Source organism: Halomonas sp. N3-2A (assembly GCF_002216165.1).
In the GTDB taxonomy this organism is placed as follows: domain Bacteria; phylum Pseudomonadota; class Gammaproteobacteria; order Pseudomonadales; family Halomonadaceae; genus Vreelandella.
Window position 1 is genome coordinate 4,531,479 of sequence record NZ_CP022286.1, and the last position, 115,343, is coordinate 4,646,821.

Consider the following 115,343-nt stretch of genomic DNA (forward strand, 5'->3'; position numbering starts at 1 on the left):
GAGCTCTTGGCAGGAAGGTCATCTCTTCGCTCATGCAGTAAACGCAGCGAAAGTCGCAGCGATCCGTCACGGAAATGCGTACATAACTAACACGGCGGCCGAAATCATCAATGAGTTTTTCGGCAATTGGTTGTTTGGTCATTGCCACCTCGTCAGTGGTTGGATGCAGACTGCGTCGCCTGGCTGGGCGCCTGCTTGATCATCACCCAGTTCAATCAGGCAGTTAGCAGCTACCATCGAGGTTAAAATCCCAGACCCCTGCGCTCCGGTACTACGTACCTGCAGCACACCGTGAGCATCGCTTGAATAAATGCCACGTATAAAATCGGTGCGCTTTAGGCGACTTTTTAGCGGAGTTTGGGTAATGGCTGTTAAACGCCTCGGTGGAACGGGGGGTTGTTTTTGTAAACGTTCCAATAATGGCACTACGAATTGACTAAAGGTTACCATGACCGCAACGGGGTTGCCGGGTAAGCCGACAAATGGTTTGCGCGATTCACCCAGCCAGCCGCAGGCCATGGGGCGTCCGGGGCGCAGCGCCACGCGCCAAAAAGCTAATTGGCCTAATGTTTCCAACGCTTGCCTGGTGTAATCGGCATGGCCGACAGAAACGCCCCCACTGGTAATGACTAAATCACACTGCTTGGCTGCGCTAGCCAGGGCATTTTGAATGGTGGTGGGGTCATCAGGCAAAATGCCCAGATCCATCACTTCAGCACCCTGTTCGTTGAGCAAGCCCATCAATGTAAAACGATTGGTGTCGTAAATGCCTGCGCTGGGCAGCGCTTCGCCAGGGGGAGTGACCTCATTTCCAGTAGAGAAAATCGCCACCTTTGGGCGCCTGAAAATGCAAACCTCACCATAGCCCAGTGAGGCTATTAACCCCAAACAGGCGGCATCTAGCCTCGTACCAGCTACCAGTGCTACCTCGCCTAGGGCAATATCTTCCCCCGCTTGGCGCACGTGCTGACCATGGCTAACCCGGTCAGGGGAATCAATAGTGACACTACCGTCATGCTCACTAAGCTGCTCGCGCATGATAATGGTGTCGGTGCCTGACGGTAAGGGAGCGCCGGTGGTAATGCGTACGCACTGGCCGAGAGGTACGCTGCCTTCAAACGCCTGTCCGGCAAAGGCATCGCCTGCAATCGGCCATTTGGTTTGCTGAGGTTGCTCATCTGGCCACGCCAGGGCGATACCATCCATGGCTGCATTGGTATTCTGTGGCACGTTAATTGGCGCGGTGATGTCGGTGGCTAAGCGCCTGCCATAAGCTTGGCTAAGCGCTACCGACTCTACCGCAACGGGCTGTTCAGCCAAGGACAGCAGTGCCTCTCGCGCTGCGTCAACGCTGAGCATTTGCTCACCGAGTTCGAAGCACGACAGGCTCATGGTATTTCCTTCGAGGCCGGATCTTTAAAGACAGTGCTTAGTGTTAGCTCCAGCCGAGCTTTTTCTTCTTCAGTATTGAGGTTGGCAAACGTTTCCGGGCAATCTGACATATCGACCTTGCACCATGAGTGGCGAGCGTACCAGCGGTCGATTTTACGTTCGCCCTCAGCCAGTGCATTCGCTAAGTCATCGGCAAGCGAGGTGCGCAGCAGCGCGACGACTGGGTGCAGGCGCTCGCCGTCATACGCAACGGCGATATCGTGTTCACCACTTGCTGAGGTGATGCCCGCCACCATGCGCGCCACTAAGTCATTGGGTAGGGCAGGTGAGTCGCAAGGGGCAACCAGTAGCCAGGGTGTTTTAGCAGCGCGTAGGCCACTATAAATGCCCATCAAGGGGCCTTTAAAGCCGCCTTCCGCGTCCTCAATAACCCGTGTTGCAAACAGTGCATAGGCATCAGTGTTGCGATTGGCGTTGATCAGTAGTTCAGATACATGGCCATCAAAGCGCTTAGCTACATGGGCCACGAGCGGTAGCCCCGCGAAGGGTTCAAGGCCTTTGTCACGCCCACCCATACGGCGGCCTTCGCCGCCCGCGAGAATCATGCCAGTGAGGGTTTGCGGGGTGATCATATACCGGCCTCCTTAGAGGTGCGCGCGCTGGGTGGTTTGGCTGGAATGGCATCTAACGTTAGGCGGTTAGCGGTATTAATCGCCTGGAAGTTTTTGCCTTTAGCCCGAGCAATCAGCATCACGCCGAAGCGTTCCGCCAGCTCCACACCTTTTTGGGTCACTCCAGAGCGTGAAACCAACACGCTGATCCCCATTTGCGCCACTTTCAACACCATTTCGGAAGTTAGGCGGCCAGTGGTATAGAAAATATCAGCACTACTGCTTTCGGCCTGGTTGAGCCACTGGTGGCCTGCTAGGGTGTCCACCGCATTGTGACGCCCGACATCTTCAACGAAGTCGAGCACGCGGCTTTGCTGGCACAGCGCGCAACCGTGTACTGCTCCCGCGCTGCGATAGGTCTCGTTGTAGGTATTCAAATTGGCTAGCAACTGATAAAGCGTTGATTGCGCCAGCGGTGTCTCAGGTAACGCAGAGAGCGATGTTTGTTCCAGTAATTTGCCGAACACGGTCCCCTGACCGCAACCCGTGGTGACGGTACGGGTACTCAGCCGGTTGTCTAGATCATCAGGTAAATAATCGGTGACGACGGCGGCGGATTCCACCTCCCAATCCACCTGTACCGCCGATAAATCTTCCGCGCGGCGCAGTAATCCCTGGTTGCGTAGGTAGCCCACCACCAAGGCTTCTGGGTCATCGCCCAGCGTCATTAGCGTGACAATTTCACGCTTATTGAGATAAACCGTCAGCGCGCGCTCTGCGGCGATGGCTTGTTGGCGGGAGTCGCCGTAAGCATCCAGCACATCGATTGTCGTCGTGGCCGGTAAGCGGGCTCGGCTTAACTGAAGGGCGGGCATCCGCAATCCTCGTTGGAACCTAGTGAAGAATCATGTAACGCATACATGTAAATTATAATAGTTGAGTAAAACACTCTGAGTTGACGATGATGGCGCTCAAAAGGCTTACTTGTCTACCCATTCAAGGTCTAAGGTGGTCTATCCGTATGAGTGATAATCTGCGCTCTTTGAGCATTACCTTGGTGGCAGAGCCCAAGCAGGTGAGGGGCTTTACCTTAACGCAATGGCGTATCGCTGAGCTCACGCCAGGTGAGCAAGGTGACTATGTGCTTCGCCTTCAGCTGTCGATGACCGAGCGTGCGGCCTATCGCTTTAACCTTACGTCAGCAACCCCGCGTCTTTTTGTTCGCGCCGGTTTTACCGGGCAAGCGCCCAAGCCTGATGCTATTACCGCAAGCCAAGATGTCGCAGCAGGTTGGCTTGATGGTGAACAACAGGTACTCGAAGCATCGATGCCGATGGCGATTCAGGTATGGCTGGAAAGCTATTTAGCGCGTCATGGTGAAGCACCACCAGAAAAGCGCAAAAAGAAGCATAAGGGAGCCGGTCGGGCTAAAGAAACCCCGACCAAGGAGCAGCCCCGGTGAGCAGACTTGAACGTTGGTCACGTAAAAAGCGTGGCGTTGAAAGCGACGAAGCCGACGCAGCATTAGATAACCCTCCCAACGACAGCACAGAGCCAACGTCAGAGCTAGGGCTGGAGGCCGATACGCTAAGTGCTACTTCCAGCGATACTGAATCGTTGGATGCAGAGGCTAGCGTCGATGACGCGCCCCCCCTTCCTGGCAGCTTGGATCACACCTTACCCGACCCTGATCACTTACCGGCAGGCAGTGATTTCAGCGCGTTCATGGTGCCGGGTGTTAGCGCTGCACTGCGCCGCCGTGCCCTAAAAAGGCTATGGGCCACCGGTAACTACAACGTGCGCGATGGTTTGGATGACTACGATGCTGATTATCGTCAGCAGCTTAAGCCTATGGCCACTGAACTGGCAGGCAAGCTTCGCCGCTGGGCAAACAAAGCGGAAGAGGCAGTCGATAGGCCCGCAGAAGCAGACAATGAGAACATCGCGGATGGCGACATTCCTACCCCACCTGAAGACGTTAATGCCTGTACAAGTGATAGTGGTTTTGTACAAAAACAGCCGCTAGACGACCAGTCTGATTTGTCTGGCGATGAAGTAGACGAATGTATAAATAGGCAGTGATTGTTTTATAAACAATGGGTTGCTGTTGTTATGACGATGAAGCGTTGAGACGCCAATGCGCTTTAAAGTGGCAAAAAACGCCTAGGCACCTACGCTCAAGTTAGAGAAAGCATTAAGATATGCCATTAAAGTAAAAAAACATGACTTTTAATTATAAAAAAAATGACTTTCTGACCGTGAGAATGCATGAACCAACGAATCCAACTGGCATCGGTAGATGACCAGATTAACGTCACCGCCCGCGAAGCGGTACGCCAGCGTATCTCGTGGCCGGTTAACTTAACGCCTGCTAACGTGACTTATCACAGCCGTGGCCATGCGCTGTTGTTGGGTAATTCACACGAGGTTAGCCAAGCTGCCCGAGTGTTACAGGGTCGTGGCTTGGCATCGTTGACGCTGCTAACAACGGATTCTGCAGTTGATTTAGCGGCTGCCAGCGAGCCTCTCACCTGCCAAACGCTAACCGATACCCAGCAATCCCAACTGCGAATCACGGGGTATCTTGGTGCCTTTCGCGTTGAAATAGCGCCCGCGGATAGCGACACGCTCAATCTGGCTCAAGCGCTTATTGAGCGCGACGTGTTTGATGTGGTGCTCGACTTAACGGCAGCAGGCATGTCGAAGGCTACTCATGTATGGGAAATCCCACCGCCGGGCTATGTGTGTCTGGATTGGCTAGCCCAAGAAGCGCGGCGCGGTGAAATTCTGGAAAGCGTTATTGAACTCGTTGGTGAATTCGATAAACCGCGTTACTTCCAGGTTAATAGTGATCTCTGCGCACATTCCGCGAGTGGCAACGTTGGCTGTACGCGCTGTTTGGATGTTTGTCCTGCAGATGCTATTTCCAGCATTCAGGGACGCATTGAATCGCGCATTGAGATTGACCCGTTCCTGTGCCAAGGGGTGGGCAGTTGTACCAGTGCTTGCCCAACCGGTGCGATTGAATTTCGCCTACCGGAAACCCGTCGTCAGCAAGACACCTTAGCGACGTGGCTGGCCGCCTACCGCGAGGCGGGTGGTCAAGCGCCTGTGATGCGCTTTGTCACCCATGACTTTCTGGATGCTGAACGCCAAGCAGGTGCTGTTACGCCAGGCCATCTGCTTGATGTCCCGCTTGAAGAGCTGGGTGCTGCTGGCCACGATCAGTGGCTTACTGCGTTGGCGAACGGGGCAGCTGAAGTGCGTATTCAGTTGCACGATGAGATGCCGCCTCGTTTAACCACGTTTATCACTCATCAAGTCGCCCAAGCCCACGGCCTGCTAGAAGCGCTGGGGCATGACACTACGCGGATTAAGCTGCTGCAGCCGGAGCCGACAGAAGAGCGCGATGCACTTCCCACGCTTACGCCCTTAACCGCCGCTGCGCTGACCTTTACCGAACCCCATAAGCGCGCCCGCTTTAATCAAGTGCTAGCAACACTGGCGGCACTTGGAGCGCCTAGCAATGACCGGCATAGCATGCCTGAAGGGGCCGCTTATGGCGGCATTCAAGTAGATCGTGAAGCCTGCACGCTTTGTCATGCCTGCGTTAGTAATTGTCCGACGCCTGCATTGAAAGCAGGGGGCGATACACCCGCGCTAAGTTTCTTGGAGTCCGACTGTGTGCAGTGCGGGCTATGTGAACAGGCGTGCCCTGAAAGCGCGATTACGCTGCTTCCTGGTTTTTTGGCTGCACCGGAACGCGACACACGGCAAATTTGCCACGAAGAGGCGGCCTTTGAGTGCATTGGTTGCGGCAAGCCGTTTGCCACTGCCAGTACGATAGCAACGATCAAAGCGAAGCTGGCTAACCACCCCTATTTCGCGGGCGATGCACTAGCGCGGCTAGAAATGTGCGAGGACTGCCGGGTCAAAGATGTGTGGAAAACTATGATCCGTGACCCTGATGCGCAACTAAAGGTGTAAAGCAATGAGTGATGCAATGCCCACACTTAGCGAGACCGACGCACTGCGGGCCGATATTTATCAGCTTTTAGCCAGCCTGCTACGGCAAGCTCCTGACAGTGAGTTATTAACGTGGCTAGCCAGCCTAGACATTGAACAAGACGGCAGCCGACTGGCGGAGTGTTGGGCAGCGCTCTCAAGCGCTGCTGGCCAAAGTAGTGTAGATAGCCTTCAGCGTGCCCATTTTCGCCTTCTTGTTGGCGTCATTCAGGGCGAGGTAGTGCCTTACGCGTCTTGGTACCGCAACGGGGAATTAATGGAGGCAGCATTAGTTGCATTACGCCAGGATCTTCGGGCGCTGGGGTTTGAGCGTAGCGAGCACACCCGCGAGCCAGAAGATCATTTGGCTGCTATATGTGAGGTGATGGCAATGCTGATTACGTCCCAAAGCAGCGAGCAGAGCTACTTCTTCCAGCAACACATTGCTCCCTGGTCAACACGCTGCTTTGACGACCTCACTAACGTAGACACTGTTTTTTACGCATCGCTTGGCCAGTTAGGCGGCGCGTTCATGGAAAGCGAGCAGGCAACGTTGAGCGAAAGAGCGGCCTATCAAGCGGTGCGGATTGTGGAGCCAACGACAACCGCAACTGACGCGGCGCGCGACGTCACACCGTGAGTGGCAGTGCGCAGCGGTAAGCGAATAATAGGGCCAGCAGGCCATGCAGAAGAATAAGGGCATGATAGAGGAGAAACCCATGCACTCGTCACACAACCCTGAGCGCCGCCGGTTTATGAAAACCGTTGGGCTAGGTACCGCCGCTGCCGGTGCGGCCGCTGCTGTAGGTCACGTCACGCTAGCTCAAGCCGATAGCACCACGTCGATTGAGCCTAAAAAACAAACAACGAACTACCACGAAACTGACCATATTCGCGCGTATTATGCGTCGCTGCGTGATTGACGGCGAAATGCCAGGAGAACTGCCATGCGTCTAACTCGCAAAACTAATACTCCCAACGCTTCAGGGCTTGGAATCTCCCGTCGTCAATTTTTAAAGCGTAGTGGCGTCGCCACCGGTGGCGTCGCAGCTGCGGGCTTTATGGGCGCGCCGATGATGCAGCGCGCCGAGTCGGCGAATAAAACTCCCGTATTAGACTCACCCGTTGAGACCAAGCGCACCATTTGCTCCCACTGTTCGGTGGGATGTGGTGTCTATGCAGAAGTTCAAGAAGGCATTTGGACAAAACAAGAGCCCGCTTTTGACCACCCGATTAACCGCGGTGCGCATTGTGCCAAAGGGGCCTCGCTACGCCAGCACGGTCACTCTACCCGTCGTCTAAAATACCCCATGAAGCTAGTGGCGGGTGAATGGCAGCGACTGAGCTGGGACGACGCGGTTAATGAAATTGGCGACAAACTGCTTGAACTGCGTGACGCCTATGGCCCCGACAGTGTTTACTGGCTTGGTTCGGCCAAGTTTAATAACGAGCAGGCGTACTTGATGCGCAAGCTGGCCTCCATGTGGGGCACCAACAACACAGATCACCAAGCACGAATTTGTCACTCCACCACCGTGGCAGGTGTTGCTAACACCTGGGGTTATGGGGCGATGACCAACTCGCTCAATGATATGCAGAACAGCAAGGCGATTCTGTTCATCGGCTCCAACCCGAGTGAAGCTCACCCGGTCGCGATGCAGCATATTCTCATTGCTAAAGAGCGTAATAACTGCGACATCATCGTCGCGGATCCGCGCTTTACGCGTACCGCAGCAAAAGCCAATAAATACGTACGCCTGCGCCCTGGCTCGGACGTTGCTTATATTTGGGGCTTGTTGTGGCACATTTTTGAGAATGGCTGGGAAGACAGCGAATATATCAGCCAGCGTGTTTACGGTATGGATGAGGTGCGCGCAGAGGTGGCTCAGTTCACCCCGAGTGTCGTGGAAGACATTACTGGCGTACCGGAAGCGGATATGTTCGATGTGGCTAAACGGCTTGCTGACAATCGTCCGGGCTGCGTGGTCTGGTGTATGGGCGGTACCCAACACACCACCGGTAACAACAATACTCGCGCGTACTGCATCTTAGAGCTGGCGCTGGGCAATATTGGTAAGTCCGGTGGTGGAGCCAACATTTTGCGGGGCCACGATAACGTACAGGGTGCTACCGATCTCGGCCTTGGCTGTGACTCGCTTCCCGGTTATTACGGGTTATCTGAAGGCGCATGGCAGCACTGGTCCCAGGTGTGGGATGTCGATTATGAGTGGCTAAAAGGCCGCTTTGATGATACCGAATACGCTGATGGAAAGCCGATGTACTCCAGCGGTATTACCGTATCTCGCTGGGTAGATGGTGTGCTGGAAGAGGATGAAAATATCTCCCAGCGCACCGCGCTAAAAGCAATGTTCTACTGGGGGCACGCGGTCAACTCGCAAACCCGCGGCGTGGAAATGCAAAAAGCCATGCAGAAGCTTGAGATGATGGTCATTGTTGACCCTTATCCCACGGTTGCCTCGGTGATGCATGACCGCTCTGATGGTGTTTATCTGCTGCCTGCAGCGACTCAGTTTGAAACCACCGGCAGTGTGACGGCAACCAACCGCTCTATTCAGTGGCGCGACAAAGTCATTGAGCCGCTATTTGAATCAAAGCCTGATCACGAAATTATGTACCTATTTGCCAACAAGCTTGGCTTTGGTAATGAGTTCGTGAAGAACTTTGAGATGAACGGCAACGAGCCGCTGATTGATGACGTGTTGCGTGAAATCAACCGTGGCATGTGGACTGTTGGCTACACCGGCCAAAGCCCCGAGCGCCTCAAAGAGCACCAGAAAAACTGGCATACCTTCAGCTTTCAGAGCTTGCGTGCCCAAGGTGGCCCTGCCGACGGTGATTACTACGGGCTGCCGTGGCCGTGCTGGGGCACACCAGAGTTTAATCACCCTGGCTCACCCAACCTCTATGACACCAGCGTTCCGGTAATGGAAGGCGGTATGGGTTTCCGTGCCCGTTTTGGTATTGAGCGCGACGGCGTTAATTTGCTGGCTGAGGGCTCTGCGCCAGTAGGTGGCGAGATTGATGACGGTTACCCCGAGTTTACCGACCAACTGCTTAAAGACCTCGGTTGGTGGGATGATCTGACTGACGTTGAGAAAACGGCCGCGGAAGGTAAAAACTGGAAAACCGACCTCTCAGGCGGTATCCAGCGGGTGGCGATTGGTCGTGGTTGCGCGCCTTATGGCAACGCGAAAGCGCGTGCCGTGGTATGGACCTTCCCAGATGCAGTGCCGAAACACCGCGAGCCGCTATACACCACCCGTCGCGATCTGGTCGAACGCTATCCCACCTGGGACGACTTTGACTCAATTATGCGTCTGCCCACGATGTACAAAACCATCCAGGATCGTGATAACAGCGCTGATTATCCGATTATTCTCACGTCGGGTCGCTTGGTCGAATACGAGGGAGGCGGTGAAGAAACACGTTCTATGTCGTGGCTGGCCGAGCTACAGCAAGAGATGTTTGTCGAGATGAACCCCGCGGATGCTAATGACATTGGCGTACGTGATGGCGACGACGTATGGGTTGAGGGTGCAGAAGGCGGCAGAGTGAAGGTGAAAGCCTTGGTCACGCCTCGGGTTGATCGCAAGGTTGCCTTTATGCCGTTCCACTTTGGCGGCATGTTCCAAGGCGAGAGCTTGCGGGATCGTTATCCGGAAGGGTCTGCCCCGTACGTCATTGGTGAAGCGGCTAACACTGCCACCACCTATGGCTATGATCCGGTGACACTGATGCAGGAAACGAAGTGCACCATCTGCCGAATTGAGCGGGCTTAAGCCAATAACGTCTCGACCGACCTGACAGAGCCCAGCGTGGGTAAGTGCCCGCGCTGGTGAGAGGAGAACACCATGGCTCAAATGAAATTTATGTGTGACGCCGAGCGCTGCATCGAGTGCAACGGCTGTGTCACCGCCTGTAAAAATGCCAATGATGTGGAGTGGGGTATTCAGCGTCGCCGGGTGGTCACACTTAACGACGGCGAAGCGGATGAGATGTCGATTTCAGTGGCTTGTATGCACTGTGACGATGCGCCATGCATGGCGGTATGTCCGACTGACTGCTTCTATAAAACTGATGATGGCATCGTGCTGCACGATAAAGACCTGTGCATTGGTTGTGGCTACTGCCTGTATGCGTGCCCCTTTGGCGCACCGCAGTTTCCACAACAAAATGCATTTGGCGAGCGCGGAAAAATGGACAAGTGTACATTCTGTGCAGGCGGCCCCGCCGAGAGCAAAGAGGAGGAGTACGAGAAGTACGGCTCCAATCGCATCGCGGAAGGCAAGCTGCCGCTATGTGCGGAAATGTGCTCTACCAAAGCCCTTTTAGCGGGTGATGCGCAAGATGTTGCCGATATTTTCCGCCAGCGTGTCGTCCATCGTGGCCATAAAGATGGTGCTTGGTCGAATAACCCCCAGGCCAGTACTGACAACCTTGCCTACGATGCTGCCCGTAAAGGGTAAGGAGGCGTGTCATGACAACGATGACCACGACCACAATGACACCAGAGGCGCCCGCGCTAGCACTCTGGGTAAGGGCGTTTTTCCAGCGCTGTTGGCGTATCGGCATCCTGTTTCTGCTGCTGGCTGCCAGCCTTGGCATGTCCCAACTAGCGGTTGCCCAGGCTGACACAGACCGCGAGATGGTGACCGCTGCTCCAGGTATCAGTGCAGATCAGTGGCGTCAGGTGCGCAGTGGTGAAACAGGGCCTAACTACCGCGACTCGCGCTTTGACAGTAACTACAGTCTGATCAATTCGAGTGGCGAAACCTGGCGCGAGATCCGTAACCGTTGGGTGTCACCGTTTGGTTTGATTGCGATTGGCGGGATGATCGTGGTGATTGCGCTGTTCTACTTTATGGTTGGGCGCAAACATCTCGATGAGCCGCGCACAGGGCGTAAGCTTTTGCGCTGGTCGTTGCTAATGCGTTCGCTGCACTGGACTGTTGCCACCCTGTTTATCACCTTGGCATTAACAGGGTTGAACCTGCTGTTTGGTAAGTTTGTGTTCCGCACGCTGTTTGGCGACGCCGTCTGGGCATGGATGATTTCAGCTTCCAAAGTGCTGCATAACTATCTTGGCCCGATATTCGGTGTGCTACTCGTTGTACTGTTAATCAGCTTGCTGAAAGACAATATTCCTAAGAAGCATGACTGGGTATGGTTTAAAAAGGCAGGTGGGTTAACAGGCAAGCACCACCCTGACGCGGGTTTTGCCAACGGTGGCGAAAAAGCGTGGTACTGGCTATTAGCCACTGCTGGCTTGATGGTGATCGCGAGTGGTTTTGTGCTCGACTTCCCCAACTATGGCCAAGGCCGCGATACCATGCAGTGGGCCAACATTATCCATGCGGTGGGTGCGCTTGGGTTGACGGCTGTCGCGCTAGGCCATATCTATATTGGTACTGTCGGTACGGAAGGCTCACTGGAAGGTATGACCACTGGCTATGTCGATGAAACCTGGGCCAAAGAGCACCACAATTTGTGGTACGAGGAGGTCAAAGATACAGCCATGAGCGAAGAGGAAATCGCGGCACAAAAAACGAGCAGCAGTAGTGGCGATGTTTCCGCTACCAAACCTAGCTAGCCGGTTCGCTTAATTGCCACTCGACACCGCCTTCGGGCGGTGTCTTTTGTTATGCTGCTCTAAAGTTACTTGATAAGAGGATCGCCAATGTCAGCGTTTAATGAATTTGACCAAACGACGCGTACAGAGCTAGAAGCCGCCGCGTTTCGGCGTTTGTTGCAACATTTAGACGACAATAAAGATGTGCAGAACATCGATCTGATGATTCTGGCGGATTTTTGCCGCAACTGTTTATCGAAATGGTTGGTGTCTGCCGCTGAATCGCGCAATGAAACTCTCAGCTACGAAGAAGCCCGAGAGTATGTATATGGCATGCCCTATAGTGAATGGAAGGAGCTCTATCAGCCGCCTGCGACTGCCGAGCAGAAAGCTGCCTGGGAAGCGCACCATGCTAAAAAGAAAGCAGCCAAACAGGGATGACGTTGATGAGTGAGCCAATGGTACCTCTTAAAGTCGCCGTGCTGACGGTCTCTGATACACGCACGGATGAGACTGACCGCTCCGGCCAGGCGCTGGTGCAGCGTTTAACCGAAGCTGGGCACACCCTGGCAGAGAAACGCATCGTGCCGGATGACGTCTACCAAATTCGTGCGGTAGTCGCCCAGTGGATTGCCGACACAAATGTACAGGTGGTGATTACCACGGGCGGTACAGGTTTTACCGGGCGAGACTCGACACCTGAAGCTATTTCGGTGCTGCTGGATAAGCGCATCGAAGGCTTTGGCGAGCGCTTTCGCCAACTAAGCGGCGATGAGATTGGTAGCTCGACCATTCAGAGCCGTTGCCTCGGCGGCTTAGCCAACGCTACGGTTGTCTTCTGCCTGCCGGGTTCAACCGGCGCCTGCCGTACTGGCTGGGACGGCATTTTGGCCGAGCAGTTGGATAGCCGTCATAAGCCTTGTAATTTCGCCAACCTAGTTATCCCAGGCCGGGGGCAGCATGGCTGAGCTACAGCCGATAAGTGCCGCGCTTGAAGCGCTGTTGGCAGATGTCACGCCGCTCGGTGCAGAGTGTATACCGCTTGAGGCCGCTGCTGGGCGCGTGCTGGCCGAAGCCATTACCGCGCAGTTGGACGTGCCGCCGTTTGATAATAGCGCAATGGATGGCTATGCCCTGCGTGCCAGTGATGCGGGCAAGTGGCTGCCTATCAGCCAGCGTATTGCGGCAGGCAGCCCGGCAGTGCCGCTGGCGGAAGGCAGTTGCGCACGGATTTTTACCGGCGGTGAAATCCCCCCAGGGGCCGACTGTGTGGTGATGCAGGAGCGAGTGACTCAGGAGGGTGACCAGGCACTGATGCCGGATGCGCTGCCGGTAGGTGATAACGTGCGCCGCCAGGGTCGTGATGTGCGCCGCGGTGAGTTACTGCTGCCCGCTGGTGAATGCTTGGAAGCTGCCGCGCTAGGGCATTTGGCCGGTCAAGGGGTTACCCACGTTAGCGTGCGCTGCCGCCCTCGGATAGCGCTACTGTCGACTGGCGATGAGATCATTGATCCAGGCACGCCGTTAAAACCAGGTCAGCTGTATAACTCCAATCGGCCGATGCTGAAGAGACTGTTAGAGACGTTTGGCGCGGAGGTGGTCCAGCTAGTGAGTGTGCCGGACGATTTCGACCAGACCGTTGCGCTGCTCACAAACGCAGCGGCGGACGCCGATGTGGTGGTAAGTACGGGTGGTGTCAGCGTAGGTGAGGAAGACCATGTCAAAGCCGCGCTGGAATCGCTAGGTCATTTGGATATGTGGAAGCTGGCGATTCGCCCAGGAAAGCCGCTGGCGCTGGGCCGTTTGCCACGCCAAGACGGCAGTGAGGCGCGCTTTGTAGGACTGCCAGGTAACCCTGTTTCTGGGTTTGTGGGCGCGTGGTTATTTTTACGACCGTTGATGGGCGCGTTATTGGGGTGTTCGGCGTTGAATGCCTTACCTACGCTGACGGCCTCCGCTAACTTCACTACTCAGACCGGCCCGCGCCAGCACTATATGCGTGTTGCGCTACGTTTTAGCGAAGCGGGCATCATTGCCGATGCGTTTGAAGACCAAAACTCTGGCGTGCTGTCATCCTGTATTAGTGTAGATGCGTTAGCGGTGATTGATCCGCACCAGCAGGTAGAAAAAGGTACATTGGTTCGCTGTTTATGGTTGCAGCGTTAGCGCTGCGCCATCAAATAACAAACGTACCGTTTGGTTGGCCATCGTTAAGCCTCGTAGGGCGGGGCTAACGTGGCGTGCGGCAATTAAAGAAGGTAATGGAAACAGCTCCGTTATCGGTGTGTGCGCTAAGGCGACGTCGCCAGTCACGCCTAACTGCCAAGCGCCGTTGGTATCCTCAAGGGTCAGCCAGTGGGTGGGGGCTACGCTCATCAATGGCGCGTTAAGCAACAGGCACTCGGCATTCGCGCAACGCGGTAGGTGGGCCGATTTCGCTAACCCCGCGACGTGGCGTGCTTCGATGGCGGCGAGCGTATGGCCAGCACTAAATAATACTAAAGCAACGTGGGACGCTGCGTCTAAGGAGTGATTCGGCGCGCCAATGGCCATGGGCTTACCCTAGGCCTTGTTGATAGGCGTTGAATAAAGCATCTGGATCCAGCAGGGCAATGGCCGCACTGCCTTCGACAGAATCGCCGTTAGTCTCTTTTTCGCCGCCCTCTGCTGGCGTTACATCAGGTTGCCAGAGGGCGCTCACATAAGGCATCAACTGACCGGAGAGGGTGTCTGGTGCCGGTTTCAGTGCGCTGATCGGGATGTCGCAAACATCCTCTAAATAATCGATACGAACGGCGCTGCGAATGCCCGCGGCGGTCACGACTAACAGCATGCCCGTTTGTTCTGTCGGGGGGAGACCGAGAAGTGCCTGTAGGGTCACCACCGATTCAATGTTGCCGCGCAAGTGAATCACACCTTCCGTAGAAGCAGGCAAGCCAGGCACGAAATAAACCGGTTGATCACCATTCAAAATTTCATTGACCGCACTGCCGGGCAAAGCGAACCGTTGCTCCGCTAGGCGAAATAACACCAACTGCTGGCAAGGTTCGTCCACGTCAATAATCGTGTCATCGTTACTCTGACGTGCTAGTGCCTCTTCGAGCGAAAGAGACTGGTTGTCATGCTGTTGATGGGTGTTGGTCATTGTTTTTTCACACCGGGTTGCTTCGGTTGCGCTTTTCCTTTTGCGTCGTTCTCGTTATTAATGACTACTTGATTACGCCCCTGCCGTTTCGCTAGGTAAAGTGCTTGGTCCGCGCTTAGGCGTAACGCTTCAGTGGAAGGCTGGTTGGGGAAACTGCTAATGCCTGCACTGAAGGTACAGCGAAAGCGCTCTCCGCCAGCATGAAAATCTACCTGTTCGAAATCGTGGCGCAGTTCGTCAATAAGTTCGGCTGCGCGCTTTGCGGTGACCCCTTTTAGCAATACGACAAACTCTTCACCGCCATAGCGCCCGATGATATCGGATATGCGCAAGCGGGTTTTTAGCAGCCGCGCCAGCGTGATGATGACCTGGTCACCCGCTAGGTGGCCGTAGGTATCATTGACCGTTTTAAAATGGTCAATGTCGAGCATGGCCATCGCATGTTGGCTACCTTCACGATATGCCTGAGCAAGTGTTTTACCGATAAGATCCGTCGTGGTGCTGTGGTTATAAAGCCCTGTCATGCTGTCCTGGGTCATCAGCGAGCGCAGTAGATGCAGGCGTTCGGCACGAAGCCGTACCGCAGACACGAGCTCGTCAGGGGTAACCGGCTTGGTAATAAAGGCTTCTACGCCTGCCGTCATGGCCAATAGCTGCTTTTGGCTGTCTGTTTCACTAGATAGGTAAATAATGGGCAGGCCAATATGCGCGGATTGCTGGCGGATAATCGTCGCTAGCTCTTCACCAGAACATACCGGCATATACATATCAATTAACAGTAAGTCAGGGCTAAAGCGGTCTAAAGCGCTTAGCGCGTCAGCAGGGTGATGCACCTGCTGAACAATCATGCCGGCTTCTTCAAGCATCAATGAGTGGTAGCTGGCAGCGTCGGGTTCATCATCGACGACCAACACGCGCAACGGTTCTTCATCCAAGGGGCTAGTGAGCTCGTCGATAGCTAACATTAAATCCAGTGGCTTAATGGGCTTGGTAAAGTACCCATTGCAGCCAGCTCGAACAGCACTCAGTCGTGAATAAAAGTCACCATAGGACGACAGTACAATGGAGGGCAGCCGCTCCCCGATTAATTTATTCAGGCTGGTCAGCGTTTCAGTACCCGCGGTGTTACCTTGCGGAAACTGTACATCCATAATGACTGCGTCGGGGCGGCGGGTAATGACCGCATTAAAAAATGACTCTGTGTCTTCAAAATGGACCACTTCATGCCCAAAACAGCGAAGATGATGTAGCAACTGGTCGACTTGGTCGGGCTCATCGTCACATAGATAAATAAGCCGCTGACGTTTGCTGCGTGTCTGTGGCGCTACTGATGAGAATTCGACGCTGTTGAGTGATGCCAGTACGCTTTGCTGGCCATGCAGTGACTGTAAGTACTCAATTTCTTCACTGAGCTGCTGGAAAAGCTCTGAAATCAGGCTGTTTATGTCATTAATAGCCTGGTCATCAAAAGCATGGCTGGCAGAAGCCGGCGTCGCCTTGAGTAGTTCTTCACCTTGATCTGCCAGCATGGCAATTCGTTCAAAGCCCAATGAGCGGCCGGTACCTTTTAAGCTATGGAAAAAGCGGTGAAGCTCCGGGGCTAGGCGTGACTCTGCCTCCGTTGAAAGTCGGCTTTGTTGCCACTTTGTTACGGTTTTCTGTAAACGTGCTGGTAGCTGTTCAATAAAGCGTTGGCGCAGCTGGTTCAGCTTTTGTTGCAATGTCGGAGCAGATGGTGACATCAGACTACCTGTTCATGTGGGCGAACGGTGCGCTGTAATGCAAATGGCAAACGTTCAACCGTTGAGCGCTTGAGTCACGGCATTGCCTAACGTGGATTCTAGCTCCGCATCTTTTTGCAGGCAGGCGTTTAAACCAGGCGTCTGCATAAGGGTTGAACTAGGTGAGTCGCCTGTGAGCAAAATAAAAGGCAAGGTAACGTCTTGTTCACGCAGCATTTCCAAGAACTCTATCCCATTGATGAGCGGCATATGCATGTCGCTAACAATAAGCGCGATACTGTCCAAGCTATCTAACAGCTGTGTGGCCTCCATGGCATCATTGGCCATGACCGTTGTATAGCCCTGGAACTCTAGCAGCGTTGCTGTCATTTCACAGGCCAACGGGTCGTCATCTACGATCAATATTTGCATGATTAACCTCCGTCATGGCGTGTGCTTAGCCGAGTAGCGCTTTTAGCGTATCCACCAAATTGTTCTGATCAAAGCTGCCTTTGACAATATACGCGTCGGCGCCTACTTCAATGCCGCGCCGACGGTCTGCTTCTTTTTCTCGTGATGTGATAATGATAATCGGCTTATAACGATAAATCTCATTTTCTCGCAGACTCGCAGTGAGCGCAAAGCCATCCATGACAGGCATTTCAACGTCGGTGAGCACTGCATCAAACGAGTCAGCCAGGGCCTTGTTCAGACCATCACGGCCATTTTCTGCCAGGGTGACCTGATATCCCCAAGCTTCTAAGACATCTTTTTCAATTTCTCGGGTGTTCAGAGAGTCATCGACGACGAGTATACGATGTGTCTGGGGCGGTTGATCCGTTTTAGCTAGCGCTTTCGGGGCATAGCGGCGCGAGTGTTCCAGCAGCGTCGGCACGTGTAATAGGCTAACCAACGTATTGCGCCCTAGCGTGACCATGCCAGAAACCAGTGGTAAATGGCGCAAATGCGTGGGCAACGGCTTAATTACCATATCGCGTTCATCCACCAAGGCATCAATGATTAGCGCCAGTTTTTGATGACGTTGATGTACGACAAGTAACAGTAAGTTGTCAGCATCAGTGGGCGTATAGGGTAGGTCTAATAATTCCGCAAGTGAAACGACCGGCACGAACTCGTTGCGCAGGATCAGTGTTTTTTGCCCGGCAGCATCAATAAAGTCCGTTGATGCATGCTCTACAAGCTCTGATACATAAGGTGCTGTTACACCTAGCGTGACAGCGCCCACGTTGATCAGGAGAACGCGCATCATGGCTAGCGATAAAGGCAGGCGCAGGGTAAAACAGGTGCCTTTGCCTGGATGGCTGGTTAGACGTAAATCTCCGTTGAGCTCGTCAATGACCGTTCGCTTGACGACATCCATCCCCACGCCACGACCTGAAAAGTCGGTAATCAGGGGTTTGGTTGAGAAGCCGGGTAAGAAAATAAGCTCTAAGGTTTCCTGCTCGGTTAGGGTAAGCAGCAGCTCTTCACTGAGTAGTTGCTTGGAGAGTGCCTTTTGCCGTACCGCATCTAGGGAAATACCCGCGCCGTCATCACGCATTTCAATCACTACCCAGCTGCCGTCTTGCCAGGCCTCTAGCGATAACTGCCCCCGTGTAGGCTTGCCTGTTGCCTGTCGCTCGCCGGGTGTTTCCAGACCATGGTCTAACGCATTCCGCAGTAGATGAATTAGCGGGTCCGAGAGGCGATCTATCATCTGTCGGTCCAGCTCAATTTCACTGCCGTGAACACGGCAATTGACTTGTTTGCCTAGCGAATGGGCAAGGTCTCTGGCCATTTGCGATAAGGGGTCAAACACCACGCTCAGCGGTAGCATGCGCATTTGCAGAGCTCGGTCATGGAGATCGCTCATTAGACCGTCGTGGGAAAGCACGCTGTCCTTCAGCTCGCGGCTAAAAGCGTTAAAGGGGGCCTGCTGATCTTTGGGTAACGAGGCGCCAAGGCTGCGTGCCTGCTCTACAAGTGAGTGTAGATGGTGGTGCCCTGATAACACTTCCCCCATCAGGCGAATAACGTCATCTAGGCGGTCAAGACGCACGCGTACCGTGTCTGTTAAACGTAGCTCTTGAGCCGGAAGAGCAGGGCTTTTCATTGCCGATGGTGCAGTGTTGAGGGCTGCGTTCTCGGCTTTATCGTCCTCGGATACGCTTGTTTTAGGGGAGGGAGCAGGGGACGACTTCCCCGCCGCGGCGTTTTCCAGGGCTTGGCAAAGCTGATTGTCGGCTTCCGCTAGCTCTGCTGGAGAAACACCTTGGGCAAGTTGGCTAACTAGATCAGACAGCGCGTCCGTGGCTTGATTAAGCAGGCACGTGACATCAGGTGAAGCGGTTTGTGTCCCATCGCGTAGTGCGCTTAGCAGCTCCTCTGTACTGTGAGCGATCGCCGTAATGGGCGTCAGCTTCAGCATACGCGAAGAGCCTTTCAGCGTATGGGCCGCACGAAACAGCTCATTGATACGCTCTTGATGGGTATCGCCTTGTTCTAGCGCTTCAATACCCTCCCTTAAACGAGGCAAGTGGTCTGACGCTTCTTCAATAAAGCGCTGAATAAAGCGTTTAATATCCAGTGCCATTAACCCACTCCCTGTGTCGTTGCTTGTGCATCAAGGTAGCGAGTTGCCAAAAAGTAGGCATCCCCCGGAGGAATAGGCGGCGCAATGACGCTCAATCCACCATCCGCCTGTTTTGACGCATCCAGTAGGCGAATAACCGCTGCATAGCCACGCTTTCGTTGTCCGGGAGCATCACTAAGCTCGCCTAGCCGGAAAAGCTCAGCTTGAAAAAAGTGAGCTGGCCAGCACTCAGGAGCAACGTAAATGGCTCGCTTAAAGTAGTCGTAAGCGTCAGCAAAGTTCTGCTGCCAGCGAGCCACTAAACCTGCCAGCAGTAACGCATCGACACTCCAAGGCTGTTGCACGAGAAGGTCAGAAAGTAGCGCGGCTGCTTCTGAAAATGCGTTCTGGTTGAGTAAATGATGAGCTTGCTGCAAAGCCGCGTTAAACGATGCCATCGGCTGCTTGTGCTCAGGTTCTTTCTCGGGTTCTTTCTCAGGTTCTTTCTTAGGTGGTTGAGGAGGCGTCTCTGACAACACCGGTGGGGCTGGCAGCAGATCGTCGCGATAGGGTGGCTCATCATTGGCAGGTAAGGCGTGGGGCAGGGTGCTCTCTTGGAAAAAGAACACTCCTTGAGCCTGATGCAGTTCCAAAATGCCCAGGTCGTTGCCTAAGGTTTCCGTGACACCACACATCAAAACGCCATGAGGTTCCAGTAGCTGCTTCAGGTGGCGCTGTATATCGCGCCGGGTCGATTCATCAAAATAGATCGATACGTTGCGAAATAAAATGACGTCGAAGGGGCCAAGCTTGTCAGCGTTTGGCTGCAAGACATTAAATGAACAAAAGGTGACCCAGTGGCGAAGCGCATCATCTATTTTGAAGCGTCGGCCCGCTGGGTGAAAATAGCGATGTTTTAGCGCAGGGTTCAGTGCCCGAAACGACATGCCGCTGTAAATGCCTTTTTGGGCTTTACTAAGAACCTGCTGATCAACGTCTCCCCCTGTAATATGGAAGAGTTGCTTGGCGCGCTCTCCGTAGCGCTCAAATAGCGCAATAGCAACACTGTAAGGCTCTTCACCTGAAGAACATCCGGCGCTGAAAATAGCCAATGGCTTACCTTTTTCAGCCAGCCGCCGCGGGAGGTAGGTGTCGGCTAACCAGTGCAGCGCTTCAGGCTCCCGGTAGAAGTAGGTTTCGTTCACCGTTAATTGACTAACGAAGCGATCAAACATCGCTTCGTTTTGCTCTAGTTGCACAATGAGCATCGAGGTGTCGTTAATGTCGGTGTCTGTTTGAAGTGCCTCCACTGCTTTAACGAGACGAGCTTCAGCGAGGCCCTCTAAGTGCAAACCGCAGCGACGATGCACCAGATCCTTGAATGGCGTCAGCGAACTCATAGCGATTTCGTCCAGGTAGACAACCGTTGCCCACTGGTCTCGCGAATGAGCCTGGCAGGGAGCTCATCAAGGGAAACAACATGCTGGATAACACCGGCACTAACCGCTTCTTGGTTCATGCCATAAATAACCGAGCTGGCTTCGTTTTGGGCAAAGGTACAGCCTCCCGATAAATGAATAGCGCGCATGCCGCTAACGCCATCACGCCCCATGCCCGTTAAAATCACTCCAATAGCCTCTGGGCCATAAACATTAGCGACGCTCGTTAACAGTGCATCGCAACTGGGGTGATAAAGCGAATTATCTGGGCTCTGCTGTAGTTGAAGGCGGTGGGATGGCGTGACACGCAAGTTGCGTTCCGATGGCGATAGATAAATAACGCCTGGCTTTAGCGATTCACCATGCTGAGCAACGCAAACCGGCATTGAACAGAGCGATGTCAGCCAGTGCGCCATGCCTTCAATAAAGCCATGGCTGATATGCTGGGCAATCACCACCGGTGCAGGAAAGTTGGTCGGCAGCTTGCTAAGTAAATGGGCGAGTGCCTGCGGCCCTCCGGTTGAGCAAGCAATGGCGATAATACGCTGGAATGCTTTCGGCCTATTAGGCCGATCAACAGGCGGCGTGTTTACCGGTGCAACGGGCATGGCAGAGGTTGATCGGCGCCGTAGGCGAGTAATAACGGCCACTCCCGAAAGAAGCCGGACACGCGCGAGTAGTCGTTGTGCGTCTTCATCATCAAGAGTCGGCTTCTGCATCACTTCTAGCGCGCCAACATCGAGCGCTCGGTAGGCCGTTTCGGCATCAGAGCGGTCGCTTACCACCAGGATAGGAACCCCTTTGGTATGCATAATTTCTTCAATGGCGCTGAGACCGTCCATGACCGGCATATTCAGATCCATTGTGATCAACTGCGGCGATAAACGGTGGGCAAGTTCCACTGCTTCACGCCCGTTGCTGGCTTCACCAACCACCTCAATGTCGCCATCGCGGGTGAGGATGTCGCGCAGCACGTCACGTGCCAGTTGGCTATCGTCCGCCATCACTACCCGAATTGCACTCATCGCAGCGTCCTCACGAAGGGCGTTGGTGGTTTGCATCCTGTTGAGCCAAGGTAAATTCCTGCACCAGCGCATTTAACTCTGCCGACATGTTGATCATATCTTGGCTGATCTCGGTAATGCTGCGTACTGACTGTGCATTACGTGAGCTGGCTGTATCAATATCGCGCAAAGCAATAACCACCTGATTGCTAGCAGTTTTCTGCTGTTGGGTTGACAGGGATATTTGCTGCGCTGCGCTACTGGTTTGGCTCGCCGCTTTGAGTAGTGCATCCAGGTCTTGAGCGGTATTAATACTGACCTCAACGCCTTTCTCTATTGAAGACGCTCCCTTTTCAGAGGCGACAACTAAACGATTTATGGCATTTTGAATTTCTTCGGTGTGGCCTTCTATCTCTTGGGTTGAGTCAGTAACACTATCTGCCAAGCGACGTATTTCGTTTGCAACAACGGAGAAACGGCGACCTGACTCGCCCGCACTTGATGCCTCTAGGGCGGCATTAAAGGCAATCAGTTTAGTTTGCGCAGCAAGGGTGTTGATCAGCTCCATGACCTTGCTGATTTGTTTAGACTTAGCGCCCAGTGCCATGATTTCTGTCAAGCTCTGTTCGCTGTCGCTGCGAATATCCTGCATTTTTGACTGCAGCAGTTGCATCGCTGTGCTGCCCTTACGGCTGCGTTCAAGCGTTTGATTGGCTACTTCTACCACAGATTGCGAATGATCAGCGATTTGTGTAGATGAGGTTGAAAGCTCCTCCATGGTCGAGGTTATCTCAGCCACTGACGAGGCCATTTCTTCTACAGCGGCGGCCATCGTCTGGTTCGCTTCATGACTAATGTCCCCGCCTTGAATACCCGATAGTCCCGCCGTTTGCGCTAAGCGATCGGCCACTTGAGTGAGTGCCAGTGCGTTGTTGGAAACCGCCATAATGGTTCGAGATAAGCGTGCTAGCAGCTCGTTAGTCTGATTCGCTAAATCGCCAATTTCAGCCTGATCATCGGTGTCTACGCGGCGGGATAAATCGAGACTGTTGGTAATCTCTTTAAGCTGGCGTTGCAGGCGAGTTAAGGGGCGGATCAAGCTGCCGGTAAGTGGGTATAAAATAATCAACCCACCTAAGAGGATCACAAGCCCGAAGCCCGTCGATGCAAAAAAACGTTCTCTGATGGAGCTTAAATACTCCTCTTTAGAAACTTCAACCATCAAGTAGCGCTGCAGCTCGGGTAACCAGCGGGTGGAGACTAAAAAGGTGTGGTTATCACGTTGGATTTCGTGCACACGAAGTTCTTTTTCATCTTGCAGTAAGCTGGCTGATTCCTGGCTTTGAAGCGCTGCCAGTGACGTCTCGTCACTGCGAATAAGTAACTCACCTTCCGCATTGAGTAACGCGGCGCGGCCGGTTTCGCCAAGTCGAAAGTCTTCAATTAGCTGCGCCAATCGAGAAAGATCCAGCCCCGCACCAGCAACAATAAGAGGGCGGCCATTGAGTGCCTGTTCACGACTACGGAAATTTAAAAAGACAAACGCTTCTTCTGGTGAAAAAGTATCACTGTCTAGGTTTAGATTATAAGCAGTATCGCTATCGGTAAACTGATAGTACCAGTCATCATCGCCGCCGGGCGCTTGTAGCGTCCGCTCTAGAAACTCTCCATCGCGGTACTGGAAGTAGTAGCCGCGCCCTTGATATTGAGCCGCGATAAACAACAATTCGGTGTCGAGCTGTTCCATCAAACGTGACAAATAGCGCATGACGTCCGGCTGGTCGGTGTCTGGCATTCCGTTGCGCACCCACTGCTCAATGAAATAGCTGTCGGCTAGGCTTTCTGACAACGCTAGCGCTGGACTCAACCTAAGCGTTAGCCGGGTGGCAAGGCCCTCTACCTGACTAGGCAGCTCTTCGTTTAGCAAGTTTTCCAAGCGCGCCTGGCTATGTGAACGGGCCTGCAGGTAGAGCGCTAGCAGCATAGCCAGTGCCAATACCGTTCCAAATGAGATAAACAGTCGTAACCGTAATGGCAAGGATTTCCAACGCGCTGTCATTATCGCTTCTGCTCCGAGTTAACTGGTGACGCTAGTAAGTAGGAAGTGCTAACACTGATTGCTTAGCGTTAAATAACGTTACAAGAAGCCTATCATATGACGATTTCAGCGGCTTTTATGAAGGCTGTCCAGTTTTCTCATTAACGCTACGTCACTCGACAGGTAAATGCTGTGACAAAGGTGATGCACTTTGCGATGAAATCAAGCGTGATGAGTGGTCGCTAAAGTAACATCATTGTGACATGGACTGTGCGGCTTCCGTGTGACTTAGCGCTTGTGACCTAGCACTTGTGACCTAGCGCTTGTGACTTGGCTCGTGTGGCTTAGATCTTGTGATTTAGCCTCTCTTTCCGTCGTGACCAACCACCGTAGCAACTTGTAAAAAACACTTAGGTAGTAAAAAACCGTCTTATTTTCTTTTTATTGCTACTAAAGAATAATAGTTGAATCGTTTCATCTCCTTAGAATGCCCGTGAATATTGGTAATTTTACCTACATTCACTGCGTCGCCTGCCGATAAGCGACTACTCCCAAGGACTTTCCCATGCATGCCCTAACGCTGGCATCGTTTCTCTTTTTTACCGGCCTGGTGGCCTTTGTTACGTGGCGCATTACGCGTAGAGATGATCACCGAAGTACGAGTGGCTATTTCTTAGCCGGAAGGACACTAACCTTTCCACTAATAGCCGCCTCACTGCTGATGACCAATCTCTCAACTGAGCAGATGGTTGGGCTAAACGGTTCCGCGTTTACCGATGGTCTGAGTGTTATGGCCTGGGAAGTGATTGCGGTGATCGCTTTGGTAGCACTGGCGCTGTTTTTCCTACCGCGCTTTCTTAAAAGTGGAATTGCAACGCTTCCACAGCTGTTAGCAATACGTTTTGATAACGGTACTCAACTGATTGCCAATGTGATTTTCTTGATTGCTTACGCCGTTGTGCTGTTGCCTATCATTCTCTATTCAGGGGCTATTGGTTTACAGGGCATGCTTGATCTTCAAGGGCTTACCGGCATTCAGTCGAGTACGGCGCTGCTGTGGGCCACTGTCTGGACGGTTGGCATCATCGGCGCGGTCTATGCGCTGTTTGGTGGCCTGCGTACGGTAGCGGTCTCAGATACCTTGAATGGCGTCGGTCTATTGATCGGTGGCTTTGTCATCGTTTATTTCGGCCTTCAGGCAGTGAGCAATGGCAGTGGCATCATGGAAGGCTGGAGCATTCTGAAAGAGAGCGATCCGAGTAAATTTAACTCGGTAGGTGGCCCTGACCAGCAGGTGCCGTTCTCGACTATTTTTACCGGCGTCCTGTTGCTACACCTGTTTTACTGGACGACGAACCAGCAAATTATTCAGCGCACCTTTGCGGCTAAAAACCTCGCAGAAGGCCAAAAAGGCGTGTTGCTGACCGGCTTCTTTAAACTGTTAGGCCCGCTCTATCTGGTGCTGCCGGGGATCATTGCTTACCACCTTTACGCCGACCAAGGCGTTCGCGCGGACGAAGCGTATGGCCACTTGGTGTTTAACGTGTTGCCGCCGTACCTAACAGGTTTCTTTGCTGCGGTGATGGTTGGAGCGATTCTCTCCTCGTTTAACTCGGCGCTAAACAGCACCACCACGATTTTCAGCCTGGGTATCTATAAAGGTGTGCTGAAAAAAGATGCCACTGAAGAAGAGGTCGTGAAATCAGGCAAGGTATTTGGCTGGATTATGGCCGTAACGACCATGATTATTGCGCCGCTGTTGGCAGGCCAGGATAGTCTATTTGGCTACCTGCAGAAGATGAACGCGATTTACTTTATCCCGATTTTAGCGGTTGTTCTGGTGGGGCTTCTGACCAAACGCGTGCCTCCCATGGCGGCTAAAGTAGCGTTGGTAGGGGGCTGTTTGCTGATCGCAGCAGGCTACTTTGTTCCGCCGTTTAACAAGCTGCCGATGGTGATGCATGAGTTCCACTTTGTCGCCGCTGTGTTCGTGCTGTTGGTTGCCGTGATGCTGATCATTGGTAAGCTGCGTCCCCGCGCTACCGCCTGGGTGCAAGAAGATTCGGGCGATGTCGATCTCACTCCCTGGAAGGGCGCTGTGCCAACCGGCATTGTGCTTGTGGTTTTAGTGGTGATTATGTACGCCTCGTTTGCCGGCTGACCACCTGACCACCGCTAACACAACGTAGAGATTGTCACTGACGCCCCGCCTATGCGGGGCGTCAGTGTTTGTAAGGCGGTTATAGAGCTAAGTCGCTCGGTAGGTATCTCCAAAGCGCTTCCGCAGCTCGTTTTTTTGCACCTTCCCCATCGTATTGCGCGGCAGTTCATCGACAAAGAAGACCCGCTTGGGCTGCTTATACTTAGCGAGCCGTCCATCTAAATGGGAGATTACTTGCTCCTCTTCAAGCTGGTTTTCTCCAAGATCGGCACCTTGCTGGCGAACGACCACTGCGGTAACGCCTTCGCCAAAGTCAGGATGCGGTAGACCGATGACTGCGGATTCTGCGACTTGCTCAAGCTCATCGATCACCTGCTCCACCTCTTTGGGGTAGACGTTGTAGCCGCCGGAAATCACCAGATCCTTGTCACGGCCAACAATATGCACATAGCCCTGCTCGTCGACCATGGCGAGATCGCCGGTAATGAAAAAGCCATCGTCTAATAGCTCTTCACGGGTTTTTTCGGGCATTCGCCAGTAGCCGATAAACACATTCGGGCCGCGAATCTGCAGCATGCCAATCTCGCCCAAAGGCACCTCATCGCCGGTTTCGCGATTGGTAATACGCATCTCCACACCGGGTAGCGGCATGCCCACGGTGCCTGCTCGGCGGGCGCCTTCATAGGGGTTGGAGAGATTCATATTGGTTTCGGTCATGCCGTAGCGTTCAAGAATCGCATGGCCTGTTTTGGCTTCAAATGCCTCGTGGGTCTCGGCGGTGAGTGGCGCAGAGCCGGAAACGAACAGCCGCATATGGGCAGTCGCTTCTGGGGTTAGTCGTTCGTCCTGAACTAGCCGGGTATAGAAGGTGGGAACGCCCATCATCACACTGCCATGGGGCAGCTCATCAAAAATCACATCCGCATCGAACTTGGGCAGGAATAGCATGCTGGCGCCCGCTATCAAGGTGACGTTGCAAGCGACGAATAAGCCGTGGGTGTGGAAGATTGGCAGCGCATGGATCAGCCGATCATCAGCGCTGAAGTGCCATGCTTTGGCCAGGGTCTCGGCGTTAGAGGCGAGGTTTGTGTGCGTTAGCATGGCGCCTTTTGAGCGCCCGGTGGTGCCCGATGTATAGAGAATAGCAGCCAAGTCACGCTGACCAATCGTCACTATGTCTTGCCTTGGCGTTGCCGCTTGGGCGGCTTCCATCAGGCTGCCATCGGCAGCGCTGCCTAGGGTTGCCACCGCAGGGCAGCCGGTTTCAGCAGCAAGCAACCGCGCTTGCTCTTCTAGTGTCGGTCGACAAACAAATAGCGCTGGCTCGGCGTCATTTAAAAAGTAGCGAATTTCATCGCCGGTATAGCCCGTATTGAGGGGTAAATAGACGCCGCCGATGCGCAGGCAGGCCAAGTAAAGCAGTATCGCCTCAGGACTTTTATCCACCTGTACCGCGACGCGGTCACCTTGCTTAACGCCTAGCTCGGTGAGTGCACCCGCAAGCTGCGCACTGATGGTTAGCGCATCGGCGTAGCGATAGCGGCGGCCGTCGCGGGTGGTGATAAAATCGGCCTCTGCGCGCTCGCGCATTTTGGCAGCAAAGGTTTCAAATAGATTGTGGCTCATTTGGTGGTCTCTCCCTTGGCCAGCTTGCGGGCGCGTTTGGCGAGATCACGCACCTCATTTGAGCAAGCAACGGTCGCCTTGGCGGTATAGTTTTCGTGATTGCGCTCGATATCGTTCAGCACATACAGATAGTTAACCATCAGTCCTGCGGCTTGTTTAAAGCCCTTCTCGGAGGTATCGCCCAGCCAGTTAATGCGGTGCAGTTCGGCGCCATTGCCGAGGTGAAAGCGGGCCACCGGATTGAGTGGCAAGCCGTGGCGGTTTTTCTCTTCGGCCAGATAACGGGCGGCCAGTGGGCGAATCGCGGCTTTCAGCTGCTCTTCAAGGGCTTGGTCCTGATGCCATCCTGGGGTTTCAAGCCCTTTGAGTGATTGACGCAGCGACGAGGGAAGTTGCTCATCGTCCCGCTGCTCCTGAAGCCACTGAGCGAAGCCAGGCACCGGCGAGAGGGTGACGAAGTATTTAAGCTGCGGCAGCTCCTGGGAGAGCTCTTGCACCACCTGTTTGATCAAAAAGTTACCGAAGGAGATCCCGCGCAGCCCGTTCTGACAGTTGCTAATGCCAAAGAACGCCGCCGTGTCAGCATCCTCGGGGTCATCGATACCTTTTTTGCTATAGCTGCTTTCGCCAGAGAGAATGGGCTGAATACGGCTTGGCAGGCCCTTGTGGAGGGCCACTTCTACAAAGATTAGCGGCTCATCGCCAATCGCCGGGTGGAAAAAGGCGAAACAGCGACGGTCACGGGCATCCAGCCGACGGCGCAGGTCGTCCCAATCCTGAATCTCGTGTACCGCTTCGTAGCGGATGATCTTCTCTAGAATTGAGGCGGGGGTGTTCCAGTCAATGCGCTTGAGCATCAAAAAGCCACGGTTAAACCAGGAGCCGAACAGGTGTGCGAAATCGTTGTCGATAGCCGCTAATTCCGGCTGTTCGCGTAGCAACCCCAGCAGGTCTTCACGCATTTTAACCAGCTCATAGGTGCCGTCGCTGGCGAGATTTAGGCGCCGGAAAAGCTCTTGGCGACGGGGCTCGCAGGCTTCGAACAAACGCTGTAGCGATTGGTTGTCGCGAGCGTCTTGATACGCTATATAGGCCGCGTCAATGGGGCCGGGCTCGGCCGCAAAGTCAGTCGTTAGGCAAGCAAAGAAGCTGCTTTTTTCAGCTGCCGAAAGGCGCTGATAAATCGCCAAGGCGCGGCTTGCCAGCGCGATGCTGGAAGCTTCGCCATCGCTTTCCAACAATTTCTGACAGGCATGAACCAACTGCCCATGGTCGGGCGTTAAGGTCTCGGGATGGCGGCGCCGCAACAGCGCATCACGCTGGGTGATGTTGTTGAACAGCTCCTGTAAAAACAGCATGTTCATGGTCGAACTCCTTAACCCATGATCAAGTTAGGTAGCCAAAGCGCGATGCCTGGGAAGAGACACAGCAGCAAGATACCCAGCACCATACATAGCGCGTAGGGCAAGCTTCCCATCAGAATGTCGCGTAGCGAAATATCCGGCGCGATACCTTTAATAATGAACAGGTTGAGACCCACTGGCGGTGTGATCAGGCCGATCTCCAGGTTGATGGTCAAAATCACCGCAAACCAGTAGGGGTCGAAATTAGCCGCCAGGATGATGGGTAACAGAATCGGCGCGGTCATGACGATCACGGCCACAGGCGGCAGGAAGAAACCGGCCACTAGCAGGAAGAGGTTAATCACCCCCATCAGCGCCCAGCGGTTGATCTCCAGATCAGCAATCGCAGCGGCGACGGTTTGGGTGATAAACATGGAGGAGAGCGCGTAGGCGAACACTTCGGCGGTGGCGATCACCAGCATGATCATCACGCTTTCGCGCAGTGAGTCGCGCATAATCAGCTTGATTGGGCCCAGCTGCCACATGCGGTAGATCAGAATAGCCAGCGCCAAACACAGAAATGCACCCACGCCCGCCGCCTCTGAAGGTGTTGCCACACCGCCATACAAGGCAAATAGGATACCCGCGACCACGCCCAGGAAAGGCAGAACACGCACGAGCGCTTTCAGGTTGGTATCAACATTCTGCTTAACGTTCTGCTTTAGCCGTTCGACGGACTCCGCCATGGGATTGTTCATGGAATTGTTATAGCCACCGGCCAGCTTGCAGGCGATCATCGTCCAGATCATAAACAGGCCCGCGAGCATAAAGCCTGGCACCACCCCGGCAATAAATAGTCGACCAATCGAAGTTTCGGTGGAGATACCGTAGATAATCATGGTGACCGACGGCGGAATCAGAATGCCCAGGGTGCCGCCTGCGGCAATACAGCCCGCCGCGACGCCATCCGGGTAGCCACGCATGCGCATTTCGGGAATACCCATTTTACCAATCGCCGCACAGGTGGCCGGTGATGATCCCGAGAGCGCAGCAAAGATTGAGCAGGCGCCGATATTGGAAACCGCCAAGCCGCCGGGCAGCTTGCCCATCCATAGATCCAGCGAGCGATACAGATCGCGTCCGGTGGGGGAGGAGGCTACCGCGGCGCCCATCAGAATAAACATCGGAATGGCGACAAAACCAAATTCGGCGATTCGGTCAAAAAAGGTTTCACCGAAGTAGGTGAGCTCGGCAAGGCCGCGGTCGTAGATCAGCGCTAGCAGCGATACACCGCCGAGGGCGAAAGCGATAGGGGTGCCAATGGCCATTAGCCCAATCAGTGCGATGGCGACAATAATGCCTAAGGTAATGGGATCCATGCTTAACTCTCCCCACGCAGAATTTCAGCCACATACTGCAACGACAGCAGGGTGGCGCCGATGGCCATGGGCAACAGGGCGGGCCACAGCGGTGGATTCCAGACGGAGCCCGTCGTCCACCCGCCGTGGAGTGCCTCAAAAACATACACCCAGCTGGCATACGCCAGGGCGGCACAGAAACCTAATCCAAACAGGGAAGCGATCAAACGCATGATGGTGCGGGTAATACCGCCCAGCGCATCGGGCACAATCGTGATCGCGACGTGGCCGCCGGTCATCAGTACATAAGGGCTGCCCATCAGCATCGCCGCGGTTACTGAGAAAATGGTGAATTCGGTCTGCCAACTGGTGCTCATTCCGAGTAAGTAGCGAATAAACACCATCTGGCAAATCACTAATACGCCAGCGATAAACATGGCGCAGGCTAAATAGGCGGAAAGCCGCGAGAGCTTATCCATGACGCGAATGTAGCCGCCAATGATGCCCCCGCGAGCAAGGGCATTGTGAGTCGTTGCAGGTGCCATATTTCCCTCGTCAAGCTGGTTATTTCGCCAAGCTAAGCAAGCATCCGTTGAAAACGGCCACCCCGAAGGGCAGCCGAGCCATTAGGCGTTCGTGGGTTGCTTATTCGACGGCCAGCGCTGCATCGATAATGGCTTGGCCATTGGGCACATTGTCGGCAAAGTTTTTGTAGGAAGTTTCCTTGGCGATATCGAGCCAGGCGTTGTAGTCCTCTTCGCTCATACTGACCACCTCGACGCCATTCTCCTCGTAAAGGTCGACCATCTCCTGATCAATGGCGGCGGCCTCTTCAGCGAAGAAGGCCTCTGCGGCTTCTCCGGCTTCCATCAGCGCCGCCTGCTGCTCTTCATTAAGCCCTTGCCATACCTGCTCGGAAATAAGAATCGGTTCGTACATGTACCAGAGCGCGAAGTCACCCGGTTCGGTCAAGCATTCAACCTGTTCATAAAGCCGGAAAGAGATAAACGACATCGACGAGGTGTTGGCGGCATCCAACACGCCGGTTTGCATGGCGGTATACACCTCAGAAGAGGGCATGGAGGCAATAGAGGCGCCAGCGGCCTCAAGCATTTGTTCAAACGCAGGTCCGGCAGCGCGGAAATTTTGGCCCTCGACGGTATCCGGGGAGGTAACGCACTGTTCGCTAGAGGCAAAACCGCCCGATAGCCACGCATCCGAGAGTACTCGAGCACCGCCATCTAGAATCACCGCTTTGATCATCTCCATATATTCGGAGTCATTCAAACGCTGAGCGTGTGCTTGGTTGCGCACTAAGCCAGGCATCAGCGTGGCAGAGAACTCCGGATGCCGTCCGCTGGCATAATCCAGCGGCAGCGAGGTGATATCGAGGCGACCACGAGCGATAGCGCCCCACTGTTCACGCGCTTTAAACAGCGATTGACCCGGGTAGACCTCTATCGTCAGGCCAACATCTGCCTCGGCGACATGGCGGGCCATCATTTGCACCATTTCGTCTCGGACATCCCCTTGCCCTCCAGGGAATTGGTGCGACGCGCGTAGCACGGTATCGGCAGAGGCATGGGAAGAAGCCGCAATGGCGAGACCAAGGGCGGCAGCAGTTGAGATCAAATAGCGTTGCATGTGGCGTCTCCAACAGTTGTTGTTGTGTGTTTGGATTGGCTATATATATCTATCAGTTGACCTGATATATATATCAATAGGCGCTACGTATGCTAATGTCAACTATATGACAGCATTAAAATGGCTAACATGAGTCGTGATCCAAGGAGGTGAAACATGACGGGCACTAAGCTTTCTAACGCTCAGCGATTAAGAGATTCTCTTGAAGATGACATCATCAATGGCCGTCGTTTACCGGGAGAGCGCCTGGATCCAGAAGCCTTAGGGCGAGAGTTTCAGGTCTCGCGTACCCCGGTGCGCGAAGCCTTTCAGCAGCTGGTCGCCAGCGGCTTGGTAACCGTTTCGCCGAAGAAGGGCACCTTCGTTGCGAAAGTGGGAATTGATCAACTGATCGAGATGTTCGAGGTGATGGCGGAGTTAGAGGGTATGTGCGGCCGCTTGGCGGCACGGCGGATTACCGAAGCCGAACTGGCCGCGTTACGCGAAGCGCATCAGCGCTGCGAAGCAGCAGCGCTGGCTGGTGACAGCGACGAGTATTACTACGAAAACGAAGGGTTTCATGACTGTATCTACACCGCTAGCCACAACGCCTTTTTGGCCAGCGAAGCGCGTCAATTGAAGCAGCGCTTAAAGCCTTACCGGCGGCTACAGCTGCAGGTGCGTCAACGGGTAAATAGCTCTCTCAGCGAGCATCAAGCCATCGTCGAGGCTATTGAGCGGGGCGACTCAGTGGCTGCTCAGCAAGCACTGAGCGACCATGTATTGATTCAGGGCGAGCGCTTTAGCGATTTCGTTTCCAGCGTACGCAGGATGGAGTCTCCATTAGAGATAGAGAGAACGGGCTGAGCCTAATATATCGTTTTTGATAAAGATGTCCGAATCGGTGGGGTAATGGTCCTTGCCGACATCGGGCGTAGCGCTGACACTCTCTCATGCTTCTATATCCCGTTAGCGGAGAGAGACTGTGACTCGCCATGTTGTCCTATTTGCTTACCCTGACTGCCAACTGCTGGATGTCAGTGGCCCTTGGCAGGTGTTTGCCAGCGCCAATGCGTTAAGCCCTCAACCGCTCTATCAGTTGACGCTGGTCTCCGATGCCGTTGGCCCAGTAGCCACCAACAGCGGCTTAGCCGTGCATGCGGCGCACAGCTACCACCAGCTTAAGCATTTACTGCCCCTGGATACGCTGTTGGTGGCGGGCGGCAGTGGCGTGATGCAGCAGCGTGACATAGCCGCTGTGAGACAGGTGCTTTGTGAGGTCGCCCCTGAGGTGAGACGGTTTGGATCTATCTGCTCTGGGGCATTTTTACTAGCCGCTGCAGGGCTGCTGGATGGTTGCCGCGTCACCACCCACTGGCGCCATGCAGTTCAATTGGCCGAAGAGTATCCCGCGCTAAGCGTTGAGCCTGATGCACTGTATATCGAAAGCAACGGCCGCTACACCAGCGCCGGTGTAACGGCAGGAATTGATTTGGCGCTGTCGCTGGTAGAGGCGGACCACGGTGCTGACCTAGCCGGACGAGTGGCGCGCGAGTTAGTGGTGTTTTTGCAGCGCCCAGGCGGGCAGTCACAGTTCAGCGAGATACTGCGCCACCAGCAAGAGGCGGGGCCGCTGCGCCGCCTGCTGGATCAACTCCACGCCGACCCCAGCGTAGATCACGGGCTTGAGAGTATGGCCGACCTAATGGCGGTCTCCCCGCGTCATTTAACCCGGCTGTTCAGGCGTTATCTGAATACTACGCCGGGTACTTACCTGACCCAACTACGCCTTGAACAAGCGCGCCTGGCGCTGCTCAATGAGCGCGAGCAGCTCTCCCTTGAGCGCCTAGCGCAACGCTGGCGGCTGGGCGGCGCAGAGCAGTTGCGCCGCCAGTTTCAGCGCTACTACGGCGTATCGCCCTCGGTCTATCGTCAACGCTTTGCCTCTTCCCATGCTGGCGCCACACAGGAGAACCTCTCATGCCTTTAACCGTCACTCTATTATCGCTCTGCCAGGCGCTGCTGGTCACTGGCAATGTTTTGTTGATCGCCGTATCACCGCTGATAGGGGCGTCCTTGGCCCCTAGCGCGTCATGGTCGACAGCGCCTGTTGCTACCCAGTGGCTGGGGCTGATGTGCGCGACTATTCCGGCCTCACTAATCATGGCCAGGCTGGGGCGAAAGCGTGGCTTTATGCTGGGCAATATAGTGGGATTCGTAGGCGCACTGGTTGCCGTACAGGCGCTGATGGGTGAGCACTTTGGACTGTTCTTACTGGCCACCTGGCTGATTGGTATCGGCATTGGCTTTGGTCAACTGTATCGCTTTGCCGCAGTAGAGGCCGCTCCGGCATTGATGCGTGACCGGGCGATTGGTCTGGTGATGGGCGGTGGTGTGCTGGCGGCGTTTGCAGGACCGTGGTTGGCCAGAGTGAGCCGTGAGCTGGGCGAGGTGCCGTTTCTGGGCAGTTTCGTGGGTTTAGCTGTGCTCTATGCGCTGGCATTAGCGGTATTGATGCTGACACGGTTACCGCCCGCTTCTCGCACCCACTGCGAAGGCAGCGCACTGCCGCTAGGGAAGATACTTCGCCAGCCCGGATTTATTGTCGCGGTGAGCGCGGCGATGGTCGGCTACGGTGTGATGAATCTGGCGATGACCGCCACACCGCTCGCCATGGAGGGGGCCGGCCACCACTTTAACCACGTTTCAATGACCATTCAGTGGCACGTGGTAGCGATGTTCTTGCCTTCCTTCTTTACTGGCCATTTGGCCACCCGCTTCGGCGCCAAACAAGTCATTGTGGCAGGTTGCCTGCTGCTGGTAGCCAGTGCTTTGGTTGCTCAGTGGGGAATCGGTTTAGTCGGTTTCAACGTAGCGCTGATTTTGTTGGGCTTGGGCTGGAACTTTACCTTCCTACCCGCCACCGGACTGCTCACTGAGAGCTACCGCCCGGTGGATAAAGCGCGCACCCAGGCCGCCAACGAGTTTCTAGTGTTTGGCACCGCGGCGGTGACCGCCTTGTTCGCTGGGCCTTTGGTTAGCGGCTTGGGCTGGGCGATGCTTAACCTACTATTAATCCCCGTCGCGCTGGTGCCCTTGGTGGTGCTGGTGTGGCAGCACCGAATCCGGCTGGCAAGCGCTTAAAAATCTCCCGGTGCGCACTGCAGGCAAGTAAGTCCGAGTGCGCGCCATTGGGCGACGACCGCGTCACGGTCATCCAGCACCAGCCAAGGCGCAAAGCCGTCGCTACGCATTTGATTGAGTAGCGCGGCTTTCACCTCTTCATCATCTACATGGTCATCGCCTTGCGGGCGCAGGTACATCGCATCAAAGGGAATGGTGTGGCGCTCTAACCAGCGCTGGGTATGCTCACGGTGGCTATCCGGACGGCCGCTGCAAATCACGATCTGCTGGCCTTGGGCCTTCAGGATCTTAACCAGTTTGGCCACCGCGTCGATCACCGGCGCTTCAGCCATATGGGCAAAAAAAGGATCCCACTGCTTGGCGGGGCCAAGAACCCACTCGTGTACGTCGGTGGGGTGGAATTCGGCAAGCGTGCCGTCAACATCAACAATCACTGCGGACATTATTAATTTCCTAAACGGTTAAATGAGCGGTAGGGCGCGTGGCCGTATGCGGTTGAAGCTCTAAGGTGTGATGGATGCGTAGCCGCTGTCCCAGACGTTGACGCCATTCGCTTAAACAGTTGCCAGTCAGCGGGGTAAATAGCGGCACTACCTGAGCGGCAGCAAGCTGATCGGCAAGCGCTACTAGGTGGGAGGCGCGCAGATGCACATTCCAGCGCTGCCAGCTTATCTCGCCTGCGGCGAGTTGAACTTGGCGTTCAGGTGTTAGGTAACCGGTGTGCAGTAGCTGGTAATTGGGCCATTGGTCGGGCGTATCATTGCGATCACTGACCAACTGCAGCGCTGGCTGCGAAGCATTCCGCCGTTCTAACAGTGCGCTAATCGCACTGTCGAGACCTGGGCGGCGTAAGTCGCTTGGCAGTGCTAGCAATGCGGCGAGGTTATCGCGAATAATTGGGTCAATGGCGAAAGGGAGCTGACGACGGTCGGCCTCTTCCGACAGCCACAGGGCCATTTCCAGGGCGCGCCCTGTTTCAGGCACCGGTAATACTAACGGCTGGTCAAGCTGCAGACGAATAGCCTGCACGCAGCTTTCCTGGGGTTGGTCATAGTTGCCATAGGAAGCGTCCAGCAGCGCCGTGCGTGCAGGTGGCGGTGTATCGAAAGGAAACAAGCGGGATTCAAAACAGGCATCGCCGCTGTAGAAAATGCCGCCATCCACGTCCAAGTGCAGCCAAACGCCGCCTAGCGAGTGCCCTGCTTGGCCGGTGGTCACCTTGATACCTTCGACCATAAGGCTTCCGCGTGCTGGCAAAGGCTGCCAAGCGCGGTGTTTAGGCAATGTGTTGGCGACTAAGGGCGTGCAGTAGAGCGGGATAGTATCGGGCAGTTCGGCAACGCCACCGATATGGTCAATATGGTCGTGGCTAATCAGAATAGCGTCTACGTCCAAGCCATCTGCCCAGGTGATAGGCTCCCCAGGGTGCAGCGCACCCCCTGCGTCCAGCAGCAGCCGCTTGCCGTTGGTTTCGACCACGATAGCGGCTGGGCCTTTACCCCCCAGCCCGCTTAATAGATGAATACGAGTGCTCATTGGTCAGGCTCCAGACACCAGCCTTCCAATAGCCGCAGAGCGACTTGTTGGCCCTCTTCAAGCGCGTGGTGATGGTAAGCCAGCAAGGCTTCGCCGCTGGGCAGACGCAGGTGTAACTCGTAGCGTTCACCACGAAAGGTCAGCCGCTCGACGCGCCCGGTGAGGTCATGTTCATTGGGAGCTTGGGCGTCTACGCGAATATGTTCGGGGCGAACCAGGACGGGTTGACGTGCAGCTTGGGAGCGGGAGCTGTGTGCCGCAGCCAGCCCTTGCATCAGGGCACTTTCCGTTAGCCGCTGCCCTGGCGCGCCGTTGGCAATGGCCAACTGGCTACCTTGACCGATAAAGCTGGCCACCCATTCGCTGCGCGGTTGGCGATAAAGCGTTTCGGGCGTTGCCCACTGTACTAGCTCCCCATCGCGCATTACGGCAATGCGGTCCGCCATCGCCATGGCTTCACTTTGATCGTGAGTGACGTACACCATCGTCGCGCGGGTACGGCGGTGGAAATCCACAAAGCTGTGTTCCATGGAGGCACGCAGATTACGGTCTAGATTGGCCAGCGGCTCATCCAGCAGTACAACCGCAGGGTCGGTCACTAGACAGCGGGCTAGCGCGACCCGTTGGCGCTGACCACCGCTTAGCTCCTGTGGCGAACGCTGTGCATAGGGTTCCAAGGCTACCTGAGCCAGTGCATGAGCAACTCGGCGTTGATATTCACTGCCCTGAATGCGGCGCAGTTTGAGTGGGTAACCGACGTTGTCGGCCACGTTCATATGCGGCCAGAGCGCGTATGACTGAAACACCATCGCCATGTTGCGCTGCTCTGGTGGTACATGGTGATGGCGGCTGGCTAGCAGCGTATCGTTCAGGCGTATTTCGCCGCCAGTGACATTTTCGAACCCCGCCAGCATACGTAGCATGGTGGTTTTACCGCAGCCGCTGGGGCCCAGCAGTGCCACAAATTCCCCTGGTGCAATCTCTAGCGAGAGGTCATTGACCGCGCGATGGTCGCCAAACTGTTTGGTGACCTGTTGAATTGCTAGCCCTGCCATGGCACGACTCCTTTGGGTAAACGAGGGGCGAGCAGGCTGAGCGACAGCATCAGCGTGGCGACCATGAGGACCACCAGTACCGATACCGCCGATGCCAGCACGCTCTCACCGCCCTCATCAAGGTTAAAAATCAACACGCCCAGCGTTTCGTTGCCGGCGCTCCAAAGCAGTGCCGATACCGTCAGCTCGTTCACCGCCAACAGGAAGACCAACAGCCCCCCGGCAAATAGCGATGGCGCAATCAGCGGCAGTACGATCGTGGTTAGCCGCCGCCACGGGCCTGCCCCCGCCAGCTGTGCGGCTTCTTCCAAGGAGGGATCAAGCTGGGCCAGGCTGGCGCTAACGGGTTTGAGGCATACCACTAAGAAACGCGCCAGATAGGCCACAAAGATCAGCCCGAGCGTGCCGTAGAGCGCAACGTTGATCAGCGGCAGAGGGCGTACGAACAGCAAAATGCAGGCGATCGCCAGCACTACACCAGGCAGTGCGTAGGGCAGTTCAATAGCGCTGAGCGTCAACTGCTGAAGGCGAGGTGGCAGCCGCTGCAGGCGATACGCTAGCGGCAGACTGCACAGCATAAGCACCAGCGCGGCACCGCCTGCTAGCCATAGGCTGTTGCGCACAGCGCGCCAGGTGGCGCCTTGGCGGCCAATCACTTCGTGATAGGCGTTTAATGTCACGCTATCGAAGCTGAGGGGAACGCCCATGGCGGGCACCAATGAGCTGACCACCAGCGCCGCGAGTGGTGCGACGAGAATCACCAATAAAACGCCGACGAGTACGGTCGTCACCGCTGGCCCAAAGCGGCCCAGGGTAAAGTCATGAGAGCGACCGCTATGGCCGCCTAAGCCAAAGCGGCTGCGATTCATCCAGTACTGCTGTAAGGCAACGCCTGCCAGTGCCAGCACACCAATCAATAACGATAGCGCTGCCATTTCCGCCAACACGCCAGTACCAAAGCTAGCCATACGCTGGTAGATCAGCGTCGGTAACACGTAGTAGCCCGCTGGAATCCCCAGCATGGCAGGAATGCCGAAGTTGCCCAGGCTAGAAATAAACGCCATCGCCGCCCCGGCGATTAAACCGTGTCGAGTGACTGGCAAAATAATCTGCCCCCAGACTTGGGTCTGGCGCGCGCCGCTGATGCGGGCTGCTTCGATAAGCTCGCGGGGGAGTGAGATCAGTGAGGTGCGCAGCGCTAAAAAGACCAGCGGTGCGCTTTGAATTCCCAGCAACAGCGCAATGCCTTCCGCTGAGTAGAGCGGCTGGGGGCTGCCCAGCGGCGGCGCCATACCAATGCTTTTCAGCAACGGGCTGGCGGGGCCGAACAGCTGTAGCCAGCTCAGCGCCGTCACCTGAGGGGGAATCATCATCGGCAGCATAAAGCAGAACACAAGCCACGCTTTGCCACGGATGTCGGTCAGCGTAATCACGAAGGCGAATAGGCTACCCAGCACCAGCGCAATCAACATGCCAAGACCCGAGGTATACACACTGTGCCACAGCGCTCGCCAAGTACTCGCTGCGTTAAGCACCTTCCATAGCGGTGATTCGCTGCCCTGGCCAAGGTCACTAAGTGCCTCAGCCAGTAGCCGCAGGCTAGGCGCTAGGCTTAATAGCACCACCGTGAGTGTGATTAGGCTGAGCAGCCAGCGGTGCTGGCTGCCAACGTTAAGCGACGGTGTCATGGTTAGCCGCCAAACAGGTCGCTAAAGCGCTGCTTCAACGTCTCTTCCTGCTCCAGTGCTTGCTCAATATTGATCGGCATTAGCTGGATAGCATCACGAGCGGGAAAGCCTTCAGGCGCTGCAACAGCCGGGTGGGCAGGTAGGTAGCCTTGCTGGCTGACGAGTTCTTGGCCTTGTTGGGAAAGCACGAAATCGACAAATTTCTGCGCGGCGTCCGGGTTGTTAGCACCCTGCATAATTGCGACGGGCTCGGTGACCGCACTAACGCCCTCTGCGGGGAAGACAAACTCAACCGGCGAGCCCTTGGCGGCCTCGCGAATCGGCAGAAAATCCACCACGATGCCGTAGGGCTTCGTGCCTGAGGCAACGGCATTGAACACGCCGCCATTCCCGCCCTGAGCTTCTGCACGATTAGCTTGCAGCGCCTCGTAGTAGCCCATTCCAAGGTCGGGGTTGTCGCTCAGCGCGGCCATATGAATCAGCGCTGCGCCGGAATAGAGCGGGCTTGGCATTGTTACCAGGCCTTCATAGTCAGGCCCCGTCAGATCTTGCCAACGCTGCGGCTGATGCTCGGCAGCGGTGTTATACACAATCCCTGTGGTGATCAGTTTGGTGCCGTAGAAGTAGCCTTCCGGATCGTATAGCGCCTCATCATAAGCCTCCCGCTCTGGGCTGAGGTAAGCCTGCAAATGGCCCTCCTGCTTGAGTGAGGTCATGGTCATGCTGTCAGCAATTAATAGTACGTCTGGGTTGCTGACACCCGCGGAAAGCTCTGAGCGTAGGCGAGTCATCAGGCGAGTGGTGCCATCGCGTACCCACTCCACCTCAATATCAGGATAGGCGGCCTGAAAAGCATCCACGGTTTGTTGGGCATCGCTATTCGGTTGGCTGGTATAGAGCACCAATTTGTCATCAGCCAGCAGTGACGACGATAGAGCAAAGCTTGCAAGCGTAACGGCAGTGCACAGTGAGCGCTTCAACATCGTAAAACCTCCAGTAGGTGAACACTGATCACACTACTGTCATCGCCTTACAACATCGTGACACTACGCTTTCGTTTGATGGCGCTAGGCTTTCGCCTGTCAAAAAAAGGCTTTCGTTACTAAGGTGGTCGCCAACGTGAAGAAAATAATGGGCTTAAACGAGCGCCGCCGTGCCGTGTTGGCACAGGTGCGCCAGCAAGGTCGCCAGCCCCTGGAGTCGCTAGCTGGCCAGTTTGATGTGTCGATACAAACACTGCGTGGGGATGTTCGTGTCTTGGCTGAGCAAGGGCTGGTATTGCGTCGCCACGGAGAAGTGTTGCCATTTCCCGATCAGGAGAATATTGGCTACGATCAGCGCCAAATCGTTAATCAAGCGGGTAAGCGTCAGATTGCCCGCCAGGCCGCTTCGCTGGTTCAGCATCACCAATCGCTATTTTTAGGTACGGGCACTACGGTAGAGCAACTGGCTGACGCCTTACGCGATAAGCAAGGTCTGCAGATTATGACCAATAACCTGCACGCACTCATCAAACTGTGCACCATGGAGTGCGAGCTGGTGGTAGCGGGTGGGCGGGTACGGCGGCGTGATCAAGATGTGATTGGCGGCGATGCCTGGCGCTTCTTTCAACGCTACCGGGTGGATGTCGGCATTGTCTCAGTGGGCGGCATGGACAGTGATGGCCATTTATATGACTACAATGATGACGAAGTTATGGCTCGCGAAGCGCTGCTATCCCATGCCGCCTATCGCATTCTGGTGCTGGATAAAACCAAATTCGACCTACCGCTGCGCTGTGCCGCTGGCCAGCTTGCTGACTATCATGCGGTGATTACTGATAGCCCGCTACCGGATAGGTTGCGCAGCCCTCTGGCCGCGAGAGGAGTGCGATTTTTAAGCTAACGATGAGACATCTTAAGCATCGTGATCAGTATCAGGTAACTGCTTGAAATAGACGTAGCGGTGTAAACGAATCGCTGGACGTATCAAGAGCTGTACGCTACCAAGCACAAATAGCCATACGCCGACGGTCAGTATCGTGCCGCTGTAAAAAAAGCAGATGCTGCCGATAGTAAACCAAATGCCAATCATGAAGTCGTTCATTATGCTTAGTACTTCATAACGACGGTGAACGATTAGCTCGCGATGACCAATAGTAAATGTCCAATCGTTTGTTGATGGGTCTTGCTGACGTTGCATCGTGCTCTCCTTGTCGTCGGTTGCTGTGCTAATCGTGTTATGACAGTTTCGCTACGCTTGCGTATGAAGGTGTTTGACAACCATTCCCCAGTGTGACAAATAAAAACGCATTTTTCGTGAGGAATAAAATGGTGGCACACGAACAGGCCTATCAAGCGTTAGAGGTAGATACTCTGGCCCAGCGGTTGGGGAGTGTCGAGGCAGTGGCAAGCCGAGTCGGCGCCAACCCTGAGCAGTGGCAGATTCGCGAAGTAGGGGATGGCAATCTCAACTTGGTGTTCATTGTATCGGGGAGTGCGGGAAGCGTGGTGGTAAAACAAGCGCTACCCTATGTGCGTATGGTCGGTGAGAGCTGGCCGCTGCCACTTTATCGCGCCCACTTTGAGTATTACGCCCTGGTACGCCAAGCCCAGCGTGCGCCGGGCATCGCCCCTGAGGTGTTCTATTTCGACAAGCCCCAAGCGCTGATTGTCATGGAGTACCTTTACCCGCACACGATTCTGCGTCGCAAACTGATCAGCGGTGAGCGGGTTGCTCAGCTTGGCGAAACCATCGGTGAATTCTGTGCGCGCATGGCGTTTCGTGGCTCGGAACTCTCCTTAAGCAGCCCTGAGAAGAAAGCCGACGTGGGGCTGTTTTCAGGCAACGTGGCGATTCCTGCGATTACCGAATCCCTAGTGTTTACCGACCCCTATTATGGCGCCGAAATGAACCGCCATACACCGGAGCTTTCGCCGATAGTGGATGAACTGCGCCGTAATGCGCGCTTAAAAGCTAAGGTACAGCGGTTGTTGATGAAGTTCACTGCGAACACGGAAACCATGTTGCACGGTGATTTGCACTCTGGGTCAATTATGGCCACTGAGTCGGATGTGCGGGTGATTGATCCCGAGTTTTCCCAGTATGGCCCAATGGCCTTTGATCTAGGCATGGCCGTTGCCAACTTCCTGATGGCCTATTTCAGCCAGCCCGCCCACCGCCAAGCCGATGAGCTTGATGCCTACCAAGCGTGGATTCTTGACGTGATTGAAGCGTGCTTTACCCGCTTTGACGCTGAGTTCCGCCATCTATGGCAAACCGAACGCACCGGCATTCTGTTCCCCAAGGCGCTATTTGAAGCGCAGGGAAACAGCGCTGACGACGCCTGCGATGCGCTGCTTGAAGAGATTCGCCTTGATGCACTGGCTTATTGCGGCATTGAAATGCACCGTCGAGTTTTATCGCTGGCCCATAACGCTGACTTTGAAGAGATCGAAGACACCGCGCTGCGCGCTAAGCTTGAAGCACGCAATGTGCTGATGGGCCAAGCGCTGATTATGGAGCCGGAGGCTTACTGTGATTTTGCCGCGCTGGCGGAGCTTGCCAAGACGTATAACCAGCAAGAGGTGTTATAAACGCTTACCCCTCTCGATATAATGGACTTCTCGATAATGGCACTGTGGCTGATCCCGCCTCGGTGCCAACCTCGGCAACGCTGGCGCGTTGCTTCGCGGGTGCGCTGACGCTTACGCCGCGCTACATAATGAGCCCAACTCAACTATTGTTAAGCCCCGTAGCGCGGTGCAACGAATCTCGCGAGGGACGAGCGTATGAGGCACCCGCGGGCGGCGCTATCTCCCACGATTCACTACTTACGATTTACTATTCACTAATCAAAGCTGATCCAGGCGATCAAACTTCCCGGCGATATCGCCCGACGTTTCCCTGCGCTCAAACAGCACACTCACCTTGTTCACCTCAGCAGTAATCTGCTTAACGGCTTTATCTTGAATTTAGACCGCTAAAACCGTTGACGTTCAAAAGGGGACATAATAGTCTGTAGATAGACATATGTGTTCAAAATATGGTTGATCTATCCGACATATTAGGACGGAGATTATCCATGGCCGCATAGGCCCTGTCAGCAGGGTTATTGTCACGGAAAGCTGAGCGTGGAGAGGAGCGCTTATATTAAGAACAAAAGCGTGGAGAGGAACGCTTATATGAACAATAAAAGAAACCCTTCGGTGCTCATTATTGGGGCAGGAGCAACGGGCATGCTATCGGCAATCCGGCTCCGCGAGTCTGGCATCACCGACATCACCATCATCGAAAAGTCCGACCGCGTCGGCGGTACATGGCGCGACAATACTTATCCTGGTGTCGCCTGCGATATTCCATCACATCATTACTGCTACTCCTTCGAACCCATTCCCTGGAAGCATCAGTGCGCAGTGGGCGAAGAACTGCAGGATTATATGGAGTACGTTGGTTGGAAATACGGGGTGACGGGAGCCGTCCGCTTCAATGAGATCGTGACCTCCTGCGTTTACGATGATCTGGGAAAATGGACCGTCAAAACGGATAAGGGCGCAATATTCGTTGTCGACTTTGTGATAGCGGCTACGGGGCTACTGCATCATCCTAGGTATCCTGAAATCGATGGATTGGAGGATTTTGAAGGCGCCAGCTGGCACACCGCCCGTTGGAATCATGATGTCGATCTGACTGGCAAGCGTATTGGCGTGATCGGAACTGGATCAACGTCGCATCAGGTGGTTCCCGAGCTGGTCAATGCAGGTCGCGATGTCAGCGTTTTCCAGCGCACGCCGCAGTGGGTGTTTCCGTTCCCGAACGTGAAGTTCCCGGAGTGGCTGCGCAACCGCTGGCGGAAAAAGCCTGAGCGCATGCGGTTCTGGAAGTGGTGCTACAAAACCTTTATTGAGCAGTTCATTATCAAGGCCACCGTCGGAGCGCCTGTACAAGGTGCGCTAATGAGGGCCCTGGTGAAATCACATCTGCGCTTCGCAGTGCGGAACAAGAGCCTGCGACAGAAGTTGACGCCGGACTACGGTGTTGGATGCAAGCGACTGGTGGTGAATACTACCTTCTATCCCGCGATCCAGAAGCCCAATGCGCATCTGATTACTGACGGCATCACGCGGATCGAACCTAGAGGTGTGCGAACCGAGGATGGAAAGCTCCACGAGTTGGACGTGCTGGTGTTCTCCACCGGGTTTTACAACTTCAACTACATGCGCCCGATGGAAGTTGTCGGACGCGCTGGGCATACCATTGAAGATAGCTGGAGGGCAGGCCGATACCGCACCAGCCGAGCTGTTTTGATGGAGCATTTCCCCAACTATTTCTTGATGCTGGGCCCTGGTTCACCCGTTGGCAATAACTCGGTTATCAGTATCGCCGAGGAGCAAGTCGAATATGTGCTGAAGTTGATTAATCTCTGGCGCGATAAACAAGCGGATGAGATTGAGCCAACGCCTGAAGCAGTGCAGTCATTCACCAATTACATCAAAGATGGTCTCGAAGGCTCTGTCTGGGTGGCTGGTTGCCAGAGCTGGTACCTGGATGCCGACGGCGTTCCCGCCGTGTTTCCCTATCCTTGGGACAATTTCGTCAAATCCATGGCGTCCGTGAACACCGATGAACTAACGATGCGACTGTTCGAGGCATCAGAGGTGGCCCATGCAGTTTGACTATGTGATCGTTGGTGGAGGCTCGGCAGGCGCTGCTTTGGCCGCGCGCCTTTCACATAACCCCAATGTCAGTGTCTGCCTTCTGGAAGCTGGAGGCGATGGTAAGGCCCTTATGGTGAGGTTGCCTACTGGGGTGGTAACGCAGATGGCAAGCATCCCGCTAAGCAAAAATAATCGGATATTCGAAACCATCCCGCAACCTGGATTGAATGGGCGCAGGGGCTATCAGCCGCGTGGCAAAGGGCTAGGGGGGTCGTCAGCGATTAACGCGATGGTCTATACCCGCGGAAACCGTCGCGACTACGATGGCTGGGCGGAAATGGGCTGTAATGGCTGGTCCTATGACGAAGTACTGCCCTATTTCCGACGTTCTGAGAACAATGTACGCGGGGCGGATGCCTACCATGGTGGCGATGGGCCGCTCCATGTCAGCGATCCCGTTTCACCACGCCAAATCACAGAGGAATGGGTCCGTGCCGGAGAGGCCAATAACCTACCTCGGAACGATGACTTCAACGGGGAGCGCCAGAATGGGATCGGCACCTATCAGGTCAACCAATTCCACAATTCCAAGCGCGGCGAGCGCTGCTCAGCCGCGGCCGCCTATCTGCATCCGGTAATGCACCGACCGAACCTGACGGTCATCACAAACGCCTTCACCAAGAAGGTTCTGATAGAGGACAAACGCGCGACAGGCGTGCTTTACCAGCGCGGTAAGACGCAAGAGACGATCTTTGCGCGCAAAGAAGTGATTCTGTCCGCCGGCACTTTCCAGACGCCGCAACTGCTTATGCTCTCCGGGATCGGCCCGTCTGAGGACCTTTCCGAGCACGGGGTCGAGGTTGTCTATCATGCGCCAGAAGTGGGGAAGAACCTGCAGGACCATATCGACATGGTGCTTGCTTACCGGGTCAATACCACCGATGTGTTTGGCGTCGGCATTGCTGGCGGACTGCGACTGATCAAGTCCATATTTCAATGGAAGCGCGACGGACTGGGCATGCTTACCAGTAATTTCGCCGAAGGTGGAGCATTTTTCACTGTCGGCGAGGAGGGTGATGATTGGCCTGATACGCAGTTGCATTTCGCTATCGCTCGCATCGAAGATCATGGACGCCAGATCAGGCCAGGCTATGGTGTTTCCTGCCATGCCTGCATTTTGCGACCCCATAGCCGGGGCTCGGTGCGCCTGGGATCCCCTGATCCAATGGACTCGCCGCTGATCGACCCGCAATTTCTTTCCGATGAACGTGATGCCGCACTGCTGCTGAAAAGCGTGAAAAAGGTGATGGCGATTATGGAGACACCTCCGATTGCCAACAGGATCAGCAAAAACTTCACCACGGGTCACGTTAGAAGCGATGCTGAACTGCTAGATATCATCCACAACAAGGCCGATACGGTGTATCACCCGGTCGGTACCTGCCGGATGGGCAGCGATGTGGGTGCCGTTGTGGATCCCCGTCTCCGTGTGAATGGGGTGCAGGGGCTGCGCGTGGTCGATGCGTCGATCATGCCACGACTGATCAGCGCCAACACCAATGCGGCCACCATCATGATTGCAGAGAAAGCCGCCGATATGATCTTCGAGGATGCGGGGATTTTACCAACGAGCACAGCCAGCGGCCGGGGGAGGGCCGAGGCGTCCAACATGGGGAATACACCATGAAGCCAAGCACGCTTGACCAGCTTTTCGATTTCGCCGAACGCGCCGACTCCGGTCGCCCGGCCTTTCTCGATCTCAGTGGGCGTAGCCTGTCTGGCCCAGAATTCGCCCAGTTGACCCGCAGGACCGCCAATGGCCTGAAGTCGCTAAATGTGCATCAGGGCGCGGGTGTCGCGATATTGGGGCTCAACTCGGTCGAGACCTTTCAGACTCTTTGCGCCAGCGGTTTGGCCGGGTTGGTTGCCGTACCGCTGAACCTGCGCTGGTCACCGGACGAGCTGGTCTACGCGATTGAGGATGCGAACTGCGCAGTGTTGGCAGTCGAAGCGCCGTTCCTGCCATTGGCTGAGGCGATACAAGCCAAGACCGACGTCGTTCAGGAAATCATCCTTATGGGGCCGGGCGAGGAGCCCGAAGGTATCAGGCCGCTGGCCGAGGTCACCGGCGAGCCGGTGGTGCTGGAGCTTGATCGCGATCCGGACAAGGAGGTGCTTATCCTCTATACCGGTGGTACGACCGGCAGGTCCAAAGGTGTGATCCATACCCATAAAACATTGATGGCGGCGGCTGAAATCAGTGTTCAGGCTGATTTCCCTGGTGCTGCGAGAGCCTATCTAAGCGGCTTTCCATTCTTCCATATTGCTGGCGTCGTACCGGCGTTCGCGCGCTTGGCACAGCGGTCGACCAGTTTCCTCGTTCCGAAATTTCAACCCGACCTGATCATTACCGCGGTCAACAACTTCGGCGTTGATGAATTGGGGCTCGCGCCAACGATGATGCAAATGCTGATTTCGGACGAGGCTTTCGACCCAGGGGACTTTTCTGGTGTAAAGCGTATTCTCTATGGTGCCTCACCGATCACTCAGGGGTTAATGGCGCAGCTACTTGCGAATTTTCCCAATGCTGGCTTTACACAGGGCTATGGCATGACGGAGGCGGGAATCTGTGCTTTTCTCGGCACCCAGTTCCACGTCGGCGACCTGGCCAGAATCCACGCCGCAGGCCAACCCGGTTCGCCCGCGGTGCGTATCCAGATCGAAGATGAGTCGGGTTGTGAACTACCTCGGGGCGACGCAGGCGAAATCGTCATCTACAGCCCCGCCATCATGGCGCGCTATCAAAATAATCCGCAAGCCACAGCGCAGGCGATCCGCAATGGTGGGCTGCGAACAGGGGATTTGGGCTATGTGGATGAGATGGGCGTGCTTTACCTGAAAGACCGCATCAAGGACATGATTATCACCGGTGGCGAAAACGTCTACTCCGTCGAAGTGGAAAGCGCATTATCCACCCATCCGGATGTCGCCCAGGTCGCCGTTATCGGCGTGCCGGATGAAAAATGGGGTGAGGCGGTGCACGCCGTTATTGTCCCGGTAGGCGAAAAAGCGCCAGCCTTGGAGCATCTTCAGGCGCACGCGAGGGAGAGAATTGCGGGATACAAATGTCCACGCTCGATCTCTATCGTCGAGGAATTACCGCTGTCGCCAATGAACAAGGTACTCAAGCATGAGCTGCGTGCGCGGCATCTGAAAACGCTCGAAGCTGAATCGAAATGAGCCTGCCGAAAGGAGACAGCATGGTATCCCTTGCCCAGCGTGTGGTGAATTTCCGCGCACGATATCTCGAAAAGCCCTTGGTCGCATGCGTGCGCAGTCAGCCATTGCTCCGCCGAGCGTCAGGCCTCTACGCGCGTTTTGCCTACAAGACCTATTCCGACATGCAGTTTACGCCGACGAACCTTTGGGCTGCCGGTGCTTCGGTTCCAGCCCTGTGGTGCGATCAGGGAACACCGCGGTTCGATGGGGTGATCCTCTATCTGCATGGGGGTGCCTTTACCGTTGGCGGTGCTGCGACCCACAAGCATCTAGCGGCGCGACTAGCGGGTGTCTGCGGCCTGCGCGCAATACTGCCAGAGTATCGCTTGGCGCCCGAGCACCCTTTCCCGGCCGCGCTTGACGATACGTTGACCGCCTATCGTGCCCTATTGGATAGAGGCTATGACGGCGACCAGATCGTGCTGGCCGGGGACAGTGCGGGCGCTGGGTTAGTCTATTCATCGCTTCAGCACATCTTGTCCAAGGGCCTTCCGAGGCCGCGCTGCGTGGTCGCTATCAGTCCCTTCGTGGATATGGAGCTCAGCGGTGAGTCCTTCACCACCAATCGCAAGTCCGAGTTAATGTTGCCGATGTCCTGGATTAAACGCGCCGGAAAGATGTATCTGGCCGGTACCGATCCGGCGGACCCGCGCGTGTCACCGCTGAGGGGGGAATTCGAAGGCGCGCCACCGAGCCTTATCCTGGTAGGGGCTGGGGAAGTGTTGCGTGACGACAGCCACCGCATGGTCGATCGCCTGCGCGAAGCCGGGGCTACTGCGGAGCTGTTCGAACAGCCCGACGTGCCGCATATCTGGCCCACGAATCTGGGTCGTTCGCCCGAGGCAGACGCGGCAATTGATCGTATCGCTGCCTTTGTGAGATTACATTTTAACGCGCCTGATGCGTGAATGGAGGCAACAGCCATGCAAGATACCATCCACTGCATGCAGGAACGGTTTCGCGTAATGCAGCAAGCGCACCTGTCCGAACCGAATCCTGATTATGCGACGCGCAGGGATCGGCTGAAGCGGCTTGAGTTGGCGCTGCATCGTTTCTCCGAACCACTCATGGCTGCAATGAAAGAGGATTTCAGCCACCGCAGCAGCAGTGAAGCAGCCGCGTTCGACGTGACAGTGCCGATTGGCGATGTTCGTATGAATAAGCGCCATCTTCGCCACTGGATGCGCCCACGTCGATACGCCACACCCAAGCATCTGCTGCCGGGGCGAGGGCGTGTGATACCGCAACCCAAAGGCGTGGTGGGCGTTATTTCGCCGTGGAACTTCCCCGTCTATCTGGCGACTGGCCCGATGACTGCGGCGATCGCAGCAGGCAATCGTGTGATGTTGAAGCCTTCTGAACTGACGCCGTGCACCTCCGATGTGCTGAAAGAAATGATCAATGAAGTGTTCGACCCAAGCGAAGTTGAGGTGGTGCTTGGCGGCCCTGACGTGGCGGCGGCTTTCTCTGAACTGCCTTTTGGTCATCTATTGTTCACCGGTTCGACCCAGGTGGGGCGCAAGGTCGCCGAGACGGCGGCGCGCAACCTGACCCCGGTGACACTAGAGCTCGGCGGCAAATCCCCGGCGATTATCGGCCAACACGCTGATCTGGCCTATGCGGCCAAGCGCATCGCCTTCGGCAAGACCGTCAATGCCGGGCAAGTCTGCGTGGCTCCCGATTACGCGCTCGTGCCGCGCGACCTAGTGGATAGCTTTGCCAGCAAGCTCGTTGCGGTGATCAATGAATTCTTCCCGGATGTGGCGCAATCCGATGACTACACCGCGATTATCTCAGCCCGTCACCAGCAACGCCTTCAGGGAATGATCGAGGAAGCCCAGGCACGTGGCGTTAGAGTAATTCGTGTGGGTGATACCCGCCAGACGACAACCCGCAAGGAGGCCCCGGCGCTGTTGATTGACCCGCCGCTGGACATCCGAGCAATGCAGGAGGAGATTTTTGGCCCAGTCCTGCCGATCATTCCCTATGATTCGCAGGACGAGGCCATGCGCTTCGTTGCCGCGCGGCCATCGCCTTTGGCGCTATATATTTTCACCGACAACAAAGCTGAACGCGATGCGTGGGTGACGCGAAGCCTGTCCGGCGGGGCCTGCGTGAACGAGACCATGATGCACGTTGCGGTAGATACCATGCCCTTTGGCGGGGTGGGGGAGTCCGGCATGGGGGCGTATCACGGCAAGACGGGCTTCGACACCTTCAGCCACCTGAAGTCCGTTCTTTACCAACCCAAGCTGAACACCAGCTTTATTTTCAATCCACCGATGCGTCCCTACAAGCAGTTAGCTGGCAAGCTGCTGAGAAAGATTATCTGAGAAGTGTATCGAGCGCGATAGCGCGTCGCGAATCCCTGGCGGCATATGGGCGACACTGAGGAACCGCAAATGCAAACAAATAATGAAAAAATGACAACCGCGCAGGCGATCGAGCTTTTCGACAGCCTGCCACCAGCAAAGGCTGATCAGATGATCGGGCGTTGGCGAGGGGAAGGAATCGACACTGACCATCCCAGAGATGGGCTGCTGGAAGCCTCCTATTGGCATGGGAAAGACTTCCAGAGCAACGAAGCGGTATATCCCCTGATCCACACGCTTCCGGTCTGGGGGCGGGTTGCCGTCAACCCGGCAATGATACCCATGACGCTGGTGGAGGTGCTGCCGCTTCGCGATTGGATTACACCCGTGCTTTTCCCGATTATCTATCCGTTGATGCGGACGTCAAAGCCGAAAGCACGTCTTCGCACGATCGAGTTTCGCGGCCGACCTTATGCGGCGATGCTGTATGATGCGAAACCCATCCACGACATTTTTGCCCAGCTTGATGCCGACACTGTGATGGGCTGGATGGACTTTCGCGGGATGGATCAGCCCTATTTCTTCAAGCTGCACCGCGAGGCCTGAGGTTCTGTAGCTCTGTTTGATCTTGGCGAAGCTGCTCAGGACCTTCACAGGTGGCTGGGCAGTTCCTTTCTCGCGATATTGCGAGCTTCATCGGTTGGCAGCCCCAGAGCACGCAATTGCCAGAAAACCAATTCTTCTCCAGCGTCTCGCCAGGTCTTCTTGCCGTTTAAAACGAGGATCATCAAGGAGAAAGTCGCCCCAGCCGCCTGAGTCAGAAACGCCTCCACCTCGGCGGGCTCCAGTTCGAACCGGCCTTGTTTTATGCCGCGCAGCATCGCCGTCGTGGGAACACCACGCCAGAAGCTGTTTAACTCGGCATTGGAAATAGCGAACTGGACCAGAAAGCGCCCCCACACGGGTTCGTCCATGATGCGTTGTAGAGGGGCACGTAGCGTGATGCTGAACTGCTCGGCCGGATCTTCAATCCCGGTGAGCCGCTTGTGGATCCGCTCATTCATCTCCTCGACCACACGTATAGCAACCTGATCGAACAGGCGCTCGGGGTCGGAAAGGTTATTGTAGACCGTACCGCGAACAACGCCGGCTTCTTTGGCAAGTTCGCTCACATTGAGTTGCTGGCTGCCTGTTTCCGCGAAGAGCTTAAGGGCGGCATTATGAAGTCGCTGCTGAACTCTATTCATCATGCATCATCCATTGACGTTTATCCATTGTTTATCAGATGAGGGTAATTATGAACACTTTATAAAAAATATGGTCATTATCGTCCAAAGTCTAGTGGGTTGTTCAAAAAAATCCAATCTGGCCAGCTTCAGGTTCGGCCAGATTGGACGTGGTAAGGGTCGCGGAGCGTTAATTTACCAACTTACTGCGAGATCAGAAGTGGTAGCCGATCTGCATGCCAACCGCTATGGCGCTGTCGCCGTCAAAGTCTCCGACAGGGCCGGTGGTACCCTTAAGATCGAAGTAGTCTGCCATTGCGGTGATGCGTAGCTTGTCGCGCTGATAACTTGCTCCCAGCCCCACGCCGCGTACGCCATTGTAAGGGCTGAAGATCACCTGCTCATCGTCACTGGCGGCTTCATAAGTGAAGCGCACAAGGCCGCTCCAGGTGTTATTGAACTTCTGCGCCACCCCCAGTCTGTAGGTGGTGGTATCATCTTCAAGGGCCAGAATTGACGATCCATCTGCGGAAAATATCGGAGGGCTGATATCATACCCATCCCATTTGGTATGGCGAATGCTACCGAATAGCAGGGTTGACTGGCTGACTGGTGCCCGGAAATCGAGGGTGTAGGACTCGGGCCACACAATATCGAACGCTCCTGAGTTGATGCCGCTCTCTGTCGCCTCCAGCGAGTGGGTGATGCTGGAGTGATAGGTCAATGCGACTAGCGTGTGATACTCAGGGATCTCGAAGGCAGCGCCCACTACATACCCCAGGTCGGTCTCTGTGCTGGTATCCAGAGAGTAGCCGAAGAGTGGGAAGGACGCATCAGCTTTCATTTGCTGAATCCGCGGCCCAGCATAGACGCTGTAGCGATCATTGAACTTGTAGCGTGCAGCAAAGGTCAGTGCCTGACTGTCTAGATTAGCGTCCAGCCCGCTGAACAGGCCGGCACCGTACTTACTTTGACCATAGAACGGCTGATCCCATAGGACGGCGAGCGACAAGCGTTCTGTCGCATCGGTCTTCAAAGCGCCTTTGTAGGTAAAGAACCTCTCGCTAATCTTGCCGGTAGGCTGGCCAGACACATCGGTCCCGGAGATATCCGTGTTGATACTGGCAACGGAAAGCTCGGCATAGATACCTTGTTCGAACAGGGGCAATATCGGTTGGCCACTTAAATCAAGCCCCCCGGCTGATGCGCTGCTGGCGGTGAGTGCCAAGAAGGCAGCTCCTCCAAGTTTATTCATTTTTGGTTTATTTGTTATTGTCATGTTTCCACCTTCAGTGTTGGTGTGTCTTGCTAGTCCCCTCTGAAATACGGGGTCGTTCTCTTCTGAAATGCGGATACGCCGCGTTTGAAGTCGTTGGATTTAACGAGGGCATTCTGCTCTTCGGCCTCGGCCTTCAAGGTGTCGGTAAGGGGGCGGCCAACCATGCCGCGCAAAAGCTTTTTCGCTGCGGCGTTGGCCAAGGGAGCCGTGCACGCAAGCTGCTCTGCCCAGGCGCGGGTTTCGGATTCCAGTACCCCAGCGCTGAAAACCCGATTGGCGATGCCAGACTCCCTGCATTCGTCGGCGGTGATCCGACGACCTTCAACGATGGCCTCCAGGGCGCGGTGGTACCCCATCGCATTCATCAGTTGAAAGCTGCAGCCACCGTCTGGGACGATGCCAATCGCTGCGAAGGCCAGGTAGAGTGAGCTGTCGTCGGCCATTGTGATGAAATCGCAGTTCATGGCGATTGCCGTGGCGATGCCTGCGCAACTGCCGTGAAGCTGAGCGATAAAAAGCTTCTGGCTGTTTTGAATGGCCTCAATAAGCGGCAGATACTCTCCGACGATCAGGTCGGAGATCGGGTCATAGTCAAAGTCACCCAGGTCATTGCCCGCCGAAAACCCACGCCCAGCCCCTTTGATGATGCAAACCCGCAGAGTGGGGTCCGTCTCGACCGTGGTTAGCGCCTGGAGGAGTTCCGAGCGCATCGTTTTGTCAAAGGCGTTATAGGCCTGCGGGCGATCCAGAGTAATCGTGGCGACGGCTCCAGCCGTCTCTAACAATACTAAGCTCATGGCGGCGTTCCTCAGGTCAGGCAGTCGCTGTTACGCAGAGCTGCAATGTTGTAATCGTTAAAGCCCGCCTCACGCAGGATCGCTTCCGTATCAGCGCCGGGTGCACCAGGGGATCGAAGGGCTTGTGCCTGGGTCCGGCTGAAGCGGGGAGCCGGGGCGGCCTGCAAGACGCCGTCATGGTTGGCGAAGATCCCACGTGCAGTGTTGTGAGGATGGTCAGCGACTTCGGCGAGATTCAACACTGGGGACACACAGGCATCAGTGCCCTCGAAGCGTTTGGTCCATTCAGCTTGTGTGCGCATCTTGAAAATCGCTTCGTAATGCGCGTGCATCTCGGACCATTGCTCAGGATCGGTTTGCTTGGCGCTTTCCATTTTCGGCAAGTCAGCGAGTTCCAAAAACTCGGCAAAAAACTGGGGCTCAATGGGGCCAGCCGCCATATACTTTCCGTCAGCGGTCTCGTAGCAGCGGTAGAAGGGAGCGCTACCGTCAAGAAGGTTACGCCCTCGCGTATCATGCCATTGGCCTCGAGCCGCCATCGTGTGCAGCAACCCCATCATGGCGGGTACGCCGTCAACCATCGCGGCGTCAATCACCTGTCCCAAGCCTGAGGTCTGACGTTCAAAAAGCGCCGCTAAAATGCCAAATACCAGAAACATCGAGCCGCCGCCGAAATCCGCGACCAGATTGAGTGGGGGGAGTGGCGGTCGATCCGGCGCGCCGATCATCTGCAGCGCCCCGGTCAGGCTGAGGTAATTGATGTCGTGGCCCGCGCACTGTGCTAAAGGACCGGTCTGCCCCCAGCCGGTCATCCGCGCATAGATCAACCGGTCGTGCAGATCGTCCGGTCCAAGGCCTAGTTTTTCCATCACACCAGGGCGGAACCCCTCTATCAGAACATCCGCACCATCGATGACCTGGCGGATAGCGGCGCGCCCTTTCGCCGACTTTAGGTCAACGGCGATGGAGCGTTTGCCTCGGCGATTGATGTCGGTCTTGTCAACAGGCCCTGACTTCCGATCAACGGCGATCACGTCCGCCCCGAGGTCCGCGAGCAATTGCCCGGCCAACGGTGCTGGTCCGAGCCCAGTGAACTCGACTACCGTCAAGCCTGTCAGCGGACCACTCATGGCAGACGTACTCCGCCATCCAGACGCACCACCTCACCATTGATATAGGGATTTTCAATTATGAACCGCACGAGGTGGGCAAGTTCGGAAGGTTTGCCCAGGCGTTTGGGCAACAGTGGCTGTTGAGCGAGCGACATCTGCGCCGCCTCGGGCAGCGAGGCCATCATGGGGGTCAAAAAGAGTCCCGGGGCGACCGTATTGACACGTATACCGTAGCTCGACAGATCGCGCGCCATGGGCAAGGTCATCGCCGCGATCCCCCCTTTGGAGGAGGAGTAGGCTGCCTGCCCCTTCTGGCCGTCGTAGGCGGCCACCGAGGCCATGTTGACAATGACACCGGCCTCGCCGTCGTCATTTAGAGTGTTATTTTGCATACGTTGGGCAGCAAGACGAGCAACATTGAAGCTACCGACCAGATTGATGTCGAGCACCTTGCGATAGGCCGACAAGGCGTGCGGCCCATCGCGCCCCAGGGTTTTGACGGCAATCGCGACCCCGGCGCAATTGATGACGGCTGATACCCGACTGAACGCTGCCTCCACCGCATCAAACCCCGCAGCAACACTCTCCTCATTGGTCACATCGACCGCGCAGAAGAGGGCATCTGGCCCCAGCTCTTCGGCCAGTGCCGTGCCCTGTTCAGTATTCAGATCGAAGATTGCGACCTTGCTGCCGTGGGCGACGAGGTCTCTAACGCAGGCTTCTCCTAGCCCCGATGCACCGCCGGTAATGGCTGTCACTGTATGCTTGAGCTGCATGTTACGTACTCCTAATTGACTTGGGTAACGCCTAAAAAAACAGTTAAAGGCACGCTACCTCATGCCACGTTCGTCAAGGCCGAGGCTGCGACCGATGATTTCCTTCATGATTTCCGATGTGCCAGCATAGATCCGGCTGATCCGCGCATCCGCGTAGTGGCGGGATATCTCGTATTCCCGCATGTAGCCGGCACCGCCATGTAGCTGCAGGCATTCGTCCACGACCCGTCCCTCGGTCTCGGAGGTGAGCAGCTTGGCTTGTGCCGCTAGATCTGCGGTTAACTTGCCCTCCAGATGCATCGCCGTGCAGTGATCGACGAAGACTTGAGCGGCATCCAGTTGCGTACGCATTTCGGCCATCTTGAAGCGGCTGTTCTGAAAGCTGCCGATCGGACGTCCAAAGGCATTGCGGTCTTTGATGTACGCAAGCGTCACCTCAAAGGCGCGCTCGGCCCGTGCGACATAAGATGCCGCTCCGGTCAGCCGCTCCTCGGCCAGGCCCACCATCATCGCTTTGAAGCCCTGGGTCGGATCGCCCAGCACGTTCTCTTTCGGGATTTTTACATCATCGAAGAACAGTTCGGCCGTATCCTGCGAGTGCAGGCCAAGCTTTGCGAGTTTGCGTCCGCGCGTGAAACCCGGCATGCCAGCCTCCACCAGGAATAACCCTAGCGACCTCGCGTTTTGGGGGTCCGTACGTGCGGCAACGATTACCGTGTCGGCCAGAATGCCGTTGGATATGAACGTCTTGGCACCGTTCAGCAGCCAGTGATCGCCTTTGTTCTCGGCCCGCGACCGGATGCCCGCGACGTCCGAGCCCGTTCCTGGCTCGCTAATGGCGATGGCAAGGATATTGGTGCCCGCGACGATTCCTGGAAAGAAGCGGGCCTTCTGCTCGGGCGTCGCGAACTTGCGGAAATAGGGACCGACCACTCGGTTATGCAGAGGAATGAAAAGTCCCGCTTCACGCCACGTCAGTTCCTCTATCAGAATCTGATCAAAGCGGAAATCATCCAGACCCAGGCCGCCGTACTCCTCCTCTGCATACATGGCGAGGTAGCCCTGTTTTCCGGCGGACTCCCAGACGTCGCGGCTGACCATGCCGGCCTGTTGCCATGTGTCATGGTGCGGCACAACCTCATCTTCGGCCCACTTCCGGACAGAGTCGCGGAACATATGGTGCTCTTCGTTGAATAGAGGGCGATCAAGCATCTCAAGCCGCCTCTTTCAAAATGCCGCGCAGGCGACCTAGCTGGGCATGTGTCACGCTAAAGCGTTCGCCATACTGGGCGGCTAACTCATCGGCTCGCGCCTTGAATGTGGCAGGGCCGATGCCTTTGATAAATTGCAGCGCGCCGCCAGTATGAGCAGGGAAGCCGATGGCAAATATCGAGCCCACATTGCCTTCCACCTCGGTGTTTAGCACCCCTTCATCGAGGCAGCGTAGGGTTTCGATCGCCTGACGGTACATCAGCCGATCCATCGCATCGCTCAGGGAAACGCCGCGATCCTCAATCATGAACTGATCGAGTCCTTTCCACAGCGATTTGCTGCCATCGGCGTGGTAGTCGTAGAAGCCGGCACCATCCCAGTTACGGCCTCGGCGGCCCATCTCGCACATCATTGTCCCGATGCGTTGGGTTGCCGTGTTGTGCTGGCCGAATGCCGACTCCTCGCCCAGGCGCTGATCAAGTTCCTGGTGGGTGACAAATGCCTTGCGGGTTAGCTCCATTGATACTTCATCATGGACCGCCAGCGGGCCGACTGGCATGCCCACCTTCCAGCCTGCTCGTTCGATCTCAATCGGAGCAACACCGTCCTGGAGTAGTTGTAAACCTTCATCGAGATAAGTCGCGAAGACCCGGCTGGTGAAGAAGCCTCGGGCGTCATTCACCACGATCGGCAGATAGCCGATCTTAGCGACATAGTCATAGGCTTTGCGCAGTGTCTCGGTGCTGGTCTTTGCGCCGCAGATAATCTCGACAATCTTCATCTTGTCGACTGGGCTGAAGAAGTGCAGACCGATGAAGCGGCTTGGATCAGGGCAGAACTCCGCCAGAACTGAGATCGGCAGCGAGGAGGTATTGGAGGCATAGAACCCTGTTGTGGATAATCTGCCAAAGGTAGCGCCGATTACTTGCTCTTTTATATTGATGTCTTCAGAGACCGCTTCGATGATGATCTCAACACCCTCGAGATCGCGGTGATCCTCCGAGGGTTGGATAAGCCCTAGCAGCTTATTCTTTTCAGCTTCTGTTATGCGTTTACGGGCGATCAGTTTGTTGGCCAGTGTCTCTGCATTGGTCTTGCCCTGTTCGGCGTTCTCAATGCGAATATCCGTCAGCACTGTGTGAATGCCCTTAAATGCGTTGATCCAAGCAATCCCAGCACCCATCATGCCGGCCCCCAAAACGGCGGTACTCTCGAAGCGAAACTCTGAGCCTTCCGGACGGATGGCGCCCGATTTCACCGCTTGTATGCCGAAGAAGAAGGTCGAGATCGCTGCCTTACATTCTGGTGTCGGGATCAGAGCGACGATGCCGCGGCTTTCGGCGCGCAAGGCGCTGTCGAAACCCATCCGCATCGAATTGACTGCGATATCCACGATCTTTTCCGGTGCAGGCATTAACCCGCGGGTCTTGTTGAAGAGCATGGTCGGCGCCATCGTTGCTGCCATGCGCACATTGGGGGCATCGGCGCCGCCGCCGGGATAACTGAACCCCTTTTGGTCCCATGGCTGCACATGCGCCTCGGGGTTGGCCTTGACCCATGCTTTGGCGGCTGGGATCAAGGCGTCAAGCGTGTCCACGACCTGCTCAACCAGCCCAAGTTCGAGCGCGGCTGTCGGACGCAACTGCTTGCCTTCAAGGAGCAGCGGAAGGGCTTTTTCCAACCCCAGTTTAGCGGTCAGGCGCACCACACCACCGGCACCGGGCAGCAAGCCCAGTTGAACCTCGGGCAGGCCGACGACGGCCTTGGGATGGTTCACGACGATTCGGTGATTGCAGGCGAGGCACATCTCGTATCCGCCACCGAGAGCCGCTCCGTTGATCGCCGCCACTACGGGCACCGGAAGTTTTTCTAGCAACCGGAAAGGGGCCTTGTTTCGTTCGATGTAGTCCATGAGCTCTTGCGGGCTCATGTCATTGGCGAGGATGTCCTCCAGGTCGCCACCGGCAAAGAAGGTCTTTTTGGCCGAGGTGAGCACGACCCCGGTCAGCCCCTGTTCGGCCTTCAGCCGCTCGATCAACTCGAACATGGCGTCCAGCCAAGCCATGGTCATGGTGTTTGCGGCTTTGTCTGAGGCGTCAAAGGTTGCCGTTACGATACCGTCGGCGTCTTTTTCATAGGTGTATTCGCTCATGCCTCTGCTCCTCAAACGCGCTCGATTATTGAGGCGATGCCCATTCCACCGCCCACACACATGCAGATCAGCGCACGCTTTAGGTGGCGGCGCTCCAGTTCATCAATCATGGTGGAAACCAACACTGATCCAGTCGCCCCTAAGGGATGCCCCATAGCGATCGCGCCGCCGACGACGTTGAGCTTTTCATCGGGCACGTGCAGATCTTTTTGGAGGCGCAGCACCACTGATGCGAAGGCTTCATTGATTTCCACCAGATCGATGTCTTCTGCGGTCAGCCCGGCCTTGGCCAGTGCCTTTTTGGCCGCGGGACCGGGGCCGGTCAGCATGATCGTAGGCTCGCTCGCTGTGACGGCAACCGAGAGCACTCGGGCGCGAGGCGTCAGCCCCAGATCTTTGCCAACCTGTGCGTTGCCGACCATCACCAGCGATGCACCGTCCACGATTCCAGAGCTATTGCCAGGGGTGTGAACGTGGTTGATCCGTTCCACATCGGTGTACTTTGCGAGCGCCACGGCGTCGTATCCGTATCTCCCCATCCCGGCAAAGCTGGGTTTAAGCGCGCCAAGGGTCTGAATGTCGGTGTGCGGTTTGATGAAATCGTCGCGCTCGAGCACGATCAGACCATTCTCGTCGCGCACCGGCACGACGGACTTATCGAAGTAGCCGGCCTGCTGAGCGGCAGCGGCTTTTTTCTGGCTCTTGACCGCCAGCTCATCGACATCCTCGCGACTGTAGCCATCGAGGGTGGCAATCAGGTCAGCGCCGATGCCTTGCGGTACGAAGCCGGTGGCAAGCACCGTTTCCGGATCTTCGGAAAAAGGCCCGCCGTCGCTGCCCATGGGCACACGGCTCATGCTTTCGTAGCCGCCAGCGCAAATTAGGTCTTCCCAGCCAGAAGCGACCCGCGAGGCCGCTGCATTGAACGTGTCCAGACCAGACGCACAGAAGCGGTTGACCTGCGCGCCTGGCACGCTCTCATCCCACCCGGCTTTTTGCAGTGCAATTTTTGGCAGAACGGCTCCCTGTTCCCGTACAGGGCTGACACAGCCCAGTACCACATCGTCGACACGTGACGTGTCCAGGTCGTGACGGTGCTGCATCTCTTTCAGCAATGTCGTGACAAGATTGATGGGCTTAACCTCGTTCAACGCACCGTCCGGTTTTCCCTTTGATCGCGGCGTTCTGATGGCATCGTAAACATATACGGTCTCGGTCATCTTGCTCTCTCTTCGTGCGAGGGGCTTTGGCTGCAGTTGACACTTTATAGCTAAAATAAACATAATATGTCAATTATAAACACATGTGTTTAATTTTGATCCGTCGCTATTACGTCAATAATTCCAGTGGAAGCCCGGATCATGGGGTTCGTAAGGGCGCGATAGTGCGTTGGCGTGGGCTAAGGGATAGCCACGCTTACAGAGCGGGTTGAGGATTAGACTAAAGAACAGTTGTGATCTATTTTGAACATTAGTGTTCATTGTGCGAGTATAAATACACTCGAAGGTGGACTTGAAAGTAAGCAAATAATATTAGATATGGGCGAGAGAATAATGAGCAAAGAACAATACAAAAGTATTGCTACTATTTTTGGGGAGGGGGGGCGCCCCAAAAATAGTCAGCGCGAAATTAAAATTATAGATACAACTTTTCGAGATGCTCACCAAAGCCTTTGGGCAACGCGCATGCGCACTGATCACATGCTGGGTATCGCAGAAACAATGAATAAAATTGGCTTCCACCATATTGATATGATGGCACCTATTCAGTTTGATGTTTCAGTACGTTACTTAAAAGAAGACCCTTGGGAGAGAGTAAGAGAACTACATAAGGCTGCGCCTGAAACAAATTTTCGTGCGCTTATTCGTTCCAAAAATATCGCCTCATTCGACTTCCTTCCTGATGATGTTATTGATGGGTGGGTTGACCAGTTGTTTAACAACGGGTTTAGAGTTATTGGAGCGTTTGACGGATTGAATGACGTTTCTAATATTGCCCGTTGTTTAAAGCGTGCTAAGAAGCTAGGGGCTTATACATTTGGTGCACTTTCTTTTTGCGAAAGCCCAGTACACACAGATGAGCTTTTTGTAAATACTGCTATTGAGTTAATTGAACAAGCAGATGTAGACGCAATCATGCTCAAAGACGCTGGAGGGTTACTTACTCCAGAGCGAATTCGTACTTTAGTACCTGCTGTTAAGAAAGTCATTGGCGATCGCCCACTTGAGCTTCATAGCCACTGTTTAACCTCATTGTGCCCAGTCGTATATTTAGAAGCTGTCGAGCTTGGATGTGACCTTCTACACACATCTATTTCTCCGTTGTCAAATGGAGCTGGGCAACCTGCTACTCAGACAATCGTCAAATCATTGCGAGAGCTTGGTTACATAGTCAATGTTGACGATGAAAAAATCGATGAAGTCAGCCGCTACTTTAAACATATTTGTGAAGTCGAAGGAAAGCCAGAAGGTAAGCCTGCAGAATATAACCCCTTACATTACAAACACCAACTGCCAGGAGGGATGTTATCAAACTTTCATGCTCAGCTAGAAACGGCGGGCTTGGGGGAACGGTATGAAGAGTTATTAGAGGAAATTGCTAAAGTAAGAAAAGAATTGGCATGGCCAATTATGATTACTCCCTTTGCCCAGTTTGTGGGAACACAAGCAGTAATGAACGTTATCTCGGGTGAGCGCTATGGCACTGTGCCGAATGAAATTAAAAAGTATGTCCTTGGTTATTATGGGCGCCTGTTAGGGCCAGTTGATCCAGATGTCTACAAAAAGATACTTAAAAATGGATCATCGGAGATCAGTGAGAAACCAACATTACCTAAACCAATGATGGGTGATCTTGCCCAGCAGTATCCAAACGCAACAAAAGATGAACTATTGCTGCGTGCTATGTTCGCGGGTAATCAAGTTGATGCAATGAAAGACGCAATTACCAATGGCGAGTCTGGAGATGTCTATAGTGGTGAACTTATTGCTTTCATCAAAGACTTTGCTGGCGGAGATGAAAAACGAGTCAGTTTGTCCACTGGTAATCTGAAAGTTTCAATTTCACGTTAAAATAATTATAGAAGGAAAAACTGTAATGAAAGACTTAGATATCAGCCTTAATGATTTGAAACAACTAACTAAGTGGGTTAAAGAGAGTGGCGATATCCGTGAGCTATCGCTTTCATGTAATGGGTTAGATTTTTTTATTAGTCGTAATGAAAATACTAACCGCGATGTCACTTCTCAAGCGCCTGTAGCACCAATGCCAGCACCAGTCGCGTCTAGCTCCAGTTCGCAAGAAAAAATTGAGGTTAAAGACTCGGTAAGTGTGCCGATTGAAAGTCCAGCAGCACCGGCATGTGAAGTGACGGTTGGTGAGAATGAGGTTTTAATCAAAGCGCCCATGGTGGGCACTTTCTATAAATCACCAAAGCCAGGAGCTCCTGCTTTCGTTGAGGTAGGGCAGCAGGTGAGTCCAAAATCAATTGTTTGCATTATCGAAGTAATGAAGTTGATGAATAATTTAGAAGCTAAAGTAGATGGTCGAATAAAAGAAATTTACGTAGAAGATCAGCAGCCGGTTGAATTTGGTCAGCCCATAATGCTTATTGAGAAAGTATGATTCTCTTCTTGGTTAAATGGTGCCGCCCATGTTGAAAAAAATAAAAAGCGTTATGATAGCTAACCGTGGAGAGATAGCGCTCCGGGTAATTCGAGCTTGTAAGGAGCTCGATGTAAAAAGTGTCGCTATTTATTCAGAAGCTGATAAAGACTCGTTGCCTGTGCAGCTCGCTGATGCTGCCGTTTGCATTGGCCCCGCACCGGCTCAATTTAGCTACCAGAACCAAGAAGCAATCATTAGCGCAGCGTTAGCATTTGGCGTAGATGCTATTCATCCTGGTTATGGATTTCTTTCAGAAAAAGCAGATTTTGCAAAAAAATGTGAAGAAAATGAAATAGTTTTTATTGGGCCATCTGCTGACATAATTAGCAAAATGGGAGATAAAATAGAGGCTAGAAAAATAGCTGATTCTGCCTCAGTTCCTACAATACCGGGTTCTGATGGAGCTGTGAGAGAGCCTGAAAAAGCGTTGGAAATAGCACAAAAAATCGGTTTTCCACTCCTTATCAAAGCTTCTGCAGGGGGTGGTGGTCGAGGAATGAGAGTTGTCAATTCAAGAGAGACCTTAGAGCAAGATTTGAATGAAATAATGTCTGAGGCTGAAGTTGCTTTTGGTGACTCATCTGTTTATATCGAAAAATATTTAATAGATATCCGTCATATTGAAGTTCAATTACTTTCTGATGGTATTAACTGTATTCATCTTGGCGAGCGTGACTGTACCGCCCAGCGCAGGAACCAGAAGTTAGTCGAAGAGGCTCCATCGCCAGCACTAAGCGCTGATCAGCGTGAAGATCTATGCAAGTCTGCTGTACGCTTGGCTGAAAAAGTTAACTATAAAAGTGCTGGAACAGTAGAGTATGTTTTCGACAATATAGATAAGAAATTTTATTTTATCGAAATGAATACTCGTGTTCAGGTTGAGCACCCTGTGTCTGAAATGATTACGGGAATTGATATTATTAAAGAGCAAATAAAGATCGCAGATGGTCAGCAGTTGAAGTGTAAGCAAAAAGATGTCGTGCTGTATGGCCATTCGATAGAGTGCCGTCTTAATGCTGAAGACCCGCAGAACGGATTTATGCCTTGTCCAGGCACTATTAATTACTATCGACCACCAGGTGGTTTTGGCATCCGCATGGATAGCCACTTAGTAAGTGGCTATAAAATCCCTCCCTATTATGACTCTATGATCGGCAAGTTGATCTGCTGGGGAACTGATCGTAATGAAGCCATTATTAGGATGACGCGAGCCTTATCTGAAATGAAGGTCGAAGGTGTCAAGACAACAGCCAGCTTTCATAGCGAACTAATTAATAGTGAGAGCTTTAAGTCTGGAGATTTCAATACGGCCTTTGTATCAAGTCTACTCGAAAAATAATTTAAAAAATAAGAGATAATGTATGAAAAAGCTAAAAAATAAAATTAAGCACTGCGCAATCTTAATTGCTGTCGCAAGTACTTCAGTTGCTGGATTATCTTCAGAAATTGAAGCTCAGGAGCTTAGTATGCTGGCTGGGTATCCTTCAAACTTTGCTTGGTACAGAGAAATTGGTCCTGCGTTTATTGATAGGGTAGATGAATTATCTAGTGGCAGTGTACGGATTAACGTACATGGGCCTGATGTAGTGCCTGCATTTGAGCAGCTGCAGCCTGTTCAAGCTGGGGCATTCGATTTGCTATTTACACATCCAGCTTATCACTCCGGAACAACCGGGGTAGGCCTTTCTATTGATGCTATCGACGTAAATCCTATTGAACGTCGCGAGGAAGGTATCATTGATTATATTGATGAGCATTATCAAGAGCGTGGGCTAAAGCTTATCTCAGCGCCATCTACTGGTACAAAGGGCTTCCGTTTTTATCTTCGTGATCCTATTACAGGAGAGCCAGGACTGGAAGGGCGCCGTATTCGCGGGACGGTTTCATACCAATCTATGATCGAAGAGCTTGGTGGTGCTCAAGTAAATATGCCCGTGACAGATATTTATACAGCATTGCAACGCGGCGTTATTGATGGTGCCGCCTGGGGGTTGACTGGCGCTAGTGATCTTCAATGGCACGAAATTATTGGCTACATGACGGATCCCGAATTTGGACAAGTCGGCGTAATGATTTTTATGAATCTTGATCGCTGGAACTCATTAGATACCGCTGCTCAAGAAGTGCTTGTCGAAGCTGGTAAGCAAATTGAAGTTGATTCTGTTGCCCATTTTGATGCGTTGCAACAAAAAGAAGCAGATTTTCTTAAGAATAATGGGGTTCAGATTACTTCTTTTAGCCAAGCTGAATCTGACGATCATGAGCGCCTGTGGGCTGAAGGCGTATGGAAAGTAGCTGAAGAGCAAAGTGGTGATGATGCTCGGAAATTACGTGAATTGGCAAAATCAGCTGATATGTCTTACTAATAGCGGCCATCTTATGGCTGGGTTTTTCCCCAGCCATATAAGGTTTTATCTATGTTGACGAAAATAATTAATGTGCTCACCCGAGTTTGTTTTTTTATGGCCTCTTTAGCTTTAGGGCTTATTGTCATTGTTTTTTGTATAGAAATAGTAATGCGTTACTTCTTTGCGGCTCCGACATCATGGGCTACTGATACCGTTACTTTCCTGTTCTGTGCATCATTAATGCTGGCGTTGCCAGAGGTAACTAGAGAAGACGGCCATATTGCGGTATCTATTCTGCTCGATTTTTCCTCAGAAAAAATTTCAAATACAATGAGGCTAATTATTTATGGAATGACTTTTTTGGTTGTTTCTTATGTAACGTACACTTCTGCAATAGAGTTATTTAGATTGTACCAAACGGGTATTAATACATTAGGGTCATTTCGTATTCCAAAGTGGTGTGTGTTTTTATTTATACCTCTGGGTTTTATCTTGTCTGCTCTGCAAATTGTTATATTGTTAAGGAATCAGTTTTCTAAGGTGTTGTTAACTAGAAGAGGAACTTGAAATGGAATGGTACTGGATGCTTACGATTTCTTTTCTGTTTTTACTTGTGTTAATGGGAGTAGGGCTTCCGGTTTTTGTGGCATTCCTAATTGCTAATATAACAGGTGTTTTGCTAACGCTAGGAGAGAAAGGTTTCGGCATGTTCAGTAATAGCATGTATGAAACATTAACATCAGAAAGTTTTGTTACTATACCGTTATTTGTTTTGATGGGTGAAATATTGTTTAGATCTGGAGCTGTCGATGTTTTGTCCACAGCACTGGATAAGTGGATTGGTAAAGTTAATGGCCGGATGTATTATTTAGTTATTGGGCTGTCGACTTTTTTTGGAGCGCTTTCAGGTGCAGCAGCAGCTGTTGCTGCTATGTTAGGACGTTCTATTTTGCCGAAAATGCAAAAGCTTGGCTATGACACGAATCTAACGAATTTTACAATACTTGGTGGTGCTTCTTTAGCGCCAATCATTCCACCCAGTTTGCTTGTCATTGTGATTGGCTCGTTAGTTCGTGATACCTCTATTGCTGGTCTCCTGGTTGCGGGCATCATTCCAGGGTTTTTAATATCTTTGATTCTCTTTTTATACATATATTTTCGTGTTTCACGAGACCCAAATCTTTCTCCTGATAATAATGCAGGCGTAGAAAATTATTCAACTAAGGAGAAACTGGGTGAAGTGCTTAAAGCATCTCCATTTTTCATCGTTGTTTTTTCTGTTATGGGGTTGATTTTGCTAGGTGTTGCTACGCCATCAGAGGCTGCTGCGACTGGTGTGGTGGGAGCTGTTATTACTGCGTCTATATATAAGTCTTTTCATCTCAAAATGTTATGGGAGAGCTTGCAGTCATCTGTGAAAATTAGCCTTATGATCGTGATCATTGTGGCTAGTTCAAAGCTTTTTGGACAGCTCCTTTCCTTTATGGGTGCCACTTCAGGGCTGATTGATTTTGTCAGCACGCTTGAGCTTAGTGATTGGATGATGTTTTTTATATTAATGTTGATTCCTTTTGTGTTGTGTATGTTTATTGATCAGTTTGCGTTTATATTGTTGGCGATCCCCCTTTATGCGCCGATTGTTAGTGCATACAATTTTGAACCTATTTGGTTTTGGACTATTTTCTTAATTAATCTGACAGTGGGTAGCCTGACGCCTCCTTTTGGTTATACGCTTTTTGCTTTAAAAGGCTCTGCTAATAGCGTTTTAATATCTGATATATATAAGAGTGCCTGGCCTGTTGTCGCGTTGTTTCTCGCTTCAATTGTGCTTTTCTACTTTTTTCCGCAAGTTATAACTTACTTGCCAAGTGTGTTATAGGCGGAATCAAGCTTTCAGCACGTCGTTGTAAGCAGTCAGCCAGACCACGTCTTGAGCATTGCCAAGACGTATAACCAGCAGGCGTTTTTATCAGCGCTTGCCCCTAGCGCGGTGTAACGAACTTCGCGACGGCGACGATACCGCCTAGATGATGGCACCGTGACCGATCCAGTCACGGTGCCAACCTCAGAACGCTGGCGGGTTGCTTCGCGGGTGCACGCGCTTACGCAGGGCTACAACTGGCTTCTACGATTCTCAGCTTACAACTGATCCAGGCGATCAAACTTCCCGGCGATATCGCTCTCTGTCCAGTGAGGCACCCAGCCTTCTACGTTATCGAAGAAGCGCAGTGCAGTGAATTCTGGCGCTGGGCCCATATCAAACCAGTGAGGCGTGTTCGCGGCTACGCTGATCAGGTCATTGCGGGTACACAGTACCTGATACACCTTGTCTTCAATATGCAGGCAGAAAAGCCCCTGGCCCTTGACGAAGAAGCGTACTTCGTCTTCGTGATGGCGGTGCTCGTTTAAGAACTTTTGGCGCATGGCGTCTTTGTCTGGGTGCGTGGGCACCATGTGCAGCACATCAACGGTTTGGTAGCCGCCCATGGCTTTAACGCGGTCGATATCGTCTTGGTAGAGCGCCAAAATGTCTTCCTGGGTGGCATCGTCGGCAATCTCGCCCGGCGTTGCCCAGCGCTCAAATAGCACACCCACCTTGTTCAGCTCAGCAGTTATCTGCTCGCCGTCAGTGATGTCCAGCAGGGCATTGTTAGGGTTCTGATCAGCAAATACTTTCAGTTGCGACATCGTAGGCTCTCCTTAAAGGTGATAGGCCATAAAGGCTAAAGCGCAATTTCATCAAAGCGGGTAACGCACGCGTGGGTATTGCCCGCCTGGGTGCCTTCGCGAACTAACTGCAGGGTTTGCATGCCCGCCTGATTGGCGGCGTCCAGCTCTTCGACCACGTCCGACAAGAACAGCACCGCTTCCGGCGGCAGGTCAAGCTCAGCGATAATTCGCTGATAGGCTGTGGCTTCGCGTTTATGGCCAATATGGGTGTCGAAGTAGCCGTTAAACAGGGGGGTTAAGTCGCCTTCATCGCTGTAGCCAAACAGCAGCTTCTGCGCCTGCACGGAACCTGACGAATACACGTATAGCGCTTTGCCTGCCTGCTGCCACTGGCGCAGCGCTGGGGCTACATCGCTATACAAATGGCCTTTAAAGTCGCCACGCTGATAGCCGTCCGCCCACACCATACCTTGCAGTGCTTTCAGCGGCGTGACTTTTTGGTCGGTCTCGATCCAATGTAGCAACTGCGCAATGACGGCATCCAGCGTGGCATCAGCGTCGCCCATTTCGCGGCGCACGGCGTTAATCTGCTCGTTAACCTCCGCAGAGTCAGCATTTGCCCGCAAAAAATCGGGCAGCTTGGCCTGGGCGTAGGGAAACAGCACCTTATGCACGAAGTTAATATCCGTGGTGGTACCTTCGATATCGGTTACAACGGCGCGAACAGCTGGGTTACTCATTTAGACCACCGGCTCTCTTCAAGTACACAGGACAGTAAAAATTCAATGGCTTCCAAGTGCCGACGGCAACTAGCGATGCTATCGCCCACGGCATAAATACCGTGCCCCGCCACCAAAAAGCCCCAGGGCATCGGCCAGCCGAGGCGTACATGCTCCGCTAGCTCGTCCATATCTTGGGAATTTGGTACCACAGGTAAAAGAACCGAGGCATCATGAGTCACGTTGCCCGCTAAGGCTTTTTGCATCTCGAAGCCACTTAGCTCTATGCCCTTAGGAAATCTGCGCGACAGCACCGTGCTGGCTACGGTGTGAGTGTGCAGCACGCAGTTAATCGATGCGTCTAAGCGATAGAGTGCGGCATGCAGATCGCTTTCCGCGCTAGGTTTCCCATCACCGGATAGCACCTTGCCATCCAGGTTGCAGAGCAAGAGGTCATCGGCCTGAATGCGGGTTTTATCCCGGCCAGAAGCGGTGACAAGATAGCCCGCCTCGGTACGGGCGGAAAAGTTACCGCCAGTGGCGGGTGTCCAGCCTTGCTGCGCCGCCCATGAAATGGCGGCCAGCAGTTCAGTTTGTAGCGTCATCATAGGATCTGCGTCGCCTCATCTAGTAGCAGCCATTCTATATGATAAGCTTCGCGCCTGATAAGCCGCGCCGTTGTTCTGCTAGTCAAGTTCGAGTGCTCAAGGAGTCCAGCAATGCCACACCTACAGTCACGCAGTTTACGGGTCTATGCCGACCACCTTGAGTATTTGGATCAAACCCAACTGCCCCAGAAGGAGCAGTGGGTGCGCTGTGGTTCACCAGAAGAGTGGCAGCATGCGGTGAAAAACCTAGCGATTCGCGGCGCGCCGCTGATTGGTTTGAGCGCTGCTTTCGTGCTGGCTCAATACGCCGCGCGTCATCCGCAAAGTGATTGGCAGTTGGTAAGTGATCGCTTACGCGCCACGCGCCCCACCGCAGTGAACCTGATGTACTGCCTGGATGCCATGGAAGCCTGCTTTGAGCAAGGGGTTGCCGCCTTGGCTGAGCGTGCCGCTGAACTGTTTTCAGAAGACCGCGAGCTTTGTCAGCGTATGGCCGAGCGGGGAGCCGACCTTTTGCAATCAGGCGACCGCATATTGACCCACTGCAATACCGGGGCGCTTGCCACCGCAGGTGTTGGCACCGCTATTGGCGCACTAGCAGTTGCCAAGCAGCGCGGTGTGACGCTGCATGTGTATGTGGATGAAACCCGCCCGCTGCTGCAAGGCGGCCGCTTAACCGCCTGGGAAATGGCTGACTTAGCCATTCCCTATCAATTGATTGCTGACAGCATGGCCGCGAGCTTAATGGCAGCGGGGAAAGTCGATAAAGTCATGGTCGGTGCCGACCGCATTTGTGCCAACGGTGACTTCGCCAACAAAGTGGGTACTTACATGCTCGCCGTTGCCGCCCACTACCACAATGTGCCGTTTTACGTGGTCGCACCCTACACCACGGTAGATCCCGCCTGCGCCACTGGTACCGAGATTCCTATTGAACAGCGTGATGCGTCAGAAATCCGCGGTGTTTCAGGCGCTTTTGGTGATGTTGTCTGGGCTCCCGAGAATGCCCCCGTGTGGAACCCTGCCTTTGATGTGACACCCGCCAAACTGGTCACCGCCTGGATTTTGGATACCGGCGTGTTTGATGCCGCCGCCATTGCCCGGGGCGAGCATTGCCGATAACGCCGCCGCGCTAACGTGGTGCCGCCAGAGACGCCCGTACACAGTGTAGGATGGGATAATCGATACGCCCTTCCAGTGCCTCGAAAACCATTTTCAGCCCTTGGTCTGGATAGTGCGCAAAGGCGGTGCGGATCTGCTCCAGGGTTACGGGATTCAAGTCGACGACTTCTTCCAGCGCCAGCCCGCCGCTTTGAATCACATCACTCAGGTGGCGATAAATGGTGTTGGCGGCCAGGCCGCGTTGCTCGGCGACTTCCTCAGGTGTTAACCCCTTGCGCAGCAAGGCGGCGGATTCCAAGGCACTGCTGCCCACGGACGGGGTGTCTTGATGGATTTCCTGGTGCGCCAGAATAACGGCCAGAAAACCCTCACCGTAATCCGCCAGCTTGCGCGCACCGATACCCGAGATCGCGCCCAGTGCCTCTAGGCTTTGGGGTTTCTGTTCGACCAGTTCGGCCAGAGTGGCATCGTGGAAGATTACATAGGCAGGCACGCCCTGGGCTTCGGCAAGTGCCTTGCGGTGCTGGCGCAGGGCTTCCCACAGCGCGCCGTGGCCTTGCGCTACCGAAGCGCCCTTGCTGCTGCGCCGGGCGGCCTTGGCCTTGCTTGGCTTACGCAGGGTTAGCGACTGTTCGCCACGCAGTACTGGCTTGGCGTTGGCCGTTAAGCGAATCCCGCCGTGACCTTCCATATCCACGCTTAGCAAACCGCTCGCAATCAATTGGCGAAACAGCGCCTTCCATTCGTTGGACGAAAGGTCGCCGCCAATGCCAAAGGTGCTGATCTTGTCGTGGCCAAAGCGGGTGATACGCTCGTTGCTTTTGCCCAACAACACGTCCACGAGATAGGTCACGCCGAAGCGCTGTTCGGTGCGGTAGACACACGACAGCGCTTTTTGTGCCGCCACGGTGGCCTCCCAAGTGTCGGGCGGGGTCAGGCAGTTGTCGCAGTTGCCGCAGGGCGTGTCCAGAGGGTCGCCAAAGTAGTGGAGAAGCGCCTGGCGTCGGCAACTGATGATTTCGCAAAGCCCCAGCATGGCGTCGAGTTTCTGCTGCTCGATGCGCTTTTGCTGGTCGGCGGCGCTGGAGTCCTGCTGCATCTGGCGCAGGGTGATTACATCCTGAAGCCCGTAGGCCATCCAGGCATCGGCGGGCAGGCCGTCGCGCCCGGCACGGCCAGTCTCTTGGTAGTAGGCTTCGATGCTTTTGGGCAGGTTGAGGTGGGCGACAAAGCGCACGTCCGGCTTGTCGATGCCCATGCCGAAGGCGATGGTGGCCACTACCACCACGCCATCGTCACGCAGAAAGCGGGTTTGGTGTTGCTGGCGCTGCTCGGCAGGAAGCCCAGCGTGGTAAGGCAGTGCGGTCAGCCCCTGGCGTTCCAGCCAGGCGGCGGTTTCCTCCACCTTGCGCCGGGAAAGGCAGTACACAATGCCCGCCTCACCATCGTGGTGCTCGCGAATAAAGCGCAGCAGCTGTTCCTTGGCGTTACCCTGATTCTCGGCGATATGGTAGCGAATGTTGGGCCGGTCAAAGCCGCTGTTGTAAAGCGCCGCCTCGTGGAGCTGCAGATGCTCCATGATATCGCCCCTTGTGGGCACATCGGCAGTGGCGGTCAGGGCGATGCGCGGCACCTGGGGAAAACGCTGCTGCAGGTGGGAGAGCTGGCGATATTCGGGGCGAAAGTCGTGACCCCACTGGGAGACGCAGTGGGCTTCATCAATGGCGAACAGCGCGATTCGGGTCTGTTCTAGCAGCATCTGCATACGCGCTGTGGCCAGCCGCTCGGGTGCAACATAGAGCAGATCCAACTCGCCATTTCGCAGTCGGTTCTCCACCTCGACCGCCTCGTGATAATCGAGACTGGAATTCAGATAAGCCGCCCTGACCCCGTTCTGCTTAAGCGCGGCCACCTGATCCTGCATTAGCGCGATCAGCGGCGAGACCACAATCGCGGTGCCTTCGCGCAGCAGGGCAGGGATCTGATAGCACAGTGACTTGCCACCGCCGGTGGGCATCAGCACCAGCGCATCGCCCCCAGCAATTACATGCTCAATGATGGCCTGCTGAGGGCCGCGAAAGCTATCGTAGCCAAATACTTCCTGCAGTACCTTGAGGGCTGCTGGATGGGGGGCGCCGTGCATCAATGCTCTCCTTGTCTCGTGCTTGAGGGAGAATTGTCGCACGAAAATTCAAGGGAGTTTGTTTCGCGAATGCCGACGCTGAGAATATGTCCAGCCTCATGGTGACTCAAAGCAATCCAGCGAGGTTGCTACTCTTTATGGCGGAATGTATCGACAAATGCCGAGAAGGCAGGTGAAGACTGTCGACGGTTTGGGTAGTACAGGTGAAAGCCAGAAAAATAGGGCGACCAGTCGGTCAATACCTTTTTGAGCCGACCATTTGCAAGGTAAGGAGCGGCTAAAGCCTCTGGTACGTAAGCTAGACCGATCCCATCCAAAGCCGCATTAAGTACATGAACGATACTGTTGAAGACGAGCTGTCCCTGGCCCTTGACGGTGAACTCCTTACCATCCTTTTCAAACTCCCAGGCATAGATTGCTCCATCGGGCCTGTGGCGAATATCCACACAGGCGTGATGGGTCAGCTCATAAGGTGTTTGAGGTTCGGGATGTTGATTAAAATATTCCGTTGAACCCACTACCACCAAGCGCATTTCAGGGCTGAGCGGAATCGCAATCATATCTTGGCTAATCGCTTCGCCAAGGCGTATACCGGCATCAAATCGCTCTGTCACCACGTTGGTAAACCCGTAATCCACATAGAGCTCAATGGTGACGTCAGGATAATTTTCCAGAAACTCGGCCATTTTTGGCCTCAAGCAAAGCGCAATCTGATCATCGGTACACGATATGCGGATGGTTCCTGCTGGTTTGTCACGCAACTCTCCTAACGCCTCTACTTCCATTGCAATCTGATCAAAAAGAGGTGTAAGCGACTGTATCAGCCGCTCACCCGCTTCCGTTGGTGCGACATTTCTTGTAGTGCGGGCCAGTAATCGCAGCCCAAGACGCTGCTCTAGGGATTTCATACGGTGACTTAAGGCTGATGGCGTCACTCCCAGCTTGGCAGCTGCTTTGGTAAAGCTTTGGTCTCGTGCCACGGCGAGAAAAGCCTGTAGGTCATCGATTCTCGAATTTGCCATTGCTGAATTTTACTCACAGGTTCATAAACATTATCCCCACTAATCAAGATGGAAGGCTGATGTCAATATGTGTTCAGTAAAAGAAGGTTATTCGACATTCACCTTAACCATTCATTGCTTGAGGGAAGACGTTTTGAGCACGCTAGCTTCTGACACCGCACCTACCAATCGCGTTACTCAGCAGGAAAATAAATCGCAGCCTGCTTATTGGAGCGGTGTTTTTGCGATGACGCTCTGTGTCTTTGCGTTGATCGCCTCGGAATTTATGCCGGTTAGTCTGCTAACTCCCATTGCTAACGACCTACGCGTCACGGAAGGGCTGGCAGGCTACGGCATTGCTATCTCGGGAGCCTTTGCGGTCTTAACCAGCCTATCGATTTCAAAACTCGCAGGCGGAATCGACCGAAAAAACTTGCTGCTTATTTTAACGGCACTGATGAGTGTCTCTGGGCTAATCGTTGGGTTGGCGACTAACTACACGATGTACATGGTGGGGCGGGCACTGATTGGTGTTGTTGTGGGTGGCTTCTGGTCGATGTCTGCGGCAGTCGCCATGCGATTAGTGCCTGCTGATAGTGTTCCCAAAGCATTGGCGATTTTTAACGGGGGCAATGCGCTCGCGGTGGTGGTCGCTGCTCCGTTAGGCAGCTATTTGGGGGGAATGATTGGTTGGCGTGGGACGTTCTTTTTCCTAGTGCCAGTGGCGTTTGTTGCCATGGTTTGGCAATGGATCAGTTTGCCCTCCATGAAAGCGACTCCACAGGCGAACGGTGCTGGCAACGTATTCACGCTGTTGAAGGATCCCCTAGTGTTTTTAGGGATGATGGCGATGGGCATTTTCTTTATGGGGCAGTTCGCACTGTTCACTTATGTTCGTCCCTTTCTTGAAACCGTCACCGGCGTTGATGTGCCGATGCTTTCGCTGATCCTGTTGGTACTGGGGATTGCCGGGTTGGTCGGTACCATGCTGATCGGTGGATTTATTAAAAAAGGGTTGTACCGGATATTGGTTGTTATTCCGCTGTTAATGGCGGCCACCGCGTTGGCGTTAGTCGCCTTCGGTAGCTCGGTCGCCGTGGCCTTTGTTCTGCTGGGGTTCTGGGGATTAGTGTCTACGGCAGCGCCCGTGGGGTGGTGGGCATGGCTCGCTAAATCCGTGCCAGAAAATGCCGAAGTCGGCGGTGGGTTGATGGTAGCGGTAATCCAGTTATCCATCGCGCTGGGATCAACCGTAGGCGGTCTACTGTTCGATTCGGCAGGCTACCGGAGCACCTTTGTGGCGAGTTCTGCCGTGTTGTTGTTCGCGGCTTTCCTCGCCTTTATGACCTCACGATCGCAAGTCCGGTAAGCGGTATGAGCCGGACGTCACGCCAGGAGAAACCCATGACCACGAGCCTTAGAGCCAATCAAAGCAGTTGCCGTCACCCGGCCATCAAAAATCGCCGAGTGCATGGCCTGCGGACTTATTGGGGACTCGCCCTGTTTGCGTTTGCGTTTGCGTTTGCGCTTGGCGGAGGCGACGCGGCTCATTCCGCGACGTCAGAACCGTCCACTGCCGCCGCAACAGCCACTGTACAACCGGAGGAATCTCGCATGTGGATGACCGTCGGCGAACGCCGTTTCTCCATCACGCTGGCCGACACTGAAGCAGCTCATGCGTTTGCTGCGCTGATGCCGATCTCGATGGATATGGGCGACCTACATGGCAACGAGAAATACGCAGATCTGCCTCAAGCACTGCCGACGGACGCAAGCCGCCCCGGCACGATCCACAACGGCGATCTCATGTTATATGGAACGAAGGCTCTGGTTGTCTTCTATTTGACGTTCGATTCGGCTTACTCCTACACGCATCTTGGTCGCGTAGATGACACTGACGGCCTGATCCAGGCTCTAGGAAGAGATAGTGTGCGAATCGATTTTTCAATGAACTAGATTGCGAATCCATGAAGACCACGATCTTGATTAAGCCTTCCGCTCTAGTGCCTCACTGGCCGATAGGTTCGCACCTCGCACTCACCAGGAACTGAGACACTCGGCCCATAGATGCACCTTGGTGTCCGCAATGATATCCAGGGTGTTGACCTAGCTTCCTCAGCCTCCAACCAGTAATGGAGAAACCCATGAACGAATCTACCCCGAAATCATTAGATAGTAACCAGTTCATTACATCGCGCAGGGGCTTCATAGAAGGATCCTTGCTGGCCGGTACAGCAGTATTTTTTGGCGCACAGTCCGCCTTGGCTGCCACAGGCGAGGCGCCCCTATTGATGACGCAAGAATGGGACAAGACTTTTCCGCAAAGCAATCAGGTTGATCATGAGAAGGTAACGTTCAAGAATCGTTATGGCATTACCCTGGTTGCTGACCTATACCTACCGAAAAGTCGTATTAATGAACAATTGGCGGCTATTGTTATCGGTGGCCCGTTCGGCGCAGTGAAAGAGCAGTCCTCCGGTCTATATGCGCAAACATTGGCTGAGCGCGGTTTCGTTACGCTGGCTTTCGATCCATCTTATACCGGCGAAAGTGGCGGAGAGCCACGCAACATTGCCTCGCCTGACATCAATACTGAAGACTTTAGTGCCGCAGTAGACTTTATTGGTTTGCAGCCCTACGTTGATCAAGAACGTATTGGGGTCATAGGTATTTGCGGCTGGGGGGGTATGGCATTGAATGCTGTCGCTGTGGATAAGCGTGTTAAGGCTGTCGCGGCTAGCACTATGTATGACATGACGCGAGTCATGTCTAGGGGCTACAACGACAGCATGACTTCCGAGGAGCGGGCGCAAACACTGGAGCAGTTGAGTCGGCAGCGTTGGTTAGATGCGGAAAACGGGAGGCCCGCTTATCAACCGCCTTACAATGAATTACAGGGTGGTGAGGCTCAATTTCTTGTCGACTACCATGACTACTACATGACACCGCGTGGGTACCACGAACGTGCAGTTAACTCGGGCAATGCCTGGTCGCAGACCACACCGCTGTCGTTCATGAACATGCCGCTGCTGACCTATATTCATGAAATTTCGCCTCGCCCCCTTCTGTTAATTCATGGCGAAAACGCGCACTCGCGCTACTTCAGTGAAACCGCCTATGCAGCCGCAGCGGCGCCCAAGGAGCTTCTGATCATTGAGGATGCAAGCCATACTGATCTGTATGATCAAATGGATAAGATACCGTTTGAACGACTGGCGGAGTTCTTTGACGAACATCTGAAGTAAACGCCACGTCGAGGCAGCTTGCGTTCTCATTGAGAATTTTCGTTCCAGTAGTGAGGGGCTGCGCCCGGATGGCGATCTTCCTTCGGTGGAGACAGTGGCTATGGTCCTCACTTTGCCGAGATTGGCTAGCGCTTTGATGGGTTTGATTTAGTCGGTCAGTACGACCCACGCTGGGCCTACATCCATTTGACGCCCATAATAGATGAGCCCATCTTGCTTGATGATAGTGAACAGCGATTTAGCGTGTGGTGGGAGTGAGCTAAAAGCAAAGCGTTGTTAATCATCACTAGAGTGTCATTAGGTCTTCGATTAGCGAATTCCTGCCCGTAAAAACGACTGGACAAACTGACGCTGAAAGAGCAGGAAAGCGACTAGCAGCGGGGCGATGCTTAACAGCGTCGCAGCGCTAACGGTCGCCCAGTTAACGCCGGTTTCGGGCGCGGAAAACACCCCTAATCCTACCGTTAGCGGTCGGCTCTCTACCGAGTTGGTCACCACTAATGGCCAGATAAAGTTGTTCCAGTGGTGGCTAATCGAGACCAGTCCGTAAGCAAGATAGGTAGGCTTGGCTAGCGGTACGTACACCTTCCACAAAATTTCCAGCCAGTTACAGCCTTCGATGCGGGCGGCGTCTTCCAGCTCCCTTGGAATGGTTTTAAAGGTTTGGCGGAGCAGAAAAATACCCAGGGCGCTGGCTACGTAAGGTAAGCCAATCCCGGTGATGGTGTTGATCAGTCCCAGCTCACTGGCAATGCGGTAGTTCTCGACAATCAGCACTTCTGGGAACACAAAGAGCTGAATTAGCACCAGCATAAACAGAACGTTCTTGCCGGGAATCGGAAAGCGCGCAAAGGCAAACGCCGCCAGAGTGCAGACCACAAACTGACCGACCACCACTCCTGTCACTAGCGCAAAGGTGTTTAGGTAGTAGCGGGCAAATGGCGCTTGAGACCAAGCGTTAGCGAAGTTCTCCAACGTCAGCGGGGCGAAGAGCGCAAAGTTGACCATAAACTCGCTGGGGTGGAAGGCAGCCCAAAAAGCATACAGCAGCGGAAAAATCCAAATAATCGCCAGTAGCCACGCGGCCACTGTTTCCAGCGCTGGAATTGAGAAAAAGCGGGAGCGGGGCGCATAGGAAGTGGTCGTATTCATTGATAGTGCGTCCTGCGATCTAAAATCGTGAACTTAAGCGTGGCCACTACCGCGAGCACCAGCAGAATCACCACCGTAATGGTGGCTGCCGTGGTGCGGTCAAAGAACGAGAACGCATTCTCGTAGACGTAATAAAGCAGCAGGTTGGTGGCGTTGTTGGGCCCGCCCTTGGTCAAGATAAATAGGTGATCCACGACCCGCACCGAGTTAATCAGCGCATTGATCAGCACAAACAGCGTGGTGGGCATGAGTAGAGGAAATGTCACCCGCCAGAAAAAGCTCCAACGGCTAGTGCCTTCTAAATCAGCCGCCTCTTTTAACTCGGGAGGCATGCTCTGGAGCGCCGCCAAGTAGAAGATCATAAAAAAGCCAGCTTCCTTCCACACCGACATCACGATTACCGAGCTTAATGCAAGGTTTGGATCACCCAGCCAGTTCACTCCAGAAAAGCCCAGCATACCGAGCAGTTTATTGAATAGGCCAATTTGCGGCGCGTAGAAAAACATCCAGATATTGGCTGCGGCGATCATGGGGAGAATCGTCGGCGTAAAGTAGGCCATACGCACAACGCCCCGCCCGCGAAGCTTGCCATTGACGAATAGCGCCATACCCAAAGCCAGCGCGATAGACGTAGGAATCGTACCGATGGCGTAGATTAAGTTGTTACGCGCTACTTTCCAAAACGTCGGGTCATCGAACAACACCTGATAATTTTCAAGGCCGACGAATTCAGTGGGTGCACCGCGAAAGCCGGGTAAAAACAGGCTGTTAATGACCGTTGTTACTGTCGGTAAATAAGCAAACGTCGTTAGCAGTAGCGCAGCTGGCAGTAGCAGAAGCGCGCCGTAGAGCTGCATTTTGCGGTGGTTGGTGAATGACATAGTGACGTACCGCACGTTGAAAAAGCCGGGGCGCGCCCCGGCGAATAGTAAAATGGCTAACGATTAGCGGGCGTAGCGGCGTAACACGCTATCGGCCTCTTGCTGCGCTTGGCTAAGCGCTTCTTGCGGCGTCATTTGACCGGTTAGTGCTGCTTGCACGGCGTTATCCAAGGCGCGGCGAATGCGGCCACCCTGGTAAGTGGAAAGCTCTGCCGTGCCATGCTCAAGCTGGTCGCGGGCAACCGCGGCAGGTGGGAACTCTTCCACATAGCCTTGCAGCGCGTCGGTTTCGTAGGCAGCGGGGCTAACGCCCATATAGCCGGTTTCAATCGACCAAGCAGCGGCGCGCTCCGGGGCAGTCATCCAGCGAATAAAGGTCATCGCTGCGCGCTGCTCTTCTTCTGTCGTATCTTCAAAAATGTAGAAGTTACCACCGCCGGTGGGGCTGCCACGCTGGGTTTTCATCGGCAGCATAGCGACGCCAAAATCAAAATTGGCTTCGCTGCGTACCGCGGTCAGGTTGCCCGTGGTGTGCCACATCATTGCCGTGGACTCTTCAAGGAAGTTCTGGCGCAGGGTGCCCCACTCAATGGTGCCGTCAGGCATGGCATTGTGCTCGGTGGCTAGCGATACCCAGTACTCCAGCGCTTCAACCGCTGCGGGGTCGTCGAAGTAGACCTCGGTGCCGTCTTCGCTCATTAACCGGTGGCCGTTCTGAAAGGCAAAGGCCTGGAACATCCAGTAGGGGTAGCCGGTCGATGGCACCATCACGCCCCACTGCTCGCCGTTGGAGGCTTCGCGCACGGTAGCGGCCATCTCGGCCATCTCTTGCCAGTTCTCTGGGGGCGTTTCGGGGTCTAGGCCGGCGGCTTCAAAGGCATCTTTGTTCCAGAACAGTACGATGGTGGAGCGCTGGAAGGGGATGCCGTAGGTTTTGCCATCCAACTGGCCATTTTCCATCAGCCCTGGGTAGAAGCCATCGAGCCATTCGCGCTCTTCATCGGTTTCGACCAGGTCATCAAAGGCGACGATGGCGTTCTGCTCAATCAGCTCGTACAGATCGATGGAGAACATGACCGACAGCTGCGGCGTTTCGCCCGCTTCCATCGCCGACATGGCGCGCACGCGGGTGTCGTCGTAGTTACCAGCGTAGATCGCTTCCACATTGATATCGGGGTATTCGCTTTCGAACTCTTCCACCAGAGTATCAACGACGTCGGTGAGTGCACCGCCCACTGCGACCGGGTAGTACATGGTCAGATCGACGCTATCCGCGTTTACCTGGGCGGCGCTTAACAAGCCCGCTGCCAGGGCGGTCATTGCAAAAGGGGTACGCAAACGCATAAGAGACTCCGCAAGTGTCAATACTGCTGTCAGTGTTGGAAAGAGCCCACCGCCGGTGGGCGAGGAACGCTTCGCGATGAGCTGGGTAAGGGGAGCGTCGTTAGGTCATCCCGCCGCAGGCCTTCAGCATCGAAAAGGTGTGTATTCTGTGACGTCCAGTAGAGGCTGCATGGCTGACCTGTCAGTGCCTGCTTGCCGCTAAGCCGCACGCGTAGGGTGTGCGCCCCCACTGCCACATAAGCAATGGTGTCCGCTCCCAGATACTCTTCACTTAATACGTTAGCGGGCACGCCGGAACCGGGTGCGATGCGCAGTTCGATATCTTCCGGGCGGATGCCCAAATGTCCGCCAGCGGCGTCCAAGGGGGCTACGGGGGTACTTGGTTCGCCTTCGATAACGGCGCCATTTTTACCGGCTACTAGGGGCAGCAGGTTCATGGCGGGGCTGCCAATAAAACTGGCGGCAAAAGCGCTAGCGGGGCGGTTATAAAGCTCGTCCGGAGTGCCGTCCTGGACGATTTTGCCGTGCTGCATCAGAATCACACGATCTCCCATGCTCATCGCTTCCACTTGGTCGTGGGTGACGTAAATCACCGTCATAGTCAGGCGACTTTGTAGTGCTTTGATTTCCCTGCGCATGTCGCTGCGCAGCCGAGCGTCCAGGTTGGATAGCGGTTCATCCATCAGGCAGATCGGGTGTTCGGAAATAATCGAGCGCGCCAAAGCAACCCGCTGGCGTTGGCCACCGGAAAGTTGCGCAGGTTTGCGGTCTAGATAATTGGTTAAATCAACCAGTTCGGCGACTTTGGCCAGTCGCTGGCGCTGCTCATCTTTGGGTACCTTGCGGCTGCGCAGGCCAAAAACGATGTTGTCGGCAACGCTCAAATGCGGAAACAGTGCGTAGGACTGAAACACCATGCTCAGCCCACGGTCGCCGGGCGGCAGGCGGGTAACGTCGCGCTCGCCGATATGAATACGCCCGTCGCTGGCCTCTTCCAGGCCCGCGATCATGCGCAGCGTGGTGGACTTACCACAGCCTGAAGGGCCTAGCAGAATGACAAATTGCCCAGGCGTGACGTCGAAAGAGATGTCATCGACGGCAGTAGTCGCGTCCCAACGTTTAGTGACGCGTTCCAAGCGAATACGCGATTGGTTTGACATAGCACACACATCACCGGCTGTTGGTTGTTATTGGTTCAGCTTGTGTTGAAGGTGTTGCCGTTGTATGACACTTACATGGATGGTTGATGACAGCCGTTGTGTCAAGCGGAAAATTCACTTGGTGACTTTGATGCCGTAACGCTGAAGCCTGCGCACCACGCTGGATTGGCTAATCCCCAGCCGTTCAGCGATGGCGTACGTACTGGGAAGCGTTTTGCTCAACGTTTCCAAGGTTTCGCGCTCTAGTCTGGCGAGGTACTGCTTTAGGGTTTCTTCGGGGGCTAAGGCGGCTATTGGCGAAGAGATTGACGTTTGCGGCAGATTAGCAGGGGGCTGCTGCGTAGGAAGGCTAGGTGCTTCAATTTGATCCGTCGGGCTGGATAGCCAAGCTCTTTCCAACCAGTTTTCAAGCTCTCGGACGTTACCTGGCCAGTCGCTTCCCATTAACGTTGACCATACTGGGTTGCCCAGGATTTTTTGCCGCCCATAGCGTTGGTTAAGGCGTTTCAAACAGGCTTCCACGAGATCAGGAATATCTTCTCGGCGGTCGCGTAAAGGGGGAAGCGTGACCGGTATGACGTTGAGACGGTAGTAAAGATCCAGGCGAAATAGGCCCGCTTCTACTTGTTTTGCTAGATTCTGATTTGTGGCGACAACTAAGCGAAAGTCCACTTTGCGCGGTCGTGTATCGCCTAACCGGGTAAGGCTTCCGTCCTGGATAACTTTTAGCAGTTTGGTTTGCATTAATAAGGGAAGCTCACCGATTTCATCGAGAAACAGCGTGCCACCTTCCGCTTGCTCTAGTAAGCCTGCTTTTCCTTGGCGAGCCGCGCCGCTGAACGCGCCGGGCTGATAGCCAAACATCTCAGACTCAAATAAGTTTTCGGGAATGGCCGCACAGTTAACCTCAATAAAGGGATGGTTATGGCGTTGGCTCCAACGGTGCAACTGTTTGGCAAACGCGGTTTTCCCCACGCCCGACTCTCCCAGCATCAAAACATTAGCGTCCGAGGGGGCGACCCGTTTGAGGAGCAAGGCGACTTCACGCATAACGTGGCTTCTCGCCTGCAAGTTATCCAGCGCGTCGTCCAGCGCTTGCTCCTCGGCACCGTGGGCTGCTTGGCTACGTTTTAAGTGCTCACTAAAGCGCTTCTGGAGTAGCGCATATTCGTCTTGTAGGAGCTGTAAGTCGGTTAAGTCTCTGGAGCGGCTGATAACACGCTCTAACTTCCCATTCACAAAGACAGGGTAGGCTTGAGCTATCACACGGCGCCCGGTGCCGGTTACCTGCATCAGTTGGGCCGGCTGGTGGGTGCGCATCACTTCTAAGGTGATGGATGGCTTCAAAATGCCTGCTTGCTGCAGCTGGTAAACGCTACTACCTAGCAACTCTTCCCGGGGCGCGCCATAAACAGCCTCAGCGCCGGGGCTAATATCAAGCACTCGACCCTCTCCGCTGACGATGAAGAAGTGATCGTTGGCGGTTTCTACAATGGTTTTTAGCACGCACTTATCGATTTCACTCACAGCGATTGTCTCTTGAGTAACCTGTAATTCATTTTTGCATTAATGATGCATAGATGACTTAAGTGTACGTGATTTTGATTCATTACTGCATCAATAATGGCTGAAAGCCCTATTATTAGGGCGTTTAGAGACTTGGCATGTTCTGTGCAATGTAGTTGTTATTCCGAGCTACAACATGAACAACGCCAAGGAGATCTGTATGTCTGATTTTAACCAGCCGCTTGGGGGCAATAGTATGCCGCGCTTTGGTGGGCCAGCCACTATGATGCGTTTACCCACTCAGGAAAGTGCTGCTGGCTTAGATGCTGCTTTTATCGGTATTCCAATGGATATTGGTACGTCTAACCGGCCTGGTACGCGTCTTGGCCCACGTCAGATTCGTGATGAATCTCGCATGCTGCGACCCTATAACATGGCGACCCGCGCCGCTCCGTTTGAAAGTTTACAAGTGGCTGATATAGGCGACGTGCCCATCAACACGTTTCACCTGCCCAAAAGCGTCGACATCATCACAGACTTTTATGATGACGTGCTTAAACACAACTGCATTCCGCTAACGTTGGGTGGCGAACACACCCTGACACTGCCCATTTTACGTGCCATTGCCAAAAAGCATGGGCCAGTGGGGCTGATCCATATTGATGCCCATGCCGATGTGAACGAGCACATGTTCGGTGAGCCAATTGCCCATGGCACGCCGTTTCGCCGTGCTCAGGAAGAAGGCCTGTTAGCCCACGGCAAAGTGGTGCAAATTGGCCTTCGTGGTACCGGTTACGCAGCCGAAGATTTTGATTGGTGCCGAAGCCAGGGTTTCCGCGTTGTTCCCGCTGAAGAGTGCTGGCATCGCTCGCTGGCCCCCTTGATGGAAGAAGTGCGCGAGCAGATGGGCGATGTGCCTGTCTATATCAGCTTCGATATCGATGGCCTGGACCCATCCGTTGCACCAGGAACGGGGACGGTAGAGATGGGCGGGCTGACCTCAGCCCAGGGGCTGGAAATTGTCCGCGGTGCGGCAGGCTTGAACATCGTCGGCTGTGATCTAGTGGAAGTGTCGCCTCCTTATGATCCCAGCGGTAATACCGCATTGATGGGCGCCACACTGCTGTACGAAATGCTCTGCGTGCTGCCGGGCGTGAAACACAGTGATTAAGCTGTCCTGAAATAGCTCATAAATAAAAAGCGCTTATCTGACAAAGCGCTAATGGTCAGAGAAATGGCAGGCTACTTATTGCCTGCCAGGACGCCACCAGCCCACCTCCAATAATCACTTCCAATAGGTGAACCGTATGTCTTTCTCTCAAGTAAAATTGGATGACGCCGAGCCGTCGGCTCCAATCCATCGTGCTCATTTGCTGAAGTTTTTGATTCCCTCCTTAATTGGCGTCCTCTTGTTTTTGGTGCCTTTTCAAGTGGGAGGAACGATTAATATTGGCATGGGCCTAATGGCCGATGGGTTGCAGTCGCTGCTTGGCTCTGCACTACCTGCCATTGCCATGCTAGTCCTATGTCTGTCCGTAGTGATAACGCTTTACGTTAAAGTGGCAAAGCCTAACTGGGCGCAACGTGGTCACTTTCAAGAGATGTTTGACGTAGACACTATTTGGGTAGTGATGCGCATCTTAGGTGGCATCTTTGTCGTCATGACCTTTTTTCAAGTCGGCCCAGAATTTGTGACGGCACCGTTTACTGGCGGCGTAATGCTCAATGATTTGGCGCCGGTGCTACTGACGTTCTTCTTCTTTGCGGCGATTCTGCTCCCGTTTTTGGTCGAATTTGGCTTTATGGAATTTATCGGCACCATGGTGCGTAAGCCGTTTCGGGTGATTTTTAATCTTCCTGGACGCAGCGCTATCGATGCAACGGCTTCTTGGATGGGGTCAGGCACCGTGGGTGTATTGATCACCGCCCAACAGTATGAACAGGGTTATTACAATGCTCGCGAGGCATCGGTCATTGCGACTAACTTTTCAGTGGCTTCCATCGCGTTTAGTCTACTGGTTACTAACTTTGTTGATATCAATCATCTCTTCGTACAGTTCTACTTTACGGTAGTCGTGTCAGGGCTGATTGCTGCCATCATCGTGGCGCGGATTCCCCCTCTATCGCTAAAATCTAACGACTACTACGAGCCTGTTGGCTGCCAGTTAAGCGAGAAGCGCACCGAAAATGTAGGGCTGTTTCGTTACAGCTTGCTCCAGGCAACTCGCCGGGCAGCGGATGCGCCAGGGCCAAAAGAGTTGGTGCGTTTAGCTCTACTCAACGTGATTGATATCTTTTTGACACTGCTGCCTTTGGTATTTGCCATCGGCACCGTCGCGCTGATTTTAGCCGAGTTTACGCCGCTGTTTACCTGGCTCTCTTATCCCATGGTGCCGGTGCTTGAGTTGCTGCGTATCCCCGAAGCACAAGCGGCTGCTCCAGCGACGTTGGTCGGGTTTGCCGATATGTTCTTGCCGGCGGTGCTGGCGACGAACATTGAAAGCGAGCTGACTCGTTTTGTGATCGCTTGCTTGTCCATGACACAGCTGGTGTATATGTCGGAAATTGGCGCGCTGCTACTTAAATCAAAAATCCCTATTAAGCTCTGGGAGCTAGCCGCCGTTTTCTTACTTCGCACGGCCATTACGCTGCCCATCATCGCCTTTATGGCCCATACATTTTTCTTCTGAGAGGGCCTGTCATGAACGCTGACGCAATGCGCAATCACTCAACCATGACCTGTGCCGAGCTATTGATCCACCTGCTGCGCGAAACCTATGGCGTTCGAACTCTGTTCGGTATTCCGGGCGTGCATACGGTGGAGCTGTACCGAGGGCTTGAAGGTAGCGATGTGCGCCACGTAACCCCGCGCCATGAGCAGGGCGCAGGGTTTATGGCCGACGGCTATGCCCGCGCCAGCGGTCAGCCTGGGGTATGTCTGATTATCACTGGCCCGGGAATGACCAATATTGCTACTGCGATGGGCCAAGCCTTAGCAGACTCTATCCCCATGCTGGTGATCTCCAGTGTTAACCGCCGGGATACGCTGGGGCTAGGCCAAGGTCGGCTGCACGAGCTGCCCAGCCAGCAGCAGATGATCAGCGGCGTGGCACGCTTTAGCCACACGCTATTGGATGCCAATACGCTACCTGACGTGCTGGCCCGCGCCTTTGCGATCTTCAATGGTGCGCGCCCAGGCCCGGTGCATATTGAAATTCCGATTGATCTGTTCAATGCGCCGGTGAAGGTACCGGACAGTTGGCCAGCGCCAACGCTTTACCGAGCAGCGCCTGACCCAGAAGGGCTTGCCGAAGCTGCCCGTTTGTTAAAGGCAGCGAAACAACCCTTGCTGCTGCTAGGTGGTGGTTGTGTGGCAGCGCCAGAGGCAGCCCGGGCACTGGTAGAGAGGCTTGATGCCCCTGCGGTGACGACTATCAATGCCAAAGGGCTGCTGGGTCGCGACCATCCGCTGGATTTGGGCGCGAATGCCGCGCTGCCTGCGGTGCGCGAACTAGCGGCCAACGCCGATGTGATTTTGGCGGTGGGTACCGAGCTTGGCGAGACCGACTACGATGTCGTGTTTGATGGTGGCTTTCACCTCCATGGAAAACTGATTCGAATTGACCTCGACCCTGAACAACTGGTGCGTAACCAGCATGCAACGCTTGGTTTAGTGGGCGATGCCGGACGTAGCCTAGCGCTTCTACTCACTCATTTTCCCGAACCTTTGCAGCGCCACGGTGTTGAACGCGGTATTGAACGAACAGCCACTACGTTGAGTGCACTTAACCTGGTTAATGATCCGGCTTTTAGCGACTTCGTGCCGCTTTACAAGACCCTGGCTGACCATCTGCCTGAGGCGATTTTGGTGGGTGACTCCACTGCACCGGTGTATGCGGGCAACCACCTAGTCAGCCAGCCAGCGCCAAGACGTTATTTCAATGCCTCTACCGGCTACGGCACCTTGGGTTATGGGCTGCCAGCAGCATTAGGGGCGCAGTTAGCTCGCGTTGATCTACCCGTGGTGGCGCTTGTCGGTGATGGCGGGGTGATGTTCACCCTTGCTGAGCTTGCTACCGCGGTGGAGGAACGCCTGCCGGTGGTGATTGTGCTGTGGCACAACGCAGGCTACGAAGAAATTCGCCGCTATATGGATGCCAATGGTGTGGCTCGTTTGGGCGTGGATATTCAAGCCCCCAACTTTCTTACTTTGGCCGAAGGGTTTGGTTGCCCAAGCGTGCGGGTTGAAAGCCCTGAGGAGCTTGCAAACTCACTCGCTAAGCGCGTTTCAAATGGCCCGTTACTCATTGAAATAGACGCGGCTGCTTGGCAGCGTGCGTGCCGAATTTCCGACCAGGATACGTAGATGCCGTTACTCAACCAGCAAGTTATCAATCAGCAGTTCATCAACAACCAATGGGTTGCCTCAGCAGGCACGCGCATGCTCGATGTGATGAATCCTTATCGCGAAGCGCGTATTGCACAGGTTACGGCGGGGGACGCGGCAGATGTCGACGCTGCCGTTAAAGCCGCTCAGCAAGCACAACCTGCTTGGCAAGCGCTGGGTGGAGCTGCGCGTGCAAAGTACCTAGATAGCTTTGCCGATGCGTTGGAGACCCGCCGAGAAGCGCTAATCACTCTGTCAGCCACTAATAACGGTAAACCGCTTGCGGAAGCAGGCATTGACCTGGACGACGCGATTGCCTGTTATCGCTACTACGCCAAGCAGGCCAGGGTGTTAGATGCTCGCCAGGGCGAACTGGTCAGTGTGGCAATGGAGGGCGTTGAGGCGCGTACGTATCATGACCCTGTGGGCGTCGTGGGGTTGATTGCTCCCTGGAACTTCCCGCTGGTGACAAGCGCCTGGAAGCTGGCGCCCGCGTTGGCGGCAGGCTGTACCGCAGTGCTCAAGCCGTCAGAGGTAACGCCGCTCCCCGAGTTGGCACTGGCAGAAATTGCCCTGGAGATTGGCCTGCCAGCAGGTGTGCTGAACCTGCTTAACGGCGATGGCGAGGGCATTGGCGCACCGCTAACCAATCACCCAGGTGTGGATAAAATCTCTTTTACGGGCAGTAACCGAGTCGGCGAAGCCGTTATGCAAGCTGCTGCCGTTCGCACGGCCAGTGTCTCCCTAGAGCTAGGTGGAAAATCGCCGATTCTGGTAATGGAAGACGCCGACCCCGCCCAAGCCGCCGACTGGGTAATGGCAGGTATCTACTTTAATGCCGGGCAAATCTGTTCAGCGACTTCGCGTTTACTGGTACATGAAAGCGTGGCAGAAGCACTCTACACCGCCCTAGCTGAGCGGATGGATGCGCTAACCCTGGGCGACCCTCTTGCTGAAGGCACCGACTTAGGGCCGCTGACCAGCGCTAAGCAGCGCGATGCGGTACAGCGCTATTTAGACTTGGCAGCGCAAGAAGGCCTAACGGCAGTGCGCGATATTACCCATCGCACGTTACCCACGCAGGGCTACTTTTTAGCGCCGACGCTTTACCGTGATGTGCCGCTGGAAAGCCGCTTGTGGCAAGAGGAGATTTTCGGCCCTGTGCTCTGCGCACGCAGTGTTACCAGCGAAGAGGAGGCGATTAAGCTCGCCAACGATAGCGCTTATGGATTAGCTGCGACGGTGATTAGCGGTGATCCTGAGCGGGCAAAGCGCATTGGTCGCCAGCTAAAAGCCGGTAGCATTTGGTACAACAGCGAGCAGCTGGTGCTGCCTGAAACCGCCTGGGGCGGCTTCAAGCGCAGCGGCATTGGCCGTGAACTCGGCCCCTGGGGGCTAAGTGCCTACCTGGAAGTGAAGCATGTGATTGGGCCAGCGTAAGACTAACGCTCGGGCATAGCATAACGCCGGGATGACTTCCCGGCTTTTACCACTTGCCCGGGCACGTCGTGGCCGATAAGTGTCGGCAGGGTGGCGGCAACGTCAAGTAGCGCATCTAGATCGACGCCCGTATCTACCCCCATCGCTGCAAACATATGCACTAAGTCTTCGGTGCATACATTACCGCTAGCGCCTGGGGCAAAGGGGCAGCCCCCCAGCCCGCCTAACGACGCATCAAAGCGGTTAATGCCCGCCTGCCACGCCGCCAGCGCGTTGGCTAAACCCATGCCACGCGTGTTGTGAAAGTGCAGCGTGAACGGCGTTTCCGGCCATCGCTCAAGCACGGCGTCACACAGGCGCCTTACCTGGGCTGGGTTGGCCATGCCCGTGGTATCGCATAGAGTGACGCCTTGAATGCCTAGCGCGATCAGTTGTTCCACCAGCGTAAGCACCCGCGTTTCAGGCACCTCGCCTTCAAACGGGCAGCCAAATGTGGTCGAAAGCGAGGCGTTGATAAATACGCCGCTGCCTTGGCAGGCCTCCACAATCGCGGCAAATTGCTCAAGCGACTGCTCAGGTGTCATGCGCAGGTTCGCCAGGCCATGGCTATCGCTTGCCGACATCACTAAATTAATCTCATCCACCTGACAGGCAAGCGCGCGCTCCATGCCCTTAAGGTTAGGCACTAATACGCTGATATCGACACCTGTCCGGCGCTGAATACCTGTGACAACCTCAGCGGCATCGCGCAGGTTGGGAATTGCTTTGGGTGACGTAAACGAGGTGGCCTCGATGCGCCGCAGACCGGTAGTTGAGAGCGCGTCGATCCAGCGGATTTTATCGTCTGTGGGGACAAAGCGCGCTTCAATCTGCAGGCCGTCACGCGGGGCGACTTCATTAATTTCTATTTTTTTAGGACAAGGTGCTGTGGGGCAGAGCATGGGTTGACTCGTGGACTTGTGCATAGCGCTCTCCTTAGATAATGCCCGCTTGACGCAGCTTGGCACGGGTTTCCTGGTCAATGCCCAGCTCATCCAACACATCATCGGTATGCTGGCCAAGCGCCGGGCCGCCATCGCCGATCCGCCCTGGGGTAGCACTAAGTTTAGGCAGCACACCGGGTACTTTTAATGGTTTGCCGTTGGGGCGGGTGAAGGTTTGAATCATTTCCCGCGCCAAGTAATGGGGGTCAAAGGCAATATCTTCGGCGGTGTACGGATAGCCTGCTGGCACGCGTGCCTCATCCAACGCTTTAAGAATCGCCTCTCTTGGGCGCTCTTCAGACCACGCTTGAATCGCTGCGTCGATCATTTCAGCCTGCTGGCTGCGGCCATCGTTGTGGGCTAGCGCGGGGTCGTTGGCCAGATCATCACGGCCAATCACGCCCATCAAGCGTTTAAAAATGCTGTCGCCGTTACCGGCAATCAGTACGTAATCGCCTCCCAGGCAGCGGTAGGCGTTAGAAGGCGTAATGCCGGGGAGGGCACTGCCGCTAGGTTCGCGCACTTGGCCGCTGGCATCGAATTCCGGTAGCAGGCTCTCCATCATGGCAAATACCGACTCATACAGCGCCACGTCGATCTCTTGTCCCAGGCCGCTGCGGTTGCGCTCTTGCAGTGCCAGCAAGGTGCCAATGACAGCGTAAAGCGCGGACAGTGAATCACCAATGCTCACGCCCACGCGCACAGAGGGCTCTCCTGGCTGGCCAGTGAGATAACGCAACCCGCCCATGGCTTCACCCACTACCCCAAAGCCGGGTTTGTCGCGGTAAGGCCCCGTTTGCCCGTAGCCGGAAATATGCACCATGATTAACCGTGGGTTGAGTTTTGAGAGCGCTTCCCAGCCCAGCCCCCAGTTATCTAATGTGCCTGGGCGGAAGTTTTCCACCACCACATCAGCCTCGGTAGCGAGTTCGCGCACCAGCGCTTGACCCTCTTCACTGCGCAAGTCCAGCGCCACCGAGCGTTTGTTACGGCTCTGTACGTGCCACCAAAGAGAGGTGCCTTCCTCAAGCATTCGCCATTTGCGAAGGGGGTCGCCGGTGCCGGGCGGCTCAATTTTAATCACATCGGCACCAAATTCGCCCAACAGCTTGGTCGCAAATGGGCCTGCAATGAGTTGCCCAAGTTCAAGGACTTTCAGGCCTTCTAAGGGAAGCTGTCGAGCTTCGGGAGCGTGCATTAAGGCTCTCCTGGTCGTGTCGTTAATATTGTTGTCTACCAGCATGCGTGAGCCGCTTAGGCGCGACAATTAGGCAATGGGTAACAAAGGTTTCGTGACTGGCGAAGGTATGCGCTAGCATAGTCAGGTTACTTTTCAGGAGTTTGCCGAGTTGCGCCGCTTTGATTTTTTTACGCTCAAGCTGTTTATCTCTGTTGCAGACGAAGGCCGCTTGACCGCGGCTGCCGAACGCGAACACCTAGCCCTTGCCGCCGTTAGCAAGCGAATGAGCGATCTTGAAAGCTTGGTCGGAGCAACGCTACTTTACCGTAAGCCCCGTGGCGTGGAGCTAACCCCAGCAGGGCATGCGTTTTTACATCATGCGCGGCGCATACTCGACAACGTTGAACGCTTACAGGCAGAGCTTAGCGAATATGGTGAAGGCGTGCGTGGGCATGTGCGTATTCATTCCAACACCTCGGCGATCATCGCGTTTCTTCCCCAAGATCTCAGCGCGTTCTCTCGCCACTACCCTGAAATCAAAATCGACCTGCAAGAGCGGGTTAGTAATGAAATTATTGCCGCTGTAAGGGATGGCTTAACCGATATCGGCATTTTTGCTGGGCATGTGGCTGCGCCAGACTTACAAATAATTCCGTATCGGCGTGATCGCTTAGTGCTAGTAACGCCTGATAAACACCCGTTAGCGGAGCGAAGCAGTATTGCCTTCAATGAAGCGCTCGCTTTCGACTTTATCGGTTTGCAGCAAGATGCGTCACTGCAAGCGCTATTGCTTGAGCAGGCTAATCTATCGGGAAGAGCGCTGCGAATGCGCATTCAGGTACGTAGTTTTGATGCTATTTGCCGCATGATTCACCATGGCATGGGGGTCGGTGTGCTACCAGAGCAAACGATCTACCGCGAGCTAGGTGATCTGCAGCTTAAAAGCATCCCGTTGAACGACGCCTGGGCCCAGCGGGAGCTTGTGATTGGCGTGCGCCGCTACGCGACGCTTCCTGTTACGGCAAGGCACATGGTGGACCTGCTGACCGCAGAAAAGCATTCAGCGTTATAAAGCTCATCAAATCGGCGCTTAATCCCGCAGTATCGAAGGGGCCGACCACTGCTGACAAAGCGGCATCACCTCTAAGCGCGTGATATTGATATGCGGCGGAAGTGAGGCTACATGGAACGCTTGGTCGGCGATATCCTCAGGCTGAAGTGGTTCCGCTCCTGCGTAGTAGCTATCGGCTACCTGGTGGTCGCCTTTCATGCGAACCAGCGTAAATTCACTCGCTGTCATCCCCGGGGCGAGGTCGGTCACTCTAACGCCCTGGGGGCCAACGTCGCAGCGCAGGTTATAGCTAAATTGTTCTACAAAGGCTTTGGTGGCGCCATACACATGCCCACCAGGGTAAGGCGTATGAGCGGCGATAGAACCCAGGTTAATTACCGTTGAGCCAGGGCCAGCGGCGATGAGCTTTGGCAATAGGTGGCGCGTGACAGTCACTAACCCTTTTACGTTGGTATCAATCATGCGATGCCAGTCATCCAACTCAGCGTTTTGAGCTGGCCCCTTACCCAGCGCTAGCCCTGCACTATTGATCAATGTATGCACCTGCTGAAAGCGTTCTGGCAACGCCGCAACCACGTTAGCAACGTCTTGTGGGTTGCTGACATCCAATTGAGCGATGTGCACAGGTACGCTGTTTTTCAGTGAGTTATAGAGCGCCTCTAAGCGAGTTTGACGCCGTCCTGTTAACACCAGTGACCAGCCCGCTTGGGCAAAACGGTGGGCACAAGCAAGGCCGATTCCAGAAGTGGCGCCGGTAATAAACACGACGGGTGCGACTTCGTGCATGATGAAAGCTCCTGGCGAAAATGGCAGTTGAAGCCGCGGCTAAGAACAGCAGACAAGCGCCATTGAGATAGCCTAAGGGTCCAGTGGGTATTCATCTTTGGTCGTACGCTGATAATAGGGCGCGTAGATTAGCGCGCTATAGCGGCGTTTCTAGCCATCGTATTTGACGAAGTCAGCCTTCATAAACGTCGATTTGAGCCGCTTGGCTGCTTGTTTCAAGATCAATCAAACAGCAAAAATGCTGTGATAAGTATCACGCTTAATAACCACATCCAATAACGACAACCGTAGAGAGTCATCCTATGCGGACAACATTGCTTACCACGCTGGCCACCCTGGGTATGCTAACGGCGGCCCCCTTTGCCTTGGCAAACCCGATCGAAATTCAAGTTAACAACACCATGAGCGAAGGCGGCTCCGAAAGCGCAGCAGTCGAGCGCTTTGCCGAGTACCTAGAAGAGCAGGCACCGGGCCGTTTTGAGGTGCGTCCTTTTCTAGCAGGCTCACTCGGTGGTGAAAACGCGGTGCTGGAACTGCTCAATTTAGGTCAAACCCAGATTTCTATCACTGGCGGCAACTGGCGCCAGCAGTATGCGCCAGAGTATGACGCTATTACCGTGCCGTTTGTTTTTTCAACCTGGGACGAAGTCGATGCCTATATGGAAAGCCCTTCTGGCCAGGCATTGATTGAGCAGGCTGAGAACCAAGGCGGGCTTAAGTATTTTGGTTTGCAGCACCGTGGCCCACGCCATATGACCGCCAACAAGGCAATCAATAGCCCTGAAGACTTAGACGGCTTCCGTTTGCGTCTGCCATCGCTCCCCGTGTGGCTTGAGGTGTGGGAAGAGATCGGCGCCCAGGTAGTGAACGTTCCCGCGCCGGAAATTTACTTGGCCATGCAAACAGGTCAAGTCGATGGCCATGAAAACTCGCTCTCCTCGCCCTATACCCGCCGCCTGTGGGAAGTACAGGATCACATCATTATGACCAGCCACGTGCAGTTTCCGTGGAGCTGGATAGCCAGTTCACGCTGGTGGGATGGCTTAGAAGCCGATGATCAGGCATTGATCGAAGAGGCGATCGACGTAGCTCGTCAATACGGTTCAGAGCAAGAGCGTGAACTTGACGAGTTCTATCTAGAAGCGCTGCAGGATGAAGGGATGACCATCATTGAGCCGGATGTGGCACCTTTCCGCGAAGCAGCGTTGCCTGCGATTGATCGTGTCATGGCCGATATGGCTGATGGTGTGCGTGAAGATGCGTTAGGTAATGAAAGTCAGTAATTGCCTGTGCTAAATGAACAACGGCGGCCTATCGGGCCGTCGTTGTAGTTTTAAAAGATACCTATTTAAGTTAAGCCTTATTAAGCCTCAGGAGCGTTACCGTGGATTCAGCTATGCCGCCCAGAAACGGGCCGGATAGAATCGCTTTTTATGTGTTGCGTTACACCACCCGTCTTTGCGATGGGATAGGTGTTGCGTTAATGGCCGCGATATTACTGCTCATTGTGTCTGCAGTGGTGGCCCGGGACCTACTTGGGTTGGGGATGCCCTGGACAGAAGAAGTTGCGTCACTGCTGGCCATTTATGCCATTGGCTTTGGGTCTATCTCTGCGTGGGTACGCAGTGAGCATTTAGTGGTTGACCTGTTCAGCCACAAACTTTCTAGCTTAGGTAAAAATATACAGTATCGCCTTACTTCGCTGATCTCTTGCGGCTTTTTTCTGCTCGCGGCATGGGGCGCGTGGATTATGTCGGATATGAGCGCCAACAATAAAACCGTTTCGTTAAGTATCAGTTTCAGCTACCTCTACTACGGTATCTTCTTTAGCTTCGCAAGCATGGCGGTCATCGCCCTTTGGAAAACGCTGCGCGGCCCGGTTTTCTGGCTTGAAGCACCCCGCGAAGAAGAGGTGACGGCACCATGACTGAATTACTAATTTTCGTTGGCGGCCTGTTGGTGCTAATGGCTATCGGGCTGCCTGTTGTGGTTGCCATCGGTGTTACTTCATTTATTGCTTTGGTATTCACCGGTACCGGAGGGTTGCCCGTTGAGCTACTGCCACTGCGGATGGTGCAAACGCTCAACAACTTTACCCTGTTGGCCATTCCGCTGTTTATTCTGGCTGCCAATATTATGAATATTGGCTCAACAACCACGCGTATTTTTGACTTCGCCACGGCATTAGTAGGCTTTACCAAAGGCGGTCTTGGTCACGCTAACGTAGTGGCCAGCTCTATTTTTGCCACTATGTCGGGTACTGCTGTGGCTGACGCGGCGGGTCTTGGCAGCATTGAAATTAAAGCCATGAAAGAGCGTGGCTATGATGTGGGTTACGCCACTGGAATTACCGCCGCCTCTAGCGTGATTGGGCCGATTCTGCCGCCCAGTATTGCGCTGGTAGTGTATGGCTGGTTGGCCAACGTGAGTATCGGCGGGCTGTTTATGGCGGGGCTGCTGCCCGGCATTTTGATGGCATTACTGTTGATGGGAATGACGGTAATGCTCGGGGCAACAGGCAAAGTAGTGATGCCTAAGCCTACGCCGTTTGATGCCTGCGAGGTCGTCCGAACCGGCAAGCGCGCTATTCTGCCCTTGATGATGCCCGCCATTATTGTCGGTGGTATTTGGGGGGGCTTCTTTACGCCAACGGAAGCGGGCGCCATTGCCTCGCTCTATGCGGTTATTTTAGGCGGCCTGATCTACCGCGACTTAAGCCTGCGCGACTTGTTTAATGCTTTCCAACGTACCCTTATGTTCAGCGCCGTGATTCTGCTGATTATTGCGGTATCCAGTTTTTACGGCTGGATTTTGGTTCGCATGGGCATTCCACAAGCGTTGGCGGGACAGGTGGCCAGCATCGATATGCCGACGATTGCGTTGCTGCTCTGTTTTGCGCTGTTTTTCCTGCTTATCGGCTGTTTCATGTCGGTGATTGAGAGCATCCTGATCTTCACTCCCATTGTGGTGCCTGCTGCGTTAAGCGCGGGGTTAGACCCTGTCCATTTCGGCATTGTGATGGTCATTACGCTTTCAGTGGGGGTTATCACACCACCCTTTGGCACGGTGCTGTTTCTAATGGTGGGCATTACGCGGCTACGCTATGGGCAGGTGGTCAAAGCGGTGTTGCCGTTCCTATTACCGATTCTGGCCACGATTTTATTGTTGATCGCGATACCTGGCCTTGCCACGTGGCTGCCTCGAGTGATGGGGTATTAATCTTCTAAAACTCAATTGACATGATGCAACAGGGCCCATGTGCCAGAGGTAAACAATAAATCGCTAATTAAAGATCGGTGCGAGATTAGGTTGGCATGCATTGTTTCTATTCAAGATTCTGTATTCAATGTGTTTTTTATTTTATTGGCATGGCTTGGTATGGCGGCTGCAATGTATTGGGCAAGAACGGAGTGTTAGGAAGACATGACGTTCTTGCCACTAACCAAGGTTTTCAAATGATCGAATTTTTTGATTACCGAAAACTGAAGTGAAAGCGAAGCCATACCAGGAGGCATGACTATGAAAAAGGAAGCTCTCAAGAAACTTGGCATTTTAGGCGTATCGTTTGGTTTAATCGCTAGCCCGCTGGCCTTTGCCGGCATGGAAAGCAACGATGATTACGAGCCTGCTCCTCAGGAAGAAACGACCCAGGATGAGCAAGGCGCTTACAACTCCTTCGACTCTGAGCAAGAGCAAGGTGCTACCAATGAAGGCGTAACCACTGAGTACGAAGAGGAAGAAGAGGAGCAAGGCACATGGGAAACTGAAGAGGAAGACGATTCCGGTTGGTAAACCCTGCTTGCTAACGGATTAACTTCTACCCAGGTTCACGGATGAACCAGAAAATGCCCCGCCAGTTGCGGGGCATTTTTGCGTTAAAAGATGCCACATAGGGCGTGAGGATAGGGCGTAAGAATAGGGCGTAAGGATAGGGCGTAGGGAATGAATAGGCTATGGTTAGAGTTCTATTACTAACATCAGCCACAAGGACGTTGCCGACGTGTTGAACTGGAAGGAGGTTCCACAGCTTCCTAAAGCGCAAGGACGAATCGAGGCGATTGATCTCGCGCGTGGTATTGCCATTGGGCTGATGATTATCAGTCATGCCGTTAGCGGTTTAGTAGGCATGCGTCATGTGCCCGACTGGGGCATGGTGCCTATCCACTTCTTGACGAAGTTCTCGTCCTCGCTGTTTATTCTAGTGTTCGGCATAGCGCTGGCGGTGGCCTTCCTTGCTTACACGCAAAGTGACGATTGGCCTCGGCGGCGATTAAAGCTATGGATAAGGGCCGTTGAGGTTTGGTTTTGGTATAAAGCGCTGATTATTATCGAAATGCTACCCTTTAGCTCGCCAAGCGATATGGTTAATACGCTGCTCTATGGGCGATTTGCTATCTGGGTAGAGATTCTCGGTTTTTACGCCATTGCCTTGTTATGGGTACCGCTGATACTGCCGCTGTGGGCGCGAACACCACTCTGGGGGCGTTTGGCGACCATTGCAGGATTAACGCTACTTTCTGCATGGCTACAAGGGTTTTCCTTTGGGGGCTATGACCTCTTAAAAGCATTTCTGGTAGACCATGACGAGCACTATGCCTGGGGGCAGCTTAGCCGCGCCCCACTCATATTGTCTGGCTTATTGATTGGCGAAGCGCTGTTACGCTGCTATTTCGATGCCGCTTTACGCCGCCGTTTAATTCTTTGGCTGGTAGGGGCGGGGGCGCTGATGGTCGCTGCTTTTTATGGCATCGCCATCGCCGGGGGCGATGTTCATAGTGCGATGATGGCGGTGGCTCGTAATGTGGGAAAACACCCGCCAGGGATAAACTTTACGCTGTTTAGCGTGGGTGGCGCGTTGGTGCTGCTTGGGCTTGCCTTAGCAGGCGGAGCCGCCGCTGCGAAAGCACTGTTGCCGATTACTCTCGTCGGTAGTGATGCGCTCAAAGCCTTTATCTTCCATATCGTGATGATTTTTCTGGTACTGCGTTTTTTATTGGAAGGCGAGGGGGCCTGCAGCTACCCGCAGGCGCTTGGCGTTGGTGGCTTGTTAATACTCGGCGCCGCGCTGTGGATTTGGCTGACCCGCCGGATGGCGGCTCATCGCTAAGCGCGAGCAAACTAACGGGAGTTGACGATTTGCGACACTGGATACAGCGTGGGCTGATGGTCGTAGCGCTGTTAATAGCGCTGCCCGTTCATGCAGATTGGTATTATGCAGTCGATAAACAGAGCCGCTGGCAGGGTGACTTAAATGCCCGTATGGCCGCCATCGAAGAGGTGTTTGGTGGGCAGCTGGGCGTGTATGTGCAGAATTTGGTCAGTGGTGAAGCCTATGCCTGGAAAGCCGATGAACCATGGTATTTGGCATCGCTGATAAAAGTACCGGTGGCTGCCCAGGTGTTGGCCGAGCGCCAAGCTGGCAGGTTAGCTCTTGATGAGCGGATTACCCTGGCGCGCAGTGATTATGTGGATGGCGCAGGCCCGGTTAACTGGCATGATCCAGGCACGCCTATTTCTATTGGTTATTTGTTGGAACAGATGATCACCGTTAGCGATAACACTGCGTCGGATATGCTGATTGATCGTGTGGGGCTTAAAGCAGTGAATGAGCGGGCAAAGGCTATGGTGGCCGCGAGCGGAGGAAGGCTTGGTCATATAGGGCCGATTAGCAAGCTCGTTGGCGTACGCCAAGGTGTGTATGGCCAGCTTCATCCAGATGCCCAAGATTTAGGTGGTTTAGATTTTATGGCGCTGCGCAAGCATCCCGTTAGCCAGCGCCCGGTAGCGTTGGCCCGTGCCCTTAGCGTGCACCAAGATGCCTTCGCGCAACCTGACTACGACCGCGCCTTTGATGCCTACGAAGCTACGGGTGAGAACGCAGGCACGTTGCGCGCCTTCGGGGATGTACTAGCCTCGCTTCACCATGGGGGTATGACGGATTTGAATAGCGAGCAGCGCCAAACGCTGCTGGCGATAATGAGCCGTACCTCCTCTGGCAAGCGCCGCTTGAAACAAGGGTTGGGCAGTGACATTCATTTTGCCCATAAGACCGGCACCCAGCACCGCCGCAGTTGCGATGCGGGTATTGCCTCGCGCATTTCGTCAGCCCAGGGACCTTGGGTAATTGTCGCCTGTAGCCGAGGCCCGCTTTCGGTAAGCGCCCATGAGCGCGCCTTGGCAAGTGTTGGGGAGGCGCTACGTTTTAGCGGAGCACTCGCTGGGCCCTAATCAAGCTAACGCTAGCGCCTAACCCTGTACCAGCATGATAAACTGATACGCCGCTTTGGGGCTTTTTAATAAGGAGTTTGTTATGGCAAGTGCCAGCGCCCGTCATATTTTGGTAAGCAGCGAAGAGCAGTGCAACGCACTGAAGCAAGAGATCGAAAACGGTCGTGATTTCGCAGAAGTGGCCAAGCAGCACTCTAGCTGCCCTTCTGGCCGTCAAGGCGGTGACCTGGGTAGCTTTGGCCCCGGCCAAATGGTACCGGAATTCGACAAGGTCGTTTTCAGCGGTGAGCTGAACAAGGTACACGGCCCGGTCAAAACTCAGTTTGGTTACCACCTGTTGGAAATCACTAGCCGCAGTTAATGGCGCCGAACATCCGTCAAGCACCGCGGCAATGCTGTCGCGGTGTGAGGAGCACGCCTTGAACGATCCCATTATTACTATTGAAGGCTTGAACAAAACCTACGAAGGTGGCTTTCAAGCTCTTAGCCGTGTGGATTTAACCATTCAGCGCGGTGAAATTTTTGCCCTGCTTGGCCCCAATGGGGCGGGCAAAACAACGTTAATCAGCGTGGTGTGCGGGCTGGTGAATCCAACCCAAGGCCACGTCGTCGTCGATGGCTATGATAGCGTTAGCCACTATCGTCAGGCCCGCGAACGTATTGGTCTTGTGCCTCAAGAGCTGACCAACGAAGCCTTTGAAACGGTATGGAACACGGTTAGCTTTAGCCGTGGTTTGTTTGGTAAGCCACCTAACCCAGCGCATATTGAGAAAGTGCTTAAGTCGCTGGCCTTGTGGGACAAACGCAATAATCGTTTGATGACCCTTTCCGGTGGCATGAAGCGCCGTGTATTGATCGCCAAAGCGCTCTCTCATGAACCACGCATTCTATTTCTAGATGAACCCACCGCTGGGGTAGACGTCGAGCTACGCCGTGATATGTGGGAAGTGGTGCGCGGGCTGCGGGATAATGGTGTCACGATCATTCTCACCACCCATTACATTGAAGAAGCCGAAGAAATGGCCGACCGCATTGGCGTTATTAATCGCGGTGAGATTGTCTTGGTGGAGGAGAAAGCAGCGCTGATGAACAAGCTTGGCAGCAAGCAGCTAACGCTGCAGCTGCACACGCCGCTCTCTGCGTTGCCTGCGTCCCTTGATCAAGACGAGCTGAGTTTGGCAGCCGATGGCTATGAGTTGGTGTACACCTACGATGGCCGTCAGGAAGAGGACGGGCGCGGTATTTCTGCCTTGCTCACGCAATTGGAAAAGGCAGGCATTGGCTTTAAAGACCTGCACACCCGGCAAAGCTCGTTGGAAGATATTTTCGTCGACTTGGTAAAGGAGCGCCCATGAATCTCTACCCCGTTCGTGCCATTTATATGGCGGAAATGGCGCGTACTCGCCGTACCTTGCTGCAAAGCATTGTGTCGCCAGTGATTTCAACCTCGCTTTACTTTGTGGTGTTTGGCGCGGCGATTGGTTCACGCATCAGCGAAATTAACGGGGTCAGCTACGGGGCCTTTATTGTGCCCGGTCTGATTATGCTGATGCTACTTACTCAGAGTGTCTCTAATGCCTCGTTTGGGATTTTCTTCCCGAAGTTCTCCGGCAGTATTTATGAAATTCTCTCAGCGCCCATCTCTTATTTAGAAGTGGTGGTCGGTTATGTGGGCGCTGCTGCCTCGAAATCGATCATTCTGGGGCTGATTATCCTGGCAACGTCCAGCTTATTTGTGCCGCTGGAAATTGCTCATCCGATTTGGATGCTGACCTTTCTGGTGCTGACCGCCGTCACTTTTAGCCTGCTGGGCTTTATTATCGGTATTTGGGCAGATGGTTTCGACAAGCTGCAGTTGGTGCCTTTGCTGGTGATCACCCCGCTAACGTTTTTGGGGGGCAGTTTCTACTCCATTGATATGCTGCCGCCGTTTTGGCAAACCGTGACGTTAGCCAACCCCGTGGTCTACTTGGTCAGTGGATTCCGTTGGAGCTTCTACGGCATTGGCGATGTTAGCTTGGCGGCTAGCGTGGCAATGATCATGCTCTTCCTGGCAGTTAGCCTTGCCACCATTGCCTGGATTTTTCGCACTGGCTATCGCTTAAAGCCTTGAGTGCGCCAATGTCTTATTTAGCTGTTCTTCTGATAAAAAGGTAACTCCCGCTTATGCCGCTACTGCAAAGTATTGTGCACCGCCTTGATCCATCACTAGATGGTGAACGTTTGACCGTCACGGCGGCACCAGCGTCAACACCCGCGGCCAACGACGACCCTGTGATGGCAAGCTTGGTGAATTCGCTAAATGACACCTACAACACCAAAGCCAAAGGGTGGGGGCGATTTGCTGAGCAGGGCGAGCAGGCTGGTCCGCTGGTAGCTTGGCTACGGGCGTATTTGGCAGAAGAGCAAGATTTTACCCAGCTTTCTATTGCGATTGCCGAACGCTTGGCGCAAACACTGCAAGAGCAGCTCTCCGTTAGCGGCTACTTAGTGTTCGCACATCTACGCCAGGGCGATACCGAGACGCTGTTTTTAGGCTTAGTTCATCAGCGGGAAGGTATTGGCATTAACGCAGAGCACCAAGCAGTGCCCGCCGCGCAGCTTAATACCAGCCAGCTCACCTTGGCAGCACGGGTAAACCTTACCCAGTGGCAGAGCGATTCTGAAAGCGCACAATATGTGTCGTTTTTAAAAGACCGCGGCGGCAAAAAGCTAGCCGATGGTTTGATAGCGCTGTTGGGTATGGAAGAGGGCATTGATGCTCCTGCTGAAACCCGCACGCTGCTGAAAGCCTTCAGTGATTACGTCGAAAAAGAGGACTACGACGACGAAGCCAGCCGAGAAAAAACCGATACCCTGGTCGACTACGCCAACGAGCAGCTGCGCCGTGGCGAGCCAATGACCTTAGAAGAGCTTTCGGGGCTGGTGGACGAAAAGCAGCCCAAAGCGTTTTATGACCATATCCGTAATGCTGACTACGGCCTTTCTCCAGAGATTCCGCCGGACAAGCGTACTATCAGTCAATTTCGCCGTTTTACCGGGCGTGCTGGGGGCGTATCGATCAGTTTTGACTCCCACCTGCTCGGGTCCAGCATTGAGTACGATGAAAACCAGGATCGCCTGATTATCAAGCAAGTGCCCAAGCAGCTAAAAGAGCAGTTGGCGAAGCGTAAGGAGTGATTGGTAAATCGTGAATCGTGATTGGTGAATAGTGAGGTGAGGGTGGGCGCTTAGGCGTAAAGGGCACTAAGTGCCATATCGCCAGTCGAAGTGGCAGGTTTATTAACAGGAGAGAAACCGTGCTGGATGCCATTAGCAATTTCTTCCAACGCGCGCTGGCAGAACCTGAGCAGCGTGATAATCAAACCCTGACGCTAGAACTCGCAACGGCGGCATTACTCTGTGAGGTCATGCGCGCCGATTACGATAAAAGCGATGCTGAACGCGCCGCACTGAAGCAGATGTTAATCAGCCGCTACCACTTAAGTGACAGCGACGTTAACGAGTTAATGACATTGGCGGAAGCAGAAGTGGATGATGCCGTCGATCATTACCAGTTTGTTAGCCTGATAAAAGAGCACTACGGTTATGAGCAGCGCTGCGAGTTGGTAGCGTTAATGTGGCAGCTTGCTTGGGCTGACGGCAGTATCGATCCACTCGAAGAACACCGTATCCGGCGGTTGGCAGATCTTTTACACGTTAGCCATAGCGATTTTATTCGCAGCAAGCTTGCCAGCACGCCCCAGGCCTAGCGGCTCCCTTCCGGCTCAGCAGAAATCCCCAGCCGTCGACATAACCATTAATAGACCCATTGATACAGGGCTCGGAGCGCAGAAACGCCAATGAGTGATATGCAGGATGCATCGAACTTAACCGAACTGATTAACACCATGGAGCGAATGGAGCGTGAAAAAGCCAAGGTAAGCGTAGACGACGTGGTTCACGCGGTGGGCAGGCGTTCATTTGGGCCACTATTGTTGCTTGCTGGGCTAATCACACTTGCGCCCATCATCGGTGATATTCCCGGTATGCCAACGCTTATGGCGGCGTTGGTGTTGCTCACATCCGTTCAGTTATTAATCGGCAGGGAAACTTTCTGGTTACCTAAATGGCTAGTAAAACGCTCGATTTCTCGAAACAAATTCGATAAAGCCATTCACTACATGAAAAAGCCCGCCACGTGGGTTGATAGCTTACTAGGTGTGCGCCTAGCGTGGATGACCGGCTATATCGGGATACGCGTCACCGCCGTGATGTGCTTACTTATCGCGCTAGCCATGCCGCCGATGGAGTTTATTCCGTTTAGCGCCAACGGCGCGGGTTTGGCGCTTACCCTGTTTGGTTTAGGTTTAGTCGCCAGAGACGGCATTATGCTCTCGCTGGGTTTTCTACTCACCGGAGTTACGTTTACGGTTGTGCTGATCAACGTGCTATAAGTTCGCGTACGATCATCCTAGCGCCGCCTAAGCTGACGGCTTTTTAAAAGGAGCAAGCACGCACCATGTCTGATCCAGCACCGTCTGAGTCATCATCATCGAACTCACCATCGCCACATTCAACGCTGCCGCCTGCGCCCAAAACGCCCCGTGAACAATCCCCCTGGGAGCGGCGGATTGAAACAGTGCTTTGGAATTCTCGCTTTCTGGTAATGCTGGCGGTAGTGCCAAGCCTGTTGGGCTCACTGATGCTGTTTATTGTGGGTACGCTGGATATCTTAACCGTGGTGGGTGATGTACTGCGCTACTACCTGGTGGATAGCTCTCAAGATATCCACGACACCCTGGTGCCGGACATCATCATCGCCGTTGATGTTTATTTAATAGCGATTGTGCTGCTGATCTTTGGGCTAGGTATCTATCGGCTGTTTGTTTCCCGGATCGACCAGGCGGAAGTGCGCTATCCCAAGCATCCGTTTAACGTAGGCTCACTGGATCAACTCAAGGACAAAATTGCCCGCGTGGTGATTCTGGCGGTGATTATTGAGTTTTTCCGCGCCGTGGTGGATATCCGTTTCACAACGCCACTGGAAGCCATCTACCTCGCGCTTTCAGTGCTGGCGCTGGCCGCAGCGCTTTATCTGATGAGCCTAGGGCATAAGGGGGAGTGAGACGAATCGTCGTACTTTCTCTTAAGAGAGCGATTCAATGCCCACCAAGGGTAAATTACGCAAACATAACCAATCACTGCTAGGCTAGAGATGTTATTTCAAGGTGTTGCTCTCTTTGAAGCAAGCCTTTAAACGCAAAAGCAAGGAGTGCCGTTATGCGTAACATTATCTATATTATTGGTCTAATCGTTGTTGTGCTGTTTATTCTATCGCTGCTTGGACTGCGTTAAGCACACCGCGCCAATAGAAAAGCGCCCGCAGCCCTTTTTTCAAGGGCCGACGGGCGCTTTGTATTTAAAACGTCGTATTTAGAACGTGCAGAGCAAAGCAAGCGCGATTACGCGCAGTCGGCAGCTCCCTGGCCAAACATATCAAACATTAGCTCTCGTCCCATAGACGTCAGTACGAAGCGGTCGTAATCATTAAATTCAGCGGCACCGCTCTCTTCAAGCACCCGTTGGCATGTTTTCCAACTAGGGCAATGTCCCTTCAAATGAGCCAGCTCGCGTCGGGCAAGGCCACGCTGCGGCAAGGTAATGGTTTCGAGCACATGGCCGTTATCGTAAAGCAGCTCGGCAACGGTAGAAAGGCAGTGGCGTAGGCTGCGCTGCACATGATAAGCGGCAGACGCTACGCTGGATGCGGGTTGTGACACCTCGGAAGGCATAAGTCGTTCTCCTGCAAATAGCCCTAAAATGGGCTTGTTGCAGTGCATTATAAAGCAATGCGGGTATTAGACCAAGGTCTATGGTGGATTGGTGTCAAAGCAACCGCTGACCTTTTCCTGACATATTTCTGTCATCTAGATAATTCAACATGTGGGCCGCTAGGGGAAAAGCAAAAAGTATTAATTAAAATTGATGGTGTTATGCCTTTTTAGCTTTATGTAAGCGTCATTCTTTACAATTCATTACTTTTTAGTACGTAAAAAAAGCCAAATAGGCTCAAGTCTAAGCTTTAATGGTCGATAGTATTAAATATAAATCACATTCTTACGTATGAGCAGCGCCAGCGTGTTGGGCGTTATTTAAAAAAAGGGCAGTAACTTATGGCTTCCATTTCATCACTCGGTATTGGCTCAGGGCTCGACCTCAACGGCTTGCTGGATCAACTGCAAGATGCTGAGCGAGGGAAACTGAAGCCTATAGAGCGTCAACTGGAAACCCAGCAGACCAAGATTTCTGCTTATGGTCAGCTGCAAAGTGCGCTCTCCAAATTTCAAACTGCCTCCGCTGAGTTAAACGACAGTGCGCTTTACGAAAGCCTTTCCACGAATGTGGGAGGCGATGCCATTACTGCCACGGCAGACGGCGAAGCGCAGCCCGGTAGTTATAACGTCACCGTTGATACACTCGCTACCCGTGGCACGCTGGCCTCTGAAGGAGTTGCCGAACTGGACGCGCCGCTAACGACCACTGAGCAAACGTTAACCTTCACATTCGGTGATGGGGCCAGTAAAGAGGTCACCATCGGTGCGAATAGCAGCCTGGAAGATATTCGCGATGCGATTAACGCTAGTGAGGATTCAGGCGTTAACGCCACCATTGTGAACGACGGCACCAACTACCGGCTGGCGCTTAGTTCCAGTGAAACCGGTGCGGATGCCTCTATTAGCGGCTTTAGCTTTTCAGGCACCGAGCCCTTCGCTGCGGACACCGATAACACCCTTCAAGCAGGCACTAATGCTGCGTTGACGGTGAATGGCATTGCCATTACCAGCCCTACCAATCAGGTGGAAGGGGCGATTCAAGGCGTGACGCTTAATCTTCAAGAAGAGGGCGATAGCACCGTGGCAGTCGAGCAGAATACACGCGCTGTTCGTGAAGCAATTACGGGCTTTGTCGATGCCTATAACGAGCTTAAGGGCACCATCGGCGAGCTGACCAGTTACAATGCGGAAACCGGCGTGGCAGGCGAGCTGAACGGCGATAGTACGGTGCGCACGGTGGAGTCACGCATGCGCAGCATATTAAGTGGCGGTATCGAAGGTGAGTTCTCGATGCTTAGTGATATTGGTATTTCACTACAGCGGGACGGCACGCTTTCTATTGATGAAAGCGAGCTGGATAACGCCATTGTCAATAACCAGAATGCGCTGTCGGTGTTCTTCGCTGGTGACGCCGACGATTCAGGTATGGCAGGCCAGCTAAACCAGGGCCTAGACCAGTTATTAGGTACGAACGGGGCTGTGAAAGGCGCTATTACCGGGGCGGAAAATCGTGTGGAATCCCTTGTAGAGCGCTACACCCGAACAGAACAAACCATTGAGCGGACCATCTCCCGCTACCGTACCCAGTTCGGCCAGTTGGATAGCATGCTTGCCCAGATGGACCAAACCAGCGACTATCTAACCCAGCAGTTTGATGCCCTCGACGCTCAGCTTGGGCGTAAATAGTCGCTAAAGTAATTGGGTGGTTGTTGAACGCCTACGCTAACGCCTGCTTCCTGCAGGCGTTTTCATTAGAAAATTCCCATTTCTAGTAAAAAAGTATGTAAAGCGGCGAAAGCGCGAAAAGGCGCTAAAGTTGTACGCTTTTCTGCCGATAGCAGTGCTGTTAAATAAACGGGCGTGCGCATGCGTGCCTGGGTCTTATGGTTTAGCCTTTTGCACTGAGGAATACCCCCGCATGGCGACGATAACCTCTCTTGGCGTTGGTTCTAACCTTGATCTCAGTGGTTTGCTTGATCAGCTTCAAGCGGCTGAGCGGGGCAAGCTCGCGCCAATTACGCTTCAAAAGAAACAGCAGCAGGCGAAAATTTCTGCTTTCGGTCAACTTCAAACGTCGCTGAACTCGTTTCAAGATGCGGTCGCCAAAATCAACGACCCCAAGCTCTACCAAAGCCTTTCCGCCAATGTGCGTGGCGATGCCATTAAAGCGACTGCCGCCGCAGATGCGCTGCCGGGCAGCTACCGGGTAGAGGTCAGCCAATTGGCCACCTCTGGCACGCTGGCCTCAAACCGCGTGGGAGAGCGGGACGCCGCCCTAGATCTACAAGGGGCGACCGCGCTGCAACTGACCTTTGGCGATGGCGAGAGCGTCGAGATCAACATCGTAGAAGGCAGTAGCCTTGCGGATATTCGTGATGCCATTAACGCTGATAAAGAAGCTGGTGTTAACGCCACGATTATCAACGATGGCACCGGCTATCGGCTGGAACTTAGTTCTAAAACGACCGGTGCAGACGCCTCTATTGAAAACTTTAGTTTTGTTGGTGCCGGTGGCACCGTAGTGCCTGGCCCCTTTGCTGAAGGTGCGGCAACAAAGCGCCCAGGGGAAAATGCTGCGCTTACAGTTAATGGCATTGCGATTAGTAGTGCGGAAAACAGTATTGAAGGCGCGATTCAAGGCGTAACGCTAAATCTTACTGAGCTTGATATCGTGGACGGCGAAACAGCTTCCAGCACCATTAATATTGAGCGCGATACGCTAAAGCAGCGCGAAGCGATTAATGGCTTTGTAAAAGCGTTTAATGACTTAAAAGGCACCATTGGCAAACTCACTCGCTTTACCGGTGATAGCGAAACCGCTGGCGAGCTAGTGGGCGACAACACCGTGCGTACCATCGAATCCCGGCTGCGCAGTGTATTAACCGGCGGGGTAGAAGGCGGTGAGTTGTCGACCCTTAACCAGCTAGGCATCACTCTGCAACGAGATGGCAAGCTCAAGGTCGATGAAGAGACGTTAGATGACTTGGTCGCCAATAACCCCCAGGCCCTCAATGACTTTTTTGCCGGTGAAAACGAGGGCGACGGCATGGCGGGTAGGCTAAACACCACTATCGAACAGATGCTGGGCAATAACGGGGTGGTCAAACTGGCGATTAGTGGCGCGGAAAATCGTGTTAAAAGCTTGGACGATCGTTTCGAGCGTATGGAAAAAACCATTGAAGGCACCATCTCTCGCTACCGCACCCAGTTCGGCCAACTGGATGCGATGATTGCCCAGATGAATAGCATGAGTTCCTACCTCACCCAGCAGTTTGATGCCCTGGATAATCAGTTAGGCCGCAAGAAATAACCTTAACGCTTCGGTTGAGTAGCCACAGATAAGTAGTGCGGTGTAACGAGCGAAGCGAGGCACCCGCAATGGGCGGCGCAAGCCGCCCATTTGTTGCTCTAGTAAAAGTAAGCCTCTCACCCTACAGTTACCAAACATTACATCTTTTTTTACTAATCACCCTAAAGATTCCCCCCGCCGTGCCGTTAATTCTAATAACGGCGCACAAAGTGGCCGAATAGCAGGCCTTCCGGCCAGTGTTCATGCAAGGAGAATCACACCATGTCAGTGATCAATACCAACATTACCTCCATGATTGGCCAGTCCAACCTGTCCAAATCACAAAATGCCCTGACCACGTCTATGGAGCGTCTGAGCTCTGGTCTGCGTATCAACAGCGCTAAAGACGACGCAGCTGGCCAAGCCATCGCCAACCGTATGACCAGTCAGATCACCGGTTTGTCTCAAGCACAGCGTAACGCTAACGATGGTATCTCCGTTGCACAGACTGCTGAAGGCGCCCTGAACCAGGTTAATGATAACTTGCAGCGTGTTCGTGAGTTGACCGTACAGGCACAAAACGGCACCAACAGCCAGGATGATTTGCAATCCATCCAGGACGAAATCAATCAGCGTCTTACCGAGATTGACCGTATTTCAGAACAGACTGACTTTAACGGCGTTAAAGTATTGTCCGAAGATCAGAGCCTGTCTATTCAAGTAGGTGCCAACGACGGTGAGTCTATCGACGTTGTCCTGGAAAAAATCACTTCTGACACACTAAATTTAACCAGCTTCAATGTAAACGGCCCGGGTGAGAATCTTGGCGCAGCTGTCGCTGCAGATTATGAAGCTGCCTACGGTCAGGGTACTGGTGTAACCACCAATACTGTTAACGACTTCTCTGCCGATTTGGCTACAAACTTAGGTGTTAGTGCCGCCGGTGTAGACAGTGCTGCAACTGCTCAAGTTGATGATAATGGTAATTGGTACGTTGACGTTACCATTACTGCTCAAAATAACGCTGAAGCAAAAGCACTTGGTTTACAGGGCATCGAAGCGACTTCCGGCACTGCGGTAACCTTCCAAGTGGCACTTGATCCCTCAGAAGCCGCTGTCGCTACTGGTAATACCACTGCTGCCTATACTGTTACTGGCACAGACTTGGGTGCAAAAGACCTGCTAAGTTCTGCGTCCACTAACCCGATGGAAAAGCTTGATGCGGCTCTTAAACAGGTCGATGAGCTGCGCTCGGGCTTGGGTGCCGTTCAGAACCGCTTTGATTCTGCGATTACCAACTTGCAGACTAACGAAACCAACCTTTCTGCTGCTCGGTCACGTATCGAAGATGCTGACTATGCAACAGAAGTAGCTAACATGACCCGTGCACAGATTCTGCAGCAGGCGGGTACCTCTGTACTAGCACAGGCTAACCAGATTCCGCAGAACGTACTTTCACTGCTGGGCTAAGCCATCGTACTACTTATCCGTACTTGCGGATTACCTACAGGCCTCCTTTATGGAGGCCTGTCTTGTTTTGCGGCTGGAATGAACTCAGTTAACAAGTATATTCAGCGCTTTTCGTACCTTTGGAGGGAAGGGGCATCAGATATGATGTCATGTATAGCTTAACCGCCTTCAGGATGTTCTCTACCATGTCGAATAAAAAGCCCTATCGCTCATCAAATAATGCTCGCCAGCGCACTTTGGATACGAGAGGAACAACGCAAGCATTGAAGAAAGCCAGAGCGCTAACGGAGCGTCAGCCAAAAAATATTTCTGCGTGGAAGCAGCTCAGTGCAGAACTCTCAGAAGCAGGGCATCTACAAGAAGCGCTTGAGGCATTAAATAGCGCAGTTTCTTTACAACCAAATGATGCCGAAGTGCTAGCGCTACAGGGGCGAATGACGCATCAATTGGGCGACCCTGATCGCGGGTTGGCGTATTTACAAGCGGCTATCGAGTTACGCCCTAATTATGCTAAAGCACAACACTATATGGGCTACATCTATTATACCCAGGCACGTTTTGATGAAGCGCTACAGCATGCCGAAATAGCCTGCGAGTTAATGCCCGACGATGTGGATATGCTTAACACATTGGGCAATATTTTGATGCAGAAGTTTGAGTATGGTCGAGCAAGAGATGCGCTTGAAAAAGCTGCAAAATTAGCACCCAATAATTATTTGTCCTGGAATAATCTGGGTAATGTTTATAATGCTATTGGAGATCTTGATAAAGGACTTGAAAGTTACGGTAAAGCGCATCGAGTTAATCCCCATGCGCCGGGCCCTTTTTCCAATATCATTACTACATATCACTACCACCCTGATAAGACAGGTGAGGAGATTACAGCGCTATGTAAGCAGTGGGAAAGTAAATTTTTATCAAGTGTTACCACGCTTTCTTATGCTAGTCACAATAATTCTAAAAAACGCCTTAGAGTTGGATTGATTTCAGATGGTTTTCGTGGGCATCCTGTTGGAAGAATGATTACTTCGGCATTAGAATGTGTTCCAAAAGACCAGATGGAGTTTTATTTTTATAGTACGAACCATGCTTCTGATGGTATTACCGAAAGGCTGAAATCAGTAGCTACACAATGGATGAGCGTGCAGCCCTTAAAGGATCAGCAGGTAGCTGAGCAGATTGTACATGATGGCATTGATATTCTGATTGATTTAGCTGGTCATAATGCAGGTAACAGAATATTGGCAGTAAGTATGCGCCCAGCTCCGATACAGGTAAAGTGGGTGGGCGGGTTGATTAACACTACAGGCTTGTCGGCCATTGATTATTTGATCAGTGATAGTATTGAGACACCTATAAGTGTAGATGAAGCATATGTCGAAAAAATAATACGCTTACCTGATGACTATATTTGCTATGTACCTCCAAATGGATATGAGCCAGATGTGGAGCCATTGCCTGCGTTTAAGAATGGTTTTGTAACATTGGGTTGTTTTAATAATGCTAATAAATTAAATGATGTAGTGTTGGAACAGTGGTCTAGTATAATGAAGGCGCTGCCTGGCTCTAAGCTATTGCTAAAAAGCATGCAGTATAAAAGTGAAGAGCGCTGTCGAAAAGTTAAAGAAACAATGGAAATGTTTGGTATTGAGAGTGATCGATTGCTTATTGAAGGGCCTTCATCGCACGCTGAGCTTTTAAATGCGTATAATAAAGTTGATATTTCCTTAGACCCTTGGCCTTACTCTGGTGGACTGACCACTTGTGAATCATTTCTTATGGGAGTTCCAGTCGTTTCTTTCCCGGGGCCGACCTTTGCAGGACGCCACAGTGCTACCCATTTGATCAATGCGGGTATGCCAGAACTTGTAGTGAACTCTTGGCAAGAGTATCGAGAAAGAGTTTTGGAGCTTGCATCTGACTTAGATAGCCTTGCCACTATCAGGCAGCACCTTCGTCAAGTTTTAATAGAGTCACCCGTATGCAATGCGCCTCGCTTTGCAAAACATTTTACTAATGCAATGCGTGCCATTTGGCAACGCCACTGTGAAGGAAAGCAGCCTGCCGCTTTAACGTTCGATAAAACTGGGCAGGCGCAGTTTGCGGATGAAGAAACACCCGTTGATGTTGTCTATGCAGAAAGCATGGGGTCTGAGGCGGCTGGGTTTAAATGGTCGCTATCTAGCAAGATTATAGCGCTGGATAATGGGGCAAGATTAGTTGTTGAGAAAGGCATTGATACCCTTAGACAACTAAATTCATTTGGCATAGTGACCTTCGATCCAGCAAGCCAAGTAACAAATCCCGAGCGGTTTGAGGGCAGCAATGATGTGCAAGTCTTTACCCATGCTGTTTTAGGCGATGGCTATCAAGCAACGCTTTATTCGTGCTTAGATCCAACAATGAGCAGCACCTTGGAACCGCTGCCCATCGGAGAGCAACACGGGGTTAGCCCATCGGGTACTAATGTGCTTGCCAAGCTGCCGATCAATACTATTGCGTTAGATGCCATCGAAGGGCTTGAAAGCTTGGATTGGTTAATTCTTGATCATCTAAGCGATTCCACGGCAATTCTTGAAAACGGCGAAAAAGCCCTTAAAAATACGCTTCTTATCCAAGTGCGTATTGCCTTTCAGCCGACGCACCAGCGCCAACCTAACCTCGCGGAAGTGCAGCACTGGATGAGCCGCCACGGCTTCCGTTTCTACCGCTTCAACAATGAGCAACACCGCAGCCATCTGCCAGAAAGCGTACCTGACAAGCAGCGCCAGGCGACGGAGTTGCATAGTGCTGATGCTGTATTTTTGCCTAGCCATGAGCGTATGGCCAACTTAAGCAATCACCAGCGCATCAAGCTTGCTTTTCTGTTACATACTATTTATGGCATCCGCGATATGAGTTACGAACTCTTGGTCGGTGTAGATAAAGCAAAGGCAGAAGAATATTTACTTTCAGAAGGGATGGTGAAAGCCCCGGTAAATGAGTTTGATAATGATAACGTGGTAACGCCTAAGCAAACATCTGAGTTGCCCGTAGTTAATCAAGCAGTAGCAGACAATATTTCTCAAGATATTGACGCATTATTAAATCGTTATACTGAATTACAGGACGATAATACTACCCAAGATGTGGCTAGTAGTAATGTTGCATCTCAGTCCTCCGAGTTTGAAAAGCCACGTACAAAGAATAAGCCTATAAGCTTGTGGAAGCTCGATGAGCCAATCAGCGTGGTAGATGTCGGTGCCAATCCTATCGATGGGACGCCTCCTTATGCGGAAATGCTCAAGCAGGGGCTTGTGACGTTGGTTGGTTTCGAGCCACAGAAAGAAGCATTGCAAAAATTGCAAACTATGAAAGGGGATAATGAGACCTATCTGCCACATGCAGTCGGTACTGGAGAGCATGCCAAGCTTTACATCTGTCAAGCCTCGGGTATGACCTCAACGTTAAAGCCGAATAGCCTAGTGCTTAATCACTTTCAAGGATATCCGATCTGGGGAAAGGTGAAGTCGGTCGAGGAAATCGAGACCATACGATTAGATGATATTGACCAAATAGAAAAAATAGACTGGTTGAAAATTGATATCCAAGGCGGTGAGCTTAACGTTTTTAGAAACGGCGAAAAAAAGCTGAAAGATACCTTGGTTATTCAGACAGAGGTTAACTTTATTCAGCTTTATGAAAATCAACCACTCTTTGCTGAGATTGACCAATGGATGAGGGCGCATGGGTTTATGCTGCATACGCTTTTGGAGCAAAGAAAACGAATTTACGCACCGATGAAAATCAATGGCGGGATTCATCAGGGTATAAATCAGCTAACTACTGCTGACGCAGTATATGTCAGAGATATTAATGCTTTGCAGGAGGCTTCTGTAGAGCAGCGTAAAAAATTGGCGATTATTTTGAGCAAAGCATACGGAAGCTTCGATTTAGCTTACCGCTTATTGATGAATGAAGAGGGTTGTAGTGAAAAGAGCTTTTTCAATAAAATTGTCGGAAAAAAAATTAACGCTATTTCAGTGGATTAAAAAATGACACAGGAAACGCAGTTTCTGAGCTTGCTAAGAACCGCAAGTAAAAGTGATTTGCAGATTTTGGCAAAACTTTTAAGCCCATATTTAGCAGAAACAGAGCTTCGCCAGACAAAAGTATGGGGGGATCGTAGCCGTCTGCATCTAGATAATATTACGATCCCTCTGAATGACCTTTTGCTTAATACACGTTCAGGTCATATCACAATCGAAAAGGATTGCTTTTTTGGTCATCGTTGTATGTTGCTGACAGGAACGCATGACTACGAAAAAATCGGCCTAGAAAGATTGACAGCTGTTCCTGATAGTGGCAGAGATATCCACATTAAGCAGGGTGTGTGGCTGGGCTCTGGTGTCACTGTGCTTGGGCCTGCCGTGATAGGGGAGAATGCTGTTGTCGCTGCGGGCAGTTTGGTTGTTGGTGATGTTCCGCCGAACACTATTATGGCAGGTCATCCTGCTAAAATTATTAAAAAAATTGATGGGAGTAATACCTAATGCAAACATGGGTTTCCCCATCGTTTTAAAATTTGAATAGCAGTAGCCGAGCAATGTTTACAGCCAATTTGGATGATTGGAGTCTTTAAACAGCGTCAGCACGTCATCATCACGATAGCACCACCAGTTGATCCTAAATTCCAAAAAATACTAAGAAAGCTGTTTATTATTTCTTTTTTGCTGGTATCTTGGCTTCATTGCACTGGTGAATATTCGACGAACGTCGCAACCAGTGCCCACGTTTAAAGCAGGGTGCTTAGGTGCCCTAGAGGGGAAAAGAATATGGTGAATGTGAGCCGTTGGAAAAAAGCCGTTGCCGTTCTTTCGCTTAGCGTTGTGGGTGGTGTGCTGTCTGCCGCTGCTTACGCGGATGCGCTGCGAGTCGGCATGTCTGGGGGGTATTTCCCCTTTACGTTTGTTGAGCAAAACGAACTGAAAGGCTTTGAAGTCGATGTCATGAACGCCGTTGGTGATGTGACTGGCGATGAGATTGAGTTCGTGACAGCAAGCTTCTCTGGCTTGGCGGGCATGTTGGAATCGGGGCGCATTGATACCATTGCTAACCAAATTACCATTACCGATGAGCGCAAAGCGAAGTACGCCTTCACCGCACCGTATGTTTACGATGGTGCCCAGGTCGTTGTGCGGGCAGGTAATGACACCATTCACGGTGTTGAAGATTTATCTGGCAAAAGCGTTGCGGTGAACTTGGGCTCTAACTATGAGCAGTTGCTGCGTGAACAGCCTAATGCCGATGAGATCGATATCCGTACCTACGAATCCAACGTCGAGCAGGATGTGGCGCTTGGCCGTATCGATGCATTTGTGATGGATCGCGTTAGTGCCAGCCAGGTGATCAGCGAACGCGGTTTGCCGCTGGCATTGGCTGGTCAGCCGTTCACTATCATAGAAAACGCGCTGCCGTTTCGTGATGATGAAGAGGGCCGTGCTCAGCGTGACCGCGTAGATGCCGCCCTGGAAGAGTTGCGTGAAAACGGTACATTAGGTGAAATATCGCAAAAATGGTTCGATACTGATATCACCCAGCCATAATCGCGGCGTTTACCTTTAGACGACCAGCAACTGATTGCGGCCGTGGCACTGCCACGGCCGTTTCGCTTATAGCGACGTTGCGAAACTGACCTTGGAATAACCATGCTGAATGTGGAGTATATGTGGGGCCTGTTGCCGGTCCTACTGAGCTATTTACCGTTAACGCTGCAAATGGCGAGCATCGCCATGCTGTTGGCGCTGATCATTGCCTGCCTGTTGGCGGTCATCCGGGTGTCGCGAGTGCCGGTGTTGAACGGCGCGGCAATGCTGTTTATCTCGTTTTTTCGTGGAACGCCGCTGTTAGTACAGCTATTTTTGTTCTATTACGGCTTACCCCAATTGATTAACGCGCTGATTTCCATCAACGGGGTGACGGCCGCAGTGCTGGGCTTAACGCTGCACTTTTCGGCCTACATGGCGGAATCCATTCGCGCGGCAATTGTCGGTATTGACCGTAGCCAAACTGAAGCAGCGCTGTCCATCGGTATGACCCAGTCTCAATTGATGCGGCGGATTATTCTGCCTCAAGCCACCCGCGTGGCGACGCCAACGCTGATGAACTACTTCATCGATATGATTAAAGCGACTTCCCTGGCGTTTACCCTGGGTGTCACCGAAATGATGGGCGCTACCCAGAAAGAGGCTTCTGGAAGCTTTCTCTATCTGGAAGCATTTCTGCTGGTGGCGATTATTTACTGGGTGGTGGTGGA

Annotated in this window: 103 protein-coding genes (2 of these 103 cut by a window edge); 58 read left to right on the plus strand and 45 right to left on the minus strand. The window is 53.7% G+C overall.

The genetic code is table 11. The features are described 5' to 3' along the window. The 4 genes in view from moaA to CEK60_RS20940 are tightly spaced (each overlapping or abutting the next) and all read right to left on the minus strand, a layout consistent with a single transcriptional unit that may run on beyond the window. A protein-coding gene (gene moaA / locus CEK60_RS20925; protein ID WP_232471424.1) for a GTP 3',8-cyclase MoaA crosses the window boundary here: on the minus strand, nt 1–142 show its beginning. Its footprint begins 866 nt before the window's first position; 142 of the gene's 1,008 nt are visible here — the first part of the coding sequence; its start codon is at nt 140–142; its stop codon lies off the left edge, out of view. Further along, entirely contained in the window at nt 139–1,392 is a 1,254-nt protein-coding gene (gene moeA / locus CEK60_RS20930; protein WP_089040651.1) for a molybdopterin molybdotransferase MoeA, read from the minus strand. The genes moaA and moeA overlap by 4 nt, the downstream gene beginning before the upstream one ends. Further along, entirely contained in the window at nt 1,389–2,024 is a 636-nt protein-coding gene (mobA, locus tag CEK60_RS20935; RefSeq protein ID WP_089040652.1) for a molybdenum cofactor guanylyltransferase MobA, read from the minus strand. Before mobA ends, moeA begins: the two co-directional genes overlap by 4 nt. Further along, a complete protein-coding gene (locus CEK60_RS20940) occupies nt 2,021–2,878 on the minus strand; it encodes a formate dehydrogenase accessory sulfurtransferase FdhD (RefSeq protein ID WP_089040653.1) in 858 nt (285 codons plus the stop codon). Before CEK60_RS20940 ends, mobA begins: the two co-directional genes overlap by 4 nt. Before the next feature lie 146 nt (nt 2,879–3,024). On the opposite strand from CEK60_RS20940, the gene CEK60_RS20945 reads away from it, so the two are divergent. The 11 genes from CEK60_RS20945 (at nt 3,025) to CEK60_RS20995 (ending at nt 13,764) form a co-directional block, all read left to right on the plus strand. After that, entirely contained in the window at nt 3,025–3,465 is a 441-nt protein-coding gene (locus CEK60_RS20945; protein ID WP_089040654.1) for a DUF3305 domain-containing protein, read from the plus strand. Further along, on the plus strand, nt 3,462–4,085 hold the full coding sequence (locus tag CEK60_RS20950) for a DUF3306 domain-containing protein (RefSeq protein ID WP_089040655.1): 624 nt from the start codon (nt 3,462–3,464) through the stop codon (nt 4,083–4,085). Before CEK60_RS20945 ends, CEK60_RS20950 begins: the two co-directional genes overlap by 4 nt. A gap of 186 nt (nt 4,086–4,271) precedes the next feature. Then, nucleotides 4,272–5,990 carry a 4Fe-4S binding protein gene (locus tag CEK60_RS20955; RefSeq protein WP_089040656.1) on the plus strand — a complete coding sequence of 573 codons (1,719 nt, stop codon included), beginning with the start codon at nt 4,272–4,274 and terminating at the stop codon, nt 5,988–5,990. A gap of 4 nt (nt 5,991–5,994) precedes the next feature. Next, nucleotides 5,995–6,648, plus strand: coding sequence for a TorD/DmsD family molecular chaperone (locus CEK60_RS20960; RefSeq protein WP_089040657.1), 654 nt, complete (start codon nt 5,995–5,997; stop codon nt 6,646–6,648). 79 nt (nt 6,649–6,727) lie between these two features. Further along, nucleotides 6,728–6,931 carry a twin-arginine translocation signal domain-containing protein gene (locus CEK60_RS20965; RefSeq protein ID WP_089040658.1) on the plus strand — a complete coding sequence of 68 codons (204 nt, stop codon included), beginning with the start codon at nt 6,728–6,730 and terminating at the stop codon, nt 6,929–6,931. 24 nt (nt 6,932–6,955) lie between these two features. Further along, the gene (locus CEK60_RS20970) at nt 6,956–9,808 is read left to right on the plus strand and encodes a molybdopterin-dependent oxidoreductase (protein WP_089040659.1); all 2,853 of its coding nucleotides are present in this window, start codon (nt 6,956–6,958) and stop codon (nt 9,806–9,808) included. A gap of 72 nt (nt 9,809–9,880) precedes the next feature. Next, nucleotides 9,881–10,495, plus strand: a complete 615-nt coding sequence (gene fdh3B, locus CEK60_RS20975; RefSeq protein ID WP_009722867.1) for a formate dehydrogenase FDH3 subunit beta — start codon at nt 9,881–9,883, stop codon at nt 10,493–10,495. An 11-nt stretch (nt 10,496–10,506) separates the two neighbouring features. Next, nucleotides 10,507–11,619 (plus strand): formate dehydrogenase subunit gamma, encoded by a 1,113-nt coding sequence (locus tag CEK60_RS20980; RefSeq protein WP_089040660.1) that lies wholly within the window; start codon nt 10,507–10,509, stop codon nt 11,617–11,619. Nucleotides 11,620–11,706: 87 nt separating this feature from the next. Beyond that, on the plus strand, nt 11,707–12,039 hold the full coding sequence (locus tag CEK60_RS20985; RefSeq protein WP_089040661.1) for a DUF1244 domain-containing protein: 333 nt from the start codon (nt 11,707–11,709) through the stop codon (nt 12,037–12,039). Between the two features lie 5 nt (nt 12,040–12,044). Further along, complete coding sequence (moaB, locus tag CEK60_RS20990) at nt 12,045–12,566, plus strand: molybdenum cofactor biosynthesis protein B (protein ID WP_089040662.1); 522 nt, start codon at nt 12,045–12,047, stop codon at nt 12,564–12,566. Continuing rightward, nucleotides 12,559–13,764, plus strand: coding sequence for a molybdopterin molybdotransferase MoeA (locus tag CEK60_RS20995; protein WP_089040663.1), 1,206 nt, complete (start codon nt 12,559–12,561; stop codon nt 13,762–13,764). Before moaB ends, CEK60_RS20995 begins: the two co-directional genes overlap by 8 nt. Here the strand turns inward: CEK60_RS20995 and CEK60_RS21000 are convergent. The 8 genes from CEK60_RS21000 to CEK60_RS21035 are packed head-to-tail and all read right to left on the minus strand — an operon-like array spanning nt 13,747 to nt 23,538. After that, nucleotides 13,747–14,151, minus strand: a complete 405-nt coding sequence (locus tag CEK60_RS21000) for a hypothetical protein (RefSeq protein WP_089040664.1) — start codon at nt 14,149–14,151, stop codon at nt 13,747–13,749. The two genes, CEK60_RS20995 and CEK60_RS21000, sit on opposite strands and share 18 nt — an antisense overlap. 4 nt (nt 14,152–14,155) lie before the next feature. Then, nucleotides 14,156–14,743, minus strand: a complete 588-nt coding sequence (locus CEK60_RS21005) for a chemotaxis protein CheW (protein ID WP_089040665.1) — start codon at nt 14,741–14,743, stop codon at nt 14,156–14,158. Further along, nucleotides 14,740–16,485 (minus strand): diguanylate cyclase, encoded by a 1,746-nt coding sequence (locus tag CEK60_RS21010; RefSeq protein ID WP_089040666.1) that lies wholly within the window; start codon nt 16,483–16,485, stop codon nt 14,740–14,742. Before CEK60_RS21010 ends, CEK60_RS21005 begins: the two co-directional genes overlap by 4 nt. A 54-nt stretch (nt 16,486–16,539) precedes the next feature. Continuing rightward, nucleotides 16,540–16,896, minus strand: coding sequence for a response regulator (locus CEK60_RS21015; protein ID WP_089040667.1), 357 nt, complete (start codon nt 16,894–16,896; stop codon nt 16,540–16,542). A gap of 25 nt (nt 16,897–16,921) precedes the next feature. Then, entirely contained in the window at nt 16,922–19,057 is a 2,136-nt protein-coding gene (locus CEK60_RS21020) for a hybrid sensor histidine kinase/response regulator (RefSeq protein WP_089040668.1), read from the minus strand. Next, entirely contained in the window at nt 19,057–20,436 is a 1,380-nt protein-coding gene (locus CEK60_RS21025; protein WP_089040669.1) for a CheR family methyltransferase, read from the minus strand. The genes CEK60_RS21020 and CEK60_RS21025 overlap by 1 nt, the downstream gene beginning before the upstream one ends. Then, nucleotides 20,433–21,500: a chemotaxis-specific protein-glutamate methyltransferase CheB gene (cheB, locus tag CEK60_RS21030; RefSeq protein WP_089041010.1), complete on the minus strand. Its 1,068-nt coding sequence runs from the start codon at nt 21,498–21,500 to the stop codon at nt 20,433–20,435. The genes CEK60_RS21025 and cheB overlap by 4 nt, the downstream gene beginning before the upstream one ends. Before the next feature lie 10 nt (nt 21,501–21,510). Beyond that, on the minus strand, nt 21,511–23,538 hold the full coding sequence (locus tag CEK60_RS21035; protein WP_089040670.1) for a methyl-accepting chemotaxis protein: 2,028 nt from the start codon (nt 23,536–23,538) through the stop codon (nt 21,511–21,513). Nucleotides 23,539–24,082: 544 nt separating this feature from the next. On the opposite strand from CEK60_RS21035, the gene CEK60_RS21040 reads away from it, so the two are divergent. After that, complete coding sequence (locus tag CEK60_RS21040) at nt 24,083–25,678, plus strand: solute:sodium symporter family transporter (protein WP_089040671.1); 1,596 nt, start codon at nt 24,083–24,085, stop codon at nt 25,676–25,678. An 87-nt stretch (nt 25,679–25,765) separates the two neighbouring features. On the opposite strand, the gene CEK60_RS21045 is transcribed toward CEK60_RS21040, so the two are convergent. The 5 genes from CEK60_RS21045 to dctP (CEK60_RS21065) form a co-directional block, all read right to left on the minus strand. After that, nucleotides 25,766–27,304: a malonate--CoA ligase gene (locus tag CEK60_RS21045; RefSeq protein WP_089040672.1), complete on the minus strand. Its 1,539-nt coding sequence runs from the start codon at nt 27,302–27,304 to the stop codon at nt 25,766–25,768. After that, a complete protein-coding gene (locus tag CEK60_RS21050) occupies nt 27,301–28,668 on the minus strand; it encodes a malonyl-CoA decarboxylase (protein ID WP_089040673.1) in 1,368 nt (455 codons plus the stop codon). Before CEK60_RS21050 ends, CEK60_RS21045 begins: the two co-directional genes overlap by 4 nt. Nucleotides 28,669–28,679: 11 nt before the next feature. Continuing rightward, the gene (locus CEK60_RS21055; RefSeq protein ID WP_089040674.1) at nt 28,680–30,026 is read right to left on the minus strand and encodes a TRAP transporter large permease; all 1,347 of its coding nucleotides are present in this window, start codon (nt 30,024–30,026) and stop codon (nt 28,680–28,682) included. A gap of 2 nt (nt 30,027–30,028) precedes the next feature. Continuing rightward, nucleotides 30,029–30,550 carry a TRAP transporter small permease subunit gene (locus CEK60_RS21060; protein WP_089040675.1) on the minus strand — a complete coding sequence of 174 codons (522 nt, stop codon included), beginning with the start codon at nt 30,548–30,550 and terminating at the stop codon, nt 30,029–30,031. Nucleotides 30,551–30,650: 100 nt separating this feature from the next. Then, nucleotides 30,651–31,649, minus strand: a complete 999-nt coding sequence (gene dctP / locus CEK60_RS21065; RefSeq protein WP_089040676.1) for a TRAP transporter substrate-binding protein DctP — start codon at nt 31,647–31,649, stop codon at nt 30,651–30,653. A 156-nt stretch (nt 31,650–31,805) separates the two neighbouring features. Between dctP (CEK60_RS21065) and CEK60_RS21070 the strand changes: the two genes are divergently transcribed. The 3 genes from CEK60_RS21070 to CEK60_RS21080 all read left to right on the plus strand — a co-directional run bounded on the left by CEK60_RS21070 (nt 31,806) and on the right by CEK60_RS21080 (nt 34,772). Next, nucleotides 31,806–32,495, plus strand: coding sequence for a GntR family transcriptional regulator (locus CEK60_RS21070; protein ID WP_089040677.1), 690 nt, complete (start codon nt 31,806–31,808; stop codon nt 32,493–32,495). A 118-nt stretch (nt 32,496–32,613) separates the two neighbouring features. After that, nucleotides 32,614–33,618, plus strand: coding sequence for a GlxA family transcriptional regulator (locus CEK60_RS21075; RefSeq protein WP_089040678.1), 1,005 nt, complete (start codon nt 32,614–32,616; stop codon nt 33,616–33,618). Further along, nucleotides 33,609–34,772, plus strand: a complete 1,164-nt coding sequence (locus CEK60_RS21080) for an MFS transporter (RefSeq protein WP_089040679.1) — start codon at nt 33,609–33,611, stop codon at nt 34,770–34,772. The genes CEK60_RS21075 and CEK60_RS21080 overlap by 10 nt, the downstream gene beginning before the upstream one ends. On the opposite strand, the gene CEK60_RS21085 is transcribed toward CEK60_RS21080, so the two are convergent. Genes CEK60_RS21085 through CEK60_RS21105 form a run of 5 tightly spaced genes read right to left on the minus strand, consistent with a single transcriptional unit; the run spans nt 34,769 to nt 40,034 of the window. Beyond that, entirely contained in the window at nt 34,769–35,215 is a 447-nt protein-coding gene (locus tag CEK60_RS21085) for a phosphatase domain-containing protein (protein WP_089040680.1), read from the minus strand. The genes CEK60_RS21080 and CEK60_RS21085 overlap by 4 nt on opposite strands. A gap of 10 nt (nt 35,216–35,225) precedes the next feature. Then, complete coding sequence (locus CEK60_RS21090) at nt 35,226–36,308, minus strand: MBL fold metallo-hydrolase (RefSeq protein WP_089040681.1); 1,083 nt, start codon at nt 36,306–36,308, stop codon at nt 35,226–35,228. Continuing rightward, a complete protein-coding gene (locus tag CEK60_RS21095; protein ID WP_089040682.1) occupies nt 36,305–37,363 on the minus strand; it encodes an ABC transporter ATP-binding protein in 1,059 nt (352 codons plus the stop codon). Before CEK60_RS21095 ends, CEK60_RS21090 begins: the two co-directional genes overlap by 4 nt. Next, nucleotides 37,351–39,051 carry an ABC transporter permease gene (locus tag CEK60_RS21100; protein ID WP_089040683.1) on the minus strand — a complete coding sequence of 567 codons (1,701 nt, stop codon included), beginning with the start codon at nt 39,049–39,051 and terminating at the stop codon, nt 37,351–37,353. Before CEK60_RS21100 ends, CEK60_RS21095 begins: the two co-directional genes overlap by 13 nt. Nucleotides 39,052–39,053: 2 nt before the next feature. After that, entirely contained in the window at nt 39,054–40,034 is a 981-nt protein-coding gene (locus CEK60_RS21105) for an ABC transporter substrate-binding protein (RefSeq protein WP_089040684.1), read from the minus strand. Between the two features lie 148 nt (nt 40,035–40,182). Here CEK60_RS21105 and CEK60_RS21110 point away from each other — a divergent pair, with 148 nt between their 5' ends. Next, nucleotides 40,183–40,935, plus strand: a complete 753-nt coding sequence (locus tag CEK60_RS21110) for a DeoR/GlpR family DNA-binding transcription regulator (protein WP_089040685.1) — start codon at nt 40,183–40,185, stop codon at nt 40,933–40,935. A 12-nt stretch (nt 40,936–40,947) separates the two neighbouring features. On the opposite strand, the gene CEK60_RS21115 is transcribed toward CEK60_RS21110, so the two are convergent. Further along, nucleotides 40,948–41,232, minus strand: coding sequence for a YrhK family protein (locus CEK60_RS21115; protein WP_089040686.1), 285 nt, complete (start codon nt 41,230–41,232; stop codon nt 40,948–40,950). Nucleotides 41,233–41,360: 128 nt separating this feature from the next. Between CEK60_RS21115 and mtnK the strand changes: the two genes are divergently transcribed. The 7 genes from mtnK to CEK60_RS21150 all read left to right on the plus strand — a co-directional run bounded on the left by mtnK (nt 41,361) and on the right by CEK60_RS21150 (nt 50,884). Further along, entirely contained in the window at nt 41,361–42,626 is a 1,266-nt protein-coding gene (gene mtnK / locus CEK60_RS21120) for an S-methyl-5-thioribose kinase (RefSeq protein WP_232471425.1), read from the plus strand. 588 nt (nt 42,627–43,214) lie between these two features. Continuing rightward, nucleotides 43,215–44,705, plus strand: a complete 1,491-nt coding sequence (locus CEK60_RS21125) for a flavin-containing monooxygenase (protein WP_089041012.1) — start codon at nt 43,215–43,217, stop codon at nt 44,703–44,705. Then, on the plus strand, nt 44,695–46,374 hold the full coding sequence (locus tag CEK60_RS21130) for a GMC family oxidoreductase (protein WP_089040687.1): 1,680 nt from the start codon (nt 44,695–44,697) through the stop codon (nt 46,372–46,374). Before CEK60_RS21125 ends, CEK60_RS21130 begins: the two co-directional genes overlap by 11 nt. Continuing rightward, nucleotides 46,371–47,927: a class I adenylate-forming enzyme family protein gene (locus tag CEK60_RS21135; RefSeq protein WP_089040688.1), complete on the plus strand. Its 1,557-nt coding sequence runs from the start codon at nt 46,371–46,373 to the stop codon at nt 47,925–47,927. The genes CEK60_RS21130 and CEK60_RS21135 overlap by 4 nt, the downstream gene beginning before the upstream one ends. 20 nt (nt 47,928–47,947) lie before the next feature. Next, nucleotides 47,948–48,874 (plus strand): alpha/beta hydrolase, encoded by a 927-nt coding sequence (locus tag CEK60_RS21140; RefSeq protein ID WP_157698068.1) that lies wholly within the window; start codon nt 47,948–47,950, stop codon nt 48,872–48,874. 15 nt (nt 48,875–48,889) lie between these two features. Further along, nucleotides 48,890–50,299 carry a coniferyl aldehyde dehydrogenase gene (locus tag CEK60_RS21145; RefSeq protein ID WP_089040690.1) on the plus strand — a complete coding sequence of 470 codons (1,410 nt, stop codon included), beginning with the start codon at nt 48,890–48,892 and terminating at the stop codon, nt 50,297–50,299. Nucleotides 50,300–50,368: 69 nt separating this feature from the next. After that, on the plus strand, nt 50,369–50,884 hold the full coding sequence (locus tag CEK60_RS21150) for a DUF4334 domain-containing protein (protein WP_198361412.1): 516 nt from the start codon (nt 50,369–50,371) through the stop codon (nt 50,882–50,884). A 44-nt stretch (nt 50,885–50,928) separates the two neighbouring features. Here the strand turns inward: CEK60_RS21150 and CEK60_RS21155 are convergent, their stop codons facing one another. The 8 genes from CEK60_RS21155 to CEK60_RS21190 all read right to left on the minus strand — a co-directional run bounded on the left by CEK60_RS21155 (nt 50,929) and on the right by CEK60_RS21190 (nt 60,052). Beyond that, nucleotides 50,929–51,528, minus strand: coding sequence for a TetR/AcrR family transcriptional regulator (locus CEK60_RS21155; protein WP_089040692.1), 600 nt, complete (start codon nt 51,526–51,528; stop codon nt 50,929–50,931). 190 nt (nt 51,529–51,718) lie between these two features. Beyond that, nucleotides 51,719–52,783: an OmpP1/FadL family transporter gene (locus CEK60_RS21160; RefSeq protein ID WP_157698069.1), complete on the minus strand. Its 1,065-nt coding sequence runs from the start codon at nt 52,781–52,783 to the stop codon at nt 51,719–51,721. Between the two features lie 29 nt (nt 52,784–52,812). Beyond that, on the minus strand, nt 52,813–53,580 hold the full coding sequence (locus tag CEK60_RS21165) for an enoyl-CoA hydratase/isomerase family protein (protein WP_089040694.1): 768 nt from the start codon (nt 53,578–53,580) through the stop codon (nt 52,813–52,815). Nucleotides 53,581–53,591: 11 nt separating this feature from the next. Then, nucleotides 53,592–54,710, minus strand: coding sequence for a CaiB/BaiF CoA transferase family protein (locus tag CEK60_RS21170; RefSeq protein ID WP_089040695.1), 1,119 nt, complete (start codon nt 54,708–54,710; stop codon nt 53,592–53,594). Next, nucleotides 54,707–55,468 carry an SDR family oxidoreductase gene (locus tag CEK60_RS21175; RefSeq protein ID WP_089040696.1) on the minus strand — a complete coding sequence of 254 codons (762 nt, stop codon included), beginning with the start codon at nt 55,466–55,468 and terminating at the stop codon, nt 54,707–54,709. Before CEK60_RS21175 ends, CEK60_RS21170 begins: the two co-directional genes overlap by 4 nt. Before the next feature lie 54 nt (nt 55,469–55,522). Further along, complete coding sequence (locus CEK60_RS21180; protein WP_089040697.1) at nt 55,523–56,680, minus strand: acyl-CoA dehydrogenase family protein; 1,158 nt, start codon at nt 56,678–56,680, stop codon at nt 55,523–55,525. Between the two features lies 1 nt (nt 56,681). Then, entirely contained in the window at nt 56,682–58,832 is a 2,151-nt protein-coding gene (locus CEK60_RS21185) for a 3-hydroxyacyl-CoA dehydrogenase NAD-binding domain-containing protein (RefSeq protein ID WP_089040698.1), read from the minus strand. A gap of 11 nt (nt 58,833–58,843) precedes the next feature. After that, nucleotides 58,844–60,052 carry an acetyl-CoA C-acetyltransferase gene (locus CEK60_RS21190; protein WP_089040699.1) on the minus strand — a complete coding sequence of 403 codons (1,209 nt, stop codon included), beginning with the start codon at nt 60,050–60,052 and terminating at the stop codon, nt 58,844–58,846. 333 nt (nt 60,053–60,385) lie between these two features. Between CEK60_RS21190 and CEK60_RS21195 the strand changes: the two genes are divergently transcribed. The 6 genes from CEK60_RS21195 to CEK60_RS21220 are packed head-to-tail and all read left to right on the plus strand — an operon-like array spanning nt 60,386 to nt 66,725. Beyond that, on the plus strand, nt 60,386–61,903 hold the full coding sequence (locus tag CEK60_RS21195) for a pyruvate carboxylase subunit B (RefSeq protein WP_198361413.1): 1,518 nt from the start codon (nt 60,386–60,388) through the stop codon (nt 61,901–61,903). A gap of 25 nt (nt 61,904–61,928) precedes the next feature. Continuing rightward, nucleotides 61,929–62,456, plus strand: a complete 528-nt coding sequence (accB, locus tag CEK60_RS21200) for an acetyl-CoA carboxylase biotin carboxyl carrier protein (RefSeq protein ID WP_089040701.1) — start codon at nt 61,929–61,931, stop codon at nt 62,454–62,456. A 28-nt stretch (nt 62,457–62,484) separates the two neighbouring features. Continuing rightward, nucleotides 62,485–63,837, plus strand: coding sequence for an acetyl-CoA carboxylase biotin carboxylase subunit (accC, locus tag CEK60_RS21205; protein WP_089040702.1), 1,353 nt, complete (start codon nt 62,485–62,487; stop codon nt 63,835–63,837). A gap of 22 nt (nt 63,838–63,859) precedes the next feature. Further along, nucleotides 63,860–64,864: a TRAP transporter substrate-binding protein DctP gene (dctP, locus tag CEK60_RS21210; RefSeq protein ID WP_089040703.1), complete on the plus strand. Its 1,005-nt coding sequence runs from the start codon at nt 63,860–63,862 to the stop codon at nt 64,862–64,864. A gap of 51 nt (nt 64,865–64,915) precedes the next feature. Continuing rightward, on the plus strand, nt 64,916–65,413 hold the full coding sequence (locus CEK60_RS21215; RefSeq protein WP_089040704.1) for a TRAP transporter small permease: 498 nt from the start codon (nt 64,916–64,918) through the stop codon (nt 65,411–65,413). Nucleotide 65,414: 1 nt separating this feature from the next. After that, nucleotides 65,415–66,725 carry a TRAP transporter large permease gene (locus tag CEK60_RS21220; protein WP_089040705.1) on the plus strand — a complete coding sequence of 437 codons (1,311 nt, stop codon included), beginning with the start codon at nt 65,415–65,417 and terminating at the stop codon, nt 66,723–66,725. Between the two features lie 260 nt (nt 66,726–66,985). Here CEK60_RS21220 and CEK60_RS21225 read toward each other — a convergent pair whose 3' ends face one another. The 3 genes from CEK60_RS21225 to mtnB are packed head-to-tail and all read right to left on the minus strand — an operon-like array spanning nt 66,986 to nt 68,843. Beyond that, on the minus strand, nt 66,986–67,534 hold the full coding sequence (locus tag CEK60_RS21225; RefSeq protein ID WP_089040706.1) for a 1,2-dihydroxy-3-keto-5-methylthiopentene dioxygenase: 549 nt from the start codon (nt 67,532–67,534) through the stop codon (nt 66,986–66,988). A gap of 35 nt (nt 67,535–67,569) precedes the next feature. Next, the gene (gene mtnC / locus CEK60_RS21230) at nt 67,570–68,256 is read right to left on the minus strand and encodes an acireductone synthase (protein WP_089040707.1); all 687 of its coding nucleotides are present in this window, start codon (nt 68,254–68,256) and stop codon (nt 67,570–67,572) included. After that, nucleotides 68,253–68,843, minus strand: a complete 591-nt coding sequence (mtnB, locus tag CEK60_RS21235; RefSeq protein WP_089040708.1) for a methylthioribulose 1-phosphate dehydratase — start codon at nt 68,841–68,843, stop codon at nt 68,253–68,255. Before mtnB ends, mtnC begins: the two co-directional genes overlap by 4 nt. A 111-nt stretch (nt 68,844–68,954) precedes the next feature. On the opposite strand from mtnB, the gene mtnA reads away from it, so the two are divergent. Continuing rightward, the gene (gene mtnA, locus CEK60_RS21240) at nt 68,955–69,965 is read left to right on the plus strand and encodes an S-methyl-5-thioribose-1-phosphate isomerase (protein WP_089040709.1); all 1,011 of its coding nucleotides are present in this window, start codon (nt 68,955–68,957) and stop codon (nt 69,963–69,965) included. 10 nt (nt 69,966–69,975) lie between these two features. On the opposite strand, the gene recQ is transcribed toward mtnA, so the two are convergent. Both recQ and CEK60_RS21250 read right to left on the minus strand, forming a co-directional pair. After that, a complete protein-coding gene (recQ, locus tag CEK60_RS21245; RefSeq protein ID WP_089040710.1) occupies nt 69,976–72,108 on the minus strand; it encodes a DNA helicase RecQ in 2,133 nt (710 codons plus the stop codon). 128 nt (nt 72,109–72,236) lie between these two features. Then, nucleotides 72,237–73,130: a LysR family transcriptional regulator gene (locus CEK60_RS21250; protein WP_089040711.1), complete on the minus strand. Its 894-nt coding sequence runs from the start codon at nt 73,128–73,130 to the stop codon at nt 72,237–72,239. Between the two features lie 133 nt (nt 73,131–73,263). Here CEK60_RS21250 and CEK60_RS21255 point away from each other — a divergent pair, with 133 nt between their 5' ends. From CEK60_RS21255 to CEK60_RS21265, 3 genes are all read left to right on the plus strand, one after another. Beyond that, nucleotides 73,264–74,478, plus strand: coding sequence for an MFS transporter (locus CEK60_RS21255; protein ID WP_232471426.1), 1,215 nt, complete (start codon nt 73,264–73,266; stop codon nt 74,476–74,478). Nucleotides 74,479–74,483: 5 nt separating this feature from the next. Continuing rightward, nucleotides 74,484–75,065 (plus strand): cyclophilin-like fold protein, encoded by a 582-nt coding sequence (locus tag CEK60_RS22450; RefSeq protein WP_232471427.1) that lies wholly within the window; start codon nt 74,484–74,486, stop codon nt 75,063–75,065. 188 nt (nt 75,066–75,253) lie between these two features. Next, nucleotides 75,254–76,354, plus strand: coding sequence for an alpha/beta hydrolase (locus CEK60_RS21265; protein WP_089040712.1), 1,101 nt, complete (start codon nt 75,254–75,256; stop codon nt 76,352–76,354). Between the two features lie 309 nt (nt 76,355–76,663). Here CEK60_RS21265 and CEK60_RS21270 read toward each other — a convergent pair whose 3' ends face one another. From CEK60_RS21270 to CEK60_RS21290, 5 genes are all read right to left on the minus strand, one after another. Beyond that, a complete protein-coding gene (locus CEK60_RS21270; RefSeq protein WP_089040713.1) occupies nt 76,664–77,506 on the minus strand; it encodes a carbohydrate ABC transporter permease in 843 nt (280 codons plus the stop codon). Next, complete coding sequence (locus CEK60_RS21275) at nt 77,503–78,387, minus strand: carbohydrate ABC transporter permease (protein ID WP_089040714.1); 885 nt, start codon at nt 78,385–78,387, stop codon at nt 77,503–77,505. The genes CEK60_RS21270 and CEK60_RS21275 overlap by 4 nt, the downstream gene beginning before the upstream one ends. Nucleotides 78,388–78,450: 63 nt before the next feature. Next, on the minus strand, nt 78,451–79,731 hold the full coding sequence (locus CEK60_RS21280; RefSeq protein WP_089040715.1) for an ABC transporter substrate-binding protein: 1,281 nt from the start codon (nt 79,729–79,731) through the stop codon (nt 78,451–78,453). Nucleotides 79,732–79,760: 29 nt separating this feature from the next. Further along, entirely contained in the window at nt 79,761–80,891 is a 1,131-nt protein-coding gene (locus CEK60_RS21285; RefSeq protein WP_089040716.1) for an ABC transporter ATP-binding protein, read from the minus strand. Between the two features lie 114 nt (nt 80,892–81,005). After that, nucleotides 81,006–82,418, minus strand: coding sequence for a sigma-54 interaction domain-containing protein (locus CEK60_RS21290; protein ID WP_089040717.1), 1,413 nt, complete (start codon nt 82,416–82,418; stop codon nt 81,006–81,008). 199 nt (nt 82,419–82,617) lie between these two features. Between CEK60_RS21290 and speB the strand changes: the two genes are divergently transcribed. From speB to CEK60_RS21310, 4 genes are all read left to right on the plus strand, one after another. Then, entirely contained in the window at nt 82,618–83,568 is a 951-nt protein-coding gene (gene speB, locus CEK60_RS21295; protein WP_089040718.1) for an agmatinase, read from the plus strand. Between the two features lie 136 nt (nt 83,569–83,704). Continuing rightward, the gene (locus tag CEK60_RS21300; protein ID WP_089040719.1) at nt 83,705–85,087 is read left to right on the plus strand and encodes a YjiH family protein; all 1,383 of its coding nucleotides are present in this window, start codon (nt 83,705–83,707) and stop codon (nt 85,085–85,087) included. A gap of 11 nt (nt 85,088–85,098) precedes the next feature. Next, the gene (locus tag CEK60_RS21305; RefSeq protein WP_089040720.1) at nt 85,099–86,763 is read left to right on the plus strand and encodes a 5-guanidino-2-oxopentanoate decarboxylase; all 1,665 of its coding nucleotides are present in this window, start codon (nt 85,099–85,101) and stop codon (nt 86,761–86,763) included. Beyond that, complete coding sequence (locus tag CEK60_RS21310; RefSeq protein ID WP_089040721.1) at nt 86,764–88,224, plus strand: aldehyde dehydrogenase family protein; 1,461 nt, start codon at nt 86,764–86,766, stop codon at nt 88,222–88,224. 2 nt (nt 88,225–88,226) lie between these two features. On the opposite strand, the gene CEK60_RS21315 is transcribed toward CEK60_RS21310, so the two are convergent. After that, nucleotides 88,227–89,189 (minus strand): hydroxymethylglutaryl-CoA lyase, encoded by a 963-nt coding sequence (locus tag CEK60_RS21315; protein ID WP_232471428.1) that lies wholly within the window; start codon nt 89,187–89,189, stop codon nt 88,227–88,229. Nucleotides 89,190–89,199: 10 nt separating this feature from the next. Further along, nucleotides 89,200–90,405 carry a CaiB/BaiF CoA transferase family protein gene (locus CEK60_RS21320; protein WP_089040722.1) on the minus strand — a complete coding sequence of 402 codons (1,206 nt, stop codon included), beginning with the start codon at nt 90,403–90,405 and terminating at the stop codon, nt 89,200–89,202. Nucleotides 90,406–90,556: 151 nt separating this feature from the next. Between CEK60_RS21320 and CEK60_RS21325 the strand changes: the two genes are divergently transcribed. Then, nucleotides 90,557–91,459 (plus strand): LysR family transcriptional regulator, encoded by a 903-nt coding sequence (locus CEK60_RS21325; RefSeq protein ID WP_089040723.1) that lies wholly within the window; start codon nt 90,557–90,559, stop codon nt 91,457–91,459. Nucleotides 91,460–91,477: 18 nt separating this feature from the next. Here the strand turns inward: CEK60_RS21325 and CEK60_RS21330 are convergent, their stop codons facing one another. Continuing rightward, the gene (locus tag CEK60_RS21330; RefSeq protein WP_089040724.1) at nt 91,478–92,245 is read right to left on the minus strand and encodes an SDR family NAD(P)-dependent oxidoreductase; all 768 of its coding nucleotides are present in this window, start codon (nt 92,243–92,245) and stop codon (nt 91,478–91,480) included. Between the two features lie 302 nt (nt 92,246–92,547). Here CEK60_RS21330 and CEK60_RS21335 point away from each other — a divergent pair, with 302 nt between their 5' ends. From CEK60_RS21335 to CEK60_RS21395, 13 genes are all read left to right on the plus strand, one after another. Further along, the gene (locus CEK60_RS21335) at nt 92,548–93,528 is read left to right on the plus strand and encodes a TRAP transporter substrate-binding protein (RefSeq protein ID WP_089040725.1); all 981 of its coding nucleotides are present in this window, start codon (nt 92,548–92,550) and stop codon (nt 93,526–93,528) included. 113 nt (nt 93,529–93,641) lie between these two features. Then, nucleotides 93,642–94,172: a TRAP transporter small permease gene (locus tag CEK60_RS21340; RefSeq protein WP_442314471.1), complete on the plus strand. Its 531-nt coding sequence runs from the start codon at nt 93,642–93,644 to the stop codon at nt 94,170–94,172. Beyond that, a complete protein-coding gene (locus CEK60_RS21345; protein WP_089040727.1) occupies nt 94,169–95,464 on the plus strand; it encodes a TRAP transporter large permease in 1,296 nt (431 codons plus the stop codon). The genes CEK60_RS21340 and CEK60_RS21345 overlap by 4 nt, the downstream gene beginning before the upstream one ends. Before the next feature lie 300 nt (nt 95,465–95,764). After that, entirely contained in the window at nt 95,765–96,037 is a 273-nt protein-coding gene (locus CEK60_RS21350) for a hypothetical protein (RefSeq protein ID WP_089040728.1), read from the plus strand. A gap of 208 nt (nt 96,038–96,245) precedes the next feature. Next, the gene (locus CEK60_RS21355) at nt 96,246–97,352 is read left to right on the plus strand and encodes a heparan-alpha-glucosaminide N-acetyltransferase domain-containing protein (RefSeq protein WP_089040729.1); all 1,107 of its coding nucleotides are present in this window, start codon (nt 96,246–96,248) and stop codon (nt 97,350–97,352) included. Between the two features lie 56 nt (nt 97,353–97,408). After that, nucleotides 97,409–98,473 (plus strand): serine hydrolase, encoded by a 1,065-nt coding sequence (locus CEK60_RS21360; protein WP_089041016.1) that lies wholly within the window; start codon nt 97,409–97,411, stop codon nt 98,471–98,473. Between the two features lie 55 nt (nt 98,474–98,528). Then, on the plus strand, nt 98,529–98,834 hold the full coding sequence (locus CEK60_RS21365) for a peptidylprolyl isomerase (RefSeq protein ID WP_286365166.1): 306 nt from the start codon (nt 98,529–98,531) through the stop codon (nt 98,832–98,834). Between the two features lie 58 nt (nt 98,835–98,892). Then, nucleotides 98,893–99,828: an ABC transporter ATP-binding protein gene (locus CEK60_RS21370; RefSeq protein WP_089040731.1), complete on the plus strand. Its 936-nt coding sequence runs from the start codon at nt 98,893–98,895 to the stop codon at nt 99,826–99,828. Then, nucleotides 99,825–100,586 carry an ABC transporter permease gene (locus tag CEK60_RS21375; RefSeq protein ID WP_089040732.1) on the plus strand — a complete coding sequence of 254 codons (762 nt, stop codon included), beginning with the start codon at nt 99,825–99,827 and terminating at the stop codon, nt 100,584–100,586. The genes CEK60_RS21370 and CEK60_RS21375 overlap by 4 nt, the downstream gene beginning before the upstream one ends. 53 nt (nt 100,587–100,639) lie before the next feature. After that, the gene (yejK, locus tag CEK60_RS21380; protein WP_089040733.1) at nt 100,640–101,653 is read left to right on the plus strand and encodes a nucleoid-associated protein YejK; all 1,014 of its coding nucleotides are present in this window, start codon (nt 100,640–100,642) and stop codon (nt 101,651–101,653) included. Nucleotides 101,654–101,772: 119 nt separating this feature from the next. Further along, nucleotides 101,773–102,225 carry a tellurite resistance TerB family protein gene (locus CEK60_RS21385; RefSeq protein WP_089040734.1) on the plus strand — a complete coding sequence of 151 codons (453 nt, stop codon included), beginning with the start codon at nt 101,773–101,775 and terminating at the stop codon, nt 102,223–102,225. Nucleotides 102,226–102,315: 90 nt separating this feature from the next. Then, nucleotides 102,316–102,909, plus strand: a complete 594-nt coding sequence (locus tag CEK60_RS21390; RefSeq protein ID WP_089040735.1) for an exopolysaccharide biosynthesis protein — start codon at nt 102,316–102,318, stop codon at nt 102,907–102,909. A gap of 65 nt (nt 102,910–102,974) precedes the next feature. Beyond that, on the plus strand, nt 102,975–103,580 hold the full coding sequence (locus CEK60_RS21395) for a YqhA family protein (protein ID WP_089040736.1): 606 nt from the start codon (nt 102,975–102,977) through the stop codon (nt 103,578–103,580). Between the two features lie 337 nt (nt 103,581–103,917). On the opposite strand, the gene CEK60_RS21400 is transcribed toward CEK60_RS21395, so the two are convergent. Beyond that, entirely contained in the window at nt 103,918–104,247 is a 330-nt protein-coding gene (locus CEK60_RS21400; protein ID WP_089040737.1) for a hypothetical protein, read from the minus strand. 381 nt (nt 104,248–104,628) lie between these two features. On the opposite strand from CEK60_RS21400, the gene fliD (CEK60_RS21405) reads away from it, so the two are divergent. The 7 genes from fliD (CEK60_RS21405) to CEK60_RS21435 all read left to right on the plus strand — a co-directional run. Further along, the gene (gene fliD, locus CEK60_RS21405; RefSeq protein ID WP_089040738.1) at nt 104,629–105,975 is read left to right on the plus strand and encodes a flagellar filament capping protein FliD; all 1,347 of its coding nucleotides are present in this window, start codon (nt 104,629–104,631) and stop codon (nt 105,973–105,975) included. Between the two features lie 232 nt (nt 105,976–106,207). Then, a complete protein-coding gene (fliD, locus tag CEK60_RS21410; protein ID WP_089040739.1) occupies nt 106,208–107,599 on the plus strand; it encodes a flagellar filament capping protein FliD in 1,392 nt (463 codons plus the stop codon). A 261-nt stretch (nt 107,600–107,860) separates the two neighbouring features. Beyond that, entirely contained in the window at nt 107,861–109,048 is a 1,188-nt protein-coding gene (locus tag CEK60_RS21415) for a FliC/FljB family flagellin (RefSeq protein ID WP_089040740.1), read from the plus strand. Between the two features lie 185 nt (nt 109,049–109,233). Beyond that, entirely contained in the window at nt 109,234–113,079 is a 3,846-nt protein-coding gene (locus CEK60_RS21420) for an FkbM family methyltransferase (protein ID WP_198361416.1), read from the plus strand. Nucleotides 113,080–113,082: 3 nt separating this feature from the next. After that, nucleotides 113,083–113,580 carry an acyltransferase gene (locus CEK60_RS23065; RefSeq protein ID WP_089040742.1) on the plus strand — a complete coding sequence of 166 codons (498 nt, stop codon included), beginning with the start codon at nt 113,083–113,085 and terminating at the stop codon, nt 113,578–113,580. A gap of 282 nt (nt 113,581–113,862) precedes the next feature. Next, entirely contained in the window at nt 113,863–114,633 is a 771-nt protein-coding gene (locus tag CEK60_RS21430; RefSeq protein ID WP_089040743.1) for an amino acid ABC transporter substrate-binding protein, read from the plus strand. A 102-nt stretch (nt 114,634–114,735) separates the two neighbouring features. Continuing rightward, nucleotides 114,736–115,343: the 5' portion of an amino acid ABC transporter permease gene (locus tag CEK60_RS21435; RefSeq protein ID WP_089040744.1), read on the plus strand. It continues 61 nt past the right edge of the window; 608 of the gene's 669 nt are visible here — the first part of the coding sequence; its start codon is at nt 114,736–114,738; the stop codon falls past the right edge of the window.

Bases quoted from the DNA above. Each gene is read 5' to 3' on its own strand.
- moeA (WP_089040651.1), bottom strand. From the start codon at position 1,392: ATGAGCCTGTCGTGCTTCGAACTCGGTGAGCAAATGCTCAGCGTTGAC.
- mobA (WP_089040652.1), bottom strand. From the start codon at position 2,024: ATGATCACCCCGCAAACCCTCACTGGCATGATTCTCGCGGGCGGCGAA.
- CEK60_RS20940 (WP_089040653.1), bottom strand. From the start codon at position 2,878: ATGCCCGCCCTTCAGTTAAGCCGAGCCCGCTTACCGGCCACGACGACA.
- CEK60_RS20945 (WP_089040654.1), top strand. From the start codon at position 3,025: ATGAGTGATAATCTGCGCTCTTTGAGCATTACCTTGGTGGCAGAGCCC.
- CEK60_RS20955 (WP_089040656.1), top strand. From the start codon at position 4,272: ATGAACCAACGAATCCAACTGGCATCGGTAGATGACCAGATTAACGTC.
- CEK60_RS20960 (WP_089040657.1), top strand. From the start codon at position 5,995: ATGAGTGATGCAATGCCCACACTTAGCGAGACCGACGCACTGCGGGCC.
- CEK60_RS20965 (WP_089040658.1), top strand. From the start codon at position 6,728: ATGCACTCGTCACACAACCCTGAGCGCCGCCGGTTTATGAAAACCGTT.
- CEK60_RS20970 (WP_089040659.1), top strand. From the start codon at position 6,956: ATGCGTCTAACTCGCAAAACTAATACTCCCAACGCTTCAGGGCTTGGA.
- fdh3B (WP_009722867.1), top strand. From the start codon at position 9,881: ATGGCTCAAATGAAATTTATGTGTGACGCCGAGCGCTGCATCGAGTGC.
- CEK60_RS20980 (WP_089040660.1), top strand. From the start codon at position 10,507: ATGACAACGATGACCACGACCACAATGACACCAGAGGCGCCCGCGCTA.
- CEK60_RS20985 (WP_089040661.1), top strand. From the start codon at position 11,707: ATGTCAGCGTTTAATGAATTTGACCAAACGACGCGTACAGAGCTAGAA.
- moaB (WP_089040662.1), top strand. From the start codon at position 12,045: ATGAGTGAGCCAATGGTACCTCTTAAAGTCGCCGTGCTGACGGTCTCT.
- CEK60_RS20995 (WP_089040663.1), top strand. From the start codon at position 12,559: ATGGCTGAGCTACAGCCGATAAGTGCCGCGCTTGAAGCGCTGTTGGCA.
- CEK60_RS21000 (WP_089040664.1), bottom strand. From the start codon at position 14,151: ATGGCCATTGGCGCGCCGAATCACTCCTTAGACGCAGCGTCCCACGTT.
- CEK60_RS21005 (WP_089040665.1), bottom strand. From the start codon at position 14,743: ATGACCAACACCCATCAACAGCATGACAACCAGTCTCTTTCGCTCGAA.
- CEK60_RS21010 (WP_089040666.1), bottom strand. From the start codon at position 16,485: ATGTCACCATCTGCTCCGACATTGCAACAAAAGCTGAACCAGCTGCGC.
- CEK60_RS21015 (WP_089040667.1), bottom strand. From the start codon at position 16,896: ATGCAAATATTGATCGTAGATGACGACCCGTTGGCCTGTGAAATGACA.
- CEK60_RS21020 (WP_089040668.1), bottom strand. From the start codon at position 19,057: ATGGCACTGGATATTAAACGCTTTATTCAGCGCTTTATTGAAGAAGCG.
- CEK60_RS21025 (WP_089040669.1), bottom strand. From the start codon at position 20,436: ATGAGTTCGCTGACGCCATTCAAGGATCTGGTGCATCGTCGCTGCGGT.
- cheB (WP_089041010.1), bottom strand. From the start codon at position 21,500: ATGAGTGCAATTCGGGTAGTGATGGCGGACGATAGCCAACTGGCACGT.
- CEK60_RS21035 (WP_089040670.1), bottom strand. From the start codon at position 23,538: ATGACAGCGCGTTGGAAATCCTTGCCATTACGGTTACGACTGTTTATC.
- CEK60_RS21040 (WP_089040671.1), top strand. From the start codon at position 24,083: ATGCATGCCCTAACGCTGGCATCGTTTCTCTTTTTTACCGGCCTGGTG.
- CEK60_RS21045 (WP_089040672.1), bottom strand. From the start codon at position 27,304: ATGAGCCACAATCTATTTGAAACCTTTGCTGCCAAAATGCGCGAGCGC.
- CEK60_RS21050 (WP_089040673.1), bottom strand. From the start codon at position 28,668: ATGAACATGCTGTTTTTACAGGAGCTGTTCAACAACATCACCCAGCGT.
- CEK60_RS21055 (WP_089040674.1), bottom strand. From the start codon at position 30,026: ATGGATCCCATTACCTTAGGCATTATTGTCGCCATCGCACTGATTGGG.
- CEK60_RS21060 (WP_089040675.1), bottom strand. From the start codon at position 30,550: ATGGCACCTGCAACGACTCACAATGCCCTTGCTCGCGGGGGCATCATT.
- dctP (WP_089040676.1), bottom strand. From the start codon at position 31,649: ATGCAACGCTATTTGATCTCAACTGCTGCCGCCCTTGGTCTCGCCATT.
- CEK60_RS21070 (WP_089040677.1), top strand. From the start codon at position 31,806: ATGACGGGCACTAAGCTTTCTAACGCTCAGCGATTAAGAGATTCTCTT.
- CEK60_RS21080 (WP_089040679.1), top strand. From the start codon at position 33,609: ATGCCTTTAACCGTCACTCTATTATCGCTCTGCCAGGCGCTGCTGGTC.
- CEK60_RS21085 (WP_089040680.1), bottom strand. From the start codon at position 35,215: ATGTCCGCAGTGATTGTTGATGTTGACGGCACGCTTGCCGAATTCCAC.
- CEK60_RS21090 (WP_089040681.1), bottom strand. From the start codon at position 36,308: ATGAGCACTCGTATTCATCTATTAAGCGGGCTGGGGGGTAAAGGCCCA.
- CEK60_RS21095 (WP_089040682.1), bottom strand. From the start codon at position 37,363: ATGGCAGGGCTAGCAATTCAACAGGTCACCAAACAGTTTGGCGACCAT.
- CEK60_RS21100 (WP_089040683.1), bottom strand. From the start codon at position 39,051: ATGACACCGTCGCTTAACGTTGGCAGCCAGCACCGCTGGCTGCTCAGC.
- CEK60_RS21105 (WP_089040684.1), bottom strand. From the start codon at position 40,034: ATGTTGAAGCGCTCACTGTGCACTGCCGTTACGCTTGCAAGCTTTGCT.
- CEK60_RS21110 (WP_089040685.1), top strand. From the start codon at position 40,183: ATGGGCTTAAACGAGCGCCGCCGTGCCGTGTTGGCACAGGTGCGCCAG.
- CEK60_RS21115 (WP_089040686.1), bottom strand. From the start codon at position 41,232: ATGCAACGTCAGCAAGACCCATCAACAAACGATTGGACATTTACTATT.
- mtnK (WP_232471425.1), top strand. From the start codon at position 41,361: ATGGTGGCACACGAACAGGCCTATCAAGCGTTAGAGGTAGATACTCTG.
- CEK60_RS21125 (WP_089041012.1), top strand. From the start codon at position 43,215: ATGAACAATAAAAGAAACCCTTCGGTGCTCATTATTGGGGCAGGAGCA.
- CEK60_RS21130 (WP_089040687.1), top strand. From the start codon at position 44,695: ATGCAGTTTGACTATGTGATCGTTGGTGGAGGCTCGGCAGGCGCTGCT.
- CEK60_RS21135 (WP_089040688.1), top strand. From the start codon at position 46,371: ATGAAGCCAAGCACGCTTGACCAGCTTTTCGATTTCGCCGAACGCGCC.
- CEK60_RS21140 (WP_157698068.1), top strand. From the start codon at position 47,948: ATGGTATCCCTTGCCCAGCGTGTGGTGAATTTCCGCGCACGATATCTC.
- CEK60_RS21145 (WP_089040690.1), top strand. From the start codon at position 48,890: ATGCAAGATACCATCCACTGCATGCAGGAACGGTTTCGCGTAATGCAG.
- CEK60_RS21150 (WP_198361412.1), top strand. From the start codon at position 50,369: ATGCAAACAAATAATGAAAAAATGACAACCGCGCAGGCGATCGAGCTT.
- CEK60_RS21155 (WP_089040692.1), bottom strand. From the start codon at position 51,528: ATGATGAATAGAGTTCAGCAGCGACTTCATAATGCCGCCCTTAAGCTC.
- CEK60_RS21160 (WP_157698069.1), bottom strand. From the start codon at position 52,783: ATGACAATAACAAATAAACCAAAAATGAATAAACTTGGAGGAGCTGCC.
- CEK60_RS21165 (WP_089040694.1), bottom strand. From the start codon at position 53,580: ATGAGCTTAGTATTGTTAGAGACGGCTGGAGCCGTCGCCACGATTACT.
- CEK60_RS21170 (WP_089040695.1), bottom strand. From the start codon at position 54,710: ATGAGTGGTCCGCTGACAGGCTTGACGGTAGTCGAGTTCACTGGGCTC.
- CEK60_RS21175 (WP_089040696.1), bottom strand. From the start codon at position 55,468: ATGCAGCTCAAGCATACAGTGACAGCCATTACCGGCGGTGCATCGGGG.
- CEK60_RS21180 (WP_089040697.1), bottom strand. From the start codon at position 56,680: ATGCTTGATCGCCCTCTATTCAACGAAGAGCACCATATGTTCCGCGAC.
- CEK60_RS21185 (WP_089040698.1), bottom strand. From the start codon at position 58,832: ATGAGCGAATACACCTATGAAAAAGACGCCGACGGTATCGTAACGGCA.
- CEK60_RS21190 (WP_089040699.1), bottom strand. From the start codon at position 60,052: ATGACCGAGACCGTATATGTTTACGATGCCATCAGAACGCCGCGATCA.
- CEK60_RS21195 (WP_198361413.1), top strand. From the start codon at position 60,386: ATGAGCAAAGAACAATACAAAAGTATTGCTACTATTTTTGGGGAGGGG.
- accB (WP_089040701.1), top strand. From the start codon at position 61,929: ATGAAAGACTTAGATATCAGCCTTAATGATTTGAAACAACTAACTAAG.
- accC (WP_089040702.1), top strand. From the start codon at position 62,485: ATGTTGAAAAAAATAAAAAGCGTTATGATAGCTAACCGTGGAGAGATA.
- dctP (WP_089040703.1), top strand. From the start codon at position 63,860: ATGAAAAAGCTAAAAAATAAAATTAAGCACTGCGCAATCTTAATTGCT.
- CEK60_RS21215 (WP_089040704.1), top strand. From the start codon at position 64,916: ATGTTGACGAAAATAATTAATGTGCTCACCCGAGTTTGTTTTTTTATG.
- CEK60_RS21220 (WP_089040705.1), top strand. From the start codon at position 65,415: ATGGAATGGTACTGGATGCTTACGATTTCTTTTCTGTTTTTACTTGTG.
- CEK60_RS21225 (WP_089040706.1), bottom strand. From the start codon at position 67,534: ATGTCGCAACTGAAAGTATTTGCTGATCAGAACCCTAACAATGCCCTG.
- mtnC (WP_089040707.1), bottom strand. From the start codon at position 68,256: ATGAGTAACCCAGCTGTTCGCGCCGTTGTAACCGATATCGAAGGTACC.
- mtnB (WP_089040708.1), bottom strand. From the start codon at position 68,843: ATGATGACGCTACAAACTGAACTGCTGGCCGCCATTTCATGGGCGGCG.
- mtnA (WP_089040709.1), top strand. From the start codon at position 68,955: ATGCCACACCTACAGTCACGCAGTTTACGGGTCTATGCCGACCACCTT.
- recQ (WP_089040710.1), bottom strand. From the start codon at position 72,108: ATGCACGGCGCCCCCCATCCAGCAGCCCTCAAGGTACTGCAGGAAGTA.
- CEK60_RS21250 (WP_089040711.1), bottom strand. From the start codon at position 73,130: ATGGCAAATTCGAGAATCGATGACCTACAGGCTTTTCTCGCCGTGGCA.
- CEK60_RS22450 (WP_232471427.1), top strand. From the start codon at position 74,484: ATGAGCCGGACGTCACGCCAGGAGAAACCCATGACCACGAGCCTTAGA.
- CEK60_RS21265 (WP_089040712.1), top strand. From the start codon at position 75,254: ATGAACGAATCTACCCCGAAATCATTAGATAGTAACCAGTTCATTACA.
- CEK60_RS21270 (WP_089040713.1), bottom strand. From the start codon at position 77,506: ATGAATACGACCACTTCCTATGCGCCCCGCTCCCGCTTTTTCTCAATT.
- CEK60_RS21275 (WP_089040714.1), bottom strand. From the start codon at position 78,387: ATGTCATTCACCAACCACCGCAAAATGCAGCTCTACGGCGCGCTTCTG.
- CEK60_RS21280 (WP_089040715.1), bottom strand. From the start codon at position 79,731: ATGCGTTTGCGTACCCCTTTTGCAATGACCGCCCTGGCAGCGGGCTTG.
- CEK60_RS21285 (WP_089040716.1), bottom strand. From the start codon at position 80,891: ATGTCAAACCAATCGCGTATTCGCTTGGAACGCGTCACTAAACGTTGG.
- speB (WP_089040718.1), top strand. From the start codon at position 82,618: ATGTCTGATTTTAACCAGCCGCTTGGGGGCAATAGTATGCCGCGCTTT.
- CEK60_RS21300 (WP_089040719.1), top strand. From the start codon at position 83,705: ATGTCTTTCTCTCAAGTAAAATTGGATGACGCCGAGCCGTCGGCTCCA.
- CEK60_RS21305 (WP_089040720.1), top strand. From the start codon at position 85,099: ATGAACGCTGACGCAATGCGCAATCACTCAACCATGACCTGTGCCGAG.
- CEK60_RS21310 (WP_089040721.1), top strand. From the start codon at position 86,764: ATGCCGTTACTCAACCAGCAAGTTATCAATCAGCAGTTCATCAACAAC.
- CEK60_RS21315 (WP_232471428.1), bottom strand. From the start codon at position 89,189: ATGCACAAGTCCACGAGTCAACCCATGCTCTGCCCCACAGCACCTTGT.
- CEK60_RS21320 (WP_089040722.1), bottom strand. From the start codon at position 90,405: ATGCACGCTCCCGAAGCTCGACAGCTTCCCTTAGAAGGCCTGAAAGTC.
- CEK60_RS21330 (WP_089040724.1), bottom strand. From the start codon at position 92,245: ATGCACGAAGTCGCACCCGTCGTGTTTATTACCGGCGCCACTTCTGGA.
- CEK60_RS21335 (WP_089040725.1), top strand. From the start codon at position 92,548: ATGCGGACAACATTGCTTACCACGCTGGCCACCCTGGGTATGCTAACG.
- CEK60_RS21340 (WP_442314471.1), top strand. From the start codon at position 93,642: ATGCCGCCCAGAAACGGGCCGGATAGAATCGCTTTTTATGTGTTGCGT.
- CEK60_RS21345 (WP_089040727.1), top strand. From the start codon at position 94,169: ATGACTGAATTACTAATTTTCGTTGGCGGCCTGTTGGTGCTAATGGCT.
- CEK60_RS21350 (WP_089040728.1), top strand. From the start codon at position 95,765: ATGAAAAAGGAAGCTCTCAAGAAACTTGGCATTTTAGGCGTATCGTTT.
- CEK60_RS21360 (WP_089041016.1), top strand. From the start codon at position 97,409: ATGGTCGTAGCGCTGTTAATAGCGCTGCCCGTTCATGCAGATTGGTAT.
- CEK60_RS21375 (WP_089040732.1), top strand. From the start codon at position 99,825: ATGAATCTCTACCCCGTTCGTGCCATTTATATGGCGGAAATGGCGCGT.
- yejK (WP_089040733.1), top strand. From the start codon at position 100,640: ATGCCGCTACTGCAAAGTATTGTGCACCGCCTTGATCCATCACTAGAT.
- CEK60_RS21390 (WP_089040735.1), top strand. From the start codon at position 102,316: ATGAGTGATATGCAGGATGCATCGAACTTAACCGAACTGATTAACACC.
- CEK60_RS21395 (WP_089040736.1), top strand. From the start codon at position 102,975: ATGTCTGATCCAGCACCGTCTGAGTCATCATCATCGAACTCACCATCG.
- CEK60_RS21400 (WP_089040737.1), bottom strand. From the start codon at position 104,247: ATGCCTTCCGAGGTGTCACAACCCGCATCCAGCGTAGCGTCTGCCGCT.
- fliD (WP_089040738.1), top strand. From the start codon at position 104,629: ATGGCTTCCATTTCATCACTCGGTATTGGCTCAGGGCTCGACCTCAAC.
- fliD (WP_089040739.1), top strand. From the start codon at position 106,208: ATGGCGACGATAACCTCTCTTGGCGTTGGTTCTAACCTTGATCTCAGT.
- CEK60_RS21415 (WP_089040740.1), top strand. From the start codon at position 107,861: ATGTCAGTGATCAATACCAACATTACCTCCATGATTGGCCAGTCCAAC.
- CEK60_RS21420 (WP_198361416.1), top strand. From the start codon at position 109,234: ATGTCGAATAAAAAGCCCTATCGCTCATCAAATAATGCTCGCCAGCGC.
- CEK60_RS23065 (WP_089040742.1), top strand. From the start codon at position 113,083: ATGACACAGGAAACGCAGTTTCTGAGCTTGCTAAGAACCGCAAGTAAA.
- CEK60_RS21430 (WP_089040743.1), top strand. From the start codon at position 113,863: ATGGTGAATGTGAGCCGTTGGAAAAAAGCCGTTGCCGTTCTTTCGCTT.